Raw genomic sequence first — 114,756 nt, 5'->3', positions numbered from 1 at the left:
CTGTCCTCTGGGGCTATCCAACTGCTGAAAGTGATATCCCAAGCTTTTTCTAATCAATCCAAAAGTGCCTGTACCGCTTATCCAAGGCGGTAACAGGCACTTTTTTAATGAAACAATCCTGATTCTCTTGATTTTCTCATCAACGCTTTTGTCTTATTGCTTAGAGGTGCTTTTAATAAACCACCGATACTAATAGCGGTCAAACCAAATAACGATAGATACAGTAAGTCATGATACACGCGCTTCCAGATAATGCCCCCTACCGCCTCACGCATTAAATCGATAGCATAAGAAAATGGTAGAAAAGGATGGATTATTTGAAAGAATTCAGGAAGCAAAACGGTCGGATAAGTACCTCCAGAACCAGCTATCTGTAGTACGAGCATGACGATCGCCATCGCTTTTCCGATATCTCCAAAAACGGACACGAGTGTATAGACGATCAGCATAAATACGAGACTGATGAATAATCCGAACAGAACAAACCACATGGGCTCAGCAATATTAATTTTCAGAACGAATATATCTCCAGTGGTTACAATCAGAGTTTGAAGAAAACCGATACCTGCAAATACCATCAGTTTTCCAAAATACACTTGAGTACCTGTGAAATGTTCAGGATCTCTTACATCCGTTGCCAGCAGGGACACGAGCAGCAGACAACCTACCCATATGGCGAGAACCGTATAGAATGGTGTCATCCCTGTTCCGTAATTGGCAATAGAAAACAAGCTGTTTTTGTTTAGCTCTACCGGCTCTTTAAAGAAACCACTTTCTGCCTCGGGGTCATTTTGCAATAGTTCAATGATTTCATTGATATCTGTTTCCCCTTGAATTTCTCTGATCCGGTCAGCGAGTTGATTAATCTTCTCATTTACATAAGGGTATTCTCCGAGCATATATTCCAGTAGGCTCTCCCCTTCCGCCACATTTCCTTCCGTACTAGCCAAAATACGCTCCACTTCAGGAATCGTTTCCTGGATCTCTGCCAGGATTTCTCTTGCCTCCGACAAAGTCGACTGAGCCTGATTGATTTCTGCCCTCACTGCAGGCTCGATGTCTTCCTTATAAGTTCGCACAAAAGCATCTATTTCATTAGCAGTCGTTTCTGCTTTTTCCTGGATGGAAGCAATCAGATTATCGGCTTCCCCTTGTTGCTCAGACAAAAATTCCTGTATCCGGTAATTGTCTTCCTGGATTTTTTGCAGGTTTTCTTCTAATATTTTCAGGTCAGCGAGCGCCTGATCGATTTGCTCCTGATTAGGATCATTTCCATTATCTTCCCCTTCTTCGTTCTGGTTATTTTGTTCCTGCACTTGTTCCAAAGCCTCCCGGACAGCAGCTATTTCCTCCATTGAACTTGTAAGCTGTACATCAATCTGTTCCTTCCATTCTTCGCCCTGCGATAGGTCGATATCGGCTCCCTGGATATCCTGAAGGAAATCATTGACATTATTAGCTTCTTCCTGAATGCGGTTCAAATCTGTTTCTACTTGCGGCGCGATTTCATCGAGCCTTTTTTCAGCTTTGGTTAAATAAGCCGTTGTATCATCAATCGTCCGGAGACCCTCTTGCGTGGTACTTTCTGCACGTGGCAGCAGTGCCTGGGCATCATTAATGATCGTCTCCATCCTGCCGGCATCATTCAATGACTGTTCCAATAATTGATGGATTTCCGGCAGCTTTTCCTCCATTTGAAAAATATAATTCTCAAACCGTTTAATATCCGGCAAATCTTTTTCCAATTCGAGACCAAGTTCATTAAACATATCAAAAATGACGCCATTAACGGTTGATATGAATTCACTTGTTATCTGATCTACAATCGTACTTGCACCGGTCTCTGTAATTTTTGGTGCGATAGCATTGATTTTTTCATTCACATAATATTCGATTTCAGCTTTTTCCGGGTGATCGTCGAGTACGGTCCCCAGCTGCTCTGAGAAATTCTCAGGAACAATAATCGCCGCAAAATAATCACCGTACTCGACCTTGTCCATAGCTTCTTTCCGGTCAACGAACTGCCAATCCATTTTCTCATTATCTTTCAGTTGTTTAACCAGTTCATCACCAACATGAATTTCCTTATCCCGGATACTCGCCCCTTCATCTTCATTGACGACCGCTACAGGAAGCTGGTCCGTCTGACTATATGGATCCCAGGAAGCCTCAATATTAAACCAGGCATAAAGGGATGGTAACAAGATCAACCCTCCCAGCAGGATTGCCGCTACCCAATTCGTACTTGCATTCTTGATGTCATTGGTGAAAATGTGCCAAATCTTTTTCATCCTCATCCTCTTCCTATCTTTGCTGTAATGAATCACCATTCATTTTTTTACCCAAGAGTAGATTATAACACTTTTTATCGGGTCCAGGTAATTTTTTTAAAAACGATACAATCATCCACTCTTAGATGGATCCGTTTGTTACAAAGCTGGATGGATGGAGCTGGAAAGCGAGTCGTTTCCCAGACCATCCTTAACGGACCACAAAAAAGCTGCCCCGCAAGTCTTTAAGAAGACTTATGGGACAGCCCTTTTACATATCAGTAGTTAATTTGTTTCAATTTGATATCGTCAAGGCGGCGCTGGATCCGCTGGTGATGCAGCTCTTCCCGGACCAATTCCGCTTTCGGACGTTTGACAATCGATATATTGAAAAATAAGATATTCAATTTCATTTGGTTTATTCCCCTTCCTTAGTTACCCAGTCAGTTCAGCTATGCGCTATCCTTCTCCACATTTAACCATTGCATGAACCGGATCATTTTAATCATCGTAACTCATCCTTTCTGTCTGTTTTTTATAGTTGCAAATGTTTGAGTTTCATCTCATCCATGTGCCGCTTGATTTCCTGATGATGGCGTTCCTGCCGTAAAATTTCTTCATTGGATTTCTTTTTGATGATAATGGTGAAAAAAAGCATATTAATCCTCATCGTTTTCCCTCCCTTCTTCAGGGACTAGTGATCTGCACCCAACTCCTCGTTCGACCAGCTGCTGAATTTCAACATGTAACCAATCATGATAAAACTCCTCTCCCTTATGATTTAGAATCTGGACATATACATCATCTTTCGGTCGAACCATTCCTCTTCCGGGGTGCGATGGTATTTCGGATCTTTCGTCCCAGCTGCTTTCTTCCTTTTTTCAATTCTGATCGTAAAGATAAAAAACGGGATCGTCATGGTTACTCACCTCCTTTAAAAAGGGTTAATTTATAGTTAAGAATGGCTTATGCATTCTTTAACTGCATGAGAAAAAGCCACAGGGGGATACCTGTGGCTTTCACGTTTACGGGCAGGCCTGCACAGCATAAAACTGCAGCACAGGGCATACCAAATTAAAAAACCACAAGTCAATCCTATGATCGACCTGTGGCAGATATGCACGAATAAAATATAGTCAGAATATTAAAACGTGACGTATAGTGCAGAGGTCGATCGATTGTTGTTATTCAATTGGTTGAAATAAACAGTAATCATTTTCATTGGGTTCGACCTCGCTTTCTCGGAATTTTTTTCTTACACTGGAAATTATATAAAAAGTCCTAACAAAAGTAAAGCCTATTTTTAGAAACACTTGGCTTATCGCCAAGTCCTAATGGCGAAAGCCTTAGTGTTTCTTATACTTTTATCCTTTAACAAAGTTAAACCTTTTTAAAGTATGAAAATAAGTTATACTATTTAACCGGTCGTTGATCTCGAGGCATCTCCCGCCTGGAATTCAGCGATCATTCGATCAAGTTTCTTCAGCAGCCGAATCGCTTCCGAACGGGACATTTCTTTATAATGGTGCAGCCCGCCAGGCTGTTCATCCATATTATCCGCTTCTGTCACCACCTGCTGGAGATCCGTCCGTTTGCCCTCCAGTTCAAATGGGAGATAGCTATCCGTATGAAGCAGTACAGCCAATGACACTTCCTTTGCGACAAGACGATCTTCGCCGAGCCGGATCAACAGTTTATGAGCGCGCTCTGCCCCTTTGATCGCGTGGATATCGTGCCGCCGGTATTCTTCGTAATCCCACTTTCCATCCCGATACCATTCATAATGTCCCATATCGTGGAGAAGTGCTGCCTTGGCAGCTAAATCGACATCGATACCCCGCTTGGAAGCAAGGTCAAATGCATTATAGGCAACGGAGACAGCATGGTTGACACCGGAACGCTGCAAATATTTTTGTGTGACGCGATGTTTGAAAATCGTAACCAATGATACTTTCGACATAGCAACCCCTCCGCCTGAAATTTTTTATAGACTAATATAGCACTTCGGTTATAGAAATACAAGTAAGTATTATCACTATGCCCTTCTGCTCTGTCTTTAAACGTCTTTGTGAAATAGGGAACATAGCAAATTTTTTCTTCTCTCAAGGTATCTCTGCCTTTGAATTGTATGCGAACGAGCAGAAGATGGTGACGGCAGAAGATCCACAGGGTAAAAAGTACTATTTGACAGGAGTAATGTTTGATAGGCATCAGGGCAGGGTAACTTTTAACCAACACAAAAAAATTATGAGGTGATTAGCTTGAAAGAACTAACATCCTATCAAATACATTTAAATCAATCGGTTACAACATCTGAAATCATCGATATTCATAAATACGTAGCTAAAAGCGATTGTGAAATTTACTTACACCAGGGACAGTTAATTGCGGATGCCAGCATCATGCCGAAGCTGATGTCATTCTTCTTACTGGCGAACACGAAAAAACCGATTAAAATGATCATTGATGGAAATAACGCGGAAAAGGCTCACGAAAAAATCGAGCAGATTTTGAGTAAACAAATTAAACAGTCGGATCAACGCGTGAAGTATTCCGGTTCCATGGCAGAACAGCATATTTCTATCATTGTGTAATGACTATTGGCTACCTTTTTAAACAAAGGAGTGATCGAACATGGCAGACGATCGCGACGTAGAAATTGAACGGAAAGAGAAAAAGAAAGATTCCAGCAAGGTCGGCGTAGCAGCTATCAAATATATAACGTATTTAATTATTTTCTTCGGAATCTTATGGTTTTTAATTAATTATGTTGTCGGACCTTTGCTATAATTCCGCGATAACTCCTCTTATGAGGGGATTATCACATAAATCATCCTTTTCTCCATCTTAGGACAACGCCCGCCTGGAAATCCAGACGGGCGTTGTTCATTTTTTATGAGCCTGTAATCTGCTCATGCTGAAGAGCAATTATTTTCAAAATAATCGAACGTTTCGTTATAATAGCAGGTGAATACGTTTTCAAAAGGAGTGGAATTCATGTTTGATATTGCCATTATCGGTGCAGGTCCCGCTGGTGCCAGTGCCGCATTGTTCGCCGCAAAAGCCGGGAAAAAGGTTGTCATGTTCGACCATGGTAAGAGCATTACAGCGAAAGCCTGGGTGGAAAATCATTATGGTGTGAAAGAAATCGAAGGTCCTGAATTATTAAAAACCGGCCAGGAGCAGGCAACGAAGTTCGGGGCAGAATTAAAAGAAGAAGAAGTGAATGCCATCGAGGAAAGTGGAACCGGGTATACATTGAAAACAGAGGATAACAGCTATGAAGCGACACACGTCATTTTCGCTACCGGCATGTCGGCAAAACTTGCAGAAGAGGCCGGCTTGACGGTACAGGATGGTACAGAACCTCGCGTGGCTAAGGTCATCAAAGCCGACGCACAGGGCAAAACCGATAAGAAAAATGTCTGGGCTGCTGGTACTGTCGCCGGCGTCAGCGTCCATACCATCATCACTTCCGGTCACGGCGCCCATGTCGCAATCAATGTTATCAGTGAACTAAACGGTGAACGCTACGTCGACCATGATATTCTGAAATAATCCAGTTTATAGGGGGGATAGCGAATCCTATCCCCCCTGTTTTTATATACTCCCCTCCATTTATATCGGCCAGGCTACGTAGGTGAGGAATTCATGAAACACGAGGACAACAAAACAAAATAAAAATAACTTATTATACGACTTACTTTCTTTCCCCAACGTCAAAAACAGCCAGCCCGACATTAAAATAAATAGAAGGAGAGACAATACTTCCATATATTGCACCTCTTGATCTGATCCCAGCATTGGGATAACCACCCACCCCACAATCGCAGCCATGATCCCGTGGACAATTGCCCCCCACTGTAAACCCGCTTCCACACGAATCACAAGACTCACCACGCCTGCCGCAACTGCTCCAATGATTAACACAGGTACGAGCGTCATATTTACAAACGACAACAAGCTGCTTACATAAAGAACGAGTAAAATGATGACAGCCATACGTATCTCGTTGACGTGCCTCTTTTCTTCCATCGTCCGTATTCTTCCTATGACAGAAATCGATAATATAAGCAAAATAACCATCAGCACCATCCAGGATGCTATCATATCCACCGCCCCCCACAGCATCCTATGCAGAAAAGAGGGTGGACATGCACAATCACGTAAGGACAGACAAAATCCCTCTTATTTTTCAACAAGAGGGATTTTGAAAGATGCCATTATCGCGGACGACGTTCTTCTATTTGCTGTGAAACTTCGTATTCATTGAAATACATCTGCCCCATCCTTTCTATTATTTAATGATCCTTTATCGTGGGCGGCGTTCTTCCACTTCTTTGGAGATCTCATATTCGTTGAAATACATTTCCTCACTTCCTTTCCGGTTGATTATAATCAGATGTGCCGGCGTTGCATTTCGATCCATACGTCGCGATACGGATTCCGTTTTGTTTTATCGATCCATTTTTTAAAGAAGTTCATGTCTCTCTCCTCCGTTTGCTTTTCTTAAGTTAATTATAGGTATTTTCCAGTTTTTCCATAACGGCCAGCCGAGTGATTTCGTATCCTCCTCAGGACTGAACTTTCTTTCCAACTGAAAAAGGTGCCCGCTTCCTCCTGATGAGGAAACGGGCACCTTTAGTAAACGATTAATCGAACCAGCCTTTTTTCTTAAACCAGATGATCATAGCGACTGACAGGGCAATCATGATGAACCAGACAAGAGGATATGCGTATGGTTCATCCAACTCAGGCATATTCTCAAAGTTCATGCCATAGACCCCGGCGATGAACGTGAGCGGCATGAAGATAACCGAAATTACCGTCAGTACCTGCATCGTTTTATTTTGCTGATGAGAAGTCAATGATAAGTAACTGTCCCTTATATCCTGGGTAAGGTCGCGATTTGATGCAATCACATCCGCCAGCTTGATCAGATGGTCATGGACATCGGCAAAGTATTCTTTTCCCTGCTTCATACCATCCAGGTGATGGGAGTTGAGAATCCGGTACAACAGGTCACGCATCGGATGGATGGTCTGCCGCATCGTCAGCAGTTCACTGCGCCGCTCGAACAATTGCTCCAGCAGCTTGTCGATGGATAAATTTTGTGTATTATCTTCGAGTTCATTGATATGGTCCTCGATTGCATAGATGATTGGAAAATAATTGTCAACAACCAAATCGAAGATATAATGGAGCACATAATATTCTTCCCATTGGGGCTGCTCTTTCTTCACCATTCGCATCACGTGATTCATCATCGGCAATTCGCTTTTATGATAGGTGATGATAAAGTCTTCACCAAAGAAAATATCGATTTCCTGTTTTTTTAATGTTTTTGCATCAATGGCATGGATGACGATCAACGTGTGATCCTCATAATAATCCATTTTCGGTCGCTGCAGGTCATGGATGCAATCTTCTATCGCGAGCGGATGAAAGTGAAAATAACTATCTAATAGATCTGTTTCTTCCTGGCTCGGACGATCGAAATCGATCCAATACCAACGGATATCATCCCGAGTTTTCAACGGATCAAGGGAAGTATCTTCAACCAACTCTCCCTCTTTCGTATAAGCTATTAATTTCAACATCTGAAAAACCCTTCCTGAGTCAACATTGACTTCTTTTTATATTACCCGACTCGCCTGGTGGCAAACACTTTTTTGCGAAGGGGGTAATTACCCGTGCAAGTATGATAGGATAAAGAGGAAGGATTATGGCGGGGGTGATGGTATGACTGCTGAAGATACCTTGCTCGCAGGCAGAAACGTGACATTGCGAAGCATTTCAGACAAAGATCATGAATCCTTATGGAACTTGATTTATAAAGAGACGGACCCGGAATGGAAAAAATGGGATGCGCCCTATTATCCGCTTGAACCGCACACGTTAGATAGTTTCAGAAGTTATGAGCGTGCACGGAAAGAGCGTTTAAGTGCGGAGGAACCCGACTCCCGATTGATTATTGAAGCAGATGGAGGAATTATCGGAACCGTCAGCTATTACTGGGAGCATAAGCCTTCCCTGTGGCTCGAGGTCGGCATCGGCATTTACCGCCCGGAGTATTGGAATGGTGGATATGGCAGCGAAGCGCTGAAGTTGTGGATTGATCACCTCTTCTCCTCCCTCCCGCTTGCGCGTGTCGGCTTGACGACCTGGTCGAAAAACGAGCGGATGATGCGTGTCGCTGAAAAGCTTGGCATGCAGCTGGAAGGCCGGATGCGGAAATGCCGGATCTATGAAGGGGAATATTATGATTCTATCCGGATGGGTGTGCTCCGCGAAGAATGGGAGGCCGTCTATGGGCGGGCAGCAAACCAAATTAGTTCTAAATCGTGAAATCCCGCACTGCGGGGTTTTTCCTTTTTTAGTGTGGTAGGGTAATAGCGATGGTTACTAGACAAAAAGTGTTCATACTAGACAGTACATACCATATGCTAGACAAAATAAATAACTTACTAGACATTTTCAGAATTGGAGCCAGTCAAACCAAAAAACTGCTTTTAAGTGAATAAAAGCAGTTTTTTTCATGACAAAATGAGGTGAGAATTTATAATTGGCCGTTATACCATTCAAAGTAACCCCAGCTAACAGAAGCATACACACTGATGCCATAAAGGGCCAGTACCATACCGAGGAATACCCAGTCTTTATAGGATACGTTCATGGTCCGGTAGAAGGTGCGCTGCCTGCTGCCTGTGAATCCTTTTGATTCCATAGCGACTGCGGTCCGTTCTGCTTTTCGGATGGCACTGGCGAGCAGCGGGATGACATATCGTTTCAGTTCACGGACCCGCCCGCTGATCCCTCTTCCCCGGTGGACACCTCGGATGCGGTGAGCCATGCGGATTGTTTTTAACTCGGTTAACATCAGTGGTAAAAACCGGTAGCCGGCGAGTACCCCATAAGCGATTTTCGGCGACAGCTTCAACTGCTGCATTAAGCTGAGCAGAAAATCGGTTTTATTGGTTGTCAAAATGAACAGTAAGGATAACAGAGCGAAACCGAGCACGCGCAAGGCGAGTGATACGGCAACTTGAAATCCTTCCAGTGGAAAAGTTAAAAACCCAGCCTCTATCAGCCTCCCTGAATGATTACTGCTGTCACTAAAGACAAGCGTCGTCCAGAAGAATCCGAAAGCGATGATAAAGAAAGGGATAAAATAAAGCGCCCACCTTTTAAAAGAAACGTGGCCGAAAAGAAAGGTAATGGTTATGATTCCAAGCGAAAACAATAGTGGCGTAATCGGATCGAATACGAAAGCCAGTAAAAACACTGCTACGATCAGCGTAATCGCTTTCACACTGGGATTAAGCTCTTGCAGATTCAATTGCCGCCGCTCCTTTCTTTTGCGCTTGTTCCAGCCGGACACGAAACGGCTGTTGTAATTGGTGGTGAGCCAGCCAGCGCTTCCCTTTTTTCCATAACTCCTCAGGAGAACCATCAAAGGCCAGGGTCCCGTTTTCCATGACAAGGACACGGTCAGCATGCTGATCGACCAGTTCCATATCATGGGTAACCATCACCAGGGTCGCACCTTCCTGCTGCCGTTGCTGCAACAGCGTAATAATTTCCTGGGCCGAATGTTCATCCTGGCCAAACGTAGGTTCATCCAAAACCAGCAGTCCCTGGTTCTCGACCATCATCGTTGCAATACTTAACCGGCGCTTCTGACCTTGACTCAACGTATAAGGATGGCGATCCTTGTGCGCAGCTAAGCCATAGTGTTCCAACATGGTTTCCGTGCGTTCTTTCACTTCAGTCTCTGGCAGGTCTTGCAGCCGAAGGCCAAAGGCGACTTCTTCAAACACTGTATCCACCACAAATTGATGCTCTGGATTTTGGAATACGTAGCCGACTTCCTGCCATAGGCTTTCACTTCGATACTCTTTCAAACGATTGCCGTTCAGTGTGACTGTTCCTCCTGAGGGTGCCTTCAACCCAGCCAGCAACAGACTTAACGTCGTCTTCCCTGCTCCGTTTGCCCCGACAATAGCCACCCACTCCCCTTTGTGGATGGTGGACGTAAGCGGATGAATAATGTGTTTATAGGTTACATTCTCCAGGGAGAGATGAGGAATGCCCGATGAATAAGAGACTTTTTTCGTGAAAAATCCATGCGTAATATGTGGAGAGATAGCCTCTAATTCCATAGGGAACTCTTTTCTATCATCGATTATCCCCCGTTCCATCAGCTGATAAGCCGTCCGAAACAGACGTGGCACCCATATTCCTTCCCTTTGAATCGTCTCATAATGCTCCCGGAATCCTTGAGCCAATGATCCGTCATAAAAAAGTTTTCCGTTCCGATTCATTAAAAGACAGCGATCCACATAAGCCAGCCATTCATCGAGGTTATGTTCGATGATCAGCAAGCCAAATCCTTTTTCCTGCTGAAGGGAGATGACGGTCTCAACAAAAGCCTGCCTCGAGTGGGGATCGAGCAGGGATGTCGGCTCATCTAATATGATCAACTCCGGGTCCATAGCGAGGATACAGGCTAATGCCAGCTTCTGTTTCATTCCACCGGACAAAGCCGTAATCGTCGCTTCCTTCACATCGGACAAACCCACCAGCTCCAGAGCCCAGTCCACTTTCGCAGCAATGACGTCAGGAGGCGTGTCGAGGTTTTCCAGTCCAAATGCTACTTCATCCTCGACTGTAAGCATGCAAAACTGGCTTTCGGGATCCTGGAACACCACACCGATCCGCCTGCTTAATTCTCCTGGATTAAACGCTTCATAAGGGCGTTCCCTGTAAAAGCGTTCCCCTGTCAGCTTTCCATCTAATTCTTCGGGGTACAGGCCATTAAGGCTATACATCAATGTGCTTTTGCCAGAGCCGCTGGGGCCGAGCAGTAAGGTGGTTTCTCCTTTAGAAAGGGAAAGATTCAAGCCATCCAAAACAGGCAATTTTGCTTCTTCGTAGCTGACGGTAAGGTTTTTCACCTCAATTAAATCATGCGGCGCCATGTTTATTTCTCCTATGCTCTTTTCCAAGGGCGAAATTGTATAGCACACCGGTTTTAGCAAGCGCGTCACTGAGTGCTTTTCCTAGCAATCCTGCAATGACCGCACCGCTGACCATCCGGGCAATAAACATCGCAGTTACATAAGAAGTAGCAAGAGCAGCATACCCTGAGATGAAGTAACCCCATACAAAACTGAACAGCGCGGACCCCATACCAGCACCCATCAGTACCCAGACATTGTACAAACGGTAGCGGGTGGTGGCAAACACTGCTTCTGCGCCAAGTCCCTGAATCATACCGGAGACAATCAACATCGGCCCGACAGCGTTTCCGAGCATGACTTCAATGATCGCTGCTATGGTCTCGGATAAAAATGCTGCACCAGGCTTCCGGATAATATAAGCTGCGATAATCGATACGATGAACCAGATACCGAAAATCAAATCATAACCGATCGGTCCGAAAAAGCCGACAAGCAGCTTTCCAACTGGAAGAAACGCCAGATATACCACAGCAAAAACAACAGACAGAACCGACATGACAACGATTTCTCTCATTTTCCAGTTATTCATCGTCATTCTCCTTCTGATGGGACGGGCTGTTTGCGGAAATGGAAGCCGTCATGACCACATGGCTGTTATGCTCCTGAGTGACCGCGAATGCATTTTCAAGTGTCGCGAAAATTTCTCTGGCCTCTCCACGTAGCTTGGTGGCATAATGAATACTTTCCACTTCCAGCCCCCGCTGCTTCGCTGCTTCAATCTGTTCCATGATCATTTCCATATAACTGTCAGAACCAAGCGGGTACAAGGCAAAATCACAGGCGGTGTATTGATCCAGGTCATCCTGATTATTCATTTTTGTGTCATCTTCCGACATATACACGTCTCCCTCGGTGTCCCCTGGACAGCCGACGGAATACGTTCCTGAAAAAGCGACATGATGACCGGTTTTGGCAGCTTGGGCGAAAATCGCCTGTGTGACATCGAAGACATGCGGAAGTCTTCCCCTGACACACGTACTGACATCAGCCGTTTTCATCCAAACCTTTGACGTATCCACTTCCTCTAAAGCTCCCAGGATGACAGAAACGAAGTCATCAGTCATGGGGTGTATTGAAAAACGGCACCCGACAATCCTGCTTGTTCCATTGCATACTTGGTTTTCCATAAATAACCCTCCAAATTTTATATTTTTCCATATAAAAAACTGCATCCCGCGGGGGAATGCAGTTCGAAGGTATCGTTTATTTATTATACGGGTCACCTTAGACCATGCACTTCCCCACGCTGGTATTATCCAGTTCGGGTTCTAAGGGTCAGAGTCCAAGACTCCTCTCAGCTTACACGCACCCCTAGTGCTCGAAATTCGCTATGCAATTTTTCAGTTATTTATAGCTTAATAGATTTCCAATCCATTGTAAACCATTAAAGCAGAACGTCCCACCAGATTTTGATAGCAGTTCCGACGATCAGTGCTGCCAGAATCCCTTGAAGCAATTTGGTGTTTACTTTCTGACCTGCTTTTGCACCAAGCGGTGAGGCGATCAGACTTGCGATGATCATGATTATCGCAGGCACGAGGACAACCTGCCCCGTCATCACCTTCCCGACAGTGGAACCAATCGATGATATGAACGTTACGGCCAGAGAAGTTGCAATCGTTACGCGAGTCGGTATTTTTAGAACCGTTAACATGATCGGAACAAGCAGGAAGGCACCTGCTGCACCAACGATACCGGCTGCAACACCGACGGAGAAACCTGCCGTTGCGGCTATTGTTTTATTAAAGGTCACCTCTTCAGGTGGTATATCATCCACATTTTTGCGTGGAATAAACATCATGATGGCTGCCAGCAAGGCGAGCACGCCGTAGACAATCTGTATCCCATTTTCACCCATGAATCTTGAACCATAGCTTCCTATGAAACTACCAACCAGGATACTTGCACCCATATAAATAATCAGATCTTTATTGAGATAACCGCCTTTACGGTAAGCCCAGGCACCGGCAATGGTTGCGAAAAACACCTGAACGGCGCTGATTCCCGATACTTCGTGTGCGGTAAAAGCGGCGAATCCCAGCATAGGTGGTATATATAAGAGCATTGGATATTTAATAATCGATCCGCCGATCCCTACCATTCCAGAAACATAAGAACCTGCAAAGCCAATTAGGAATATCGTGACATAAAACCATAAATCCATTTTTTCTTCCTCCCTTTATCTCTATGAAAGCCTTACCAATTGGAAAGGGACAGCCACCCAGCTGTGCTGGTATGTCTGTCCCCCTTTATTCTTTAGCCTTTCTTGATCCAGAATTTGAGGACTTCGTCTTCTTCTTTCTGTTCGACGAGTTCGTGTCCACTGGAATCTGTCCAGGCTGCTAAGTCTGCTTTTGCACCTTTATCTGTTGCGTGGATTTCAAGGATATCTCCACTGTTTAGTTCATCCATCGCTTTTTTTGTCTTTACGATTGGCATTGGGCATGCCAGACCTTTTGCATCTAGTACTTTATTTGCTTCCATTTTGATACACTCCTTTTTTAAAATTAACCGGGAGCCCCACTACAATGGGGCAGCCCATTAGGATACCGCGCAGCGGTTTGGTCCGATTTCCATTTCGCGCTTTTCTTCTTCTTCTGGGGTTAGTTTACCCATATTTACCTGACGTATTTCCTGATAGGCGTTTGGTTGTGGTGGAAGGTTTTCTGTAACCATCTTACGGAATTCACCTTCATCTTCCACATTCAGGCCATTATTCACTTTGTAAAGCTCACCTAGTGGTGCGGATACTTTACCATCATTCTGTACTTCACTCATGTTAGCGAAGTGGGCAGGAAGTACTTCCAAGTCTTCCGACAGCTCTTTGTAACGGCTGTAAAGTGTGTCGCGCAAGTCGCCGACCCAGTCTTCTGCAAGACCAGCAAGGTCCGGACGGCCGATGGATTCTACGAACAGGATGTCACCAGTCAACAAGTATTTGCTGTCGATGATGAAAGAAGTAGATCCGATCGTGTGACCTGGAGAATATACGGCTTGTGCGCCAACTTTAGTGGTACCGACTGTGATTTCTGTGCCATCCTCCAGTGCGTTGTAATCGAAATGAACCTCGGTTGCATCTTTTGGTGGCAGCCAGTATTGCGCACCTGTTTCTTCACGAAGTGCACGGCCGCCGGAGATGTGGTCCGCGTGCAGGTGAGTGTCTGCAACTTGAACGATTTTTGCATTCTTTTCTTTTGCAAAGTCAAGGTATGGCTGAATCATACGGTTAGAGTCGATGACCATTGCTTCGCCGTCAGAGATGACCATATAAGATAGGCACCCTTTTCCTAGACGTACGAACTGGTAAAGTTCACCGCCATCAGAAGTATCGCCTACTTTTACTGGCTCGAGGTACTCACTCCAGGCTTTCATACCGCCTTTCAAGTAAGATACTCCGGTCATGCCGGTTTCTTCAAGCATGTCGGCAACCATCATAGAAGAACCTTCTTTAGCACAAACAACCAATACATTTTCGTTTGGAAGTTTATCCATGATGCTTTCAACACCATCAAGAAGATCGAAATAAGGTACGTTGATGACTTCTACACTGTCGCCTTCGATTTTCCAGTCTGCGAATTCTTTTTGGTTACGAACATCCAGAATGAACAATTCTTCTTTATCAATTACTTTACGTGCAATTTCTTGTGCGCTCATTGCTTTTGGCATTATTAACCCCTCCAAATTAATGATTTATTTTTCTACGTCGCCTTTCCAGTCTTTCATGCCTGGCGTTACGTTAAATACGTTGTAGCCTTTTTCTGCAAGTTTCTGAGCTGCCATGTCACTGCGGCTTCCGGTGCGGCAAATAACATAGACACCTTTATTTTTATCGATTTCATCTGCTTTTTCGTCAATTTCTCCAAGCGGTACGGATACAGCGCCAGGAATGTGGCCGAATTCATACTCCACTGGTTCACGAACATCAAGAACAGTGACCTCGTCATTCAATTTACTTTCCAAGTCTTCATTAGAAACAACCTGGTCATGTTTTTTCTCCGGTTTATCTTCGGAGTCGGAACTCTTACGAACATAGTGATACAAAACATCGCCATCTTCCTTATAACCAAGGTATTGATGACCCATGTTTTCAGACCATGCTTCCAAATCGGCAATTGAACCGCGGTCGGTTGCCTGGATTTCAAGTACGTGGCCAGGCTCCAGGTCCGTCATCGCTTTTTTCGTTTTTACGATTGGCATCGGGCAAGCCAGCCCTTTTGCATCTAATACTTCGTTTACTTTCATTGAAAAAACCTCCTATATAAGTGAAAGTTGCTGAATGTCTGCGTCAGATCGATTACTCGACTTTACCGGCCCAGGACATCATGCCGCCTTCCATGTTGGTAACGTCATATCCATACTGGTCAAGGAATTGTGTAGCCTGACCGCTGCGGCCGCCAGAGCGGCACACCAGGATATAGTTTTTATTTTTATCCAATTCATCTTTACGGAACTCGAGCAAGTGAAGCGGAATATTCACCGCACCAGGAATCTTACCCTGGCTAACTTCACCGACTTCACGAACGTCGACGATATTCAATTGTTCCCCTTGTTCCATTTTTTCTTTTACTTGTTCTGCAGTTAAACTATTCATTGTTAGAAATCCTCCTTTTAACCTCTCCAGGCGTTCATGCCGCCTTGGACATTGATCACTTTTTCAAAACCTTTCTTCTTCAGCATGCCAGAAGCTGCTGAGGAACGGCCGCCACTCTGGCAGATGACATAGACAGGCTTTTCTTTATCCAGCTGGTCCGCTTGCTTTCCTAATTGCTGAAGCGGCAGGTTGTTAAAGCCTTTAATATGATTCGCCTGATACTCGCCAGGTGTACGTACGTCTATGAACTGTTTCCCTTTTTTCTGTTTCATTTCGTCCTTCAATTGTGATGTTGTAATCTGATCGACGCCTTTTGCCGGCATCAATCGTTTTGCTAAAAAGCCAATGATCAATGCTACTGCTACGATTGTAATGATTGTTTCCATTTAGCATTACCCCTCTTCATTATTACCATAACCCCTATGGGTATAGTTTAAACTTATTTTTTTAAAAGTCAACCTTTCCTTATTGGCGGACTTTTAAAAAAATAAGTGGAGCGGGCAGAGGAAGCGAAAGCGCTCCCTCCAACCCTTTATTTAGTGGCAACAATAAAGTAAACGTCCTTATTAAATTTGCCGACTTTAACAGAGAAACCTGCCTGCTCTACTTGATGAGCCATATCTTCAGATGGAATACGCTCATGAAGCGGCGGACCCTGTTCACCTTCTACCTTTTCCCAATCCAGTACGACAAACATGCCATGTTCAGGAATGATGCGGTAAATTTCACTTAACGCCTGGTCAAGATCCGGCACCTCGTGCAAGACAAAGGCTGAAATCGCACGCTGGAAGGACCCATCGGGAAAATTAAGACGATCCAAGCCACTTTCCTGGCGATCGATATTTCCCAGTCCTTCTTTTTCCGCACGCTCCGCCAGCATCTCGAGCATTTCCGGCTGGATATCGACCGCTGTGACACGGTCGGTAGTCGCTTTTGCAATCGGTAATGTCAAATACCCGTTTCCTGCTCCAAGATCGATGACTTTTTCGTCGCCATTCAAATCAAGAAGGCGGATGACTTCCTCGACAGGAACAGTTTCCTGTCGTTTTGGATCGAGCAATTTTTCGGCTTTCTCATGGGAAAACATTTTACCGGCCATTCAAATTCTCCTTCCATCACGCCGAAACGGGCCAATGACAATGGTAAGTCTCAGCTGCTTTTACTGTTTCGGCAAATACTTCAAGAATGTTTCTGGGTCGAATCCAATGATCCATTGTCCGTCAATATTCGTTTGTGGAACTCCCATTTCTCCAGTCGTTTCCACTAACTTTCTCGCTTCTTCCGGATCATTTTCCAAATTTACTTCCTTATAGCTGACACTCATTTGATCAAGAAACTGTTTGACCATGGTGCAATAAGGACATGTGCTTGTTGTATATACTGTTACCATTTACTCCACTCCTTTAAACCTTAGTATATTAGAATGTAAGAGATACATCCGCGTCTTTCGCAAAGTTTAGGAAAGTTGCTGCGCCGCCTACTTCGATTCCGTCAACGAAGTCTTCTTTCGTAAGACCCATAACGTCCATTGTCATTTGGCACGCGATGAAACGTACGCCCATTTCCTGAGCCATTTCAACCAATTCAGGGATAGATGGTACGTTTGCTTTTTCAAAACCTTCCTGGAAGTGTTCTGTACCTTCAGGCATTGGAAGTTGCTTATGAGCTTCCTTGTGGATCAAGTTCAAACCTTCGAATGTGAAGAATACTGCAGTTTCACCATCGTAAGTTGCAGATGCGTTTGCAATGTTCAATACTTTGTAAGCGTCGAACGCTCCACCGTTTGCTGCGATAATAGCTGTTTTCATTATAAATTCCTCCTTGAGAATGTTATTAATATTTTTACTGTCTAGAAGTTGTTACCCTCTAATACCCCGGCAGGTTTAATACCCTGCAATGTATATTAAAGCATCTCTCCAAAATAGTCAAGGGGGTATGCCTTAACTTTTTTTGAACTTTATTCAAATAGGTAAAAACCTTGATATAACGCGTATTCCCGGCACCTCTTTCATTAAAACGCGAACAGGACAGGTACCCAACCGCGTATAAAAAAGGATAACAGAAGAACTGTTATCCCTCAAACATTTAGATTTTACTTTTCGGACCACTATTTCGAAACTGAGTATTAGCAAAAGGGGGATTTACTGGAATAATACAGGCCTAAGAAAAGGATATTGCCCCAAAAGCAATTTTATGACAAGAACGGTAGTACTTTTCACCTAAGTATGTTTACGAATAGATAACAAGCATCTCAAAAAGCACATCGTTTTCCCTCTTTATTGTCATAAAGGGTTATCGCCTGCATATTTCGGGAATTTTATTAACATACTAAAGCAAGGAGGGTTGAACATGATTTGGTTAATGTTTTTAGTACCCCTTGCCCTACTCATCGCCGTTGCGATCTATATTGAAAAAAGAGGCAACCGCTCGATGGAAGACGCGTCTCTTTCGAAAGAAGACAAAGAAATCCTTAATGAAGAATATCTCGACCACGGCGCACAGACCGAGGTCCATAGTCCAAAAAACATGAAGCTTTAACTCCCCCTTTTTTCAAAACAGTAGATAAAGTCCCCAAAGGAACGAAATCCATCCGATTTCGTTCCTTTTTTGTTAAGACAAAAAACTTCTATTATATATTCTCAAGATGTGAAATATTGTAATCCCGTTCGGGGAGTGGTAATTTTTAATAGAGAGGAATAATAATAGAGATGAAAAATAATAGAGGAGCTAAAAAAATGAAACCCGTGTTTATGTTTCTTCTAGTGGGTATCGTTCTGGTAATTGGCGGATGTTCTTCTGAAAGCAGTAAGGCAACAGAAGACATGGAAGTAGTAAAAGAGAATGTGACAACGAAAGCAAAGGATGACAAACAAAAGGAAGAAAAACTTCCACATAAATACCAAATCCAGCTGGGAGAGAATACGTTTACGATTGATTTAAAGAAACATTCGATTTTAAATAATTATGTCAGTACGTCCAAAGACCCTCAAGCAAAACTCGAGACAATGAAATTTATACCCGTTACAATGAACGAACACGCTAATAAAGCTTTAATTGAATTTGCATGTTATGAAAATCGTTGTTCCTACATACTGATTGACTTTTCAAAGGAAACATCCATGTTGCTGGCGGATCTCGCTAAATTGGAACAAGTTCAGGTTTCGCATGACAGTCAAATGGCTATCAAATTCGGCAGAACCAACCAGGAGGGAGTCACCACCCACCATGTGGAAGTGGTTGATTTGAGCAACCTTGAAGAAAAGACGTTGACTATTAATGAGGAAAACTTACCGGAAGTTACCTATCAGGGTTACCAGTACCCAATTGAAAATATGGGATGGACATCCGCTGGGGAATTGACGATCGACATTCCAAGAGTCGAGGACTACGCTTCTTACAATCTGGAAAATTGGAAATCTAAAGGTGCACCAACCACCACCATCACGTTAACTATTAACTAGATATAAAGGGGAATCACCATGAATGAAATGATTGAAAATTTGTTAAGTCACCGCTCCATCAGGAAGTTCAAATCAAAGAAATTGAACGAGCAGCAAATCGAAATGATAATATCAAGCGCCCAGCACGCTTCCACTTCGAGCTATATGATGGCTTACTCCATTATCGGGGTGACGGACGAAGAAAAAAAAGCGGATCTTGCGGAAATAACAGGACAAAGCTATGTAAAAGATAATGGCCATTTTCTTATCTTTTGTGCGGATTTGAACCGGGTGACAGTCAAAGCGAATGAGGAAGAATATGAAGCAATGCGGGACAATCTGGAAAACAGCGAACATTTTCTTGTTTCTGCCATTGATGCCGCTCTCGCAGCACAAAATGCGGCAATTGCAGCAGAGTCTATGGGGCTCGGCATCTGCTACATCGGCAGTGTCCGAAATAACATTGCCAGAGTCGATGAATTATTGGATCTGCCAAAACACGTCATTCCCCTTTTCGGCATGGCAATTGGCTATCCAGCACACCACCCGGAACAAAAACCACGCCTTCCGATTGATGCTGTCTATTTTGAAAACAGCTACCGACAGCATGAAGATGTGCTCGATCGTTTCGATGACAGGATCGCTAAATATTATGAAAAAAGATCAGAGAACAACCGCACGGACACCTGGACAGACCAGATGAAACGCCGGTTCCAGAACACAATTCGGATGGATGTCACAGATCATGTTAAGAAAAAAGGCTTCAATAAAAAATAATATTCTTTTCCATAGTAGAACAGCTCTTATCCTGAGCTGTTCTATTATTTTATACTTCCTTCAGATTTAATTGTTAGGCTCGTGTGTACTATAATTAGGATACTTTCAATTCTTTACCTGGGAGGGAAGTTCATGAACAACTTAGATCAAATAGCAACACTCATCCAGGAGGCGAACTCGGTTGCCGTTTTAACTGGTGCTGGAGTATCAACCGCAAGCGGCATTCCTGATTTTCGGTCCAGCGAAGGATTGTGGACGGAAGATCACGCACGTGAATATTATATGTCCAGCCAGTACTTCTTCCAAGACCCGGTGGACTTTTGGAATAAATATAAAAGCATTTTTCGGTTGAAACTGTTGAAAAACTATCAGCCAAACCAGGTGCATCAATTTTTCAAACGACTCGAAGATACTGGGAAAGATATCGCTATTATTACACAAAATGTCGATGGCCTTCATCAGTTGGCCGGAAACAGTCGGGTTGTCGAATACCACGGTACATTAAACAAGGCATCCTGCCCCTCCTGCCAGGCTTCTTACAGCCTTGATTACGTTATGAAGAACGAAATTCCGTATTGTCAGGAACCGGGCTGTGGCGATATTTTGAAACCTGGTGTCGTTTTATTCGGAGATATGATTACAGCACATGATGAAGCGGAAGCGATTCTCGATCATGTCGATGTGCTGCTCGTCATGGGTACGTCCCTTTTTGTCACTCCGTTCAACCTGCTTCCGGAATATGCCTCCTATCGTGGCATCCCTTCTATTATGATCAACGGGGAGCCGACGGGTAAGGATTATTTATTCGATCAAGTGATTCACGACGATCTGAGCAAAGTTGTCGAGGAACTTAGTCCGTTAATCGATTGAAGTGGAACGATTAAACTCGTGCCATAACGGGAACAGCGGTAGAGAGACTTGCAGTATGGGAGTGATATTCATGGATAGAATACAAATCAGCAACACGGACTTGAAAGTGAGTCCGATCGGTCTTGGCACATGGGCGATCGGCGGCTGGATGTGGGGCGGTACCGATGAGAAAGACTCAATCCGCACCATCCATACCGCACTGGATAAAGGCGTCAACTTGATTGACACAGCACCGGTATACGGGTTTGGCCGGTCAGAAGAAATCATCGGGAAAGCTGTAAAGGACTATGGCAGCCGGGATGACATCGTTCTTGCCACGAAAGTCGGTTTGGATTGGAAAAACGAGCAGCCATTCCGGAATGGCAGTAAAGAACGGATCCACCAGGAAATCGATGATTCTCTAAGACGGCTGCAAACGGATTACATCGATATTTATCAGGTTCACTGGCCTGACCCGGTGACACCGATTGACGAAACAGCAGAAGCGTTGAACTACCTCTATAAACAGGGAAAAATACGTGCCATTGGCGTCAGTAATTTTACGCCGGAGCAAATGGATTACTTCCGGGAATCTGCTCCATTGCATACCCTGCAGCCTCCGTATAACCTATTTGAGCGTGAAGCGGAGAATGATGTGCTCCCTTACGTACAGGAAAACAATATGTCTTCCTTATTATATGGTTCCTTATGCCGGGGATTATTGTCTGGAAAAATGACAAAAGACCGCAGCTTTGAAGGAGATGATTTACGAAAAGAAGATCCGAAGTTCCAACAGCCGCGGTTTGAGCAATACTTGAGCGCCGTGGACGAATTGGACAAACTGGCCCAGGACAGGTTTGGAAAACGTGTCCTTCACCTGGCATTGAAATGGGTCATCCAGCAGCCAGGCGCCGACATCGCTTTGATGGGCGGACGCCGCCCGGATCAAATGAATCCGATCGACGAACTTGATTTTGACATCGATGAAGACAGCCTGCGCGACATCGATGAAATTCTGATGCGCCATGTCAAAGACCCAGTAGGTCCGGAATTCATGGCACCCCCTGACAGACAGCAATTAGGAATAAAATAATGGATCGATGGCCGGCTGATTACCAGCCGGTCTTTTTCTATGGAGGATCTCCATAGATTGTCTCCGATAAGGCTTCCGTGTCTCTCTTCCGCCATTATCTTCTCTTAAAGTTTTTAATTTGTCTCCTATATTTTTCATTTTGTCTCTCTAATTTACTAATTTTGCACCTATACCGGGGGCCGTGTCTTCCATGTAAACTAGTTATCTCTTAAAACAGGTTAACGCACGCTTTCTATATAATTAGTAATTATGAGATATCACCCATTTATGTAATAATAATCTACTATCTTCTAATATTATGTTGTATTGGATAGTATTGTATATTAGTATGAAGTTGTTATGTTTTTATTTTGTCAAATAGATTGCTTGATTTCGTTACTATTTTATTACATAAGGAGTCATCATCATTGAAATACATAGTTACTATCCTGTTTTTTTCACTTATTTTTATCGTTGGTTGCAGTTCTGCTGAAGAAAAAGAAACAAGCCGTCATGTAAGCGCACAAGGAAGCCCCCCTGCTGAGGAAAAAGAAGAAGCTTCTCCTGAAGATAAGGAAGCGAAAGGAACTGAAGCGGAGGAACTTCCAGATCCAGAACCCGAGCCCTCGTCGATGACACTTACATTTACTGGTGACGTTCTGTTTGCCATGTCACTGGAACAAACCGTAGCTGAAAATGGGCACGCCTATCCCTTCCAGCATGTCAACGACTACTTTTTGAACGATGATTTTACATTCATCAATTTGGAAACCGCTGTCACGGAACGTGGTACGAAAGAGGATAAACTGTACAATTTCAGGACGAGACCTGAGGCGATGTCCTCTCTAAAACAAATCGGTGTCGATGGGGTCGCACTTGCGAACAACCACACCCTGGACTATGGGATTGACGGACTGACTGATACGCTGCATTTTGCAGAGGAAGCGGGCTTAGAAACCATCGGGGCCGGCAGGACGGAAAATGAGGCTTATCAGGCATTCGAAACAGAGATACAAGGGAAGCGTGTCGCTTTCTTGAATTTTTCTAAAGTCCTCCCATTTATCGAATGGTATGCAGTTGGTGAACGGCCGGGTGCAGCAAGCGGCTATCAGATGGAGCGGGTGATCAACATCATCCAGGCGACAAAAGAAAAGAATGACTATGTTTTCGTCCAAATCCATTGGGGGAACGAAAAAGAAATTCAATTTAATGAGTCCGAACAGTTATATGCACACGCCATGATTGATGCCGGTGCGGATGGCATAATCGGAAGCCATCCCCATGTACTCCAGGGATTTGAGATGTATAAAGGGAAATTGATCGCCTATTCGTTAGGCAATTTCCTCTTCCCGGATTACGTAGAGGGAGAAACAGCACAGACAGGTATATTGCAAGTCGAAATCGATGAAAATGAAGCAGCTACCTACAGCTTTCTTCCCCATTTCATTGAGGATGATCTCATCAAGCCCCACCCGGACAGCCACGGTCTAGCCAGGGCCTTGGAACAGCGTTCCGCTCCGGGAATTACTATTGATGATTCATTTGAAATAACCGGCGAATAAGAGTAAAAGACGCATGAGCAGTAAAGCTATGCGTCTTTTTCTAATTTAGTGTACGATGGAAGATAGATATAGCAAGGTTTGAACGAAAAAGCGGAGGTGTGGGAATGGATGTCATCCTATGGGTTATTATCATTCTTTTATTCTTATTAAGTTTTCTCAGCCTGGTTTTCCCGATTATTCCAGGTACTCTGGCAATTTGGGCCGGCTTTTTGTTATTCCACTTCTTTTTAAATAATAGCGAGCTATCCGGCTTTTTCTGGACGGCGATGGTATTGCTTACCGTCCTGCTATTTGTGTCAGACATTATTGCGAACAGTTTTTTTGTAAAAAAATATGGCGGCACCAAATGGGGAGAGCGGTCCGCAGCGATCGGAGTCATCGTTGGCTCGTTTATTATTCCTCCGTTGGGAATTCTCATCGTTCCGTTTGTTGCAGTATTAATCGTGGAGTTGCTGCAGCAGCGCTCGCCTCAGGATGCCTTTCGCGCGAGCATCGGTTCCCTGTTCGGTTTCCTTAGTGGTTCGGTCGCTAAAATTGTAATTCAACTGATCATGATTATCTGGTTTTTCATCGCCATATAGAAAAAAACCCGGATCTAAAAAAAATCCAGCACCTTCCCCGGTGCTGGATTTTCCTTATTAATCTCTTCCCATTCCTTTTAAAAACTGCATCAGCATCGTGACACTGCGGTTGATTTCCGGATCCTTCAAAGCTTTGGCAAGATCCATGAAGCCGGTTTTTGATTCCGGTTCTTTTTCCGTTTCTTCCAAGCCGCGATTGACACGGTCGGATAGGTTACGGATTGCATCCACATCCAGTTCTCCCAGCAGGAACATGAATCCAGTGAGATTTTCCAGGACACCGGAATATTGATCCTTGTTCAGTTCCTTCGCCATCAGCCTCATCGCATCCTTACGATGATTCGTCAATGCGTACAGGGCTTGCAAAGTATCGGCATCATCCAATGCTTTCAAAAGCTTGATTCCTTCAAGAATGGCATGTTTATTTTCTGATACCGCTTCTTTAATTTCCTCCATATCCCTATCGACCTGTACTTCTTTTGGCACTTCCATCCGCTTGATATTCGTCAACGATTTAGCCATTTTTCTTCACCTTGCTTCCTGGGAATTTGTAGTCATCCCGCTGCCACTTCCGCTCTACCTGGACACTTATTTGTGGCTGGCGGTTTCCGCGTCGGTGGTTATTCGGTGGAATCGGAGACTTCTCCCCTTTTTTCTGGACAACTTCTAATTTGGCGGCAATTTCTTTATATGCCGGTGTATCGGTGTCCTTATCGACACGGTTGTCCGTCAGGAAGTTGACAGCTGATTTACCATTGGCACTCATTGGAATATACAATTCTTTTCCTTTCACACGGTCGGTGATCGTGACGATTCCTGTCGCTTCTCCTGCTTCTGAAATCAGCTTGATCTCTCCACCTTCTTTCAAGCCTCTTTCTTCTGCGAGCTCCGGTGAAATTTCCACCCACGCACTAGGAGTTCGGCGGACAATACCTTCCGATTCGTACGTCATGTTTCCTTCATGGAAGTGCTCGAGCAAACGTCCGTTATTGATATGAAGGTCATACTCTTCCGTGACATCATATTGAAGCTGGAAATCCAATGGGTAGAGCTTCGCTTTTCCATTGTCAAAATTGAAACCTTCCTGGAACAGCAGCGGCTCATCCGTGCCATCCTCATGTACCGGCCATTGCAGGGATTCGAATCCTTCCAGCTTTTCATAGCTGACACCTGCAAATAATGGTGCGAGACTCGCCGCTTCTTCCATGATCTGCTCTGGATGGGTGTAGCCCCAGTCAGCTCCAAGCTCTTTAGCAATCAACTGGATGATTTCCCAATCCGGTTTCGCATCATACATTGGTTCCAATGCCTTGTACAGGCGTTGGATCCGGCGCTCCGTGTTGGTGAATGTGCCGTCTTTTTCCAGGCTGGCACATGCAGGCAGTACCACATCAGCGTACTCGGCTGTTTTTGTCAGGAAAAGATCCTGAACAACCATGAAGTCCAGCTTTTCAAAACCGGCGGTAACATAGTTGATGTTTGCATCAACGATACCGGTGTCTTCCCCTTTAACATAGAAAGACTTCAGCTTCCCTTCATGCATCGCTTTGATTTGTTCATGGTTATCCATTCCTGGTTCTTTCGGAAGATCGACGTTCCATGCCTTTTCATATCGGTTACGTGCATGATCATCGGTTACGAACTCATAACCCGGGAAGTAATTAGGCATGCTTCCGAAGTCACTGCAGCCCTGGACATTATTGTGCCCGCGCAGTGGATAAGCGCCTGTTCCTGGACGACGGTAATTTCCAGTGATCAAGAGCAGATTGGAAATTGCTGTGCTTGTATCACTTCCGAGCATATGCTGCGTGACACCCATCGCCCAGCAAATTGCAACTTTATCCTGCTCTGCAATTTCTTTGGCGAGATCCTTCAATTCCTCCTGCGAGATACCTGTCAATTCTTCCGCATACTCCAGGGTATATTTTTCAAGGCTTTGTCTGTACTCATCAAAGCCGTCCACCCATTCATCGAGGAAGTTCTTATCTTCCCATCCCTGGTCGAGGATATATTTGGTCACTGCGGATAACCAGACAAGGTCGGTACCCGACTTCGGCTCGTAAAAACGATCGGCACGACGGGCCATTTCATGCTTTCGGAGATCGAATACGAACAGTTTCTGTCCGAACAGCTTATGGGAACGCTTGATGCGGGAGGCCAGTACCGGATGTGATTCGGCCGTATTTGATCCAATTGTCATGACAAGGTCAGCTTTTGCAATGTCGTCGATCGAACCGGAATCACCACCGTGACCTACGGTTCTAAACAGCCCTTTTGTAGCCGGTGACTGACAGTAGCGGGAGCAGTTATCCACGTTATTTGTCCCAATCACCTGACGGGAGAGCTTCTGCATCAGGTAGGATTCTTCATTTGTCGCTTTGGAAGATGCGATGAACCCTAACGCATCTGGACCGTACTCTGCTTTAATTTCTGTGAAACGTTTAGCGACATATTGAATTGCTTCATCCCATTCCACTTCTTCAAAATGATCGCCACGGCGAATCAAAGGCTTTCTCAGACGTTTTTCACTGTTGACATAGTCCCAGCCGAAACGCCCTTTAACGCAGGTAGCAATGCCGTTTGCCGGAGACTGGGCGTGAGGTTCGACTTTCAGCACTTGACGATCCTTTGTCCACACATCGAAGCTGCAGCCTACACCGCAATACGTACAAACGGTCTTTGTCTTCTTGATACGGTCTTCGCGCATTTTGGCTTCTGTATCGGATACAGCCAATAACGGCCCATATCCGGATTCGACTTTTTTGGTTAAATCAATCATAGAACGGAGCAGACCTGGTTCCTGATCCGTCAGGTAGCCTGCTTCCCCTTCCATGTCTTTTTCTAATAAAGCGTTACAAGGGCATGCAGTTACGCACAGCCCGCAGTTCACACAGGAAGACTGGTCGATGGAAACATCATTATCCCAAAGGACACGCGGCTCTTTCCGGTCCCAATCGATGGTGAGTGTTTCATTGACGACGATATCCTGGCAAGCCTCGACACAGCGGCCGCACAAGATACATTGGTTCGGGTCATAGCGGTAAAAGGACCCAGAGCGATCAGTTTCATAGGAAGTCGGTTTGAATTCCCGGGATTGATGTTCCAGTCCAAATTCAGAAACGGCATTATGTATTTCACAGTCGCCGTTGTTGTAATCACACACCGTACAATACAGTTCATGCTTCTCCAAGATCGTATCCAATGCCTCTTTCTGAGCATCATGAACTTCCTCGAGGTTGGTTTGGACACGCATACCTGCTTCGACTTTAGTTCCGCAGGCACGGGTCAGTTCACCATTTACCTGGACGATACATGTATCGCACGTTTCAATTGGTCCTAACGATTCGTTATAGCAAATCTGCGGGATATTTTCCCCGGTGGTATTAATAAGATCCAATAGATTCTGTCCTGGATCTGCTAAGTATTCTTGACCGTTGATGGTGACAACAGTATGGTCACGCTCTAACATACTATCTTCCTCCCCTACTAGATTGATGGAAGTAATTTGAATACCAGGTGAAGTATAAATTTCCCGTTATATAAACTACTAACCTTTTCGGAGAGTGATAAAACCTATTTTTCAAAAATAACCGGCCACATTTCTACAGGATTCAGCTGATAGCGATTATTTTCGCGGTACATGAACTGCTGCATCACCCATTCCCGGCGGATAGTCGCATAATCGTCATGAAAGGTTTTGATATAGTCATTGACCTCTTTTTCATCATAGACTTTCCCTGTTTCAAAATGCCGCACAAAATAGCTCAGGATTACGAGTTTCTTTTTCAACTGACTCGGAATCTGCTTTAGTTTACCTTCTGAGGTGACAAAGTTTTGGACGACTTTCTGTTTTTCCTGTTCCGACATTTGCAATTCTTCACTTTTCAAAAAGTTCTCCTCCCCGATTCGTAATATGGCAGTCGTCATGTATTCCAGTTTCTTTTCATCCAGATGGAAATAAATCGTATTCTTATCCCGTCTCGCATATACCATGCCGGTGTCTTTCAACTTGACGATATGGTGCGTGATGGTAGGTGCCCTTAATCCCAGGCGATTGGCGATTTCCTGGCCATGCATCGGCCCTTTTTTCAATAATGTGATAATCCGTATCCTTGTCACATCTCCAACTGCCTTATGAAACTTCACCATCTTATCCAGCTGCATAAAAACTCAACCCCTTTATTTGATGTTTATCTAATTAGACACTATTCTAATTAGATAGTATTGTCAATAGGAATTTCGAGATTCTTATAATGGTATGGTGGTTGGGAAAACGGTGAGACTCCAGTGGGATGAACATGAGCGGTGAGATCCCGCAAGGCGAAGCCTGAGGAAGCTCACCACATGCCCACGGAAAGCGATCCGTTTTCCCAACCACCATAATCTCTAGTAACCTTTTGTTTAAAGTGAAGAGCAAACGGTAATTAAGATAGTGAACAATCATGAGAAGGAGATGATTTCAATGAAACCATTTATTCGTGAATACCAGAATGATGAAAAAGTAGTCGAAGATGTTAAAAAGTTAAAAGATAAAGGAATCGATAGTGATAACGTCTATATTCTGACCCATGACGATGACCGCACTGACCGTTTAGCAAGCAATGCCAACGCCAACAAGATCGGTTTCTCTGAACAAGACTTGAAAAATTATGTAACGAACTTGTTCAGCAAAAAAGGGGATGAACTTCGCACGAAACTATCTGAAATGGGCTTCAGCGATAGTGAAGCAGACAGCTATGAAGAAGAAATGGATGAAGGAAAAGTTCTCCTGATTGTCACGGAGACAGATAACGTGGAAAACATTATTGCTTAATGGAAACGAGTGGACTTTCCACTCGTTTTTTAGTAAATACCCCGGAGCCCTCCAAATTTTGGAGGGCTCCGGGGTAGGTTTTAATAGGTGGTGAACCAGATTAATTTCTGTAGCCGATAGGTCAAACTAAGTAAGAAGTTCAAATCACTTTCATTATCCTCATAAGCAACCGTATACGTTGCATCCTCATTATTCCATATTCGGTCGAAATAATCCCCGACATCCTGCATCACTTGTTCTTCCTCTGGACCTTGAATCCTCAGGTCAGCTTCCAGATTCAAGTTGGCCATATTCCTATAGGTAAAGTTGGCGGAGCCGCCAATGATTACATCTTCATCAACCGGTTTGTCAATATAAATCATTTTGGTATGGTATTGCTCTTCATCGACATTATACCATCGTATCGTAATTTGTTCGTTTTCCAGATTTTGAAGTTCCGCCGCTACAGGGAGGTTAGGAAGTCCCGTTTTCTGGTTTCCGAATGCCGTTTTATTCGGGTCCATAACAATGTTGATTGCAGCACCTCTTTCTGCAGCATCCTTCAAGCCATTCAAAATTTTACGATCAGCTAAATAAAACATGCCGAGCCACACGGTATCATTCTTTTCAATTCTGTTGATATCTTCCAGAAGTGCCCGGTAAATCTTCCCCTCTGTAAGATATTGAGTCTTCAGGTTTCCTTGTTGCTCGTCAAACGTATAATCATCGCTATTCGGGAAGTCAACTTCCTCCTCTGCGGAGTAGTCAACCACTGCTTTTTCTGCTTCCAGAATATCCTTCAAAATCGGCCCTTTCACCTTGAAAGCTATGTTTTCATTATGCCCGCTCAAATATCATGCGGGTTAGCTGATGACACCATCGCTTCCTTTTCCGTTACGACGGTCTTTCTGTGATTCGCCTTAATGTTCATCATGTCCATGTAGGAGCGGAACGTGACCTCAGGCGCATCAGAGGCCATCGGATTTGGAATCCAGCCATTTCCTTCCTGGCCGAACCATTGGAAAAACAGGCGCCAAACAGAGGAATAAAGCGGATTAGAATCTCGAAGCTCTTCCAGGCTCGTCATCACTACATCAATATCATGATTACGGAGCCGCTCGATTTCTTTTGGCTGGTAGGAATCATAGACAGTATTGACCCGGTCCGTAATAAAGACCACCTTCAAGTCAGGGTGTTTCTTTTTTTGTGCGATAAGGGCATCCGCAAGGTTTCCGGAAAGTTCTGGAAGCCCTTCGATTCCATCGGTATAGCTATTGAAAAAGAACATATCGATGACAACGAATTCTTCTGCTTTAGAAATCATGTCATTGACTTCATCAAAAATACGGAGCTCCTGGACACTTTCTCCTTCTGGATCGGGGTAAGTAAGGTTATAAATGAATTCGATATCTTCCAATTCATGGACGTCGCCTTCGTAAGAAAGCCCTTCCGGCAATGCTTTATAGGAAGTATGATAAAATATCATTCCTGCTAAAACCACTACCAGTACAAGAAGCGTCCATACCCGCTTTTTCGATAAAGCTGTTTTAAATTTTTCCTGAACTCTAGCTCCATATTTTTTCACTGTTCTCGTTCCTCTTCCTTTTTATAACAGTCATTACAATATAATTTTTTATTTTCATAGACACCATCCAGGAAGCCATCCTCACAATAGACTTTTTTCCCGCAACGGCTGCATTCTCCGACTAATTCTCGCATTATCTTTTCCCCCTTTTTCACCATCATACTATATTCCCTTTTTAAAAAATAAAAAACCTTGCCATAAGCTTATGACAAGGTTAATCGCTATCAATTGATTTGTTGATTGGGTCTTGCTGCCGCCCGGTAAGATGCCTGTTCCTGATCATTCAGGATAATCCGCGGCTGTTTCTTAAATAGATACCCGAGTCCGAGAGCACTGATGATGGCAGCTGGTACCATATAGGATGCATTGTAACCCAGTGAGTAGAGCCAGATATTTTCTGCCTCGGTGTACTCGGCAAAGAATACCACGCCCGCAACCACATGGGCAAAGAATCGCAAGGCACTGCCTAATAGAATACCGAGCGAAACATACGTGAAGAATTTCTTCGTATTATGGTTAATCAATGATTGTTTGACTGTGCTTGCAAATATCCCTGCTAATCCCAGTGCCGTGAATGCCAGTCCATATTCAATAAAAGCCTGTAGTGGTGTCAGAATATATGCCTGACCGACGATAATCTGGAATACACCATAAAGGAACCCGGTCAGCAGTCCGCCTTTTAATCCCCAGCGAAATGCGATAAGGAAAACAGGTATCATGGCAAGCGACACCGAGCCGCCCTGTGGCATTTTAAAAATCGGGATAAAGTCCAATAACGTCGCAAGCGCTGCAAATATCGCGACTTCCACCATAAATAATGTTCGTTTGTTTCTCACTTTTAAATCACTCCCCTTGATTTTTGGCAACAAAAAAAGCAATGCCAAGGGGGAAGCTTCCAGATGGACGGATTCCGTTTGCATTGCACCATCATAAAAGCCACCATTCCTACGCTAGTATTAACTAACAGGTTCGAAGGGTAAGGACAATGTCCACTCTCAGCCATGCTCGGCTCCCCTTGGAAGGCTTCGAATCTATGCTTTTTTTGTACTGGTTTCATTATAAAAAACTATTCTGGATTTAGCAACAAGCGGGCAGTTATTCCATTTTTCGGAATAACTCCGCTGCCTGCTCGACAACATCCCCGCTTTTGGCATTTTCTTTCATCATTGCAAGTAATATATCCGTATTTTCGCTCGGATAAACGACAAACCAGCCGTTCTCCTCTCCTTCTTCCTCTTTCGTACGCTTCAGTTCGGCAGTTCCCGTCTTACCAGCGAGTGCTTTTCCGTCGATATTAGCTGCACGTGCGGTTCCTGCCTCATGAGCAACTACCTGGCGCAAGGCGTTTTTGATGACATCGTTATATTGCGGATCGGTTACGTTCTCTTTCCAGACCTCCGGCTGATTATCGGATTGAACAATGGCTGGCTTCAATAAGTTACCATCATTGAAGAATGGCGTATAGGCTGTGGCAAGGTGCAGCACAGACATTTCCATTTGTCCCTGGCCATAGGCTGTGTTTGCCATCAATAAATCATCCCCGAAGGTATCTTCATTGGAAATCTGAGAATTATAAAGTGGGTAATCATATGGGATTTCCTCGTTAAACCCGAATTCCTCCAGCCCGCTCCGGAACGTTTCCGGTTCCATTTTCAAAGCCGTACGGGCAAAGAAAATATTATCAGAACGAATCAGTGCGTTGGTGACATCGACCGGACCATTAAATTCCGTCACCCGGCTGATTTCATAACTCCCCCACGAACCATCATCTTTTGACCATGTTTTTCCATTAATATCCATCGTTTCTTCCGGCTCGATCGCCCCGTTGGTCATAGCAATAGCAGCAGTTATCGGTTTAACCACGGATCCCGGCGCAAATGTATGCATCGCCCGGTTCAGACTTGGCTCCAGCTTATCGTCGATATCCTGGTTGGTACCATAAACTCGCAAGTTCGGATCGATGGCAGGTGAGCTTACGAGTGCCAATGTTTCCCCTGTGGTGGGCTTGATAGCCGCGGTTGCTCCTGCTTCGCCGTCATAAGACTGATAGACCTTCTCTTGCACTTCGGCATCAACGGTAAGTTCTACATCTTCCCCGTGCTCGACCTCTGTCTCTGCAATCGTTGTTCTTTCATCCGTTTCCTTATCTACGGCGTATACTTCGACCCCTGGCTTTCCGCTTAACGTTTCTTCAAACTCTGCTTCCAAGCCTCCATGGCCGATTACGCTATTGCTGTTGTATTTTTCATCATCTAATTTTTCCAGGTCCTCCGCAGTGACCTGACGGATATAGCCGGTCAGATGCGCAGCCGCTTCCCCGTATGGATAATAGCGCCCCGTCGCTTCACGGGAGGTTGCAGCATCGACATCAGCAATCGCTTCGATTCTCTCCTTCTCTTCGGCTGGTATTTTTTTTAAGGGGACAAACGAATCTTCCTGTACCCAGCCGGCATCAAGTTTTTGATCTATTGCTTCTACCGACATATCAAGCAATTCGGCAAGCTCCTGTTTCGTTTCTTCTTCCTCTTCACCTAATTGACCTGGAACGACACCAAATTCGATAAAGTCACCATTGATAGCTAATCCATTTCCATTTCGATCAAAGATTTCTCCACGTTCTGCGGGGACGGAAGTGATGCCTACTCCCTGGCCATCCGCTATTTCTGGAAAAATGAAGCCCGGGTTCCAGTTGACATACCAGTTTTCCTCTGTTTCGCCGTCTACTTCCCGTTCCTCTTTGGTCCAGGTCGCTTCATAATCAAATTCGATTTCACCAGCAACAGAATTCATGGATGCCTGAAAAGGGATTGTTTTCTCTGATTCATTTTCAGCATCTTCTTCTTCCTCATTTTGTTCAAAGTCTAGTTTCAACTCTTCAATTCCAACATCCTGATAGATTTTTTCAAATCGCTCAACCGCTTCCTCTTTACTGAATTTCTCTTTTGAGGAAGCGCTCATCATTTCATACATTTCTTCAAACTTGCCGTCTTCCCATAAGGTTATGTATTCCGTGAATCTTTCTTCTGCTGTTGGTTCTTCCTCGTTATTGCATGCTGTTAAGGCGACCGTAAGCAGCACCAGCAACAACAGGACTGTAAGTTTTCTCATAATATCCTCCTTTTGGAAAAGCATTAGTGCTTTCATCTTACCACAGGTTAACCCGCCGCATGAATCACCCGGCTCACTTGATTCTAAAATGATTCAAGTGCTTAGCTTAGAAAGTGTTATGAAAGGCGGTTCCGTTACCATATAAAGCTTAAAGGTCCGGGAAATAACTCGCTTTCCGCGGGGAAGTCGGCAAGCCTCCTCGAGCTAAAGCTGAAATGACCCCCTAAAATTGGACACTATGTAATTAAACAGCTTCTTCAAATTTTTCACGGTATTGGACAGGACTCATTCTAAGCTTTGATTTGATTCGTTGGTGATTATAGTCATCCACAAATGCTGTCAGTTCCTCCTTGAAGTGTTCGACACTTTCAAATTCTTTATAATAAAGAAGCTCTGACTTCATGATTCCAAAAAAGTTTTCTATAACCGCATTGTCGTGACAGTTGCCTTTTCTCGACATGCTTTGTGTAATCCCTGCTTCTTGCAGGGTTTGGCGATATTGTGGCATTTGGTAATGCCAGCCCTGGTCGGAATGCATTAATAATTCATCATCATCACTCAAGCGTTCTAAGCCCTTTTCTAACATCTCTTCGACAAGGGAATAAGTCGGGCGCGTACCAAGCGTATAAGAGATGATTTCGCCATTAAAAAGATCAAGAATAGGAGAGAAGTAGAGCTTCTCACCGAATAGCTTGAATTCCGTGATGTCTGTGACCCATTTTTGATTGGGTTTCTCCGCCTGAAATTCCCGGTTCAACAGGTTATCAGCCACTTTTCCGACCCGGCCCTTATAAGATTTATATTTCTTCATTCGTACCCGGCATTGAAGCCCTAACTCTTTCATAAGGCGATATACTTTTTTATGATTCACGTGAATCCCCTGGTTTTGAAGGGCATTTTGAATCCGGCGATAGCCATACTTCCCATCCTGTTCATGATAAATCGCCGTGATTTTCTTCTTCAACTCTTCGTCAGGATCACTCTGGTTCATTCGCCTGATCTGATCGTAATACGTGCTGCGGGAGATCCCCGCCATTTCAACCAATTTTTTGACGGGGAAAGCATGGCTCAATTCGAAGACCGCTTGGACTTTTTGCCTTTCGATGGACTTTTTTTTTCTTCTTCAAGTATGCGGTTCAACGATCTTAAATAGGCGACCTCCATGCGTAAGTATTCCATTTCTTCCTCCACAGATTTAAATGAGGTTGGCTGTTCGTTCTTTTTATTCTTACGAGCTGGCATGAGGAAATCCCCCTTCCGTTTAGACTCAAGGGCTTCCACACCGCCATTCTCCCACTTTCTTTTCCATCTCCGCACCATCGAATAATCGGGAATATGAAAGATGGCAGAAGCCTCGCGAATGGAATACCCTTTCTCCTCAATATACTGAATTACTTTCAGTTTAAAGGCCGGAGAATAGTTTGTATAGGGGGTGGTAAACGCCAGGTCCCCGTGGTATTTCACTAACTTGACCCAATAACGTAAGGCGGAGGAATCCACACCGATCTCTTTCGCTAGTTCGTTATAGCTTATCATCTCGTTTAGATAGCGATGAACAGCCTGGTGTTTTTCTTCTTTCGTAAATGTTTTCAAGATAAGTACCCCCTTAGGTTGGATAAGTGTCCAACGATTGGGGGGCACTTTAAGCTCTGCGGGGTCTTGCCTGACATTCCTTTCCCGGTGGAGTCTCGTCATTTCCCTCCCCCTTTCCAATTAAAAGTAAACGGAACCTGAAAATGTAGTTAGTACCCACCCTTTAGCCCATGCATTTTTCCATTTCTTTTACAAAGAAAACCTCAGAGTTTTATAAGAACTCTAAGGTTTTCACATGATAGTTATAGTTTTATAAAATATGAATCAGCAAGGTTTCAGGAGCTATGGGACGATGGTGACGGGGACGTCTGCGGTGTGGATGACGCTGTAGCTGATGCTTCCCAGAATCGATCCTTTCACCCGGCCAAGGCCACGGGAGCCCATGATAATGCCGTTCACTTTCTCTCTTCGCGCCAGCTTGCAGATTTCTTCACTGGCAATACCAATAAGCATCATTTTTTCAACGATCACATCATGCCTGGCAAGGAGAGGTACAGTAGTTTGGAACGCTTCGTCCGCCATCTCTTCCTGATAAGATTTGATCTGCTCTTTCGATAGGAAGCGTCGGACATTATGGGTGTTATACGAAGGCTGGACATGGACCAGCAGCAGCTTATCTCCTTCGTCATTTGCCACTTCCAGTGCATATTCCAGCGCGCGTAAGGAGTGGTCTGAGCCATCAACAGGTACTAGATAGGTTTTATTCACTGCACCCAGCTCCTTTCCAATGGGATTCTTTTCTATCTACTACTATTATACCATGAAAGCGTTTCTTATACGTTTACCAGCCTGACATATTGTTCGCTCGCGGTAATATAGAATACTTTCCCCTTACTATTTTTCACCTCATACTGAAAGCCATTTCCTACTTTCAATTTGTTCGTGATCACCGGAAACCCATACCCTGATGTCACATGCCCGTATACATCCGAACCTTTCCAGGACGGACGTACATAAAACCGCAGCCTGCCATCATAGATAGAGACCAGCTTCTTACCAATATAAAAAGGGCCGGCTGGGGTGTCTTGCAGATTCATCAAGAAGGCATTCCATTCCGGCAAAAGCGGACGGGGACAGTTTTTACCACTCCATTTCTGGTGGGGAACGATGCGGGACAGCGGAATGTTATGCTTGTCTTGCAATTGTCGAATTAACTGTGCTGCCTTACGTACGGCCTGATCAAAATTCCCATCCTCCTGTTCACAGATTTCAATACCGATAGAGCTTCTATTACCTGGACCGTTACCGTCTCCGGCATGCCAGCCGCTTTCATTATCAGGAAGGTGCTGAATGATCACTCTTTCATCAACTGTATAATGCCAGCTGACCACTCTGTTTCCGTCTAAATTGCGTAAATACTTGCCATGCATCATGGCGTTGGCACCCCGTGAACGATTACCTGTTGTATGAACCGTTATGTAGAGAGGTTTCATCCTATGTCCTGGACGGCATGGATGCTGTTCTGGCAAAAGCATCGATTGGATTTCCAATAACATGTTTCCTTCCCCCTTTCACTTTATTATCGAAAGGAAAGCGAGGAAAGGTGTGGTTCTTACTAATTCCGGTGAATTTCTGCTAAAAATTTATAGCGGTCAGCACGGTAGGCGGATTGCACGAGCTCGAAGGGACGGCCATCCGTTGTAAATGTCAGCCGCTCGATTCCTAATAATGCGGCGTGAAGCGGAATCTCCAGCGCTTCCGCCTGATATGCTTCAGCCAATGCCGCTTCAATCGCCTGCTCGGCCCTGCCGATCGTGAAACCGAGTGATTCGACATAAGCATAGAACGATTGCTGAATATGCTCCGCGGTCAATTCCGGCATCAGACCGTATGGGATATAGGTAGTTTCCAATGCCATCGGCACGTCGTCGGCAAGCCGGACACGTCTCACTTCATAGACGCGTTCATCTGCTTCCATACCTAGCTTTTTCGCCAATGGAGAGCCGGCTTCCTTCACCTCGAAGCTTAACAGCTTGTTACCAGGTTTCAGACCACGCCGTTTCATGTCTTCGGTAAAACTTGTAAGTCCACTTAATGACTGCTCCATTTTTGCTTCGGCGATGAATGTTCCTTTCCCTTTTTCGCGATATAGCAGGCCTTCCTGGACCAGATTATTGACAGCCTGGCGCACGGTCATGCGGCTGACATCATACATCTCGGTTAATGCCCGCTCCGACGGTATCGATTCACCGGGCAGGAATTCCTGCTTCGCGATTCGCTTTTTTATATCTTCTTCAATCTGATAGTACATCGGGAGCGGGGACTGTTTATTCAACATGGTTTTTCCTCCTTCACTTCATTGCCTTCTGGTAGGCTTTTTCATCGACAATCAGCGTTACGTCCGGGTGGTTCTTCAGCGCTGAAGCAGGGAAATCTTCTTCTACCTTCCCATTCAATAGCTTGTCGATAGCCGGTGCTTTTTCTTCCCCGGATGCCAGCAGAAGGATTTGTTTACTTTTTAAAATGGAGCGGATCCCCATCGTAATCGAGTGGGTCGGTACTGCTTCTAATGACGAAAAGAACCGGGCATTGGCTTTCCGGGTCGACTCCGTCAACGTTACGACATGGGTAGTCGAATCAAACGGTGTCCCCGGCTCATTGAAGCCAATATGTCCATTCCTTCCGATGCCGAGAATTTGAAGGTCGGGAGGGCCGATTTGGTCGATCAGTCCCTCATAACGCTGGCATTCCTGCTCGATATCAGGCGCATCCCCTCGAGGGATATGCGTGTTGTCAAGATCAATGTCGATGTGATCAAAAAGGTGCTCACACATAAACCGATGGTAGCTTTGCGGGTGTTTTTTATCGAGTCCCACGTATTCATCCAAATTCAACGACTGGATATTTCGATAACTGAATTCGCCTTCTTTGTATCCCTTCACCATTTCTTTATATGTCGCAAGCGGCGTGCTTCCGGTTGCGAGACCCAGCACTGCCTGAGGATTTTCGGTGATTTTCTTTTCAATGAGATGGGCAGCGGCACAGCTCATTTCCTGATAGTCTTCTTTTACAATCACTTTCACTGTCATCACCCCTCCTGTTCATACGCAAGCGTTCCTTTACATATTGTCACGGCCACATCCCAATCCTCATCGAGGATGACAAGGTCGGCGTCTTTCCCGGTGCTGATACTTCCTTTTCGGTCAAAAACATTCAGCTCCCTGGCTGCATTTGCTGAGGTAAGCTTGATCAAGTCATAAACGGATGGGTGGACCGTTTCCTTCAAATTAGCCACTGCCTGCTTCAACGTCAATACGCTGCCTGCTATCGTTCCATCGGAAAGACGTGCTTCATTATCTTTGACGGTAACCTGCTGTCCGGCTAAATCATATTCCCCTGGTGTGAGGCATTTCGCTCGCATCGCATCCGTAATCAGCATCATTTTCTCCGGCCCCTTCGCTTCATATGCAAGCCGGACTGCCTCCTGGTGGGCATGGACAAAATCAACGATGATTTCCACTGACAATTCCTTGTGCAGCAAAGCTGCTCCCAAAGCGCCAGGTTCACGGTGGTGAAGGCCACGCATCTGGTTATATAAATGGGTGACATGGGTGGCACCTTTTTCGACTGCCCGTGCCACTTCTGCAAATGTCGCGTTCGTATGGCCAATCGAAGCGACGATACCCGATTTACTTAAATGTTCAATCAGCTGTAACGCCCCCGGCTCTTCGGGAGCGATGGTAACAAGCCGGATCAGCTGTCTGGCCGTTTCGTTCCAGGCATCGAATTGCTCGAGATCGGGGGCGATGATATGCTCTAAAGGCTGCGCTCCTGCTTTATCCTTGGAAATAAACGGGCCCTCCAGATGGATGCCGATGATTTCCGCCCCCTTGCCATTGGCCTGATGGTCAATGTAATCGGCCGCATTGGCTAAGGCTTTGGAGATCGCTGCCTCTGATTGTGTCATCGTGGTCGCAAGGAAACTGGTGGTACCTTCTTCAGGAAGCACGGTTGCAATCCCTTCGAGCGCCTCCTGGGTTGCATCCATGGTGTCAAAGCCGGCAGCTCCATGGATATGAACATCGATGAACCCGGGAATCACCGTCCAGTCCTTCCCTTTTCCGTCTATGACTCTATCGGCTGTCCGGTCCGAAAATCCTTCTTTCGAAATATCGGTAATTTTTTCGTCCTCTATCCAAAGAGAGCCTGTCATTTCTTTTTCATTCTCGACGATAATAGTTACATTTTTTAATAACAATGTCTGGGTCATAACTTTTCCTCCCTGATGTAGCTGCTAGCTCTATTATAAAGTTTAGGTATATAGTTGTCTATACCAGCATACACATTCAGAAAAACTACCTGTTTGTAGTATCACCAGACAATGGATAAGTTATTTGGTCATGCTATATTGCTGGATAAACTCCAGGCTCCTTTCGATGATCAAATCAAGATCATGATCAAGTGTCGCTACATGATAACTATTTTCCAAATGGACAAGTTCGGTGTGCTCAGAAAAAATAGCATCAAATATATAGGATGCATTATCCGGCGGTACGACATGATCTTCATCGGATACGAACTGAAGCGCTGGACAATGGACATCTGCCAAATCCGCACGAACTTCATGGAGTAAATTCAGCAGTTCTATTACGGAAGCATATGGTACTTTATCATAGGCCAGTTCCTGGACACCTTCTTTTTGAATATCAGAATGAATCGACTCCAGGTACCTCGGCTGGTTTTCAGATTCTCTAAGCGCCTCCATCTGCTGCATCTCAATTGCCGGATTGATTAGCATGATCCCTTTAATATCTTCATACTTTTCTGCCAGAGAGAGTGCCAGTGTACCACCCATGGATAGACCAGCTACAAACAATATACTTGTACGTTCCCTTAGCCATGCTAAAGCTTCTTCTGCAGAGGCGATCCAATCTTTATAGGTTGTCTTTTCCATATCTTCATAGTGGGTCCCATGTCCGGCCAGTCTTGGCATGGCAATGGAAAAACCGGCTGTTGCTAACGCCTCACCCAAGGGGCGCATGCTTTGCGGGGTGCCGGTAAAGCCGTGTAAAACAAGGATACCTACCTCATTGCCTTCTTGAAAAAATGCTTCCGCACCAGGAAGCACTTCATACGTCTTTTTCATCTTGCATCTCCTCCCTTTTGTTCCATATCTTACGAATGACAAGCTTTTCCCATACGCGCCAAGGTAATAACCGTTTCGTCCATATCATCGTCCGGACCCCTTTACCGACCGGGTGTCTCACTTTCGGCCACGGTGATCGCCCAGCGAGCTTGCTTGTGAATGCTGCTACTTGCGATGGTTCAGCCATCGTTTCCCTGCTCGCTTCCATATACTGCTTGATTCGCTTCATATAATCGGCATAAGGCGAATCAGGCTGTGACGCTGTTTCCGGTATGTACGTGCCTCTAGTCCAGATGTTCGTCCGAAAGGAACCTGGCTCGATCATGGCCGCCTCGATACCGAATGGCTTCAGTTCCAGCCGGAGGCTCTCCGTGAACCCTTCTACCGCATGCTTGGATGCAACATAAGGGGACAGTCCCGGAAAACCGACGAGACCACTGATACTGCTGACATTCAGTATTTTTCCAAACCCCTGCCTTCGCATAATCGGCAGTACCAGCTGGGTTACAGCAACCATTCCAAAAAAATTCGTTTCAAATTGCTTTCGGTAATCCTCGACTGGTACCTCCTCCGCAAACCCACCGACAGCCATGCCGGCATTATTGATCAATACATCGATCCTGTCGATGGTAGCAAGGCTGATTTCAAACGACCGGATCGAGTCATGATCCGTTACATCCAGCTGTCTCGGAATAATTCGTGCCAGTACTTTTGGATCCTTGACCTCCTGCTCAAACCGGTCAGCATAGCTCATGTTACGCATCGTCGCAATCACCCGGAAGCCTTTTTCTGCACACTTGATAGCAGTCAAATACCCGAACCCATTCGACGCTCCTGTAATCATTACTGTTTTCGTCATGGACGGCTCCTTTCTGCCTGTTTTGTACCATCTTACCACTCTTTTTCATCACATAAACCAGCGGCTTTAGGGGTAATCAAAAAAGCAGGCTGGATGCCTGCTTTTTTTAAAGTGCTTCACTGGAAATCATTTGATTGACTTTGGCAATCTCATCTGGTGATACCTGCAAATAATAAATGTCATTGATATAACTGTCTGTCCCTTTTATCTGGTACATATCAATATTTTTTAACGCGCTGCGGTAATTGATTGCCATTGTCCTGATTTCATCTAACGTCATATTTGTGTGCATATGATCCGATAACACTTCAAAGATACCATCCAGATTAGCGACAGCCTGAAGACTCATTCCCTGTTGCATGATTCCTTCAACAACTTCCCGCTGCCGGTGGTTACGGCCGATATCTCCTTTTGGGTCCTGATCCCTCATCCGGACGTAAGCAAGGGCCTGCTCGCCGGAAAGCATTTGCGGCCCTTCCGGGTAATTAAACCCTCCTTGTACAAACGGAAATTCATTCGTCACCGGAACGCCGCCAACAGCATCGACGATCCCACTCAACCCTTTCATATTGACGGTTGCGTAATAATCCAGCTTTATATCCAGCAAGTCTTCTACAGTTTTTATTGTCATATCCAAACCGCCGAACGTATAGGAATGATTGATTTTATCATATTTCCCGTGCCCGGGAATCCAAGCCATCGTGTCACGCGGGATGCTGATTAGCCGGACCTTTTCCCCGTCAGGATCGACATGCATGACGATGAGGGTATCCGGACGCCCAATATCTTCCTCCCGCTCATCAATTCCCAGTAATAAAAAATTTAATGCCTCACTCGCTTCGGTTTTGCGTTTACTTGTCTCACTGTCGATCGCCGTCACAGGTTCAAATAAGTCATTGACGACGGTCTGGTGGACTTTCTGATAAAGAAACAGCAAATAGGAACTTGATCCGCCTACCACGAGCAGTATCGACAAACCTATCGCCATCAGCCACTTTCGTTTCCGGGTCCATTCTTTCCATTGGTGATCCATCATCGCATCCCACCCCTACCGCATTATATGAAGCGGATCAGGCAGGTATGTCCACTCCTTCAGAAAAAAGCCTGCACGCCGGTTTCCGTTCAAATCTCCCCGAATAGGTGTGTTTTAACTTCACCAATTTTATAGCAACAAAAAAGACACACCCTTTTATTGGATGTGCCTCCTCTTTTACTCAGATGAATAACAGCAGACTTAGTGCCATGATCATCATTCCGCTGACTACACCATAAATGGAAAGATGAGCTTCATCATATCTTTTCGCGGCCGGCAGTAGTTCATCAAGGGAGATGAATACCATAATCCCTGCTACACCAGCGAAGATGACACCGAACATCACTTCATTCAAGAAAGGCATCAAAATCAGGTAAGCGGCTAATGCGCCGACCGGCTCCGATAAACCAGATAAAAATGACAGTTTGAACGCTTTTTTCTTATCGCCGGTTGCAAAATAAATCGGAACCGAGACCGCGATGCCTTCAGGAATATTATGAATCGCAATCGCAACAGCAATCGCTATACCTAGGCTCGGGTCCTGCAAGGCTGAGGTGAAGGTAGCGATCCCTTCCGGAAAATTATGAATGGCAATTGCGAGAGCGGCGAACGTTCCCATTTTTAAAAGCGCCGGATCGCCGTTACCTTGCTGTGGCTTCTTCATATCCTCTACTTTTTTCACTTCATGGGGGTTTGCCTTTTTAGGGATGAACCGATCAATCAAGGCAATGAACAGCATTCCGCCGAAGAAAGAAGCGACCGTCACCCAGTTTCCGGCCTCTATCCCCATGGCTCCTACCAAAGAATCTTTAGCTTTGAAGAATATTTCCACCATGGATACATAAATCATCACACCAGCCGAAAAACCAAGTGCAAAAGACAGGAACTGGGTATTGGTGGATCTCGTGAAGAATGCCAGCATGCTACCGATGCCTGTGGCCAGACCGGCCATTAAAGTTAAACCAAATGCTAACAATAAATCTGAACCCAAATCTTCTCGCTCCTTTCAAACATCCTAAGGTCATTCTAACTGTTATTTTCACCTAGGGAAACATTTTTAACTAAAGTAATAAAATATTCCTAAACGAAAAACCCCCTTGCCACAATTTTATGTAGCAAAGGGGCGGCATGTGCCTATTAAACTGAAAAACTTAGCGGAACATAGAAAAAATATTCTCTATTAACGGACTTTTGCATAAATACATGTATCACGCAGTTCATCACCAGCCACGGAGAGGTCATCGTGGCGTAAAATACCTTCCAGCTCAAATCCAAGTCGCTCAGGGATCCTCCTGCTTGCCTTGTTAGCGGCATCACAACGGATTTCCACCCGTCTTGCCTTCAATTCTTCAAATGCAAACGTAGTAATCCCTTCCACTGCCTCGGACATATAGCCTTTTCCGGAGTAGCGGCTGTCCAGCCAGTAGCCGATTTCAAATTTAGGAATCTCCCAATTCATTCGATGCAAGCCGGAAGAACCGATGAATTTCCCAGATTCTTTTTCAAAAATATGTAACCGCAAATCTTCTCTCGTCAAAAACCTGGCATGTGCTTCTCTTACGTTTGACTCCGTTTCTTCCAACGATTGCCGCCGTTGAGCGAAAGGCATCCATCGTTTCAAATCTTCATGGGAAGCTTCCAGCGCCTCATGCACAACATCACCATCGCCTGGAAGCGGCATGCGGATTTGAAGCCGCTCTGTTTCGAACGCTGACGGAAAATCAATTAAAATCGGCTGCATCTCTGACCACCATCCCTGATATAATTATTTCTCTGCCTGATATGAAAGTTGAGGAATATCATATCATAAGAATGGAATATTTTCACTGTTTTTTGAAAAAAATGATAAATTCAGCTTGGGCTGGACAGAATTAGCCGTGCTATCCTGATCTTCTTGCGCAGTGTATTAGATTAGCAGACATTCATGTTCATATATATAGGAATACTTCATGTCAATGAATAGAAAATGCTGGTCGGTCAGCGGAAAACTGAAAGTACGGATGGTTTCCTTTGTTTCAATATCCGAATAAAGCTCGGACAAAATTCCTTTGTTCCAGGTTTTCATCAACATGACATTTTCCAAAAAATACGGACGAAACGCCCAGTTGGAACCTTTTTTCTCGGGTTCCACCCTCCAATCAGCATTTCTTTTCCTAAAGTTTGCAGACACCTGCTGGCCATCGTTGTTACATACGAACATACGAAAGCTTTCATGATCAAATTGCTCTGTTACCTTTTCGATAAAAGCATCCACTTTTTTTGTACCTTCCCATTTTGGAAGCAGCCGTTTCACTTTTTGTTCCCATGCCAGCAGCAAGGAAAGCCGTTGCTCAATCAAAGCTTTTTCCCTCGAAATATACTTGGCCACTTTCTCGCCGATGCCGACACTCACTGCATTCGGGGCTAAAAAATCAAACCCTGGTTCTGCCAGGTAATTCCCCTGATAAAACCTTCCCCCATGCTTCCAGGCAAAATGAAGCTGAAAATCATCCTCAATATTTTCAAACAGTAATGCAGCACCTATACGACGTGCCAACATGGATAATGAGTAAACGATATCCTGAAAACTGTCAGCGTTCGGCCTTCGTATGATATTGGTATCAATTTTTAATAAGTGGGGTTCAAGCTGGCGGATTCGGTCGATATTGGAACTTTTCGCGCCGATATGATCGACGGCTATCTGAATACCATAGGTTTTATAATAGCGGAGCAAATGACTCAGCGCTTCGAAATCCTCTTCAAAATCATGCTCAGTCACTTCAATGACAACCCGGCTCATCGAAAACCCTTTTTCCTCAAACAACTGCAGCGTCGTCAGCAGATCTTCGCCGTCATGCAGCATTAATTGCCGGGCATTACGATTGATGAACAACAGCCCTTTTCGATTGGATTCCAAAAAGTCCGTGATGGCCTGTTCCAGCAAGTGTTGATCTACTTCTATTTTGAACTCATCCGGGACATCCGGATCGCGAAAGAAATTGCCAAGACTGATCCATTTCTCCCCATCGTAGCATCGGCCTAACAGCTCATACCCGATGACACTATGCCTGATTGCACTGATCACCGGCTGGTAGGCAGGTTTTGTTTTACTTAAATCACCGAGAATATCTAACGGATCCATGGCGATTCCTCCTTTCTATTATCCTATCATATTCATTATAATAGATTACTTTAGGAAGCTCACCGTACGCCCATGGAAAGCGAGTAATTTCCCGGCCCTCCAAGCCGTTACTATCGTAACGGAAACAACGCATGTAAGCGTTAACAAAAAGTTCACAACTTGTGGTTTCCTTATGTGAAAATGGTGGTATAATAAAAGTGTAAAGAAGATAAATAAACAACTTAGGTGGCTCAACCATTACGAGTTCGTTTCCACACGAACAGAGACGCCGGTTCAAAATAGGGATCGCACTTCCTGTGCATGGTATGATACAAGCCCTGAAATTTGTTCCGGGCAGTCAGGTCTGCTGGAACATTGGCGGCAGACAGAGCAAGAGGCTTTACTGAGCTTTACGTAAAAAAGTTTTAAAATTGGACTTAACCCAGAGGTAGAAGGAAACGAATTCACCAAAGAATTATCCTTCTGTAAAACTCTCAAACTGCAGAATCCTGGATGATTCTGATATGGTTGGGTCACCTAAGTTGTTTATAGTAAGGGGCTGTCCCAAAAGTCCTCTTTTAAATGAAAAAAACCACGAAGAAATTGATTTTTCTTCGTGGTTTTTTCATTGTGAGCTTATTTCCTCCCCGAAACAGCCGGATCAACTCCGCCTGTTTCAGGAAGTTGTGGGCAATGGCGACCAGCCCAAACTCTATATTTACTTTATCGAGACCCCGGAGAAAAAATCTCCGGAACGACCGATTGCCTTTGATATGACCGAACACACTTTCCACCTCCACTTTTCGTCTGGCGTAGATTTGTGCTCCTTCGTCACACCAAAGGCTTTCCCTTGCTTCCCTCTTCAGTTGTTCATATGCCGGGTTATAGTAAACACGCCGGTTTCCTTTTGCTTTCGTGCATTTTTCTTTTATAGGGCACCCGGTACACGCTTCGCATTCATAGACCTTGAAGGCTCGCGTGTATCCGTACCGATCGGTACGGTGAGAATGGAATTGAAAAGGGACCTTTCGTCCATTCGGACAAATGTAATAATCCCCTTCTTCCTTGTACTCCCAGTTCATAACCTGGCTTGGGTCTTTCTTGAACGAACGAGACTGCTCTTTTCGCATCGTGTTATAGGGAATGAGTGTATCAAACCCTTCCTTCTTTGCGTATTTGTAATTGGTTTCTCCACCATAACCTCCATCAGCGACAATTGTATTGGGGAAAGGAAGCTCTGTAGCCTGCAGCTTTTGAATATGCGGTTCAAAACAACGGGTGTCCGTAGGACGCTGATGGATCGAGTAGCCAATAATGAATTGGTTTTCTGTTCCTGCCTGCACATTATAACCAGGTTTCAGTTGCCCGTTCTTCATATGATCTTCTTTCATTCGCATAAAGGTGGCATCGGTATCTGTCTTGGAAAAACTATTTCGATCACCGAAGGTGGCCAACTGGGTTTCATACTTTTTCAAACGAGGAAGGTAGTCCTGACTCAACGTTTTATAGATACGTCGTTTGGCACGGAATACTTCCTTTTTTTCTTTCTTCTTTTCCTTATCATTTTCTTCTTCGACGGCTTTTTCTGCCTGTTCTACCTGAGCTTCTACCTGCTCGACAACTTTTTCGAGTTGCTCCGAAGTTACTCGCTTGGCAGGAGACCCCTCATCATTGAGTATTTTTTCATCCATCTCAATGGCATCTTCAATATCCGCGAACGTTTGATTTAATTTTTCCTGTAGTTTTTCTTCGTAACGTTGGGCGGATTTTTTCCACACAAACGTGTATTTATTGGCATTCGCCTCAATTTTGGTTCCATCAAGGAAGTAGTTGTCCATGGATACGTACTCTTGGTCGATTAGAAGTTTAATCAACTCCGTGAATAAAGGTTCAATGATGGCTTTCATCCGTTCGGAGCGGAATCGGTTGATGGTTCGGAAATCTGGTGTCTGTTGGCCGGCCAGCCACATCATCGGCAGATGTTCCCGAAGAGCTTTGGCGATATCACGGCAGGAGTAGATTTTTTGCGTGTAGGCGTATAAGATAACTTTTGTCATCATTTTGGGATGATAGGAGCTCCGGCCGCCGCCTTGATATTGGGAAAAGAAGATGTCATCGTTCACCTGTTCCACCATGGCGTGAATGACCCGGACCACATGGTCCTCAGGAATTAAATCACTGAAGTCCATTGGTAGAACCAATTGCCCCATGTTATAATCAATGAAAGTAGCTGAAGAGTTACTCATAAAAAAATCGCCTCGCTTTTCGTTTTTTGTTGGTTTGATCGCTTACATTATAACGAATGAGGCGATTTTTTTGTATGTAAAAAAGAAGATTTTTGCATTGTTGATGGGCAATTTAGGCAGGGGAACGATGAGACTCCTGCGGGAGAAGCAAGGCTGACGAGGCCCCGCAGGGCGTAGCCCGAGGAGACTTGTCGTCTTCCCCGCGGAAAGGGAATCGTTTCCCAGCCCCACTTTTCCGATATCAACAATAAACGAAAAAAGCTGCCCCAATTAGTCTGTTACAGACTTATGGGACAGCCCCTTTTTTTGCCCTCTTTAACCTCCGTCTTTCTCTTTCAGCAGTCGGTCCAGTTTTTCCTCGATTCGCTCCAACCGTTTATCCTTGGTGGTAGATTTTTTAATAATTCGAACCAGGACGATAATAATCAGCAGCAGGATAACAAAAAACAGAGCCTGGGCAAGCATATCACCTATCATCAGCCCGCCTCCTGCTAGTAAGTACATGGATCTCCCTCCGATAAACTTAATAATAGTCCATAAATCAACAGCCCGAACATGATGCATTCGGGCTGTTTTCTCTTCTTATTTTATTCAGCATCACGCAATCGCTGTTCAATCTCTTCCATTATGGCTCCTGCTTCTTCCCAGTTGCCATTGGAAAGGGCGGATTGATAATCTTCAAATAAAGTAGAAAGATCTCTAAGAATTTCTTCTGATTCGAGAATATCCTCCACATTGCCATCTTCCGGAGACTCTTCCTCTTCCCCTTCATCAGGGGCTGCTTCCGGGTCGATGAGTACAAGCATGCGGTCCAGTGCCTCCTGGAAAGTTGGTTCCATCACGATGTGATCTCCGTACGCCAGGATAATCTGCTTCACTTCCGGCAAGGATGTTTCATTAGAAGATTCGATATAAATCGGTTCTGCGTACAACACAGTATCTTCAAATGGAATGGCGAGCAGATTTCCGCGGATGACTTCCGAGCCACCCTGCGACCACAAGTTCAGCTGTTGGGAGATAGTGCTGTCCTGGTTGATTCTGTTTTCGATTTGCTGCGGTCCGTAAATATTACGCTGTTTCGGGAATTGGTACACGAAAGTTTCTCCGTAATTATCCCCATCATTTCGGACACCCATCCAGGCAATCATGTTCTGCCTGTTTCTTGGTGTGAATGGCAGCATCAGCACAAACTCTTCTTCCTCATATTCTGGAAGCTTCATTGTCATATAATAGGGTTCCATTTCGATGTCTTCATTGAAATATTTCTCAGTCGGGAACTCCCATCTGTCTTCCCGGTTATAGAAAACTTCCAAGTTGGTCATATGGTAAGTCCCATACATGGATGCCTGAATTTTAAACAAGTCAACCGGATAGCGGAAATGCGATTTTACATCAGCTGGTATTTCCTCTGTAAACAGGTCAGGGAACATCTTTTGATACGTCTGCAGCAATGGATCTTCCGTGTCGACTGCGTAATAGTCCACTTCCCCGCTATAGGCATCCACCATTACTTTAACTGAGTTCCTGATGTAATTCTCATCGCCGCTGTGCGGTTCAGAATAAGGATAACGTTCCGCCGTCAGGTAAGCGTCGATCATCCATGCCAGACTGCCGTCTTCGCGGACGAAAATGTATGGATCTTCATCATATTCAAAGAAAGGAGCAATTCGTTTCACACGGTCCATAATATTACGCGTCATCAGTATCTGGCTGTCTCCATTGATTTGATCAGAGACAAACATTCGGAACGAACCGGCGTCCAGACTGAAAATGAGCCGGTTCAGGCCTGATAAGGAAATGCCGCTGTCTGCTTCAAAGCGTGTCGACATGTTCTCGTCTCCGGCCGGGTAGTCAAACTCATCCACATCACTGTTTACGATGACATTTTTATAATTTTCTTCACCAAAGTAAATTTGTGGACGGCTAATATCCAGTGCTCCTTCAGGCGGAAGGTTTCGTAAGAGGTACTCCGGCTGTCCCTGGGAGGTGATTTCATTGACATCGCTCATCGCAATACCATAACCGTGCGTATAGCGTAAATTTTCGTTCACCCATGTTTTCGCCTGTGAAGGTAGATCAACCGTATTCAGCTCTCTAGCCCCCAGGAATACCTGGGTATATTCTCCATCGATATTATAACGGTCGACGTCGATGTCATTGAACTCATAGTATGTCCGGAATGTCTGGAGCTGGTTATAAATATCGAGAATCGGACGGGCATCATTGATTCGCACATTATTGATGGTCAGTTCATTATTATCTACCATTTCCTGATCCAGGGACTGGTTGCCTGGATGTTCCCGCTCTTCGATTCCGTGTAAGTCATAGGCAGCCCGAGTAAATTCCAGGTTCTGTTCTAGATATGGACTTTCCCTGGAAAATTCATTGGGAGATACGACGTAATTCTGAACGATGACAGATGCACCCTGAGCGATAATAACCAAGGCTACATAAATTGCCACCGGAGTAAGCATCGCCTGAAGTCTCCCGCGTACGAGCATCACAATCATCCAGATTGCCCCGATGACAGCCGCTGCTGCCAAAACATAAGAAGCCGGGTTGTTAATCACTTTATCGGTGTAACTTAACCCGTGTACCACGCTGCTTTGAAAAATATTCACCTGGTTAGTGAGCAATGTGCCATATGGCTCAAGTACATGGACACCTGCCAGCAAAATGCCGATGACACCAAGCGTAATCCCCATATGGAGCTGAGCCATCCGGCTTTCCCGGTACATGCCAAATACGGAGTAAAAACCAACCTGGACCAGCAGAAGCAAAACTCCTAAACCAAGCAGTGTGTTAATCGCAAAATCGATAAATGGCAGGACAAACATATAAAAAGAAATGTCCATATCAAAATGAGGGTCTTTAATTCCAAATGATGTGTGATTCAGGAATTTCAGCCATAACTCCCAGCCGATTCCCTGAACGATACTGCTGCCCAAAAGCCCCACAAATGCTGCCAGTGCAATCATGATCAGTTGCGACCATTTTTTCGAAAACAGGATAGACGGAAGCCGTTCCCGATCGAAATACACGATATACGTTTTCCTGACCCAGGAAAGCGTTACATACGTCAATAGGAAAAAGATCAGGAACCCACCGATACCAAGTAATAGTTTACTTGTGAAAATTGTCGTAAATACGGATTTAAAACCTAGAGAATCCATCCATATGTAATCGGTGATCCAGTTGAGCGTTAGCATCAATACGATAGCCAGGACGATAAAAAGGCCGAATATCGTACCTAATATGGACCCGAATTTCTTCAGTTTCTGTTTCTGTCTTGTCGGCATGTTGATTGTTCGATTATCCAATTTACTCCCCCTTAATTGCTCAATACATGATTGTATGAGTATACCTTTTACTTTCTGTCATACGAACGAATCGTGTCATTCGTTTCACTTTTTCTTAGAAAATATTATTCTTCTAACTATTCGACAACGACTTTCAGCTTCCTCTTTTCGCAAGCCATTATTCACAAAAGCGTCAAAACCCGGCAGGGAGCAATCCTGCCGGGTTTTGATCAGGAAGAGACCTCTTCGCCTTTTCCTGATAGAATCTTGATCTGATCATTTTCTACGCCAACGATGTAGTTGAGTTTATATTTCTTTATGTTCACTTCGCCGCCTATGTTTTCTTCCACTGTAATAAAGGCGGTGACCTGGACGTTTTTTCCAGATTGCTTTGGAATCAAGTCATCGACTTTTACCGATAATGTATTCGAGTAACCCTGGCGAAAGTTTTCATACGAATTATCCCCCTGCCAGCTGCTCCCGATCAAGGAGTAGGCCGTTACGAAATCCCCCTGGTTGATGCTCTCATAAAAATATTCCACAATATAAGTCGCCTGATCGACAGGGGTGGTATTATAGCCTTCCCCCGGCCCGCCGACAGTGTCCTGGATTTCAGGCAGGCTTTCCATCGGAGATTCTGACCATCTTTCCACAAGATCAAGAATATCGGGAAGCGGAATACTGAAGCCGATCCCTTCTTTGTCCAGTTTCGCGGAATTGATGCCAATCACGTGACCCGTTTCTGCATCAATCAGCGGCCCGCCGCTATTACCTGGCTGGATCGGTGCTGAAATCTGATACAGCCCGCGATATTCAAACGGGGCAATATCAAATTCCCGGTCTAACCCTGTGATTTCCCCTGTTGTCACGGTGTTCTGCAACCCGAGTGGGCTTCCCAGTGCCAGTACGTTATCCAGCATTTCCGCCTTGTTTTCCCGTTCAATCGGTAAAGGGTCACTTTCATTCAAGGCAGGAACCCGGACAACTGCAACATCGGTATTGGTGCTGATGCCGATGACTTCACCGGGTAATTCTTTTGAATCAGAAGTTGTAACAGTAACCTCCCGGGTATTGGCCACCACATGAGCATTCGTTAATAGGTCCCCTTTTTCGTTATACAGAAATCCGGAACCCTGCTCTCCATTCGAAGCTGTAATTTGAAAAACCCGATCCTGTGATTCTTCGATGATTTCCTCTTCTTCTTTTGTAACAGGTTCTTCATCTGACTGTTCATTATTGCCTGTCTCTACCAGCGCGGATGCTTCATCCAATTTGGCCGGCATCACATCTTGGAGATAAATCACTCCCGAGACGCCTCCACCTGCAATAATCACTGATAAAATGATACTGATCAGCCATTTGCGATTCATGCTGCGTCCCTCCTACTCCACATACCATTCAATATTGTCGACATTGACTTCGACTTCTTCATTGATTTCAAAAAATTGCTTTTCAAATTTACCGGTATCACCCGGGTTCAAATACATCGGGTAAACGGTAACCGTGTTTTCTTCTACATCCATTGGATTACCTTCACTATCCAGCACTTCCAGTTCCAATGTGACCGAACTGACTATTTTTGTTGCGACGCTCTCTACTTCTCCGGTAACAGTCAGGTCGCCAAGGTCATCCAGCTCTGCCTTGATATTTTTCACTTCGACAGCAGCTGTCTGGTTTTTCAAGTCTTCCTGTGCTGCCTTCTCAGCTGCCCGTTCGATCCTGTCACGCTGGGCCTGGACAAATGCTTCCTGCTCCTGCTGAATCCTTTTTTTCAGCTGAAGCAGTTTATCATTATTGACGGCAAACTGGAGCGCATGGTCTACTGTGGCAATCGCTTTATTGAACTCTTTGGACGCTATGTGATTTTCTGCATCATTGGAAGCGACGGTAACAATCTTTTCTAAAATCTTCGCCTTTACCTTTGTCGCCTCTTCTAAGTTATAACGGGAGAGCGTAGATAATTTGGCTGCCAGCTGATCAACAGTCGATAATTCAGCGAGCTCGCTATTGATCCGTTTGATTTTTATCTGTGACTCCATGGTATCGAGTTTTGGCAGGAAACCTGGAACAAGCTTGCTGTTACTAGCGTCGACATCACTGCGGAGATTATCAATGCGATCACTGGCATTCTCCAGTTCATCTTTTTGGATTTGCTCTTCGATTCCGGCCAGCTCGGCATCAAAGGTTTTTGCTTCCTTGATTAACGCCAAATCTTTCTTCAGCACGGAAAAGTCTTCCCTTTTTTCAATTGCCTGCGTAAGCAGCGATTCGGCTTTATCGTATTCGCCCTCCAAAGCTGATGCTTCAGCATCCCGCTTCAGCGTAAGTACTTCTTCGTTGATGTTCTTCTCGTGCGCATACGTATAGCCGACACCACCTCCAGCTAACAGGAGGACGACCACGGGAAGCAGAATCATGATCCACTTCTTCTTTTTTGGCGCTCTCTGTAATGAGCGAGAAGATGTCTCTTCTGCTACCGTGGCAGAAATTTCGTCATTATGTAGCCGTGCATCGTCATTTAGCTTTGTACCACAATTGGGACAAAAATGAGAGCCCTCACTTACTTGATTTTGGCAATTCGGGCATTCTAACATGGGCTCACTCCCTTTTAAAAGATACTCTGTGTGAAAATTGGTAAATATATGGAACTCAAACATACTTTATCAATTATAGCATGTTTCGACAGAATTTCGGTAATAGATGGTAGATTTTTAGCCACAAAAAATGAGGCTGGCTCAAAAGACTAGAATCTAAATAAATCCCGAACAATTCCATAGAATTTGTACGGGATTTATTTATTCAGTAATAGAGAAAGTACCGCTTCGTTAAAATACTTCGCTTTCCGCGGGCACGGCTTCAGCCTCCTCAGAAAGCAAAGACCACTTTCTTTTTTGACTACGCTATTTTTTCCTACTTGCACTAATATTTTATTGATATCTTTTCTGTTAACAGAAATAGTTTTGTCCCAGTCTCTTCTTTTAAATAAGTTATCTATTAAGACAGTAATGATTCGAGGCGTTTGAATTCCAGCTCGTTGAACTTTTCCATCATTCGTTCCTGGTTGATTTCCAGAATCGCATCTTCCAGAGAGCAGTCGACATCAACTTCACAATGGATAGCGGCAAGCTTTCGGGAAAGGTGGAGCATTTCCAGTTCATTCTCGATTTTTGTCCGCTGGCCTTTGGTGAGCTTAGGCAGGTTGTCGAGAATGCCTTCGATCGTCTCATACTCCGTAAGCAGCTTTAATGCTGTTTTTTCACCGATTCCTTTCACGCCTGGATAGTTGTCGCTGGAATCCCCCATCAATGCTTTCAGATCAATCATTTGGGCAGGAGTGATCCCTTTTTCCTCAACAAACGTTTCCTGCTGGTATTCGGCGTAATTGCCATAGCCTTTTTTCAACAAAGAGACCGTGACGTTATCCTGCAGGAGCTGAAGGATATCCTGGTCTCCGGTAAGGATAATCACTTCGGAATGCTCACTGTATTTAGATGTGAGAGTGCCGATACAATCATCTGCTTCATAACCGGCAAGCCCGACATTCGGAATGTCCAGGGACTCTACGACCTCTTTGACCAGGTCAAATTGCGGCACCAGTTCCACTGGCGGCTCTCCGCGGTTCGCCTTGTATGCCGGGAACATTTCCGTTCGGAATGTGGTGCTGCCCATATCCCAGCAGCACACGACATGGCTCGGCTCATAATTTTTTGCAGCGGTGAACAGGTGTTTGACAAAGCCATAAACGGCATTGGTCGGCATCCCTTTGCTATTGATCATATAGTAGTTGCTCATCGCAGTCGCATAGAAAGCGCGGAATAATAGCGCCATGCCATCGACGAGCAAGATTTTATTCGCTTTCACTGGTACTCCCCCTTACTATTGTTAGAAAGCCTTAGTCTTTTCTTATACTTTAATCCTTTTTATAAAAAAGCGACTATTACTTTACTAGTATACTAGGTGTGCTTATGGAAAGAAAGGCAGTTCCATAGAAAACACGCCGGCCATGAGCGGCCGGCGTGAATGTCAGGAATTATTTTGAAAACCGGTTGGCGATGGTTGTCAAGGCACCGTCCCCGGTAACATTCGTCGCTGTTCCAAAACTGTCCTGGGCAAGATAAAGGGCGATCATTAATGACGTCATGGCAGGACCAAACCCGAGCATTGACTCCAGCAGGCCGAGCGCTGCCATCACTGCCCCTCCTGGTACGCCTGGCGCAGCAATCATTGTCACTCCGAGCATAAGAATGAACGGTGCGACCGATCCGAAACCAGCCGTCTGACCCTGCAGATACATGACGGCCATCGCACAGCTGGTGATGGTTATCGTACTACCTGCCAGGTGAACATTAGCAAGGAGCGGGATGCCAAAGTCCGCCACCCGTTCCCGGACACCTACTCTCTTCACGCGGTCGAGTGTAACCGGTATTGTCGCGGCTGATGACTGCGTCCCAAGGGCAGTGAAATAGGCCGGCAGCATGGTACGGAGCATCTGGACCGGGTTCATTTTATGCAAAGATCCAGCCAGTGTATAAACAGCGGCGAGATAGACGAAATGAAGCAGGATGATCATGATGAACACTTTCCAAAAGACATTCAGAATCGTCTGCACTTGCCCGGCATAGGTCATATTGGCGAATATGCCAAAGATATGGAATGGCAAAAGCGGGATAATCACTTTTTCGATCACCATTTGAATGATGCTACGAAACTCATCCATCACATTCAGCAGGGCATCACTTTTCAGTCTGGAAATTCCTAGCCCGATAACAAAAGCTAGAATTAATGCTCCCATTACATCGATTACAGGCGGCATATCCACTGAAAAGGCGGCCTCAACGAGTGATTCCTCCGGGTTTTCCAGCTGGGAGGCTGTCTGTCCCTGCAACATCAATGGATAGAGCGTTCCAGCTACGACGAAAGCCAGCAAGCCTGCGGCTACCGTGGAAGTGTAGGCGAGACCGGTAGTGAGGCCGAGCATCTTCCCTGCGCCTCTTCCAATGGATCCGATGCCGGGAGCGATGAATCCGAGAATAATCAATGGAATGATAAAGCTTAAAAAGTTACCGAATAATCCGGTAAAGGTAGCAAACAACTCGATCAGACCTTCCGGCGAGAAGGAACCAATCAAAATCCCCAGTATGATTGCAATGATGATTCGTGCGAGTAAAGGTACTTTTTTCATATTTCTTCTCTCCTCTAATTGTACGTCTCCGATGTAATAATGTATTTCCTAGAAAGAATCATATCCTATACTCTATAACAAACCAGACAATTAGAAAAGCATTTCAGCGTGTTAATTTCTGCATTTTTTAAGTAATCGCTTACATATATAGTTGTCATCTAATTGCAATCAAACTGTAGTGTCCCTGTAGTGTTAAAGTACCCTCACCCCTGCTACAATGAGCGGAGTAGTTCATTTGAAGGGGGCAATATGATTGAATCTTCTGAGAAAAATTGGTGTCGTCCTTGTCCTTATTGCCAGCTTAATTACAGTCAACGAAATTCATTCCCAAGCAGAAATAAATGTTGATACAACAAGCGAAAAGAAAATCGCTTTAACTAATAAATCTGATCAGCTGAAACGTTTTGAGCAGGAAAAACCTGTACAGGCTTCTAACAATTCGAACGAAACAACAGGAGAAAAAGTCACCGTTGAGGCCACAGCCTATACCGCTTCCTGCGAAGGGTGTACAGGCATCACGTATACCGGTATCGATTTGAAAGCAAACCCGAATAAGAAAGTGATCGCTGTCGATCCTGATGTCATTCCAATCGGCTCTACTGTCCATGTGCCTGGCTACGGTACAGCTATAGCCGGAGATATCGGCGGAGATATCAAAGGTAACCGAATAGACTTGTTCATGGCTGATTTGCAAGACGCCAAAGCATTTGGACGAGAAACAATAGAAGTTACCATCTTAAATTAGTTAGCAGCTATTGACCATAAAAACAGCGCCCGGCTTGATCAGACAAGCCGGGCGCTGTTTCTTTTATTTAATCATCATCTTTATTTAAGAATTCTTCTTCTCGTTCCAAATCACCGACGAAGAATGTTTCGACACGATCGGTGCGGATGACAAGGTCATCATCCAGTGACCACCACATGCCTCTTTCCAATTGCTTCATAATGAATTCACAGGCTTCCTTTGCCGTATGCTCTTCACTCAATTCTACTTCTTGTGTCACCGTTCTTCCACTATTCATTAGAAAATTAAATTGCCAGTCTCGTTTACTTTCTTGTTCAGCCAAAATATTCATCCTTTCTTTTTTCATGTGTCGCTTATTTTAGTACAGTCAATTCTGACTCGCAAACGATAAGGGGCAGTTTGTGTAAAAATTAGCACGATTCACTCAAGTCCCCTGGGTCTTCCTCCCTGTTAAGATGCCCCGTCCTAGTTAAAATAACAAATGAGCGAATAGGACGATGATCGGAAGTGTGACGATGGTCCGCTGTAAAAAGATAACGAACATTTCACCGATGCTAAGCGGAATTTTCGACTTCAATATCAATACCCCGATTTCAGACATATAAATCAACTGGGTAATCGAAATTCCGGCGATCACGAAACGTGTCAGTTCACTTTCAATCCCACTGCCAACCACAGCAGGCAGGAACATATCCGCAAAGCCTACAATTAAAGCCGGAGCGGCTTCACTAGCTTCTGGCAGCTGCATCCACTCTAATACGGGTACGAGCGGATAGGACAGCCAGACGAAAACGGGTGTAAATTCCGCTAAAACTAAGGCGAGCGTTCCAAGTCCCATAACAACCGGAATCAGGCCAAGCCAAATATCAAGGACATTCGCAAAACCTTTGTAAAGCACATTTTTATAGGAAGGAACTTTTTCCGCCTGCTCCATCGCTTTATCCAGACCGGAACGGAAGCTGGACTTACCAGTCGGTACGTATTCTTCAATCTGCTTGCCAGCTATTTCGTCATATTCATCTTTCTTTCGTGACAACGGTGGAATTCTTGGTACGATAATGGCTGCCATGAATACGGCAACTGTCACCACTAAGTAAAACGGAACAAAATATTGTTCCAAGCCAATGAAGGTGATGACAACAAGGCTGAATGCTATCGATGCGATTGAGAAATTCGTCGCAATCACGGATGCTTCCCGCTTCGTATAATACCCCTGCTCATACTGCTGAGTAGTGATCAATACACCAACCGGTCCTGCTCCCATCCAGGATGCCGTCGCATCAATCGCAGAGCGGCCGGGCAGCTTAAATACCGGCTGCATTACTTTTCTCAGCAACGTGCCGATGAAATCCATCAAGCCGAATGACATTAGAAACGGCATTAACAACGCCGCAAACAAAAACCACGTCGTAAGTACTGGAACTAACGAATAAAGAACAGTTCCTCCTGTAATCTCGGACCAGATGAATTCCGGACCCAGCTGCATCATCGTCATGATCGCAAAAGCTGCCCCTATCATTCTTACCCCAGTCCAGAAAATCGAAACGTCGAACAGATTTTTAAGTAATGGACTTCTCTCCACCCAGGCTGGCTGCACCATTTTAACCGCCAGTGCACCCAGTGCCGATAACGTCACCAGAATTGTCATAAAGAGTGGAATCTGATCAGCAAAGAATCCCTGGACGGATTCTGCCAGTATACCTACACCAATTGTTACTTTTCCTTGAAAAGGAATCGGAACGAGAAATAATAGAATACCAATGAAAGAAGGAATAAAAAATTTATTAAAGCTTTTCCATGAAAATGCTTCCTCTTTTGTTTCTGGATTGATTGTTTGATAGGTTGTCTGCTTGTTAGCTTCCATTGCGTGGTCCCCCTGAAAAATAAGTTAGTTATAAATATACATAATATAATATATTTATGCAATACCTGCTGAATAATTCATCCTGTTAATCTAACTTAGTAAATCAATGGCTTTACAAAATATTCGTTTCATCCTATTATATATACTTGTTAAAAACACATTATTTTTATCGGAATTAGGAGGTTTTACAAATGGCTCAAACAACAGCAGAACAGCAACCAAAACAAACAGCCATTCCATCTTGGCGTAAACAAGCAACAACTATCGTTTCGCCATTGAACCCTGTTCAAAAACCGTATTTATTTACGGGTTTATTGATATCTATCATTCTTCTGAGTGTAACCGTGGCAGTGGCAGGCTGGACTCAGGGTATCCTATTCATTATCGGGATCGGGCTGGGGCTGGCATTGCTTCATGCCAGATTCGGTTTCACATCAGCGTTCAGACGTCTCTTGTCTGTCGGTAACGTGCAAGGTTTACAGGCTCATATGGTAATGCTGGCCGTTGCAACTACCTTATTCGCTATCATTTTCGCTACCAATTTCAGTTTTACAGGAACTGCCCCAGTTGGTTATGTATCACCAGTCGGGATAAGTGTCATCTTTGGTTCTTTCTTATTTGGAATTGGCATGCAGATGGGTTCAGGGTGTGCATCGGGGACGTTGTATAGTGTCGGTGGCGGAAAATCTTCTATGCTGCTGACATTGCTCGGATTTATCGCTGGCTCTGTCATAGGTGCCTACCATTTTATGTTCTGGACAGAACAGACACCTTCCCTACCGCCTATATCCTTAGCCGAATCAACCGGCCTTGGCTATTTTGGCGGCTGGGTACTGCAGATGCTCATTTTCCTTGGAATTTACGGCTTGACCGTAAAATTCGCCCGAAAGAAAAACCCGCCGCATATGAAGCCGCTGGCTACAACTAATGGCTGGAAGAAACTTTGGCGCGGGGCTTGGCCGCTATTAGTAGCCGCTGTAGTACTGGCTGTTCTGAACGCATTGACATTGACCATCCGGGGAAATCCATGGGGAATCACTTCCGCATTTGCTTTATGGGGATCAAAATTCCTCTCGATATTCGGTGTTGACGTATCAAGCTGGGGCTATTGGCAAGGTAATACCGAAGCTCTACAAACGACGGTTCTTGCAGATTCTACAAGCGTTATGAACTTCGGCATCATCCTTGGCGCATTTATGGCAGCTGCCGCACAAGGCAACTTCAAGCCAGGAAAAATAAAACCGGGTATAGCGACCGCTTCCATTCTCGGCGGCTTGATGATGGGCTATGGTGCACGACTTGCATTTGGCTGTAACATCGGTGCTTATTTCGGTGGTATAGCATCCTTCAGCCTCCACGGCTGGGTATGGATGATCATGGCATTAGCAGGAAGCTACCTTGCCCTCTTCATCCGTCCGATATTTGGCTTGAATAATCCAAACCCGAAAGATTCCATGTGCTAGCCTTTCAGCTAGGATGCTATATCCTTGATGAAAAGAACAAACAAAAAAGCGTTGCGATTCCTTCTGGAATTGCAACGCTTTTTTATTTACAAAGATGGTTTCGTTACTCTATGCATAGTAATGGGGACTGGGAAATGGCGAGACTCCTGCGGGAAAGGATAGGCTGGTAAGACCCCGCAGAGCTTTAGCTCGAGGAGGCTTAGCGGCTTCCCCGCGGAAAGCGAGCTATTTCCAAGTCCCCATTTTCTCCACGTAAAAGTAACGAAATCACTGATATTTACCAGAGCTTTTCTGTTAAATCGTTTGCTTGGATTTTTCCTTATTCATAAACAAGGAAGTAACGAACATGAGTAGCAAGAAACCGATGATGACACTGAAGCCGCCGGCATTACCGAATGCTTCTGAAACAGCACCGACCAACAAGCCGGCAAATCCGCCGCCGATTCCTGAAGCTACATAGATGAGACCAAGTGCGGTACCAGGGTTTTTCGAAATGGAAGTACCGAATGCGGTCGCCGTCGGGAACAACGTCGAGAAGAATAAACCGGCACCGGCAAACAAGTACGGCAATTGCTCAGCAAATAAGAAACTGATTCCTACCATTACAACAGACCCAAGGGAGAACATAATCAGAATCTTTCGCTCATTGATATGATTGGATAGATAGGCAACTGCCAGACGTCCTGCCATAAAAAAGATCGAGAATACCGAAAGAATGGTTGCTGTCATTCCTTCTTTTTCAGCCTCGGACATGCCGCCAAGATCGAGACTCTTCAAATAAGAGGGGAAGAAGTTCATGAATGATACTTCTGCTGATACTTCCATCATAAGGAATACCATTAAAAACACCATTTGAGCATCTTTCAACATAGGGATAAATGCTTTCAAATTGATCTTCTCCACTTTTCCTTCCGGGAAATTCACAGATGTGATATAGATAATGACCCCGATATGAAGAGCTGCGATAGCAATGTAGAATACTCTCCAGTCAGCGAACTGGAACAGGAAATTTAAAATTTGCGGGAATAATACCATCCCAAGCCCGTATATCCCCATCGCCAGGTTGAACATCTGGTTCTGTTTTTTCGGATAAGCGGCAGGCACGATGGCATTACCTGCAACCCCAAGCGCACCCAGGCCGAAACCGACCAGCATATAGAAACCTAAAAAGAATGTAATATTTGGTGCCAGTCCGGTACCGAGAAAACCAGACCCCATCAATACGGCTGCAATCGTCATCATGATCCGCAGACCGTTTTTATCGGTCAGGTAACCAAAAATTAAACTGGCCAGGGTGAATCCCAGCTGAAATATGAATACGACGAAACCGAATTCGCCCATATCCAGGCCGATATCCTGTTCGACCTGATCGAGAACGATCCCTTTCGTGTTGGTGACACCACCAGAAATAAATTGCGTGAATAACAATATCATTAAGGCGTGTATGCTTTTTCCTTTACTCATGTTTTAACCTCCATGCATTTGTCTTTTTCTGCTAGTCCATGGATACCACGCCATTATTTCTTTAAAACGTTTCAGATAATTCCGCCTTTCTGACGCTTACTTTCTTCATTTTTATGTATGCCTTTCCATCCCTAATCTTGAGCAAAAAAAGAACCAGCACCATTTACTGGTCCTGGTTTTAATCTGGAATAATTTTCACGAGAAACTTCCGGTTACGAGGGCCGTCGAACTCACAGAAATAAACCCCTTGCCACGTTCCTAACTGCAGCTTCCCGTCTTTGATAATTAATGTCTGGGCATGACCAACTGTACTGGTTTTTAAATGGGATGCCGTGTTTCCTTCCGCATGGCGGTCTTTAGGGTGATCCCATGGATACACCTCATCCAGTCGCATCAGCATATCCGTCTTTACATCGGGGTCGGCATTTTCATTGACAGTAATCCCGGCCGTCGTGTGCAGGGAAGAAACGACGACGATGCCTTCCTCCACCCTTTTTTCTTTCAGGAACGATTCGATTTCACTGGTAATATCCAGCATTTGGTCACGTCGATCGGTTTTCACATCGAACTGTTTCAACATTTTCATCACCTCTCCCTCATCCTATACCAAGGAGAGTGGTGGCTTCAAACCTCCCCTATAAAGGGATACCGTATTTTGCGGCAAGACGGTGGCGAAACGCTTTGACATCATGTCGAAGCTTGCGGATCTCCTCCAGGGTCGCTGCTTTTTCCAGCCGGGCTCTGATGCTCCAATAAATCGCCAGTTCCTCATTGGTCAGCCGGATGCTTTTATGGGGGAAGTGAACGAGTTCTCCCACACTTATCACTCCTCTGCTCCACGTAAAATGGTTGTTATTAATGATTTTATGAAAGGACGAACTGGATATGTTCAATATCCTGACAGGAATCTAAGAGTAAATTTTTCAAACGTCACTCATCTACCATTATCTATTCGCTATGACAAGGTGGATACCCTTTTTATGGAATAATTTTTCAATTTATACTACATATTAATACCAGGTAATAATTACTCATTGACTAGAGGAATATGCCTTGATACGATGAGAAGCAATAAAATATTATCTTTCCTTCTATGAAAGGAGTCTGAATATGCACGACCTTCATTCGTTCAGCTGGTATGCCAAACAAATCAAACCGCACTTGCCTAAAGGAGTGTTCAAGCCAGTTCCCACCCGTTTATTTGGAGGATTGGCCTATATGATTGTGACGATAGCGGCATTCCTGACCATTGGTCTATTCGAATTGCATCCGCTTCTCAACCTTACCCTTTCCGTGATTATCGGGTTCAGCTTTGCCGGACTAGGATTTCTCGGACATGAAATTCTCCATGGCACGGTTGTCCGGAAACCGTGGCTCCGTGATTTACTGGGCGCGATCGCTTTCTTCCCGTTAAGCACCGGACCGAAGCTATGGAGAAAATGGCACAACATGATTCACCATGTCCATACCCAGCATGAGGAAAAAGATCCCGACGCCTGGCCGACATTAGAAAAGATATCAAAAATGAAAATTTTCCATTGGGTCTACCGGCTGCCGCTATTTGTCCGCGCGACATTCGCGTTCGCATCCCTGGCCGTACAATTTTCGGCCCATTCATTGAAAATGTTCTTTACCTATGTGAAAGAATTCAAACCGAAGAAGCAGCCGGTGGTATGGCTTCAGGTCGTCTTGCCGTGGGGTTTCTGGATCAGTCTGTTATTTGTCATGGGCTTGACCAACTGGCTGTTTGCCTTTTTCATCCCATTATTGATTGCCAACCTGATTGTAATGGGGTATATTTCAACGAATCACAGGCTTAACCCGATTACCCCGATCAATGATCCACTGGCAAACAGTTTGACGGTAACGGTTCCCAAGTGGGTGGATGTACTTCACTTTAACTTTTCTTATCATACAGAGCATCATTTGTTCCCGGGGATGAACCCGAAGTATTATCCACTTGTCAAAGAGCAGATTAAAAAATTCTGGCCGGAACGTTACCATGAGATGCCGCTTGGAGAAGCATTGCTCGCATTATGGAAGACACCGCGCGTCTACTATAAAGACAACAAGCTCGCCGATCCAAAATACGGCAAGCTGTACCGGTCGCTTGGCAGTGGCCTTGACCCGAAAAACATTAAATTCCGTCGATTGAAGTTAAGAAAATAACAAAAGGCTGTCCCAGCAAAGTCTTTGATAGACTTTTGGGACTGCCTTATTTTTTTACGTATTTTTCCATTTTCTGGAGGACCCGGGGTGTTTCGTCCACTACCCCGGAGCCCTCCAAAAACTGGGAAAAGCCACTCTCGCTAAAGGGTGGCTTTTCCTTTGTTGATCATAGCTTCTCGATCTTTTTCGGGTACCAGATTTCCGCCTGTCGACCAGACAAGATGGGTCGCCTGATCAAGATTTTCGAACAGCCGTTTGCCGGTCACCTGGGCTGGTCCATACATACCGGCGAGGGCGGATGGTTCCAGGAACAGTTTTTCGCTGGAGTAAAGGTGGTACAGCATTTTAAACAGCTCCCGGTCCTCCACCGTATAAATACCGGCAATCAGCTGTTGTAAAATGGGAGCGACGAACCCGGATGGACGACCGACAGCAAGACCATCTGCTTCTGTAATATTATCAATGCCAAAATCCTGAACGGAAATCTTGTGGTGAAGACCGGTCAGCAGACCCAGTAACATCGATGGCGCATGGGTAGGCTCGGCGAACAGACAGTGAACATGCTCCCCGTAAACCTCCTTCAAGCCGTACGCGACACCGCCCGGTCCTCCGCCGACCCCGCATGGAAGATAGACGATCAGCGGATGGGCGGCATCGATCGTCACGCCTTCCTCTTTCAGTTGACGCGCGACTTCTTTGGCAGCGACTGTATAGCCGAGGAAAAGGTTCTTGGAATCTTCATCATCAACGAAATAACAGTTCTCATCGTTACGGCACATCTCCCTGCCCTTTTCCACCGCCACACTAAAATCGGCAGGGTGCTCGACGACCATCACACCATAACTTCGAAGTAAATCTTTTTTCCATTGTTTCGCGTCCTGTGACATATGAACCGTGACCTGGAACCCGATTTTTGCGCTGATGATCCCGATGCTGAGACCAAGATTCCCGGTCGATCCTACCGCGATGGAATAGTTGGAGTAAAAGCTTTTGAACGGCTCTCCATACAGCTTGCTATAGTCATCGGACTTTGCGAGCATACCATGGTCGATCGCCAGCTGTTCGGCATACTGGAGGATTTCGTAAAATCCTCCGCGGGCTTTGATCGAACCTGCTATCGGCAGTTCATGGTCGCATTTCAGCCACAAATCACCTGTAATAGTAACACCCTCAGCAGCCTCGAGTTTCTTTTTCATTCCCGCTATCTCCCGGAGGGGGGAAACAATTCCTTCCGAAGGCAGGTCTACCTCCGGAAATGCTTTTTTCAAAAAAGGTAAAAAGCGCTCGAACAAGGCAGCCGCTTCATCCAGCTCTTCCCTCGACACCACATCCCCAAGAGCGTGTGGCCGATAATCCGGATTTTCCCAGAAAACTTCTTCTGTTGCCACGATCTCTTTCAGCAGCGGATACTCCGCCTGCCATTCAGCCATCGTTTTTCCAGCGATTTCCTCTGTCATATACGACTCTCCTTATTACTTTCGGGCATCTATTAATTCACCGTGATACATCTGCTTTTCTGTAATATCGATGTTGAGTTCTTTACTGATTTTGACGATCTTTTTGATATCGTCTCCGGTTACGAGTGAAATAACGTTGCCATCTACTGGGGATCCAACTCGTCCTGTTCGGCCGGCACGATGGACATACTGGCTCGTTTCATCAGGAAGATCGTAATTGATGACGTACTTCAGCGACGGAATGTCAAGGCCGCGAGCCGCCACATCGGTCGCCAATAGTAGCGCTAACTTCTCTTCCCGGAAAGCTTTCAGTGTCTTTACCCGGTCTTCTTTTTTCGAATCGCCGTGGATGACACCAATCGACAGCCCTTTAAAACGTAATTTTTCAGCCAGCACATTCAGGTTACCGATATCTCTCACAAAAACGAGCCCCCTAAACGCTTCAATTACGGTCAGACGCTTCAGCGTGTCTACCTTTTTCCGGGCATCGGTAATAAGGTACCCATGGTCGACGTCCGGCTTTTCGGATTCTGTCCCGACCCGGACAATCTCCGGATCCTTCATCAGGCGCTGCGCTTCCAGCTCACTCACCTTTGGCAATGTTGCCGAAAATAGCAGCAGCTGACGGTCTGCCAGCGTACTTTTAATAATATCTTCGAGCGTCCCTTTATGCTCGGGAGCCAGCAGCTGATCGCCTTCATCAAGCACGAGCGTCTTTACTTCATGCATTTTCAGTTTCTTCTTTTTAATCAGCTCGTGGACGCGGCCTGGTGTTCCGATAATGATACGCGGATGCTTTTTCAGCTTGTCCAACTGTCGCTTAATGTTGGCGCCCCCAATAAGCGTGGCACTCGAAATACCGCTTCCGGCACTCCATACTTGCATTTCTTCATGGATTTGCATGACGAGCTCACGCGAAGAGGCCAGAATGACAGCCTGGGTATCTTTCTTCTCGGGATCGATTTTCTGCAGGACGGGGAAAAGATACGCAAGCGTCTTCCCGCTTCCTGTCGGTGCCTCAGCGAGCACGTCTTTCCCCTCTAAAATCGGCGGAATCGCCTGTTTTTGAATTTCGGTCGGTTTCTGGAATTTGGAGTTCTCCCATGCCTGCTGCAGGAATGGGGCTAGTGTGTCTAATAGAGGCCAGGTGCTGGCCGAATTCTCATGATTTGCCATAGGTTGATATCCTTTCTTGAACAGATACTTTCTTCCTATATTCTAACCTAAGTTGACGCGAAAGGAAAAATGTAAGCCGGGCATGTTATACTGACCATACACACTCAGGTATAAAGCAGGTGAAATCGATGAAGAAAGTGACGATAGCGGAAGCTTTGGAGATGAACTGTCCCGTCCTTGATGTCCGGACTCCGAAAGAGTATGCAGAATTCCATATCCCCGGTGCCATCAACATGCCGATTTTTTCTAATGAAGAGCGTGTCACGATTGGAACTACATACAAGCAGGTTGGGAAAGAAGCAGCGAAAGACCTCGGTATTTCACTCGTGTCACCGAAGCTCCCGGATTTTTACCAGCAGGCAAAAAATATTTCTGGCAAAAAGCCACTGATCATTTATTGCTGGCGTGGTGGCATGCGGAGCCGGACACTGGCAACAATTTTTGAACTGATGGGATTGAAATGCTATCAGCTGGAAGGCGGCATCCGTTCGTTCCGCAAAAAGGTCGTGGCAGACCTGGAAGCGACAGCGCGTCTGAATCGGACTTTCATTGTATTGGAAGGATTGACGGGTACGAAGAAAACGGAAATACTGGAGCGCCTGTCTAATAAGCGGTACCCGGTCATTGACCTGGAAGGGCTTGCTGCCCATCGCGGTTCTGTGTTTGGTCGTGTCGATTTGCCGGACCGCAGTCAAAAGGATTTTGATGTCCGTTTGTGGCAGCGAATCCAGGAAATTGGGGAAACCGACTACTATATCATTGAATCAGAAAGCAAACGCCTCGGTAACATTGAGGTTCCCGCATTTATTATAGAAGGAAAACAGACCGGCCCGCGTATTCAGGTGCATACGTCCATCCCTGTCCGGGTCGATACGATTCTATCCACGTACCAGCCGGACAAGCACCATGAAGCGATTGAGGCAGCCTGGGAAGTGATTGAAAAAAGAACCCCGCCAGAGGCTCAACGTATCATAACTGAGGCACTGAAGGCGCGTGATTACCGAACCGTCATTGAACAGCTGCTCCTACATTATTATGATCCGAAATATAAACATGCAGAGAAAAACAATGACGGCTCCATCCGTCACGTCTTTTTTGAAACCCTGGAGGAGGCTGAACAACTTGTAACGGCGCATGTCGACGAGCTGGCCCAAACCATATCGGGGGATAAGCCAGCTGTGCATAATAAGTGAGTTTTCGCAGCGTATAAGAGACAAGTGTAATCATTACCAGACACTGGATAGGTATCAGTGACAATTCTGCAAATAAGAGAGCCGATTTTGGAATTATATTAGACAAAATCAAAAATAAAAGAGAATTTTTCATGGAGTATGAGACAAATGCTCCATATAAGAGAAAAATAGACACGCCAGCACCTGGCATGTCTATTTTTATTTGAGTCCGAATCCGATATAGTCCAATGCACGATGAAGGCTGGAAAAAGACAGGGTGTCTTCAAAGTCTACCCCAAGCTGCACCATCGTCTGGGCAATTTCCGGCCGTACGCCGCTCATTTTGACTTCAACGCCGATCAGTTTTAACCCACGGATGACCTTGAAAATCTGGTGAGCCACCATCGTATCGATGACGGGCACACCGGATACGTCAATGATGAAATAATCGTAATCATTTTTTGAGCTTTCCGATAACGCATGGTCCATCAACAGCTGGGCCCGTTGGGTGTCAACCGCACCGACTAAGGGCAGGACAGCGACGCTTTCTGTAATCTCGATAATTGGAACCGATAGTTCATTGATTTCAGACTGAGTTGCGTTCATTTTCTGGTTGTATTTTTTCATATAGGAAACACTGATGATTTCGACAACTTGATCGACAACCAGGTCAAAGGAAGACACCAAGTCATAGAAGTCACGCAGAGATAACGATACTTCTTCTCCCGTGTCCCGAATGATTTCCCCGATCATATTCCGATAATAGCGTATTTCTTCGAGCGCTAAATCCAGCGGCATTTGAATGTTGACCAGAAAATCCGATACTTTATTTCCCCATTCAGCCACCTTCTTTTCCGTCTCTTCCATGTCCAGTACAATGGTTTCTGCATATAACTCAATGAGATCTCCCCGCCATTGCACCAGGTTATCAGCGTTATTCGCTATGTTGTCCTTATAGTCTTCTTTGTGTAAGCGGAGATTCTCCCGCAATTGGCTCTTCTGACTTTTAACTTTTTCACTGATAAATTCTCTCACTTCTTTATGTCTCTCTATCACGATCTCGACCCTTTCCTATATGGTAGATGGCACAATTAGTGTTACTATAACATAGCAAAGTTCGATTAACTAGCGGTATAGAATTTGTCAGGAACAACCATGGAAGTAACCTGGTAAATAAGTCCAAATATTGTTAATTATCTAAAAGAGTCCGGACTGATGGTAACTTATGTTTCTAAAAAACGTACGTGGTGATACTAGTAAAAAACGTAGGAGCAAGGGGAAATAGTAATGAAAAATATCACAGCTGTACTGGAGCGTTTATCACGCTGGAATAACACGTTTGATTTCAGCCAACCAGTAGAAATAAACCAGGATGTAGCTGCCTATTTAAATTATTATGGATTGAATACAACAGGAGTCTCCTTTCATTTTGGAAAGGTGGAAACGAATGGTACGAAGAAGCTCGTCCAGATGTTCGCACCAAAACACTCGAAAGGAACGGTCTTCTTGCTGCATGGCTATTTGGATCACGTCGGCCATCTCAAGCATATTATCAGATTTTTAAATGAATTAAATTACACTGTAATCAGCTATGACCTGGAAGGTCATGGGCTTTCTGACGGGGAAACAGCCTCCGTGGAACGATTTTCGGATTATGTCCAATCTCTCGAACAGCTGCTTTCCCAGGCAAAAAAAGAAAGGAGCGGTCCCTTCTATGTGATCGGTCATAGCACCGGGGGAGCAATCGCGATCGATTATGTGCTGAATAACCATGACCACATCTTTGACAAAGTGATACTGGCCGCTCCGCTCGTCCATTCCGAGCATTGGTACGGGACAGTAATTGGCTATTATTTAGCAAAAATCGTTCCCTTCCTACAGGAAGTAAAACGGAATTTCCGGGTTAATTCTTCTGACGAGCATTATTTGAAATTACGGAAAATCGACCCCCTGCAGAGCCGGGCTATTCCGCTGGACTGGGTCGGTGCCATGCTCAATTGGAACAGGAAGCTGAAAAGTTACCCTGTGACGCACACGCCGACGTTCGTCCTTCAGGGCAATCAAGACAGGACTGTAGCATGGCGTTATAATATGAAGTTTTTGCAAAAGAAGTTTCGTCGGTTGACCCTGGTCCAGATCGATCACGCCCAACATGCGCTTTTTAATGAATCAGAAGAAGTCAGGTCACTGGTTTTCTCCTTTATTCGTAAGTTTTTACAGCAGGAAAAATGACACGGCCGGTGAGCTAGCCGTGTCTTTTTATTGTGGAAACTTGGTAGGCCTCCGCCAGTTTTTCCTTATCTTCATCTGTAAGCACATTTTCCGCCATCGGGAACAGTACGTTTTCTTCTTTATTGAAATGAGAAAATAGTGTGGTGCACCCTTCGAGGACGTGGAGGTTCAAACGCGCAGGATCCTCGATTTCGGATACATTTTCTGTCCCATTCAGAAAAGACTCAAAGCTCTCTTTTGCCAGATCATGCTCATATTCCATGACGACAAGCGGACCGGTACTGGTACCAATATACTTGCCCATCATCGGGAATAAAACGCCTTCTTCTTTCTCAGAATGGGGAATGAGCTGTTCCATAAAAGATACGACCGCTTCCCGGAGAGCAAGCAAGTGGGTGATCTGCTCTGCTGTGGTTACTTTTGTTTGTGTTGCTGCCAGCTGTAATTTTTTCATCATTTCTTCAAGCTTTGGATGCTCATCCTTCAAGTGCTGTAAGGCTGCACAAAGTTGTGTGGATCTGCTGTCTATATTCATTCCAGCACATTCATGACTCATCATCAGCCACTCCTTTTCTATCAAATGTACCTCTATCCTAGCGGAATTTCCCTCTAATGTATGTGAGGGTAATCACACGCTTCTCCTCTTTCGCAAAAAAACGCCCCGGAGTTATCCCCGGGACGCTGATTTCATTCTACGTTCAATGTCATTTTTAAATATTCCAGAAGCATTGTCGATTGGTCTTTCAATTGGACATCTTCTTCCGGCAGGATGGCATGGTCCAGTGCCAGCCCATCAATGAAAGAAATAATCGTCCGTGCCAGTACCTTACTATCATATTGACTGCTGAATTCTCCACTTTTCTGTCCGGCTTCGATGACATCCGCATACACTTTCAGACCTTTGCGGTAACGCTGCTGACCGTATTTACGGCGACGTTCATCGTTCCTTCCTGTGATGAAAAACTCGAGATTACTCGGCGCCAAAGGATCCATCTCATCATTAGGCTGCTTATCTTCTCCAAACACCCGAAGCAGCAATAAATCCCAATATGATGCTGTTTTTTCATCAAGGGAACGCTTCGTTTTGTCTGACACTTCTGACAGATTTTCTTTTAGGATGGTTTCATACAAATCCTCTTTATTGGAAAAGTATTGATACAATCCTCCTCTGCTGACACCAGCCTCTTCCATGACATGCTTCATGGTAGCCGCTTCATAGCCATATTGGATGAATACTCTTTTAGCGGCTTCCAGGATATCAGCTCGTCGTTGCTGCAGGTGTTCCTTGCTCACTTTCGGAGACATCTTCGCTCCCCCGTTCTATTTTACCTTTGTTAATATAACCTATCATTGCTGCCAGGACTAATAAAGAGCCGGTGATAATAAAAGTTGGAATGACCCCGAGTACTGTTGCCAGCCATCCTCCAAGCAACGGGCCGATAATCGTTGCGGTGGTCGTGACACTATTGATCACCCCAAATACCCTGCCTGTCATATGAACCGGCGTTTCGACCTGAACCGTAGCCTGGAATGGAACAAACACCAGGCTTGCTGCAAAACCGGCAATCAATCCCAGGAACGGCGCCCATACCAGGGATAAGGTTAGATTGAAGTACGTGAATACTGCCATCATACCAAAGCTGATCCCGATCCCGCAAACACCGGTGAGCATCAGTGGAACGGCATTGTAATCGGTCTTTTTCGCTAACAGCATACCTGCAAGAAACATTCCAATTCCAGATGAAGTAACAATGTAACCAAACAAATCAGGAGAGGCGGCTGTGAGTTCTCTTAAGAGCACGATGATTTGAGAGTCAGACAGCTGCAGGATCAATAGGCTGGTTCCTAAGAAAAATAACCCTGCCAGCATAAAGCGATTCGATTGGATGAAAGTCATCCCTGCCTTAAACTCTTCCCGGAATGACGGTTTATCTTCCGCTTCTTCTTTTTCAGCAATCAGCTTGATTGTTTTTGGCAAAAAGAGAACGAGAAATGCCGATACGAGGAAGGTCCCCGAGTCGATGAAAAATACTACCTTCGCTCCGAATGCTGCTACTAACAAACCGCTCAATAATGGGCCGATCACTTTGGTCATTGAATCTATCATGGAAGTGATTGACATCGCACCCTTCATACTATCCTGAGCTACCAGTTCTTTCAGCTTACCGTTTTTGGCCGGAATGAATACAGCAGAAAAAACACCGATGGTAAATAGCGTCGCATAAACGATCCAAATCGTATCAGCCACTGCCAGCACAAGAATCAATCCGGCGCGTATGAGATCAGAAGTCATCATCAACGCTTTCCGGTTGAACCTGTCAGCCACCGTTCCCGCCAGGGGCCCCAACAATGCCATCGGGATTGCGAGACACAGAATAATGACTGAGACTTCCATCGGTGAGGCGTTCCATTTCAGCCCTACCATCGTAATAACCGCCACAATACTTAACCAGTCTCCAATACTTGAAACCGCCTGTGCTGCCATCAGTGTCCAATACCCTTTGTTTCTCAGCAACCCATTCTCCATTTACATCCCAGCCCCTCCAAAACGACATCAGTGTCGTTTATTTGTAATTTTATTATAACGACACCGGTGTCGTTTTGCAACTGTTTTTTTAAAATTAGTTATTCACCTGTTATTTGTGCAATTTTGAAATGGGGTGTCTCTCTTCATGTGGGGGGTGTCTCTCTTCTTGGGCCAACAATCTCTCTTTTTTTCAAATTTGTCTCTCTTTTTCGAGAATTTTGGAACTAGTATAGAAAGTGGACACAGGTAGTGAGCCATGTTTTAATCGACCTAAAGCTTAAATTAAGGACGTGTTCACTTGACTAAAAAAATGAAGAGTTACAGTTCGGAATTTAAAGAGTATGTAGCTAAAATGATTGTCCTAGACGGACATAAAATGACTGATATTTGCAACAAGCTCAATTTACCTTACGGTACCGTTAAGCGGTGGGTAGGGAGCTATCGTGACAAGCAGAAGAACGCAGAAAAAGAGGAACAAAACCAGCTATTAACGGCCTCTGAGTACAAAGAGATGTATGAAAAAGAACGGCAAGAGAAGCTTGAAGCTCAGGAGGAAGCCGAAATATTAAAAAAGGCAATGCACATCTTCACGCAAGAAAAAGAGTAAAGTTCGAGTTCATTTATGAACATCGTACAGAACACACCGTATCGAAGATGTGCGAAGTTCTTGGTGTGTCTACATCCGGCTATTATGCTTACCTCCACAGGTTAGAGCGGCCAGAAACAGAGCGGGAAGCATTCAATCGTTATTTAGATGAGCGAATTCTATTTCACTATCACGATAATCATGGGTGTTACGGCAGCCCTCGTATTCATAAAAAAATCCGGGATGAGGATGGACTATCGGTTTCCTTGAAGAAAGTGACTAACCGTATGAGAGAGTTAGAACTGTATGCAGTGCCACCAAAGAAATTTGTAGCGACTACCGATTCGAAACATGCCAATCAAACTTTTCCTAACCATTTGAAACGAGAGTTTCAACCAGAAGCTCCGAACAAGGTCTGGGCTACAGATATTACCTATATTCATACTGGTGAAGGATTCTTGTATCTAAATCCTGTCATGGACCTGTATTCTCGCCGTATTATCAGTTTTCGTATTGACGACCATATGAAACAATCGCTATCTCTACATGCCTTAGAAGAAGCTATCTCCCTTCGGGAGCCAGAAGCAGGATGGATCCATCATTCAGATCAAGGATCCCAATACTGTTCCAGGGCTTATGTAGAAACCCTTGAAGAAGCCCAAGCTACAATAAGCATGAGTCGGAAAGGCACACCCTATGATAACGCCTGTGTCGAAAGTTTCTTTGCCTCATTAAAAAAGGAGTACTTGTATAAATACGTATTCCCTACAAAAGCTGAAGCTATTTTAGCTGTTCAATTTTATATTAAATTTTATAACCAGAAGCGTATGCATTCCTTCTTGGATGATAAGAGCCCTATTGAAAAAGAAAAGGCCTATTATTCGGGCCAAAGTCAGAAGCTCGCTTCAGAACAAACTCCCTCTGCATAAAGGGTAGGATCGGTTTTGGTATCCTTCCCTTTATGCGGAGGCATCCAAGTGTTTCGGAAGAAAACACGCGGAAGAAAAAGTGGCCCGCTGAGTGATCTATTTTTGTCCACTTTATTGACAGAATTCCAAATTGGCGCCCTTACGCCTGAACCTTTCTCTCATCAGATGGGTATTGTCTCTTATATGCTTGATTTTTCTCATTAAAAAAACTTGGCTTATTGCCAAGTCCTTATGGTGAAACCCTTAATGTTTCTTATAAAAAGAAGCGTGAGGCTTCAGCCTCACGCTTTTCTTCTTCTATTAACCTGATCCCCATTTTTTCTGCAGCTGACAGATTTCTTTTTCATGCGTCGGGGTATCTTTAGGAGTCTCCAAAATAAACGGGATGTCAGCAAGCTGTGGGGTGGCGATCAATTGTCCAAACTGCTCTTCCGTTATGTAGCCGCTCCCGAATATATTGGCATGGCGGTCTTTCCCGGAACCGGTGTCATATTTTGAATTGTTGAAATGGATGGCTTCCAGGTGATCAAAATAACCGAGCTTGTTCCCTTTCTCCAACACCGCTTCCCAGTTGTCACCATCCCATAATCCGCTCGCGAAAGCATGACAGGTATCCAGGCAAAAACCGACTTTCTCAGGCGCCTCGCATAACTCGCGCACTCGGCTCAACTCTTCCAACGTCGTCCCCATCGAGCCTGGCTTTCCCGCGTTGTTTTCCAGGAGAATTTTACAGCTTCCCTCCCACTCGGAAAGTACTTCATTGAGAACGCCGATCATCAGTTGGTAGCTGACAAGGGGATCGCCATCATCTACCTGCTTGCCAAAATGGACCACCACGCCGATCGAACCACAGGCGTCGGTGATTTCAAGATCATTCAGCAAAGACGCCACCACCTCATCCCGCTTCCGGTCATCTGCGGGAGTCAGGTTGGTAGGGTAAGGCGTGTGCGCAATGGACAGAAGGCCATGCTGCTCACTAAACTCCTTGCAAAGCCTGGCATCATCTCGGCTCCATTCTTTGACCGACAGGCTGCGCGGGTTCTTGGGGAAATATTGAAAAGCAGCCGCATTCATGGCGGCTGCCTGTTTTGCTGCTCCTAAATAACCTTCCCGGATGGAAACATGGCTGCCGAATTTCATGAGAAATCCCCTTTCGCAGAAACACAATTTGTTTTAGTGTTCCCAAACGAGTGGAATGTTTACATTTTATTCGGAGGCTCTCCGTTCTACTCGTTGTTCCAGCACTTTTTTCAATTGGTCTTTATATTTTGCTTCCACGAGGATATACAGGAAATCACCCGCTTTGATTTCGGTCTCTCCGTATGGTGTGATGACCTGGTTGTTCCGGATGATCGCACTAATATTTGCCCGGTTCGGGAACTCGACGTCTCGCAGTTTTTGCCCAACGACCACCGACTCGGGACTTACCTGATATTGAATCATTTCTGCTGATGCTTTACCCATGGAAATCAACTCAATCGAATGGTGCGGTACATCTTTTTTTGGTCCGACAAGATGCAGCTTTTTCGCCATATAGGAAATGGTCGAACCCTGGACGAGGGCTGAAGTCAATACGATAAAAAAGACGATATTGAACATGACCTGGCTGTTTTCTATCCCATTGACAATCGGGAAAGTGGCCAGCACGATTGGAACAGCCCCGCGAAGTCCCGCCCAGGATATGAACAGTTTTTCTTTTACCGAATAACCCATTTTTATAAGAGACAAAAACACAGCGACAGGCCTTGCCACCAAAATCAGTAAGGCCGATAGCAATAAGCCGTTAAGCATAATCGCCGAGGTGAATACCTGCCCCGGGAAAACGAGCAGCCCAAGAATGATAAACATGAGGATCTGCGCCATCCAGGCAAACCCCTCATTAAATTGAAAAATCGAATAACGATAGGTGAGCTCGCTGTTACCGACAACAAGAGCGGCCACATATACTGCCAAGAACCCGCTCCCTCCAAGGAATGCCGTCACACTGTAGGTTACCAGGGCAAAAGCCACGGAAAAAATCGGATACAGGGCGCTCGAATCAAGTTTGATCCGGTTGATGGAAAAGGAAGCCAGCTTTCCCAGGACGATTCCAAACAGCAGCCCCATCCCCATTTGTACGAAAAACATCGGAACCATCATCCAAATCGACCGATCCTGGGCTGTTAGCAGTTCGATCAATGACAACGTAAGGAAAACGGCCATCGGATCGTTGGTTCCCGACTCTGCTTCCAGTGTCGCTCCCATTTTCGCTTTGATATTCCGTTCTTTTAATGCAGCAAAGACAGCCGCGGCATCTGTAGAACCGACAATAGCGCCAAGCAGCATGCCTTCGAGGATGGTCAGATTGAAAATCAAGTACGCAGAAAATCCAATGATAAGTGAAGTTAACAGCACACCGAGAGTCGCAAGCGATAGAGATGGTAGCGCCACAGAGCGAACCGTCTTCCACTTGGTATGGAGACCACCTTCAAACAAAATGATGACCAGAGCGAATACCCCGATAATCTGCGCGGTGCTGGCATCATCAAAATAGATGATGCCTAGCCCGTCACTGCCAAAAAGCATTCCGACAAGGATAAATAAAATCAAGGATGGAATGCCCCAGCGGCTTGAAAATTTAGCTACGAGTACACCACTAAATAAAAGTAATGCGGTAAGAAGTAAAAAAGTATCCGTGCCAAATGCGTCAAAAAACATATAAGGTAAGATTCTCCTTTAATGAATATAGGATGAGAGGTGAATGGAGGATTATGTAAAGTGTTTCACAATAAAATAATACCGGAAAACAAGCTTCAAATCAAAGTATTTGCACCATATTCTTTAATGGACAACCTCGTTTTCACTATTTTCAGATTGTTAACGTTTTCTATTTTTCGACAACCTCTTTATAATGAATAGAAGCATGTAATGAAGGAGTGTTGAAAGATGGATTACTTTTCCATTTCTTCGATGGTGGAATCATTCAAAGAATTATTTCCGAAAGAAGCCTCTATTGCTGTATCTGACGCGCAGCAATTCATCTATTATAAACCGAGTAAACATATAGACCTGAAGATCAAGCCCGGCGATAAAATCAATGAAAACACCGTGACATTCAAAGCGTTGAGCGTCCGGAAAAAGACATCCGATTACATCAACGGCAAGGTTTTTGGCACGCCTTACTTCGGTACCTCGGTGCCGATTATCGATTCCGGCAATCCGAAGGGCTGTGTCACCGCGATCTTACCTTCGAAGCAATTGAAATTTTTGTCCAAGTTTCTGACCCTCCATATGGAAGATCGCTGGATGCCGGTTCCTTATGAGGAAATCATGTTTTTAGAAGCACATAACCGGAAGACGTGGGTCCAATCGGAACGTGGCACAGGCACCCATAAATTTACATTAAGTGAAGTGGAATTCCATTTGCCGGAAGATATTTTTCTGCGCTGCCACCGTTCGTACATCATCAATGTTAATTATATTGCGGAGATACAGCCGGATTCCCATTCTACTTTTCTATTAATTATGAAAGATGGTACCAAGATACCGGTGAGCCAGACATATGCAAGCCAATTCCGCAGGATTCTTTCGTTCTGATTTTTTCTGAGTTATGTCGTGAATTTTCTATTTCAGTACGAATTTAAGCCTTTTCATACCAAAACCCAAGAGATGAACGCGTTAAGACGTTAGAATTATAAGAAAATTACATCTTGGAGGTTTTGGTATGACACAAACGTATGAACAACGATTACGAGATAAACGACTGGAAGATCGAATCGTTTCTGAGGAAACAGCTGCTTCCTGGATAAAGGACGGGATGACACTTGGCTTGAGCGGCTTCACCCGTGCCGGTGATGCCAAGGCGGTCCCTTCCGCTCTCGTTGAAAAAGCGAAGGAAGAGCATTTGAAAGTGAACGTATATACCGGGGCTTCCCTCGGATCCGATATTGACCGCCTGATGGCTGAAGCTGGAATTGTACACAAACGCCTGCCGTTCCAGGCTGATAAAACGATGCGCAACGAAATCAACCAGGGCGACATGCTGTTTGTCGACCAGCACCTGTCCCATACCGCGGAAGCGATACGCCAGGACGTGCTGAATCCGATAGATTACGCTATTGTGGAAGCGGTATCAATTACAGAGGATGGGATGATTGTGCCGTCCACTTCTGTCGGCAACTCTTCTATTTTTGCGGAGAAAGCGAAAAATGTGATTGTTGAATTGAATCTGGCGCAGTCCGATTCCTTTGAAGGCTTGCATGACATCTATGAATTAGGGGCACAGGGTAAGCGTCAGCCTATCCCGTTGACAGAAGTCGATGATCGTATTGGCACCATCGGTATCCGGGTCGATATCGAAAAAATTAAAGGTATCGTCATCACCAATCAGCCGGACTCCCCGTCGACCATCGTACCGCCAGATGAAGAGACAGCAACGATGGCGAATCATTTAATTGACTTTTTACGAAAAGAAGTAGAAATCGGACGGCTCCCTGAAAATCTGGCACCGTTGCAATCCGGCATCGGCTCCGTAGCGAATGCGGTGTTCCATGGCTTGCTCGATTCTGAGTTCACAGATCTGGAAGTCTATTCCGAGGTATTACAGGATGCGGTGTTCGACTTACTGGATGCCGGAAAAATAAAGTTCGCCTCCGGCTGCTCGATTACGCTTTCAGAAAACAAGCTCGAAGAAGTCTATGGGAACATCGACCGCTACCGTGACCGGCTTCTGTTACGTCCGCAGGAGATCTCCAATCACCCGGAACTCATCCGCCGGTTAGGTCTGATTTCGATCAACACTCCGCTTGAAATCGATATTTACGGCAACGTCAACTCCACGCATGTACTAGGCACGAAGATGATGAATGGCGTCGGCGGCTCCGGTGACTTTACGCGAAATTCCCGTCTGGCTATTTTTGTCACGAAGTCGATTGCCAAAAATGGCGATATCTCGAGCGTCGTCCCTTTCGTTTCTCATGTCGATCACACGGAACATGATGTCGACGTCCTTGTGACGGAACAGGGGTATGCGGACCTGCGCGGCCTGGCACCGAAAGAACGCGTGCCAGAGATTATCGAAAATTGCGCGCACCCGACGTACCGCGACCAGCTCTATGCCTATTATGAAGAGGCGTGGGAAAAAGGCGGCCAGACTCCCCATGTGCTGGAAAAAGCCTTCGAATGGCATACCCGCTTCAAAGAAACCGGCACCATGAAAGCAGCCGCCCTCCAGCACTCTTAAACTACAAGCAACACCCCGGGTCCTCCAGATATTGGATGTCCCGGGGTGACTTTGTTTGATGCTTGTATGGTGTCTAGTATACGCATTGTTTGTCTAGTAAATTTTTCATTCTGTCTAGTAAATTTCCAAAAGTGGCTAGTATCCTTTCCAGGATGTCTAATAAACTTCCTGAATTGTCTAGTATCCCGCCAGCGTGGTCTAGTATAAGAAAAATTTGTCCAGCAAAGCAGCACCCCAGGTCCGCCAGTTTCTGGATGTCCCGGGGTGCTGCTTTTGGTTTTACTGCATGGTGCCGCCTGCCTGTTCGTAGCGGGCGTGGAATTCTTGTAGGAATTGATTGGTTATTGCTTCATCATGAATGAACAGCATGTTTTCGTCATTGATATTATTACCATTGTTGCTCCAGTTGGTCGACCCGACAATAACCGTCGGATCACTCTCCGTATCTGCATCGATCAGCATCGTTTTGCTATGAAGCTTGCGGGACTCAGCATCTTTATACACCGGTGCCGGGTTGGCCCAGCGGGTGTTCGGGTTGTTGTCGCTTTCCTGGGAAGCAGTTCTTCCTGTCATGTCTACACTGGCAGACCACCACTGATTCCAGAAACTGGTGTCAAACACCCCTTTTATATCAAAACCGGTCAAAGAACCTTCCCTATCGTTATAGGACCCTTCCCATTTATACTTTAATTCATCCACCAGCTCCTGATCACACCAGGCAAAAATGGAGAAATACGTATTCAGGTCCGCGTCATTTTTTACAAATTCCGTCATCCGGCCAACGGCATCATCGCCGGCGGAAAAGTAGATTTCCACAGGTACCCCGTTGATATTCACTTGATGTTTGGTATTATCTACCTTTCTGGTACTGAAATTCGAGGTGGCTTTATCCGGCTCCATTCCATTACTTCCCCACATTTCATTGAACTCAGTTTTATAGATTCCGGCAAGCTCCGGCCAGTTGATTTCCACAACATGCTGCTGATTACCATCCAGAATGCCTGCTTGCCTATTTTCCTCGGAACCATATAAGCCGGTCACGGTGAAGTTCCAACTGCCGGTAAATACCCATCGGTCATCGACTACGGCAAATTTATTATGCATCTGATTCCCTGGTGAATAATAGGCATTTTCGTCTTTTTCTTCCGCTTCAACAAACAGTCTCCCGGTTTCTGTGCTGTTGCCGATTTCAACCGTCACTTCCGCAATGTCATTGGCCTCAGCCGGTAATCCATATTCCGAGCGGGCGGTACTGTCTTCCACTGCCATCATCGGTGAATCCGAGAAAACGTGGATATCATCAGCCGTGCCAATTACTCCATCATCACCCCGGACCATTTTTTCTACATACAACCTCATCGTCTTATAACGCTCGGTATAATGCGGGTCAGAGGCATCCTTAGCATCGGCGATTACACGCACATCGACTCCTTCAGCAGCCTTAGCAACCAATGTATCGACGATTCCCGGAAGGTTGATTTCATAAGTAGCAAAATCGATACTTTCCGTAGCACTGTTCAACCGTTCAATCAAACGGTCTTCTAGATTGACGTTGTCATTGGCTTCATTTCCAGCGAGGGCATTGGTATGATCGACGCATTTGTTGAAGTAAACGTTAATAGCTCCTTCTGATTCAGAAACATTAGATAAATTCTCCTGACTATCCTCACAGCCGCTGACGTTTTCACTGCCATTGGCACCTTTCGGGGTTCCAAAACCAACCGAATACTCAGCTGTGGCATCTGCCCAACTCGCTGGATCGGTACCCTCTCCTTCCGCATGAAGTCGTTCCATCGATGCCTTGGCATCGTTATCTCCTGCGTGCCACGCATCTACTTCATCGACTAAATCACCGGCAGCATCACGAAGTTCAAGTGCTTCTCCGGAATTGGACAGGCTTCCGGCATAAATCAGATCTGCTTCCGTATCAGGAACAGTCGAATCATCCGTTCGCTCCATTATGTAAAAGCTGTTTGCAGGAATTGTCCCTGATAATTCGATTGCGGGTGTACCATCCTGGGCTTCCAGCGTCCAGCCCGTTACGTCGATAGCTTCGCCCGTTTGGTTGTGTAACTCCATCCACTCATCATTATAGCTAGTCGTCGTTCCCATCCAGGCAATTTCATTGATAACAACCTCGCCTGTCCCTGCAGCATACGCGGATTTCTCTTCTTCCACCATCGGGCTGAAAAAGGATAAAACCATGGCAATTACTACTGTAAAAGGCAACATTCTGTTCACTTGCAGCACTCCTTTTCAAATTTATTTCTTGCAAGTTACAATTCTACCTATTCAGTGTAAAATACGTTCCTGTTTGAATGTTAGGAAAATGTAAAAATCCAACGATGGTATAGCATTACTAGTGCTTTTTTACAAAAAACAAATCCTCTCTGCCTACGAGGATAGTTGGATGAAGAGAGGATTGTACTGTCAGATTTAAAGAGACTTTCTTAAATAGTGGGGAAGATTATCTTACAGAAATGATGAAGCCTTGCTGGAACTGCTTTAACCTTAGAAGTAAGCAAAGGCCATAGGACAACAAACAGGAGGTGTGAGGACACATGAGTGGTTCTGATATCATGCGAAGGAATGAGCTCAGAGAAGGTGTGGAAAAAGTGAAGAAATATTACATCGACAGCCTGCAGGAGGCGGGGATATTTTATGAACATGATTCTGATCCGGCTTCCCTTCCTTTAAGTGAACTGGAAAATATGTTCCGCATGCTTGGTTCGCTTAAATAGCTAAAGACTGGAATTGGAACTAAAAAATCCTCCAGCCTGAAAAGGGCTAGGAGGATTTTCTTCGGTTATTTGACTTCGACGGTCCACCCTTGGGTATCTTCAAGCTTCCCTGTCTGAATACCTGTAATTGTATCATACAATCTCTGGGATAGTTCCCCGATTTCATGGTTGTTGATTACCATTTCTTTTCCGAGCCAGTTCAACTCGCCGACTGGTGAAATGACGGCAGCTGTTCCTGTCCCAAACGCCTCTTCCAGTTTTCCTTCTTCGTGGTATTGGTAAAGTTCTTCAATAGAGATTCGGCGTTCGGTAACCGTTATGCCCCATTTTTCCAGCAGTTCGATGACGGACATCCGGGTGATTCCCTGCAAGATGCTTCCACTCAATGCCGGGGTTACAACCTCGCCATCAATCTTGAAAAAGATATTCATACTGCCGACTTCCTCAATATAACGCTTCTCGACGCCATCAAGCCATAGCACGTCCGCTTTTCCTTCTTTATACGCCTGCTTCTGGGCCTGGTAGGCAGCGGAATAGTTCCCGGCTGTTTTCGCCATTCCCGTACCGCCTTTGACCGCGCGGGTGAACTTGTCTTCGACGCGGATTTTTACCGGGGTCAGGCCGCCGGAAAAGTAAGATCCGACAGGAGACAGGATAATCATCAGCTTATACGTTTTCGAAGGTGCAACCGATAGATTCGGCTCGGTGCCGATGATGAACGGACGGATATATAAAGAAGTACCCGGGGTGTCCGGTACCCAGTCTTTTTCCAGACTGATCAACTCTTCCAAATACTTCATCACTTTTTCCTCATCAATCGCCGGGATACTCAAGCGGTCGCTGGATCGGTTCAGACGCTCCAGGTTCTTTTCCGGACGGAATAAAAGAACGCGGTCACCGGAACGGTAGGCTTTCAATCCTTCGAAAACCGTCTGGCCATAATGGAAAATCATTGCCGCCGGGTCCAGTGTCAACGGCTCATAAGGTACGATGCGCGGTTCATACCAGCCTTTTTCTTCATGGTAATCCATCACAAACATGTGGTCGGTAAAGGTTCGGCCGAATGGAATCTGATCGGTGTTCGGTTTCGGCTGCTTATGCTTGCTCTCTACGATTACAAGTTCTTCTGTTTTCATCTTCATGACTCCTTATTAGATAAGATTCTTCAGTTAGTTGGATAAATAAGTTTGGCTATTCGCCCCTTACTCCTGACGAAAGCCCTGGATAAAAAAGTACCTCCAGCTGAAGTGGAGGTTTTAGATTATTATCCATTGTACGCCTAATTGCTGACAATTTAAAGCTTTACTCGGATAAAAGATGAAAAAATTCTGAATCAAGCGAAAACAGATGCAACATAACGAGCAAACCTTATTCCCAGTGGAATGGATAACCACATAAGGATCATCGACACTACAAAAAGATAAATCGAATTTTTCCACAAATATATGGCTCCTAACAGAACACCGACTCCCCATATTACCGCAATGAGGAAAAACTCCGGAGCCACGAAGGTCTTGTCGGTATAATTTTCCCCGATCGCTCCCCCAGCGAAAAAGGTAGAAATCATAAACACAACTATCCCACTGATTACGGCATTGATAATAGTGGCTGTTTTTTTCATAACCATCACTCCTCTCCTTTCATGGTACAATGAAACTCACATTTCAACTTCGAAAGCTTGGTGATAGATTTTGAAACGGATGACAGATTATGGTGTAAAAATCGGAAAAATGAAACAAGGGAAACGTAATAGTATTACCGATGTCGAAGGGGTGACAGTCGGGCACGTCACGTTAAGTGATGGAGACATCCAAACCGGCGTAACCGCCATCCTTCCCCATCAGGGAAATATTTTTAAAGAAAAATTGATTGCGTCCAGCCACGTAATTAACGGGTTCGGAAAAACAATAGGAACCATCCAGGTAAATGAGCTCGGAACGCTCGAGACACCGATCGTACTGACCAATACCGCAAGTGTCGGAATGGCGGCCGATGCATTAATTGCAGCTACGATGGAACAGAACCCGGAAATCGGACGGACGACCGGTACGGTAAACCCCGTCATCGGTGAATGCAACGATATGTTTTTGAATGATGTCAGAGCCCAGGCTGTTCAGAAAGAACATGTGTTAGAGGCGCTCACTACTACCGCTTCGGAATTTCAAGAAGGAGCCGTCGGTGCCGGCCGGGGCATGCTTTGTTATTCGCTCAAAGGCGGAATCGGTTCAGCGTCGCGACAAATGGAGTTACATCATGGAGTATATACGATGGGGGTGCTCGTGTTATCGAACTTCGGCATGTTAAGTGATCTGAGGGTGAATGGAAAACCTCTCGGCCAGGAGTTGAAGCAGGCACTTCTTGATTCCTGGGAGGAAAAGGACAAAGGTTCGGTGATGGTAATCGTCGCAACCGACTTGCCGGTATCCGAGCGGCAGCTGAACCGGATTCTTAAACGGTCAGTTACCGGGCTCTCCCGGACAGGAGCGACGATTGGTCATGGCAGTGGTGATATCGTCCTCGGCTTTTCAACTGCTGTAAAAATCCCGCACGACAAGCCAGCTCAGCCGCTAACCATCCCGACGATTCATGAAGAAGACATCGATACAGCCTTTCGGGCGATTGGGGAAGCGACAGAAGAAGCGGTTTTAAACTCACTGGTGACCGCTGAGCATGTTGTCGGTCGTGATGGGAATGAACGTCCAGCCTTCAAGGATTTACTTGCCAAATTTGGGATTGAGTTGACATAATTATTTTACGGAAACTTCGCACTAGTGAAAACCACCATCCTGGTGGTGATTGCCGCCCTGGTTATGATGGGTGATCGTGTTGGTGAAATGGGCACTTTTTTCATACGCTTTATCCCTGGAGGTTCGCTTATGTTTATTCAATTTATCGCCATAAAATTTATTGCTGTTGAGTCCAAGCTTATCTTTAATGAAAACCAGAGCGAGCGGCGCAAACAATAATATCAGTAATCCCAATAGAATCCACATATTACCTGCCTCCTATTATAATTGAAAGCACGCTACGGGTGTAACGTGCTTTCTTTTAATTGATTAGTTTATGCATCAGCCAGGACTGGCCGGTTAGGAATAATCCGCCTATCGCCCAGTACAAAGGAATTGCTGCTGGCATGGTGAAGGAAATGACCAGGATCATAAGCGGGGATATTAGCCCCATCCAGCGAACCATCGGATTATTATTTGCCGGATCAACCGGCATTAACTTTTGCTGCACTTTGAACTGTAAAAAGTAAATGGCACCGGCCATAATCGCAAGAGGAATATCCACGCTTCCCAGACTGAACCATAGGAACGAATGAACCGCAATCTCCTGTGAGCTTTGGATCGCATAATAAAATCCCATCAGAATTGGCATTTGTATCAACAGTGGCAAGCAACCGGCTGACAGCGGGTTTACACCGTGCTTCCTATAAAGAGCCATCATTTCCTGCTGTAATTCCATCTGCTTCTCCCGGTTATCTTCTTCCTTTATCCTGGCCTGAATTTTTTCCAATTCCGGCTGCATGCCGGTCATTTTTTCCTTCATCTCCCGCTGATTTTTATACTGCTTCATCATAAATGGCAAAAGTACCAGTCTGATTAACAGGGTGATTAAGATGATCGCCACCCCATAACTTCCAGCAAAAATCGAGGCGGTAGTTTCAATCAAAAAAGTGAATGGGTCGACAAACACATGAGTTAAGAAACCATTCCCTGCCTGGCCGTTACCGGCACAACCACTCAATAATACGAGCACGATACTTCCTATGAAAAATAAACGTTTCACTTTCTTCCTCCTCACAAATTTAAAATCTATCGAGTGTGAGGAGGGCAATGGTCATCGTTATCGTCATCTGGAGCGTCTTTTCGCTTCATAAACCTTGTTATGAAAAAGACTTGCGTCTGCTTCGGTAATACTGCTGCGGCTAACTGCCCTTTGCTAAAGGTCCGCTCTACTGCCGTTTCTGAATGTAAAAGCTCGCTCGTAAAGGCCGGACTTTCCAAAAACTGAACAGCTAACAACATGGAAGACGGGACCAGCACCGCTAAAAATAACAGATAGATATGTAAGTTTAATGGCAAATCAAATAATAACTCGAACATGCTGTTCCCTCCTTCCCATTTGGTCGATACTACTATGTACGAGACCGTTTTAAAAAAGTTTCAACTTTTTTGTCTGGGGGTTCTTCCCTAACTCGGAAGACTTCTCCCCTAACGATGGAATGTTCTGACTTAACAAGCTAAGGTTCTGCCCTAACTCTGTAAACTTCTGACTTAACGCCGCAATCTTTTGCCCTAACGAGATTCCCCACGTCTATGGACGCAAATTGTTATACCAGGTGACTGCTTTTTGTTCCAGCTCTGTGATAAAATGATGCTTTCCTTCGATATAAGCATCCATATCGTGCGGATGTTTTCGGGCGAGGTCCTGTTTCAACGTGCCATAGGCTTTTGCCACATCGGGATGCTCCCGTAAATAGTCACGAAACGCCAAGTGACGGATGGCGTCCGGACTCCCTTCCTCGAAAACATGGACGTGATGGGTGCGAGCGTCCCCACCTTTTCTGAAAAAACGGCGGCCTGGAATACCATACTCCCCTTTCGCTTCATATCCAAGCGTTTCCATTGCTTCCTTACATGGATCAACTGCTGCAATTTCTTTTACTACCGGCATGATATCGATGATCGGTTTTGCCGGAAGCCCAGGGACCGACGTGCTGCCGATGTGATGGATAGCCACAAGGTTATCGCCTAATACCGCTTCTATCTGGTCCGCTTCTTCCCTATAACGGTCCATCCACCGGGCATCAAATGCTACTACCTCTACTTTTCTCAACAATCAGCTACCTCCCTCACTAATTCTTTCGTTTTTCAAACACATCAAAATGATCCCAGATTCCTTCTAATACATCGAGACGTTCGTGGATATCGGTCTGCTTCTCTTTTCCGACAAATGTAATCAGGGCATTAATCAGGCTTAGCGGAGCAACGAATGAATCGATGAAACTTGGCATCTGGCTTGATGCCGCCAATGGAATATCCGCATGGGGCACGAGTGGCGATAACAGATTGTCGGTAATCGCAATCGTCTGCGCATTCTTTTCCTTGGCGTAGGTAAACATCTGAATCGTACTCTTAGTATAACGCGAAAAGCTGATACCGAGAACGACATCCTCCTCTCCCAGGTCATACAATTTTTCCGAAGAATCCTCGACCGATCGGATCAATTCCGTGTTTTGCAAGATGATGCCGAGATAATAATTCAGAAATACACCAAGTGAGGCAGCACTGCGGTTGGCGATGATATAAATTTTTCTTGCCTTCAACAAAGATCCGACCGCCTGGTGGAACGCCTGTTCATCCAGTTTTTCCACCGTCGCCTGGATGTTTGAGATATCATCCTGAAACACTTCATAGACACCGGATGATTCCTGGTCATACACTTCTTTTGAAATTTTCAACCGCTCGGTCGTCGTCAACTGCTGCTGGACGGAGCTTTGCATATATTGCTGCATCTCCGCATACCCGCTGTACCCGAGTGCTGTTGCAAACCGGACCACTGTGGCATCACCGACGCCTGCCATTTTCGCCAATTTACCTACGGTTAAAAATGGAGCAGTCGTCTGGTTCTCTACTATGTAGGTCGCAATCCTGACGTGGGATTTGCTCATGTCCCCGATGTTAGCTGCGATACGCTGGTATACATTCTCCATCCTCACAACCTCCTATTCTGCTTTAAGGTTAACCGCTTCTTCTACTTTACACAAGGTTAATAAGGCGGACCAATTGCAAGTCTGGTTCGCCCCGGTTCCCTTATTTATTTAAGACGCGACGGATCGCCTCGTCGTGAGCGGAGACGGTTTGTTCAATATCTTCATCGCTGTGCACCGTCGACATCGAATATCGGTTCATCGGTTTCGTATAAATGCCGAGCTTCAATAATTCATAATCGATTTCTTTTCGGAGATTGGCATCATGATGCTCCATATCACGGTAGTTAAGAATTTTTCTATCCGTCAAAATGATATTAAAAATACTCCCCGCACCAACGGTCTGCATCGTCAGCCCGTGTTGATGGTAAACGGCCTCCAGTTTCTTGCGCAGCAGGTTTGTTTTTGCAAACAAATCATCCACTGCCCCTGGCTGCTCCAGTACGTCAATCGTCGCAAGTCCGGCAGCAAGCACGGTCGGATGTCCGTTGTACGTGCCACTATGAAAAACGGACTGCTTCTTATTCGTATTATCAGCACCGGCTGTGAGGATGTCACGGCTGTCATCAACAGCGGTTGTCATCATAAACTCCCGCTTTCCGCCGATGGCCCCCACAGGAAAACCACCGCCTAATACTTTTCCAAGCGCCGTTAAATCTGGTTTAATTCCGAACATTTCCTGAGCACCTCCAAGTCCGACCCGGAAACCCGTCTTCACTTCATCAAAAATTAATACAATGCCAAGCTCTTCGGTAATTTTACGGATGCCTTGTATGAAATCTTGTTCGGCCGGGATGAACCCGCCCTGGACCGGCTCCAGAATTAGACCGGAAATTTCACCAGCATGTTTCCGTAAAATCCGTTCCGCGTTTTCTAAATCATTGAATGGAAGCATGATGGTATTCTCTACATAATACTCAGGAATTCCACTGGATTCCGGGACCGCTTGCGGAGCTTCTTCTCCACCCGCCTGCTTGAGGTCAGGGTTCACACTAAGAAGCACCTGATCATAGCCGCCATGATAATGACCTTCAAATTTGGCCAGTTTCGTTTTCCCGGTATAAGCCATTGCTGTACGGATCGCTAGCAGTGTCGCTTCCAGCCCGGAGTTCGTGTAACGCACCATATCGATGCTCGGGTACAAGTCGATCAGTTTTTCTGCCATGGTGATTTCCAGCTTATGGGGCGTTCCAAAAATTGTCGTGCCGTCTGTCTCCATTTGGTTCATGACGGCCTGCTGCACATGCTCGTGGCCATGACCATGAATCAAGGCTCCATAAGACAGCAGGTAATCGATATACTCATTGCAATCCACATCGTAGATTTTGCTCCCTTTCGCTTTTTCCATCACCAATGGATGGGGCGCAATATGCTTGATATGGGCAGTGACACCGCCGGGAATCACTTTCCCCGCTTTTTCGAAAAGCTCCGCCGACTTCTTCGTGTGATCAGATATTAGCCCTTTACTGTCCGTAGTAATTGTCAACATCTCCCTTTCCGGAATATACATTTCATTATTTAGTATATTATGAAATAAATCATTCAAAGTCAACGGAAATGCGATTACATTTTTATTACAGAAAAAAACTCTGGCTGCGGGTCAGCCAGAGGTGGTGTCGTTGTCTCCTATACGCTTGTCAGTTCTCTCTTTTTTCAAAATTTGTCTCTCTTATTGAAAAATTTGTCTCTTTTAATTTCGAATTTGTCACTCTTACCAACGGTAGCAGCTCTCATCCCTGTTACTTTGTCTCTCATACAGTAAGATTTTCTCTTATCCGCCCTGGATATCACGCCTCCGGTATCCTGCAAAACCAGCTACAAGCACTACCACCGCAATACCAGTCAGCACGCTCAGCGCCAGCCAGCTCACTTCTTCGACCGGGAGTTCCGGAATATGACCGAACGGGCTCAGTTTAGTGACCCACTCGTCAAATTGGAATAATCCTCCCATATAGACGACGATGAAAGAGTAGACAAGATACAGCCAGGCGACGACAGTAAGACTTGGCGCCAAGCCAATCAGCAAAACTGCCAGTGCAAGCATTACCCACATGGCAGGTAGATAGGCCATGGCAGATTCATAGAATCTTCCAAGCGAAATACTATCTTCCATGACGGCATTGCCGGCAACTCCGAGACCAAGCGCGGCCAGGGATAACATAATCCAGCCGCCAACCAATGCCAGCACCAGATAACTTCCCATCAGCCTCGTCCGGGAAACCGCTCGTTCCAGCAAGTGAGCGGCCCTCCCTTTGCTCTCTTCCCCTTTCAGCTTCAACATGAACAACAAAGCAGGAATCGTGCTGATCATGGCGAGTACCGCCATCAGCATCGACAGGAACTGTTCGGTCAAAGATACACCGGAAACCGGGGTAAGCAGCTGCTGCATCATTTCATTGTCGGCAAAAAACGACTCCAAATCGCCAAGAACCGAGCCATACGACGCGCCAAGCACGAACATTGCGATTGCCCAGGAAATGATTCCCGTACGCTGAAGACGAACCGCTAACCCAACGGGATGGACTAATAGGCGGGATGCCTGTTTTTTCCCTGCTTTAGATGGTAAAAATCCTGCGTCCATGTCGCGGATAGCATTTAAATAAAACGCTAAAACGGCAAGCACAACAGCCGCAGTCAGGGTGGCCACAACCGGCCACCAAAGATTGTTGACATATGTTTCCGTGCGGACGATCCACCCGAATGGGGAAACGAGTGCCAATGCTTCGCTGGACACATCTCCAATGGCCCGGACCATATAAGCGAGCAACAGGACAGCCATCCCCAGGCCGATTGTTCCTCTTCCACTTTCCGACAGCTGGGCGAACACGGCTGTCAGGGCAGCGAAAAAGATTCCCGTTACTCCGAGGGCCGCTCCGTATAAAAGTGAACCCTCAACATCAATGCTTTCTACATTAAAAGCTACAAGCCCAACAGCAATGAGCAGGGCCAGCACGAGATTCGCGCCTGTATATACCACGAGCGTTGAAGCAAGACTGGAAAGCCTTCCAGCCGGAAGCGCCCGTACGAGCTCCAGCCGGCCATCCTCCTCTTCTCCCCGCGTATGCCGGGCAACCAGCAGGATATTCATCACCCCCACGACAACCGCTGTCAATAGCAGCATCTGGTGGGCAAGCATCGCACCGACGGTATAATTGTCGAGACCATAGCCAGGACCGACCATGGCAATCATCGCCGGATTTTCCATCGTTTCTGCCATTGCCTGCCGTTCTGTTTCGGAGGAATACAAGGTAGAAAAAGCACTCACGACAAGCAAAGTAGAAACAAGAAAAGCAGCCACCCAAATGACAAGTCGTACCCGGTCCTGTCTTGCGATATGCCGGGCAAGAACGCCTGTGTTGGCATATAACCGCTTATTCATCAGCCTTCCACTCCTTCATAATGGCGCATGAACAAGTCCTCCAGTGTCGGCGGTGTGCTTTCAATCTTTACGATTCCGAACCCGCTGACATAACGCATCACATCATCGAGTTTTTCCGTATCCACTTGAAAAACGAGCGCCCCGTCTTTTTCTTCGAGATGATGGACGCCAGGCTGCTCTCCCAGATCGGGTACATGCTGTTTCGTTTGTAACAACAGCTGTGTCCGCGTCAAATGGCGCAAGTCGGCAAGAGAGCCCGATTCGATGATCCGTCCATCCCGGATAATCGCCACCCGGTCACAGAGCCGTTCGACCTCGGATAAAATATGACTCGAGAGCAATACACTTTTCCCTTCCGCTTTAGCTTCCATCACACATTCCTGGAAGACACGTTCCATCAATGGGTCGAGGCCGGATGTCGGTTCATCCAGGATATACAAATCGGCATCCGAGGAAAAGGCAGCGACAAGCGCCACTTTTTGCCGATTCCCCTTGGAATAGGTACGGCTTTTTTTTGAAGGATCCAATTGAAACCGGCGAATCAGTTCCTCGCGGCGTTCCGATCGCTTGACTCCCCGCAGCTTCACAAACAGATCGATGACTTCCCCGCCGGTAAGGTTCGGCCACAGGTTCACATCCCCGGGGACGTAAGCAATTCGCTTGTGCAATTCCACCGCGTCACTCCAGGCATCTTTCCCGAAAATAGTCGCCTCGCCTTCGGTCGCCTTCAACATGCCAAGCAGCACTCGGAGCGTCGTCGATTTTCCGGCACCATTCGGGCCGATAAAACCGAACACTTCCCCTTCCCTTACGTCGATATCGACCCCATCCAGCGCCTTTACCTTGCCGAAATGCTTTTTCAGGTTTTTTGTTTCCAATACACTCATCCTGATCCCTCCCTTACGAATAAAAACTTTTCCGCAAAACGTCTAAATACTCATCAAATTCCTTCCAATACGGATCAAAATCCAATGTGGCAAAATTCGCCCCATCGAGCCGCTGCTTCATTTCGTTCTGATAGCCTTCGATAGCCCAGCGAATCAGGCGGAACGCTTTTTCCACATCGACATCGTCCCGGAACAGGGAATAGTCGATATTCTCATACATGATTTTGTTCCCCATTTCCTGAAGCTGTTCCATCCGTGGCTTCAACCGGTCAGGAATCGACTCCTGATCGAGCATGAATGTCCCACTGAACCGAAACAGATCCGGATGCTCCAGGAACGCCTTCATTTTCACTCGCGCGGCATGCTTGAACCGTTTGATAAAATCCCGCTCGCTCGGATCGATCCGCTGTAAATAATCTTTCATAATGACATCGAGCGTGTATTCGATGAGATATTCGTAGAGCCCCTGCTTGTTTTTAAAATAATAGAAAAGCATTCCCTTACCGATTCGGGCTTCTTTCACAATGACATTGGTCGACGCCTGCTCAAAACCTTTCTCAGCAAACTCACGGAAGGCTGCATTCAAAATTTTTCTACGTTTATGATCGTCTAAATTGATGAATTTCGTTGCGATGGTTTTGCCCCTCCTTTTCACCAATATATAAACCTCGCGTTAATTTTAGACCACTCCGGTCGACTTAATTGTACTCCCTTTCGACCACCCTGGTCAACTTAATTTTTTCATTTAAATTGTAAAGGAAAAATTAATAAGATTAATTCTATGTAAAGACGGGTATATTCAAGCAGAGATTTATTATTCCCCTTTTGTATTCACTTCTGGTAAAGATTTGTATTTACTTCTGACAAAGAATTTGTTAAATTGAACTATTATGTGAGTGATGAAACATTAACAGGAGGTTCACCACGATGAAAGATTACAAGAGTCTATTGAAAAAGGGCTGGCTATTCTTCCTAGTAGCTGTCCTGTTCCTATGGGGTAAAACCTATTATGCTTTGAAAACAGCTTTTAACTTAGATATTGAAAATAGTACACAGCAATTCATTCTCGGAATTGCACCAATCAGTTCGATTTTATTTTTCCTGGGCTTGTCCCTGTTGATACCAAGACGATTCCGGAATAAAGCGTTCATGACGATTTATGTACTGATGACGTTCGTGCTTTTCGCCAATGTTGTCTATTTCCGCTTTTTCAGCGACTTCATTACACTGCCGGTACTGATGCAGTACAAGAACTTTGCTGAACTAGGCGGCAGTGCCCAGGCATTGATTCATCCAATGGATGCCATTTACTGGATTGATGTCGCCATCCTGATTACCTGGCTCGTGTCGAAGAAAGTTAAACCGTCAATACGGTTCAAAAAGCGTACCGTTGCGATGCTGTATGCCGCAGTCATTGGTATTGCAGCTGTGAACCTGAACCTGGCTAATCAGGAGCGCCCGGAACTCTTAACACGGACATTCGACCGCATGAAACTAGTAAAATTGCTGGGAATCTATAACTATCACATCTATGATAGTGTCGTTACCGCCAACGCATCCTCCAAGCGAGTGTTTGCGGACAGTGATGAATTGACAGAAGTACTCAACTACGTCAATGGCCAGCAAGGGAAAATGGGTGTACAAGGGGAATATTTCGGTAAGGCAAAAGGTAAAAACGTTGTGCTTATTTCTCTGGAGTCCGCACAGAATTTTGTTATTGACTACAAGTTGAACGGCGAAGAAGTCACTCCGTTCCTGAACGATTTAAAAGAGGATAGTTACTATTTCTCTAACTTCTATCACAATACAGGTCAGGGAAAGACTTCCGACTCGGAATTCCTTTTAGATAATTCTATGTATGGCATGTCACGGGGTGCTGTTTTTACAACGAATGCCAATAATGAATACAACGCGACCCCGGAAATTATCAAAGAGGAAGGCTATACACCAGTGTCGTTCCACGGAAACAATGACTCGTTCTGGAACCGGGATGTCATGTACAAATCCCTTGGTTACGACCACTTCTTCTCTAAGAGCGAATATGATGTAAACGAAGAAAACTCCGTCAACTATGGCTTGAAAGACATTCCTTTCTTTGAACAATCGATGCCAATGATCAAAGACCTGGACAAGCCATATTATGCGAAGTTCATTACACTGACGCACCATTATCCGTTCATTTTGAACAACGATGAAGATGTAATGATCGATCCTGCTGAAACTGGAGATGGTACGGTAGACCGCTACTTCCAGACCATGCGTTATCAGGATGAAGCAGTGAAAAAGTTCATGGAAATGATGAAGGAACAAGGCGAATATGAAGATACGATTTTCGTTATGTATGGTGACCACTATGGCATTTCTGATAACCATAACCGTGCCATGGGAGACCTGATGGACAAAGAAATCCGCACATTTGAAGAAGCGCAGTTCCAGGAGGTCCCATTGATCATTCACATTCCAGGTGAAGAAGGTAAAGAAATGAAGACAGTCGGTAGTCAAGTCGACTTGAAACCGACAATCCTTAATCTACTTGGAATTGAAGCAGGAAACGACGTCCAGTTCGGTGTCGACCTGTTTGCGAAAGATCGTGAGGACATTGCCATCTTCCGTGACGGTACGGTCGTTACTGACAAGTATATCTATGCTGCCAAGGACGGCGCCTGCTATGACAAAGAAACCGAAGAAGAAATCGATGGTGAGGCCTGTGCCCCACTAAAAGAAAGAGGAGAACAAGAGCTGGAGTATTCCGATAAAGTTGTCCACGGCGACTTGCTCCGCTTCCTTGATCAGAACAAGGACATCGAAGGAAAATAATCGTATGAAGCCAAGAAGCACTACCTGCAAGTTCAGGTGGTGCTTTTTTTGTCTCTTATAGGTGGGGCTTTGTCTCTTTTAGTACTGTGATTGTCTCTCTTCTAATTACGGCGTTCTCTTATATGGTTGATATTGTCACTCTTATTTTCGAATTTTGGAACTAGTATAGAAAGTGGACACAGGTAGTGAGCCATGTTTTAATCGACCTAAAGCTTAAATTAAGGACGTGTTCACTTGACTAAAAAAATGAAGAGTTACAGTTCGGAATTTAAAGAGTATGTAGCTAAAATGATTGTCCTAGACGGACATAAAATGACTGATATTTGCAACAAGCTCAATTTACCTTACGGTACCGTTAAGCGGTGGGTAGGGAGCTATCGTGACAAGCAGAAGAACGCAGAAAAAGAGGAACAAAACCAGCTATTAACGGCCTCTGAGTACAAAGAGATGTATGAAAAAGAACGGCAAGAGAAGCTTGAAGCTCAGGAGGAAGCCGAAATATTAAAAAAGGCAATGCACATCTTCACGCAAGAAATAGAGTAAAGTTCGAGTTCATTTATGAACATCGTACAGAACACACCGTATCGAAGATGTGCGAAGTTCTTGGTGTGTCTACATCCGGCTATTATGCTTACCTCCACAGGTTAGAGCGGCCAGAAACAGAGCGGGAAGCATTCAATCGTTATTTAGATGAGCGAATTCTATTTCACTATCACGATAATCATGGGTGTTACGGCAGCCCTCGTATTCATAAAAAAATCCGGGATGAGGATGGACTATCGGTTTCCTTGAAGAAAGTGACTAACCGTATGAGAGAGTTAGAACTGTATGCAGTGCCACCAAAGAAATTTGTAGCGACTACCGATTCGAAACATGCCAATCAAACTTTTCCTAACCATTTGAAACGAGAGTTTCAACCAGAAGCTCCGAACAAGGTCTGGGCTACAGATATTACCTATATTCATACTGGTGAAGGATTCTTGTATCTAAATCCTGTCATGGACCTGTATTCTCGCCGTATTATCAGTTTTCGTATTGACGACCATATGAAACAATCGCTATCTCTACATGCCTTAGAAGAAGCTATCTCCCTTCGGGAGCCAGAAGCAGGATGGATCCATCATTCAGATCAAGGATCCCAATACTGTTCCAGGGCTTATGTAGAAACCCTTGAAGAAGCCCAAGCTACAATAAGCATGAGTCGGAAAGGCACACCCTATGATAACGCCTGTGTCGAAAGTTTCTTTGCCTCATTAAAAAAGGAGTACTTGTATAAATACGTATTCCCTACAAAAGCTGAAGCTATTTTAGCTGTTCAATTTTATATTAAATTTTATAACCAGAAGCGTATGCATTCCTTCTTGGATGATAAGAGCCCTATTGAAAAAGAAAAGGCCTATTATTCGGGCCAAAGTCAGAAGCTCGCTTCAGAACAAACTCCCTCTGCATAAAGGGTAGGATCGGTTTTGGTATCCTTCCCTTTATGCGGAGGCATCCAAGTGTTTCGGAAGAAAACACGCGGAAGAAAAAGTGGCCCGCTGAGTGATCTATTTTTGTCCACTTTATTGACAGAATTCCAATTTGTCTCTCTTAATTAAAAAATTGTCTCTCTTACGCGCTATGCTGTCTCCCATCCGGCTATTCTCTCTCTTATAGGGGTGAGATTTTAATGTTTTTGTTTTGCAGCATGTGGCACAAAAAAACCGGAACCTGAATGAGGATCCGGGGGTATTCCTTTTATAAACTATATGATTTTTCTTCCCCATAACCAAGAACGTCTACGGTCGTGTCAGGATAGTCCCTCAATAACGCTTCCAGTTCTTTATCCCTGTCCACCATATACGAAATCACGGGAAATGCCTCGACAAGTCCGTCGAGCGTTTCTTTCGAGGCCGCTTTCTCTTTCGATGGGAACGTGTGGCTTGGAATAACCGTTTTCACATTCAAAAGATGCTCCACTACATAGGCCGCTTCTTTCGGATTCATCGTAAAATGACCACTCGCGGACAAAATGGCCATATCCGGCTGATAAACATCCTGTATCAGCTTCATATCCGCCATCATAGCTGTATCACCGGAATGGTATAGCTTGAGGTCATCCTTAAAAGCGAAAATATACCCGCATGGCTCTCCGGCGTAGATCGGCGTTCCTTCCGTTTCCCCATAGGAGCTCGTATGTCTTGCCGCTACCATCGTCAGCTCGGCATCTGCCACCTGGAACTGGCCGCCGAAATTTAATGGCATGACATTCTGGCAGCCTTTTTGAATCAGAATCATCGCCAACTCATACTGTGCCACAATCAGTACGTCCGGTTTTGCCTGCGTCAGCCGCTCCAGCCCGCTGGTGTGGTCAAAATGGCCATGGGTAAGAACAACGGTGTCAATCGTAGCTAAAAATTCATCTGTCTGATAATCCTCGGGACACCCAGGGTTCATTTCGAAAAACGGGTCAATCAGAAACTTCGAACCCCCATTACTCGTCAACACATACATAGCATGACCCAGTCGTAACACCTTCACTTGCATCCCTCCATTTTGGTCATCTGTTATGACTTGGACTAAGATGGGAAGTTATCACCTCGTTGTAAGCGCTTTCTTTATTTTACCACAAAAAAGACCCACGGATGGGCGGACTGCTACCTTTTCTCCTGGTTACGCTTGCGAATGCTTTCGGAAAAGCTTCCGGCGATTGCTGCAAAAATCTCTCCCATTAACGTAACGATGCCACGATTCATCCTTACTGGAAAATCACGCTTCGGCATTTTTTCGTGACACCGCCAGCGTAATTGCCGTAAACAAATAACCTAGCAGCAATAAACCGGTATAAACAAAGGAGTATCCGCTCGGTACAAACAACAGAGACACCACTTCCACGAAGGTCAAGTCAGCAAAAACTCCAAACCCTGCTCCGGTTGCACCTTGTTCCAAACCTGCAAATCCGCCTTTTCGGAAGAAAAAGAACGCTGCATTGGCAAGCAGATATCCGAACAGACCGATCAGGCATAGGCGACATTTAGAAAGTTTATATCCAATTCCAAAGATTATTCCCAATAACAAAAAGATCGTAGGATAGAAAAGCATCAACGTCTCGATGGCACCCACATGTCTCACCCCGTTATTTGAAATTCATTTAATTACAATTATTTCAAATAATGGGACATTTCTCAATACTATTTTTCCATTTTCAAGTTCAAAGCATAAAAAAAGGCTGCCTGTTATTAGCAGCCTGGTTATAACTCAATGGTGCTGGTGATCTCGGTTTCCTCCAATGCCTGCGTGGCCAGCCGGTCCGCCTCCCTGTTCCGTTTCCGGGATACTACCTGATACTCTGGTGTAATACCGAGCTGCTCGAATTTATCTTCTATTCGATCCGCCCACTTGGACAATTCATCTTCTAGACACGGCCATTCGCCATTCAACTGGTTGATCACGACCTGGGAATCACCGACGATTTTTACATCGATATGATGGACTCCGAGAAAATCCAGTTCCTGCAAAGCCAGGTGGAGTGCCGCGTATTCCGCTTCATTGTTCGTTTGCAGTTCATCGACGAAAGCATTTTTCCTGAGGCGATAAGACTTACCATCCTGCTCATAATAAATCGCGCACCCCAGCCCCGATTTTTTCGTTTTCAAATCAAAGCCGCCATCAAAATAAACGGTAATGTTATGCGGTTCTGTTTCAATTCCTTTCATGAATTCCTTCAGTTCTTTCAAGCTCCACGTTTGACCCTTGGGATCGATAAACGTAAAGCTGCTGGCCCGGCCGGTCTTTTCTAAATCGTCGGCAATCAAAATCGCCTGCCCTGCCGGCATTTCTTCAGAAGTAAATGCACTTGTCGTCCCCTTCGGTGTTTTGTAAGTAAATTCAATCCGGACTTTCATCTGCCAACCCACCTTTTCTCTGTTAGTTTATTTATGACCGTATTTGTACGTCATTAAACCATAATAAGTTTTGACAATTTCTAAATAATGGTGTAAATTACCCAATGTACGAACAATTAAAATTACACTAAAAAAATCATTCGTTTTTAGGAGTGTTTTCTATGGAAAATGTATTTGATTATGAAGATATTCAACTGATTCCCGCAAAATGTGTCGTTAACAGTCGCTCGGAATGTGATACGACTGTCCAGCTCGGTGGATATACATTCAAGCTCCCTGTCGTGCCTGCCAATATGCAGACCATCATTGATGAAAATATAGCTGCCACACTTGCTGAAAATGGCTACTTTTATATCATGCACCGCTTTCAGCCAGAAAAACGTCTGACTTTTGTGCGGGAGATGCAGGACAAAGGATGGGTCGCTTCCATCAGTGTCGGTGTCAAACCCGAAGAATACGACTTCGTCCGCCAGCTTTCCGCAGAAGGCCTTACTCCGGAATTCATCACGATTGATATCGCCCACGGTCACTCCAATGCGGTCATCGAAATGATCCAGCATATTAAAGAGCATCTGCCAAACAGCTTTGTCATCGCCGGAAATGTTGGTACACCAGAAGCGGTCAGGGAACTGGAACATGCCGGAGCGGACGCTACCAAAGTAGGTATCGGCCCAGGAAAAGTATGTATTACCAAAATAAAAACCGGCTTCGGAACAGGCGGTTGGCAATTGGCAGCACTAAGATGGTGTGCAAAGGCGGCAAGCAAGCCCATCATTGCCGACGGCGGTATCCGCACCCACGGTGATGTAGCAAAATCCATTCGTTTCGGTGCGTCGATGGTCATGATCGGCTCCCTTTTTGCAGGACATGAAGAATCACCAGGGGAAACTTACGAACAGGATGGAAAGCTTTATAAAGAATACTTCGGCTCTGCGTCTGAATTCCAAAAAGGCGAGAAGAAAAACGTCGAAGGCAAAAAAATGTACGTCGAGCACAAAGGCTCCTTAAAAGATACCTTGCTCGAAATGGAGCAGGACCTCCAGTCCGCCATTTCCTATGCAGGGGGAACCAGCCTCGATGCCATCAAGCATGTCGACTATGTAGTGGTTAAAAATTCGATTTTTAACGGAGACAAAGTTTATTAGAAAACTCGTCAAGTGCTGATGTCAAACGGCTTAGTAACTTCTTGCAAGGTGAATTTCCTTAACCTATGATAAAAAGAGCGGGCTCATCCCCGCTCTTTTTATACTGTATATACTTTGTGACTTGGCAGCTCGAGCATCGTCAGCTTACCTCCGTAGGCAGCACCGGTATCAATGTCAATCTGATCTTCGTAATAAGCAATCTCCGGGACGGGTGTATGTCCGTGGATGACTGTCTTGCCAAGACCGACCTTTTCCTCGTGCCGCGTCCATAACAACGTATCCTCGTCCTGTTGTTCCAGTGGAGTCTCCGGTTCAAGTCCGGCATGAACAAAAATATAATCGTCCGTTTCGTAATAAAGGTGAAGATTCTCTTCCAGCCACTGTTGATCTTCTTTGACTTCCTCCATCCTTCCTTCATACGATTGGATGGTTGTGGCGGCTCCGTTCATTTTCCAAAGTTCCATTGCTTCCAAATCCTCTTTGGAACGAATGAACATATCATCATGGTTGCCTTTGATCGCCACCGCACTATCATCTTTCACCAGCCGTTTCACTTTCTCTATCACTCGCTTCGATGAAGGCCCCCGGTCAATATAATCTCCAAGCAGGATCAACTGATCTTCCTGTGGATCATATTCTGCTTTATCCAGTACTTGATCGAGCTTATCCGCTTCCCCGTGTATATCGGAAACTACAAGATATCGCAAAGCTGTTTCCTCCTTGTTTGTCAACTTGCAGTAATTTACTGAATCTCCCATATTGCACTATTTCCTATTTTGGCTGATTGAAACCTCCTGTCACCCTGTTATATGACACGGGGTATGCAAGAGATGGTATGCATGTTATACTGGTTTAATACCTGGATAGGGAGCTTTAATCCAGGGCCAAGTTGAGATGGGTTTCGCATCAGCTTGGAGTAGAAAGGGGTACAATCATGCTAATTAAAGTAAAGTGGATCAATTTCCACAAAGAAAGCGAACTCGACCGCCCCGAAATGTTTCAACGTTTTGATGAAATCGAATTGGATGACAATGTGACCGATAATGAAGCGCTTGAGAAAGTTACAAAAGAAAAGCTTTCTACACAATTTGACCTTCCATCCAAAAAAATTCAAATTATTGAGTTTCACACTTATGATGAAGCAAAAAGTTGATGAAGAACGACACATATAGAATATGTAACAGTTAAGAGACGGCTGAACGCCGTCTCTTTTTTGAGTTAAGATGAAGCATTATCTACAGCTCTGGATTAGTTGGTGTTTCCATTCACCTCAAGTGGTTAGTATTCAGTATTTCAGTTGTAAGTATTTAAAGTCTTACTTCATGCTTACCCAGGAACTTCCAATCCTAAAACACGTTTTTAAATAAGATTACGATTAGCTCTAAGATGGTATCTTTATGGACTTCCAGGAAAAGATAAAACCGGAGGGATGAATATGCCAGAGAGAATGTTGACGATTGAAGAGTTCAATGAACTGTTGAAGCATTGGAACGGAGAAAAAATAAAAATATCCAAGCATGAACTTGATGACGTCGATACGACATTTTTGCAACTAGATTCGGTCTCGTATCGTACCAAAACAAGAAGGATGGACGAGTATCAGCCGATGCATACCTTATCATTGAATGGACAAGGAGAGATTACCCTGGAGGCCGGCGGTTCCCAGCCATTGCCGGATGCTTCCTACGAAATTCCCCTGGAAGATACTACACTGTATCGCTATGATGACGGAACGACCTTCACATTGGTTACGGAACGGGGAACCTATACCATTGAAATCATGGGAAATAACACGTAAAAAAGAGGTCTCTTCTATAATGGGAGAGACCTCTTTGATGTTACTGCTTGTTGTCTTCAAATTTCTGCATGAATGCTACAAGGGACTCAACGCCCTCTTTTGGCATCGCATTGTAGATGCTCGCACGCATCCCGCCAACCGAACGATGACCTTTTAACGTTTCCAGCCCTTGCTCTTTTGCCTGGCTTATAAAAGCCGCATCCACATCAGCCGACGGACTGACAAACGGAATATTCATGATGGAACGGCTGTCTTTTTCAACCGGGGACGTGAACAGCCTGGATGCTTCAATCTGATTGTATAATAGCTCTGCTTTCTCGCGGTTGATCTTTTCCATTTCATTGATGCCACCGAGTTCCTTCAGCCATTCGAACACAAGTTTCGCCATGTAGATAGCGAACGTCGGAGGCGTATTGTATAAGGATCCTTTGTCCCTGTGCGTCTTATAATCGAGCATCACCGGGCAGGATTTAGACGCTTTGCCGATTAAGTCTTCCCGGACGATGACTACAGTCAGGCCAGCCGGACCGATATTTTTCTGAGCCCCGGCGTAAATCACACCGAACTTCGATACATCCATCCGTTCTGACAAAATATTCGATGACATATCAGCAACCAGCGGTACATCACCAGTGTCCGGGATTTCTGTGAACGCCGTCCCTTCAATCGTGTTATTGGTTGTAATATGAACATAATCAGCTTCCGGATCAATCATACTTTTCTCGATCTTTGGAATGTACGTAAAATTGGCATCCTCAGACGAGGCGATCACCCGAACATCGCCATATTTCTCCGCTTCCTTGATCGCTTTTTTCGACCAGGAGCCTGTGTTGACATAGTCTGCTTTTCCCTTTTCGCCGAATAGATTAAGCGGCACGGCAGCAAACTGCTGGGAAGCGCCTCCCTGGACGAACAGCACCTTATAGTTATCCGGTATTTCCATCAGCTCACGCAGATGCTGCTCCGCTTCCTCGATGATTTCCGTGAATAAGGCCGAGCGATGACTCAGCTCCATCACCGACATGCCAGACTCCTTGTAGTTGGTCAACTCGCTTTGTGCCTTTTCCAAAACGGGCAGCGGCAGCATCGATGGCCCCGCAGAAAAATTATAAATACGATTCATTTCGACTGACCCCTCACTTCCTATGTAGTGGGTTGACGCCCGTTAACATGGCGACACCCTTTTATGCGTTAAACGATAAAAAAGAGAGACCGGGATACCCCAATCTCATCGTGTTCAAAGGTTTATGTAACCCTTCTGTCCTTTTGCCTGAGATTATGAACCCTTCGGCGCTGCACGGGTGGTGCATCCTCTCCAGAAGCCGCTCCTGCTATAGTATCACCCACAGCATTCTTAGCTTTTTCTATTATTCATTTAGTCTGAAAAATCAGTGATATGCCTGGATTATATAGCATAGCTTCGAGGTTAGCAATAGTGGAAAACCTGCCACCTGTCAATGACAGCGTTTACTTTCCTGCTATTAAAGGATTCCTGTTTATTGAAAAAAATAGTTCCATGCCGGACCTTATACTAGACAGTTTTCAGGCTTGCTGGACAGCTTGGCCGCATACTAGACAAACTTAGAAATTTACTGGACAATTCCGGAATATTACTAGACAGTTTTGAAAATAAACGAGACAGAATCAAGAATGAACTAGACAATTACTTCATTTACTAGACAAGTCACATTAAGCAGGTAGTGGCGTTCAAATGCCAATCGAACCAACGTCCATGTCCATCTGTGTCCCCCACTGTTTCCGCATAGCTTTTCCCGTTGATAAAATAATCAAGATGGAGCTTCCTGTCCTCGATATTATTATAGATGTGGAACACATCCTGCTTTCGCCCAATGGCACTCACCTTCTGCAGCAATTCCTCTTTCACTTCCCACGGCATTTGGTTGGCAACGTGGGTGTGAAAAATGCAAAGCGTACTGTCCGATGGTGCGTTGGCTGCAAGCTCATCCAGTAGTGACACGCCGTCTCCTTCGACCAGGGAAGGAGGATTTTCACGGAACTGACGCACAGCCTTCTCAAAAATCTCCAGCCTCTCCCTATGTTCCGGCCATATCAGTGCTTTCAGCCATAACGTTTCCTCTCCATCTGTCAGGTCACTGACATGAAGATCCACGCCTGTACGGAAAGCTACTCGAGGAACGTCAGAAAGAAGATCCGGCATGGTCCCCTGTCTTACGCGGGAAGATAACTGAAGCGCAGAAGATTTATTTCCATAGATCTGATGATCACCATAAGTATAACTATATTGGTCCCAGAGCAATTGGAGCCCGGCGCTTGTGCCTATTTCTATCAGTGACAATGGTTTTTTTGTTTTCTTATGTATATGACAAAAAACAGGATAGAGGTAAGCACAGCGTCTGACTTCATTTGTCTGGACAAGCTTTTTCCCCATCAATTCCATGATCGACCGCCTATGGCTGCGACAAAAGTCTAAAAAATGGGGAAACACTTCTTCAGGCGAACCCGGCTTTTCCGTCAGGCTTGGATAATACTTTCGCAGCTCGTGCTGTTCTCCCGATAACAGGAGATAATGCACCGCGCCAAACAAGAGATTAGGGATCGGCTGTCCTTCCCTCGCATGGGAGCTTAGTTCCAATAGTTCCTCGTTATCTGCTACATTTATCGCTAACTGTTCATATAATGGGCTGGATCCTTTGCATTCCAACTCCGCAAAATCAATAAACTTTGCCGCTAATTGCTTCACACTGCTGACCTCCTTTTTTATTCAAACGTTTCCGCTGTAGCAATCAGCTCTTCGTCCTCGAGCGCTTCCGCATCTTCACTCTCAGCTGATTTCAATTGGTAATGGACACCATTCTTTTCCCATAGCAGCATACGGCTGCTTTGCGCATTTTCGTAAAAGAAACCCTTCTGGCCCTCACCGAATTCGATTTCATCAAATAAATTGCTGCCTGGTGATTCCATTTTCGCGTTAATCACCTCCAATTCCATCGACTGCCCCTTTGTCCCCTGAAAGTTAGCAACAAAAATCGGCTGGTCCGGTACAAAACTTTCCACTTCGAGCGTGTCGACTTCCATCGGGACTTCAGCCGGCAGCTCATAATCAAAATCGACAGCTCCCAGTTCATTCGTGATTTTTTCCTTATCATAGGACTGCATGTCATCCCCTGTGGAACAAGCAGCTGTCATTAAGACGATCATTAAAACTAAAGCGAGTTTTTCATGTTGACTTACCTCCTGTTACATCTATACGGATTCCACCTTATTATAGCTTTTCTTTTTCAAAAGCTCATCTATTCCCCAATATATCATGGCAATTGGAAATGCAAACAGATAAACGACAATCGACCAGACGGGGATCGCAATCATTTGGTAAATCAGATAGGCTGCCACTATATGCAGGATCAATGAAAAGAATATTGAGTATTTCAAGTTACGTGTGATTAATTCGATTAAAATTGACAAAACCGCCCCGCCGGCTATTACAAAAGGAAGTACGTGAAGCAGGGTAAAAAAAGTGACAGGTGTAGCTGCTGCATAGATAACGACCGCCAATATAGTAGTATAAAACCACGCTTTTCATTTTCTCCGGAGCATTTGATCACCACCTTAATTATCGAGCAGCTGTTCGATACTAGTGACAGCCTGGTAAAACCGTTTATCATAGTTTCCATCTGAATCAACCGTCCAGCTGGTTGCCAGCACACTGTGACAGTAGCCCCAGAGCACCAGCCTTTCTCTATTTAAATGAAGTTTACCTGCAAAAATTCCGATACGATCTCGTATGACCGGCAGCGTCTCGGTCTCAGGCAGTTTATTCAGCAGAAACTGAATCACGTCATATTCCCGTTCCCCAATCAGCCCTTTCGGATCGATAGCTCTCCATTCATTTTCCCCGGTCGCCAGCACATTGTAATGGTGAAAATCTCCATGGAGGAGAAACTGCTGCTCGGATGTCTTATGTAAACGCTCAAAAATATCGCAAGCCTTTTCCATTTGTTCACGGGTTATCGGGCCTTTCCCATCCGGGTGCTCCCTCAACTGGCGCTGTAAATTGGCTTCCCGTGTCCTGGTCGTCGGTATCCGGGTTCGTTCCGGTGCAGCACGATGTAAATCTTCTAACACGTTTGCTGCGATTTGAGTTGCAGTAGTTTCGTCATCCATGTCGGCAAGCATCTTCCCGGGGGTTAGTTTCTCCAACAGCAGGATTCCTCTCTCCTCATCCGCCGCAATGACAGAAACCATTCCCTTTCCAGCAAACAACCGCAGTGCTGCCAATTCATCATGAAACCCTTCCCCGGGAATAGATAACTTTACTACCAGTTCCGTTCCATCCACACGAGTAGCTGGGGCAACGTAGTTATAGGATAACTGAAAAGGATCGCCAATCCTGAGGCTCCATTTATTTTCACAGTAGGCAATCAATTCCGGCAGCCGCTTCAGCCACGCTTCCCCTTCTTTTTGAAAAGTAAATTGAATGTTTTTTATAAATTGACTCTGAAACTTCATTTCTTGTCTCCTTAATTACCGTTATTAATGAGTTCCTCATCTTACATTCTACTTCCAGACATATATATATCCTGCTATAAAAAAGCGCAACCCTTAGTGGATTGCGCTCCCCAAACTGATCTCATTCTTTAAAGCTTTTTTAAGTGATCATCCAGACATAGGAATTGAGAGGCTATCCCTTCTACAACCCCCATATCAAGTACGGATTGTAGTTCCTGTTCGGATGCAAATTCACTCCTGGTTACTAATTTCGTCTTGTCACCCTGGTCCATGAATTCTAACGTACGACTACCTTAGGCATATCCACAGCTTCATTGCCCTGTGCATCAGAAAAAACGTCCGTATAGACGATTTTCTCAGGCGCCTTGATTTCCTGGAATACCGTTTTCCCCCATGATTCCTGGCCATAAAAATCTCCCTGCTCCTGACAACGCATACAATAATGCCAGACACCTTCCGGCTGGAACTCGAATCTTTTATTTTCCGTATTCCAGCCCTGGGGCCCCCACCATTCTGCTAATTGTTCGGAATCGGAATAGGCAAGGAATACCTTTTCCTTCGGAGCTTGAAAAATTCGTTCGATCACCAGGTTCCGTCCCTCTACTTTCTTTTCCAAGCTTTCTTTGTTTACTGCCATGCCACATCCTCCTTATATTTTCTCAGTAATCCTTTTAACAAAAATTGAATGAACGCTGTTCTAACTGATGTCGATTTCATACTATCATGGAAGTGCTCCGCTTATTTCTTACCGATTGCTATGTTGCCGTAATCGCTCCAGAAAATTATTCATCAATAGTGGCAGAGAAACAAGAATTGGCGGGTCATCCAATTTCGGCGGGTGGAGTGTGACATTCTGGTGTGGAATTTCTTTATAAGGAGCTACGATGATCGGCTTCTTCGCTCTAGTTCGTAAGGTCTTATGAGGAAGTAAAAAGTCATGCACGGGCATCTTCCAGGAGACAGACGTCGCCATTAAATAATAGACACCTGGTTTTACACCAGTCATTGCGAAACCGCCCATCGAAGATACAAGGGTCCCATAAGTCGGCAGGCCTTCAGGAATCGGCTTTGGAAACAGACCAATTAAAGTGATTCCGTCAAAGGGTACCTCTGTCTTTAGCGTGCCGTTTACCGTGTGAAAGGTTTCCATGAACGTACGCGGATCGACCCAGCCGCTCAAATTTTTCAGAGTACGAACTGGATGTTCCGCCCGCTTTGCAGAGTGACGAAAATGTGCCGGAGTAACCCCCACCCTCTCGGTGAACCGGGTCGTGAAGGTACCAAGGCTTTGCTGGCCAATTTCCATTCCGATCTCCCTAATCGGAAAATCGGTTTCGATCAATAAATCTTTCGCTTTTTGCAGACGCAGGGCGGATAAGTAGTAAAGCGGGGGAACTCCCACCCTCTGTTTGAAGATACGAGTGAAATGATAACGGCTGTAGCCAGCCTGAGCAGCCAGGTCAGAAAGTGATAACGAATCATAAAGATGAGCATCAATATACTCGATCACCTGATCGATTTCCGGATAATTATTCTTCATTGCTCCTCCTTTCTCGGCCAAGTTCATTACCAATACCTTTCTACAATTTCCTGACGATTCCTCCTTCTTCCTGTCAAAAAGTGAACAAATGTTTTATTTGCGGCCTGGTCGATATATTTGCGAGTTTCCGGACTTATTTGTGACTCTGCCATTTTATTTGCAACTTTCCTGCGAACCACAAAAAAAGAACCGGCGCCAGGCCAGTTCTCCGATCGATCATTTGATCACTTGTACTTTTTTGATCTTCCTGCCGTCAATCTCCAGCACTTTGAAGGTCAGGTTGTTGCGCTCGAGTACATCGCCTTCTTCCGGAAAACGATTGAACTCTGCCAACAGATAGCCGGCAAGCACATCTTCCTCTTCCGGTATCTCGGTATCAAAAATCGAATTCAGACGGTGGAGCGTGATTTTCCCATCACAAATGATTTCCGTTTCGGACAGTTTTTCCACGATCGCATCGCTTACCTTGTCCATTTCATCTTCGATTTCCATACCGATCATCGCTTCGATGACATCCTCATGTGTTAATATTCCTTCGGTACCGCCGTATTCATCGATGACGATCGCCATGTGCTTCTTCTCTTTCGTCATTTTCTTGAACACCCATTCGATATTATGAAATTCATACACGACAAGCGGGTCCTTATAACAAAAATCGGATAATGGCCGTTCCGGGTTCATCGCCCACGTTAACAGGTATTTGGAATGGAAGACAGCCACAATATCATCTATATCCTTGCGGTACACCGGGTAGCGCGTATAAGGGTTTTGAATGACGAGGTCCCTGACTTCTTCATAACTCGCATCACTTGGAATAGCGATAATCTCTACCCGCGGCGTTTTCAAAACATCTTTGACATTTAAACTGTAAAAATCGAGAATTCCCCGTATCCGGTTTGACTCCGCTTCATTGAATGTCCCTTCTGAACCGGCAATATCCACCATCGTCCGGAATTCTTCTTTTGAAATCGAGGCCTCTTCCGTTTCCCCTTTTGACAGAGCCCGTGTCAATGCATCCGTAAGCCAATTGAGCACGATCGTCACCGGCTTGAAGATAAGGACAAAAAACCGGATAACCGGCGAAACAGCCATCGCAATTCGATCAGGAAAAGCAGCCGCGACTGATTTCGGGATCACTTCTGCAAAAATGATGATAATAACGGTGAGTATCGCAGAAGCAAGGCCAATACTAAATCCATATTGGATGGCAAGCGTTGTAACCAAGGTCGGTAGTAAGATATTAGCGATATTGTTTCCGATTAAAATGGTGGTAATAAATTCACTTGGACGGGAAAGTAAGTCCAACAGTTTTTCCGCTTTCGTATCGTTATTGTTAGCTCTCGACTGCAGCTTCATTTTATTAGCGGCCGTCAGTGCCGTTTCACTACCCGAAAAGAATAATGAAACGAAAATCAAAAAGATGATCGCAATGATCACAGGACCGTTCCTCCTTCATGACTATGTATGCTTAAGATTACCTGCCAGATTAGTATTTTCACTGTAACAAAGAAACCAGCCGATTGGAAAGAATTACACTTTTCCTCACAAATCCTGCGACAAGCGAATCATATCGCGGCACTGGATCCCATTTTCAAATATCGGTTCCTGGTAATGCCGAAGGAAAAAGTCACGGTCGATTCCGACGAGCCGGAAGCCGCACTTTTGATACAAAGCCAGCTGGCCGATACTGGAATTCCCTGTCCCTATTTCTATCGTTTGATACCCATACCCGGCCGCTTTTTCGATTGCGTCTGTAAGGAGCAACCGCCCCAATCCCTTCCCACGGCAGGAAGCTTTCACAGCTATATTAACAATTTCTACTGTTCCCGGCCTGGTGGGTAAAAGCACATATACTCCTGCGATTTCCCCATTGTCTTCTGCAATGAAGCATTCGCCACGTTCGAGATATTCCTGTACCAGCTGTTCGGAAGGATCCGCTTCGAGCAGCAAATCCATCGGTGGACGCTCGTCTTTTCTACATCCTCTGATCTTCATTCCTCTTCCCCCCTTTTCCTCTACATTTTACAACAACTTCATATTCCTGGGGGACAAGGCATATAGTTTCTTAGTGGATGATAAACGATCGAGGAAAAGGAGATGGCCTATGAAACAATCTATCTCTGTGATAGCGGCAGTCTTAATGATTATATTCGCCGGATTACTGGAAAACGAGAGCCAGCCTTCTATAGGCGGAAGCCCGGTCATGCAGGACGATGGCGCGAAAGAAACGAGTGGCCAGGTAGTGCAGCACACTCCCTATTCCGAATTAATCTACGTGCTGGAAGAAAGAAAAGAAGTGGATGGAAATATTGTCGAAACGTACCGGGAATATGAACTATACGAAGATAAAAATGGGAACATCCAAAAACGAGTACCGACCGAAAATCTTCAGTACATGACCTATAAGAAAAACATGGCTTATCGCCCATAGTTATGACGAAAGTCCTTAAATTTTCTTATATAACAAAGTGAAGTATAAACAGATTTCAAGTGAACAAGCGTCTGGTTTAGAGTGTAGAAACCAGACGCTTATTTTTTTATGCAGGCACAGGTTAAAATTTCGTGCTAAGAGGGTATGGTTTATCCTTGTGTCTTGTTTTTCTATTGACTTTTACTGTTCTTAAACTTAACCTGTTTATCATTATGTATTGTTAAACATACTGGAGGAACCTGATGATGGTTGATTTATTTCTTGAACTGACACCGTTGATGCAAGCGCTGATTGCTACCCTCTTCACATGGGGGATGACAGCGCTCGGGGCGGCCCTTGTATTCACAACAAAAACAATGAGCCAAAAGTTATTAGACGGTATGTTAGGGTTTGCCGGAGGAGTAATGATTGCTGCCAGTTTCTGGTCATTGCTTGCTCCTGCTCTGGATATGGCGGAAAATGACGATATCGCTGCCTGGATACCCGCAGCTGTCGGCTTTATGCTTGGCGGGATATTTTTATGGAGTGTGGATAAAATTATTCCTCACTTGCACCCTGGCTCCTCGATGACAGAGGCGGAAGGCTACCAGCCGAACAAAAAGAGGCGCAGTACCTTGCTCGTCCTTGCCATCACCTTGCATAACATCCCGGAAGGACTGGCTGTTGGGGTAGCATTTGGAGCTGCCGCTGCAGAATTTCCGGAGGCGTCTTTGGCAGGAGCTGTAGCGCTTGGGCTGGGAATCGGCATTCAGAACTTCCCGGAAGGGGTTGCCGTTTCCCTCCCGCTCCGCCGTGATGGCATCTCCAGAAGGAAAAGCTTCTTTTACGGACAATTTTCCGGGATGGTCGAGCCTATCTCCGCTGTGATTGGCGTACTGGCTGTCACCATGATTGAACCAATTTTACCGTACGCACTGAGTTTTGCCGCCGGTGCAATGATTTTTGTCGTCGCAGAGGAAGTGATTCCAGGCTCCCAGGAAGAAGGAAACAAAGACCTGGCATCGATGACTCTGATGATCGGTTTTACGGTCATGATGATTCTCGATGTCGCGTTAGGATAAAAACCATGAAACCGACGGATTTCCCCTTCGGTTTCATGGTTTTTTTATTTCCCTGACATTAAGCGGATGTTTCGTTTTCATTAAACGCTATATTCGACGTTTATCCTTCTCTTTCATTTGGGAATATATGTTACAAGTCCCTAGCATGGATTAAGGTCTAATAAGTATCTACTGGAAAACTGATGAAAAACATCTGAAGAAGGAGTGATATCATGGAACATGTAAAAGCACTTGCTATCAAAGGATTAATGACTTTTGTCGGTTTATTCGTCGTATTGACCTTAGGATTTAATGTATCGTTGCTGACCGTTCTTGCTATCACCGTCGTACTTGGAGCCATTTCCTATCCATTGGGAGATCTGAAGCTTTACCCGAAGACAACGAACATGCTTGCCACGACGGCAGATATCGGGGTTGCATTCCTGGTAATCGCTGTTATCGGCCCAATGTTCGGAAGTAATGATGTATCTTCCTGGATGTCGGCTGGTCTGCTTGCTGGTATTGTACTCGCTGTGGGTGAATTTTTCTTCCACAACTATATCGGCAACAAGCCCCTTGGAGACAATAAGCGTTTCCGCACATCCTATAATCATTAAAAATTGTTTGGACTGTCTCTCTTGTGAGGCGGTCCTTTTTATCAGCAAAAAGGAGGAGATTTGGTGTTTAAGTTCCTGGAAAGCCGCGATCCGGCTACGATTGCATTAAAAGTAGAAGGAAAAGTGACCGAAGAAGATGCACTTAAGATGGATCAACATGTGAAAGAAACTTTCGGAGACGACACTCCATTCAACATGCTTGCTATTTTTGATAAACTGGATGGCTCCAGTCTGAAAGGATTGACCAAAGGCACGAAATTTGATGCCAAACGCTGGGATCAATTCCGTAAGTTTGCCATTATCAGTGATAAAAAATGGTTAGAAGTGTCCACCAAGGTCGGTAATTACCTTCCTGGTGTCACCGCTGAACATTTCGATTCCTCACAACTCGAACAAGCCTGGGACTGGATCAAACAATAAGGTAAAAGGCTGCTTTTCATGGGAAAGGCAGCCTTTGTTTTATTAAAATCCACCTGCGGCCTCCTCCCTCTCATAAACGCCTCCTTTTTGAATCCGCTTTCTTCCTATTAAAACAAATGTGCAATAATCAACACTTTTCAGTATAATGAACGTAATTAGAAGGAAAAATCAGTAATAAGACGAGGGTTTGTCTAATAAACGACATTGCTTCAGGCAAGTGTTGAAAAACGCATGAAAAATCGGACAGGAGGTCCATAGGATGGATAAAGATAAACGGGTCAGACGGACGAAAAAGGCGTTGCAAAACTCCCTCGTTACCTTAATGGAAGAAAAAGACTTTCACGACATTACGATCACCGATATTGTCACGACCGCCGATTACAACCGCGGCACGTTTTACAAGCACTATCAATACAAAGAAGACTTGCTGGACGAAATCATCGAAAATGTCATAACCGGACTAAGGGAGTCTTACCGGGAGTCCGATCAGGATAAAGAAGAAACAAGCCTCCCTTCCTCTGTTATAAAAATTTTCGACCATGTTGAACAAAACGCTAAGTTCTATGAGATTGTTATCCGTTCTAAAGCACTGCCAGGCTTCCAGGAAAAATTCATCCAGGCATTGAAAGAGCTGGCATCCGACGATCTCATCGCCCTTCAGCCAATCCCTGAGATCGATCCTGATTTGCACGCCAGTTATCAGTTTTATGCGATTTTTGGAATGATTGTCGAGTGGGTCAACAGCGGGCTGGATCACGCCCCTTCCTATATGGCAAAACAACTCCTGGCAATGATGAAAGCCGAACCGATGACGACAGCGTTCAAAACGAAATACGTCCCCCCTCATATGGCATAAAAAAAGAGCCCCCGCTTGATGCGGAGAGCTCTCTTGTTTTGTGTGAAGAGGTGGGTTATTTTCCACTCCAGCGGAAAAACCGTGTTGCCAAGATAATCGATACAGCGGCAATACCGAGTAAGATCCCAACTTCCAGTCCGTAAGCTGAAATCGGCGCCTCACTCCACGTCCCCCTCAGCATGATGATCACATAATAAAGCGGCAAAATTTTCGCGACATACTGCAGCACGGTCGGCATGATCTCCAGCGGGAACGTCGCTCCCGATAAGAACAACATAAGATTCAAGAATAACGAGCTGATGGCAGCCGCCGACTGGGTGTTTTTTGCAAGTGACGTCAAAAATAAAGCGAACGGGAAAAAGGCGGCAATGCTGACAAGTAACGCGATCAGCGTACTTCCGATGTACGCCGGCAGCGTCAAATCATACATCCACATGCCGAATACCATCAGCAGCAATGCTGAGATAAAGAAAATCACGGTCCCCTGCAGGGTATGGGCGGCAAGTATTTTCCAGGACTGCAGCGGCGTCGACTGATAGCGCCTTAATACACCGGTTTCCCGATAGCCAGTCAGCACCGTCCCGAGCGTAAAAAACGAAGTCGTAACAATATTCACGCCAATCCATGACGGGACAAACATCTGCGCGAACGATAGCCCGTTCATTTCATTGCCAACAAACATGGAGCCAAACAGCCAGATCATCGCAACTGGAAACAAAAACGTCCAAAATACACTGAGCCGGTCCCTGAAAAACATTTTCGTTTCAATGCTTGCAAGCCTCATAATAGATGTCATCCCGTTTGCTCCTTTTCCAAATAATGAACGAATAAGTCATCAAGGGACCCTTTTTCAAACTTGAAGTTGTGAAGCGGGATTCCTTTCTCGTGACAATAGGAGAAAATGTGGTAACCGGTTATCTGCTGGTCCTCGCTGAAAACCTTGAAAACTTCCCCCTCCTGCTCCACCCGCACCACTCCAGGAATGGTAATCAGGTAGTCATACTCCAGCCCGCTGCTTTCAAAAGCCAGGTAATGGGCTTTCATTTCATTCAGCAATTCCGGTGGTGTGTTCAATGCTTTCAGCTGCCCGCTGTAAATCATGGCAACACGGTCACAGAGCTTTTCGGCCTCTTCCATATAGTGGGTCGTAATGACAATGGTACACCCCTGCTCTCTCATCAGCCGGATCATCGACCACATTTCCCTTCTGGCATGGGGATCAAGACCCATGCTCGGTTCATCGAGGAAAAGGATTTCCGGTTTGTGCAACGTAGCAAGCGCCAGTGTCACCCGCTGCTTCCATCCCCCTGATAAATCTTCAAACGCGACATTCAACTTTTCCCTTAATCCAAGTATCTCGATTAAATGTTCTTTTTGTGTCGCCTGCTTGTAAAAGGATGAAAATAGATCAAGTGCTTCCTTTACTTTCATTTTTTTCTGAATCGAGGTAGCCTGGAACTGTACGCCGATATGATGGTTCAATTTCCTCAACTGCCTGCTTGGATCGAGCCCCAGCACATCAATCGTTCCTTTATCCGGTTTCAGAATACCTTCCAGCATTTCGAGCGTGGTGGTTTTACCAGCCCCGTTCGGACCGATAATTCCAAATATCTCTCCTTTCCCGACAGAAAATGACAGATCATTCACTGCCTGCACACTGCCGAAACTTTTCGATAATCCCTTTACATCAATGACATGCTCCATGTCTCCCCTTCTTTCTGTTAAATGCTATCCTCTCCTATGTAGATGCTTGATAAGTTACTATTATTATTCCAAAGCCTCCCCTGTTCCACAAGCTATATTTTCAAAATATTTCCGTATATTGGCACACGCATTCGTCTCTAATATTTTTGATAAAAAACTTTGACATCTGTCAGTATTTCATGTAGATTATCTATTATACGAACGATAAACACCAGAATACCGTTATCATTCGCTTTTTCACAA

General features: G+C 45.2%; 125 protein-coding genes and 4 riboswitches (2 of these 129 running past the window's edge). Of the genes, 36 read left to right on the top strand and 89 right to left on the bottom strand.

Annotated elements, in window-relative coordinates; translation table 11 throughout:
* On the top strand, positions 1-53 hold the end of the coding sequence (locus tag B9Y67_RS14960; RefSeq protein ID WP_176224023.1) for a dihydrolipoyl dehydrogenase family protein. The gene continues 1,297 nt to the left of window position 1, outside the view; 53 of the gene's 1,350 nt are visible here — the last part of the coding sequence; the start codon falls outside the window, past its left edge; the stop codon is at positions 51-53.
* A gap of 51 nt (positions 54-104) precedes the next feature.
* Here B9Y67_RS14960 and B9Y67_RS14955 read toward each other — a convergent pair whose 3' ends face one another.
* From B9Y67_RS14955 to B9Y67_RS14945, 5 genes are all read right to left on the bottom strand, one after another.
* On the bottom strand, positions 105-2,291 hold the full coding sequence (locus B9Y67_RS14955) for a YhgE/Pip domain-containing protein (RefSeq protein ID WP_176224022.1): 2,187 nt from the start codon (positions 2,289-2,291) through the stop codon (positions 105-107).
* Between the two features lie 257 nt (positions 2,292-2,548).
* Positions 2,549-2,683: a YrzI family small protein gene (locus B9Y67_RS14950; protein ID WP_085507835.1), complete on the bottom strand. Its 135-nt coding sequence runs from the start codon at positions 2,681-2,683 to the stop codon at positions 2,549-2,551.
* Positions 2,684-2,805: 122 nt separating this feature from the next.
* Positions 2,806-2,940 (bottom strand): YrzI family small protein, encoded by a 135-nt coding sequence (locus tag B9Y67_RS20480; protein ID WP_139823821.1) that lies wholly within the window; start codon positions 2,938-2,940, stop codon positions 2,806-2,808.
* A gap of 111 nt (positions 2,941-3,051) precedes the next feature.
* Positions 3,052-3,189: a hypothetical protein gene (locus tag B9Y67_RS20765; RefSeq protein ID WP_176224021.1), complete on the bottom strand. Its 138-nt coding sequence runs from the start codon at positions 3,187-3,189 to the stop codon at positions 3,052-3,054.
* A gap of 498 nt (positions 3,190-3,687) precedes the next feature.
* The gene (locus B9Y67_RS14945) at positions 3,688-4,230 is read right to left on the bottom strand and encodes an HD domain-containing protein (protein ID WP_085507833.1); all 543 of its coding nucleotides are present in this window, start codon (positions 4,228-4,230) and stop codon (positions 3,688-3,690) included.
* 301 nt (positions 4,231-4,531) lie between these two features.
* On the opposite strand from B9Y67_RS14945, the gene B9Y67_RS14935 reads away from it, so the two are divergent.
* From B9Y67_RS14935 to B9Y67_RS14930, 3 genes are all read left to right on the top strand, one after another.
* A complete protein-coding gene (locus B9Y67_RS14935) occupies positions 4,532-4,864 on the top strand; it encodes a hypothetical protein (protein ID WP_085507829.1) in 333 nt (110 codons plus the stop codon).
* 40 nt (positions 4,865-4,904) lie between these two features.
* Positions 4,905-5,060, top strand: a complete 156-nt coding sequence (locus tag B9Y67_RS20760; protein WP_176224020.1) for a hypothetical protein — start codon at positions 4,905-4,907, stop codon at positions 5,058-5,060.
* Between the two features lie 207 nt (positions 5,061-5,267).
* Positions 5,268-5,828, top strand: coding sequence for an FAD-dependent oxidoreductase (locus B9Y67_RS14930; protein ID WP_085507827.1), 561 nt, complete (start codon positions 5,268-5,270; stop codon positions 5,826-5,828).
* Between the two features lie 60 nt (positions 5,829-5,888).
* Here the strand turns inward: B9Y67_RS14930 and B9Y67_RS14925 are convergent, their stop codons facing one another.
* Together B9Y67_RS14925 and corA are read right to left on the bottom strand one after the other, a co-directional pair.
* Entirely contained in the window at positions 5,889-6,380 is a 492-nt protein-coding gene (locus tag B9Y67_RS14925) for a hypothetical protein (RefSeq protein ID WP_085507825.1), read from the bottom strand.
* A gap of 542 nt (positions 6,381-6,922) precedes the next feature.
* Positions 6,923-7,870 (bottom strand): magnesium/cobalt transporter CorA, encoded by a 948-nt coding sequence (gene corA, locus B9Y67_RS14920; RefSeq protein WP_085507823.1) that lies wholly within the window; start codon positions 7,868-7,870, stop codon positions 6,923-6,925.
* A gap of 142 nt (positions 7,871-8,012) precedes the next feature.
* On the opposite strand from corA, the gene B9Y67_RS14915 reads away from it, so the two are divergent.
* A complete protein-coding gene (locus B9Y67_RS14915; protein WP_085507821.1) occupies positions 8,013-8,618 on the top strand; it encodes a GNAT family N-acetyltransferase in 606 nt (201 codons plus the stop codon).
* 211 nt (positions 8,619-8,829) lie between these two features.
* Here B9Y67_RS14915 and B9Y67_RS14910 read toward each other — a convergent pair whose 3' ends face one another.
* The 13 genes from B9Y67_RS14910 to B9Y67_RS14850 form a co-directional block, all read right to left on the bottom strand.
* A complete protein-coding gene (locus tag B9Y67_RS14910; RefSeq protein WP_085507819.1) occupies positions 8,830-9,609 on the bottom strand; it encodes an energy-coupling factor transporter transmembrane component T family protein in 780 nt (259 codons plus the stop codon).
* Entirely contained in the window at positions 9,590-11,251 is a 1,662-nt protein-coding gene (locus B9Y67_RS14905) for an ABC transporter ATP-binding protein (RefSeq protein ID WP_085507817.1), read from the bottom strand. Before B9Y67_RS14905 ends, B9Y67_RS14910 begins: the two co-directional genes overlap by 20 nt.
* Positions 11,238-11,822, bottom strand: a complete 585-nt coding sequence (locus tag B9Y67_RS14900; protein ID WP_085507815.1) for an ECF transporter S component — start codon at positions 11,820-11,822, stop codon at positions 11,238-11,240. The genes B9Y67_RS14905 and B9Y67_RS14900 overlap by 14 nt, the downstream gene beginning before the upstream one ends.
* Entirely contained in the window at positions 11,815-12,420 is a 606-nt protein-coding gene (locus tag B9Y67_RS14895) for a YkoF family thiamine/hydroxymethylpyrimidine-binding protein (RefSeq protein WP_085507813.1), read from the bottom strand. The genes B9Y67_RS14900 and B9Y67_RS14895 overlap by 8 nt, the downstream gene beginning before the upstream one ends.
* Positions 12,421-12,514: 94 nt before the next feature.
* Positions 12,515-12,616, bottom strand: a riboswitch (TPP riboswitch).
* A gap of 61 nt (positions 12,617-12,677) precedes the next feature.
* Positions 12,678-13,457: a sulfite exporter TauE/SafE family protein gene (locus B9Y67_RS14890; protein WP_085507811.1), complete on the bottom strand. Its 780-nt coding sequence runs from the start codon at positions 13,455-13,457 to the stop codon at positions 12,678-12,680.
* 92 nt (positions 13,458-13,549) lie between these two features.
* Positions 13,550-13,777 (bottom strand): sulfurtransferase TusA family protein, encoded by a 228-nt coding sequence (locus tag B9Y67_RS14885; protein ID WP_085507808.1) that lies wholly within the window; start codon positions 13,775-13,777, stop codon positions 13,550-13,552.
* A gap of 57 nt (positions 13,778-13,834) precedes the next feature.
* Positions 13,835-14,959, bottom strand: coding sequence for an MBL fold metallo-hydrolase (locus B9Y67_RS14880; protein ID WP_085507806.1), 1,125 nt, complete (start codon positions 14,957-14,959; stop codon positions 13,835-13,837).
* A 24-nt stretch (positions 14,960-14,983) separates the two neighbouring features.
* Positions 14,984-15,535 (bottom strand): sulfurtransferase TusA family protein, encoded by a 552-nt coding sequence (locus B9Y67_RS14875; protein WP_085507804.1) that lies wholly within the window; start codon positions 15,533-15,535, stop codon positions 14,984-14,986.
* Positions 15,536-15,587: 52 nt separating this feature from the next.
* The gene (locus tag B9Y67_RS14870; RefSeq protein WP_085507801.1) at positions 15,588-15,884 is read right to left on the bottom strand and encodes a rhodanese-like domain-containing protein; all 297 of its coding nucleotides are present in this window, start codon (positions 15,882-15,884) and stop codon (positions 15,588-15,590) included.
* Positions 15,885-15,901: 17 nt separating this feature from the next.
* Positions 15,902-16,270, bottom strand: a complete 369-nt coding sequence (locus B9Y67_RS14865; RefSeq protein WP_085507800.1) for a rhodanese-like domain-containing protein — start codon at positions 16,268-16,270, stop codon at positions 15,902-15,904.
* A 146-nt stretch (positions 16,271-16,416) separates the two neighbouring features.
* Entirely contained in the window at positions 16,417-16,983 is a 567-nt protein-coding gene (locus B9Y67_RS14860) for a class I SAM-dependent methyltransferase (RefSeq protein ID WP_085507799.1), read from the bottom strand.
* A gap of 60 nt (positions 16,984-17,043) precedes the next feature.
* On the bottom strand, positions 17,044-17,274 hold the full coding sequence (locus tag B9Y67_RS14855) for a glutaredoxin family protein (protein WP_085507798.1): 231 nt from the start codon (positions 17,272-17,274) through the stop codon (positions 17,044-17,046).
* A gap of 28 nt (positions 17,275-17,302) precedes the next feature.
* A complete protein-coding gene (locus B9Y67_RS14850) occupies positions 17,303-17,692 on the bottom strand; it encodes a DsrE/DsrF/DrsH-like family protein (protein ID WP_085507797.1) in 390 nt (129 codons plus the stop codon).
* A 541-nt stretch (positions 17,693-18,233) separates the two neighbouring features.
* On the opposite strand from B9Y67_RS14850, the gene B9Y67_RS14845 reads away from it, so the two are divergent.
* The 7 genes from B9Y67_RS14845 to B9Y67_RS14815 all read left to right on the top strand — a co-directional run bounded on the left by B9Y67_RS14845 (position 18,234) and on the right by B9Y67_RS14815 (position 24,165).
* Complete coding sequence (locus B9Y67_RS14845; protein ID WP_085507796.1) at positions 18,234-18,422, top strand: hypothetical protein; 189 nt, start codon at positions 18,234-18,236, stop codon at positions 18,420-18,422.
* A gap of 197 nt (positions 18,423-18,619) precedes the next feature.
* Positions 18,620-19,345, top strand: a complete 726-nt coding sequence (locus B9Y67_RS14840; protein WP_085507795.1) for a hypothetical protein — start codon at positions 18,620-18,622, stop codon at positions 19,343-19,345.
* Between the two features lie 18 nt (positions 19,346-19,363).
* Positions 19,364-20,101: an oxygen-insensitive NADPH nitroreductase gene (nfsA, locus tag B9Y67_RS14835; RefSeq protein ID WP_085507794.1), complete on the top strand. Its 738-nt coding sequence runs from the start codon at positions 19,364-19,366 to the stop codon at positions 20,099-20,101.
* Between the two features lie 132 nt (positions 20,102-20,233).
* The gene (locus B9Y67_RS14830; protein WP_085507793.1) at positions 20,234-20,971 is read left to right on the top strand and encodes an NAD-dependent protein deacylase; all 738 of its coding nucleotides are present in this window, start codon (positions 20,234-20,236) and stop codon (positions 20,969-20,971) included.
* A gap of 70 nt (positions 20,972-21,041) precedes the next feature.
* Positions 21,042-22,043 carry an aldo/keto reductase gene (locus B9Y67_RS14825; RefSeq protein WP_085507792.1) on the top strand — a complete coding sequence of 334 codons (1,002 nt, stop codon included), beginning with the start codon at positions 21,042-21,044 and terminating at the stop codon, positions 22,041-22,043.
* Between the two features lie 407 nt (positions 22,044-22,450).
* Positions 22,451-23,584: a CapA family protein gene (locus B9Y67_RS14820; protein WP_085507791.1), complete on the top strand. Its 1,134-nt coding sequence runs from the start codon at positions 22,451-22,453 to the stop codon at positions 23,582-23,584.
* Positions 23,585-23,688: 104 nt separating this feature from the next.
* On the top strand, positions 23,689-24,165 hold the full coding sequence (locus tag B9Y67_RS14815; RefSeq protein ID WP_085507790.1) for a DUF456 domain-containing protein: 477 nt from the start codon (positions 23,689-23,691) through the stop codon (positions 24,163-24,165).
* A gap of 57 nt (positions 24,166-24,222) precedes the next feature.
* Here the strand turns inward: B9Y67_RS14815 and B9Y67_RS14810 are convergent, their stop codons facing one another.
* From B9Y67_RS14810 to B9Y67_RS14800, 3 genes are all read right to left on the bottom strand, one after another.
* Entirely contained in the window at positions 24,223-24,687 is a 465-nt protein-coding gene (locus B9Y67_RS14810) for a helical membrane plugin domain-containing protein (protein ID WP_085507789.1), read from the bottom strand.
* On the bottom strand, positions 24,680-27,634 hold the full coding sequence (fdhF, locus tag B9Y67_RS14805; RefSeq protein WP_085507788.1) for a formate dehydrogenase subunit alpha: 2,955 nt from the start codon (positions 27,632-27,634) through the stop codon (positions 24,680-24,682). Before fdhF ends, B9Y67_RS14810 begins: the two co-directional genes overlap by 8 nt.
* A gap of 104 nt (positions 27,635-27,738) precedes the next feature.
* On the bottom strand, positions 27,739-28,329 hold the full coding sequence (locus tag B9Y67_RS14800; protein ID WP_085507787.1) for a DUF2087 domain-containing protein: 591 nt from the start codon (positions 28,327-28,329) through the stop codon (positions 27,739-27,741).
* A 298-nt stretch (positions 28,330-28,627) separates the two neighbouring features.
* Here B9Y67_RS14800 and B9Y67_RS14795 point away from each other — a divergent pair, with 298 nt between their 5' ends.
* Positions 28,628-28,978 carry a YflT domain-containing protein gene (locus B9Y67_RS14795; RefSeq protein ID WP_085507786.1) on the top strand — a complete coding sequence of 117 codons (351 nt, stop codon included), beginning with the start codon at positions 28,628-28,630 and terminating at the stop codon, positions 28,976-28,978.
* A gap of 80 nt (positions 28,979-29,058) precedes the next feature.
* On the opposite strand, the gene B9Y67_RS21065 is transcribed toward B9Y67_RS14795, so the two are convergent.
* The 24 genes from B9Y67_RS21065 to B9Y67_RS14685 form a co-directional block, all read right to left on the bottom strand.
* Positions 29,059-29,808 (bottom strand): phospholipase D-like domain-containing protein, encoded by a 750-nt coding sequence (locus B9Y67_RS21065; protein WP_254901821.1) that lies wholly within the window; start codon positions 29,806-29,808, stop codon positions 29,059-29,061.
* The gene (locus B9Y67_RS21060; protein WP_254901820.1) at positions 29,805-30,542 is read right to left on the bottom strand and encodes a phospholipase D-like domain-containing protein; all 738 of its coding nucleotides are present in this window, start codon (positions 30,540-30,542) and stop codon (positions 29,805-29,807) included. The genes B9Y67_RS21065 and B9Y67_RS21060 overlap by 4 nt, the downstream gene beginning before the upstream one ends.
* Entirely contained in the window at positions 30,539-30,676 is a 138-nt protein-coding gene (locus B9Y67_RS20755; protein ID WP_176224019.1) for a hypothetical protein, read from the bottom strand. Before B9Y67_RS20755 ends, B9Y67_RS21060 begins: the two co-directional genes overlap by 4 nt.
* Before the next feature lie 90 nt (positions 30,677-30,766).
* On the bottom strand, positions 30,767-31,408 hold the full coding sequence (thiT, locus tag B9Y67_RS14785; protein ID WP_369668768.1) for an energy-coupled thiamine transporter ThiT: 642 nt from the start codon (positions 31,406-31,408) through the stop codon (positions 30,767-30,769).
* Positions 31,409-31,467: 59 nt separating this feature from the next.
* A riboswitch (TPP riboswitch) is annotated at positions 31,468-31,568 on the bottom strand.
* Positions 31,569-31,637: 69 nt separating this feature from the next.
* The gene (locus B9Y67_RS14780; RefSeq protein WP_085507785.1) at positions 31,638-33,650 is read right to left on the bottom strand and encodes a penicillin-binding transpeptidase domain-containing protein; all 2,013 of its coding nucleotides are present in this window, start codon (positions 33,648-33,650) and stop codon (positions 31,638-31,640) included.
* A 244-nt stretch (positions 33,651-33,894) separates the two neighbouring features.
* A protein-coding gene (locus B9Y67_RS14775; protein ID WP_139823820.1) for an IS3 family transposase occupies positions 33,895-35,243 on the bottom strand; the annotation gives its coding sequence in 2 pieces (ribosomal slippage) (positions 33,895-34,770 and positions 34,773-35,243; 1,347 coding nt in all).
* A gap of 282 nt (positions 35,244-35,525) precedes the next feature.
* Complete coding sequence (locus B9Y67_RS14770) at positions 35,526-35,951, bottom strand: universal stress protein (protein ID WP_176224018.1); 426 nt, start codon at positions 35,949-35,951, stop codon at positions 35,526-35,528.
* Positions 35,952-36,016: 65 nt separating this feature from the next.
* On the bottom strand, positions 36,017-36,739 hold the full coding sequence (locus tag B9Y67_RS21095) for a peptidoglycan recognition protein family protein (protein WP_085507783.1): 723 nt from the start codon (positions 36,737-36,739) through the stop codon (positions 36,017-36,019).
* A gap of 59 nt (positions 36,740-36,798) precedes the next feature.
* Positions 36,799-37,521 (bottom strand): GntR family transcriptional regulator, encoded by a 723-nt coding sequence (locus tag B9Y67_RS14760; protein WP_085507782.1) that lies wholly within the window; start codon positions 37,519-37,521, stop codon positions 36,799-36,801.
* Between the two features lie 13 nt (positions 37,522-37,534).
* Complete coding sequence (gene nagB / locus B9Y67_RS14755; RefSeq protein ID WP_085507781.1) at positions 37,535-38,272, bottom strand: glucosamine-6-phosphate deaminase; 738 nt, start codon at positions 38,270-38,272, stop codon at positions 37,535-37,537.
* Positions 38,272-39,453, bottom strand: a complete 1,182-nt coding sequence (gene nagA / locus B9Y67_RS14750; protein ID WP_085507780.1) for an N-acetylglucosamine-6-phosphate deacetylase — start codon at positions 39,451-39,453, stop codon at positions 38,272-38,274. Before nagA ends, nagB begins: the two co-directional genes overlap by 1 nt.
* A 120-nt stretch (positions 39,454-39,573) precedes the next feature.
* Positions 39,574-40,329 carry an alpha/beta hydrolase gene (locus B9Y67_RS14745; protein WP_085507779.1) on the bottom strand — a complete coding sequence of 252 codons (756 nt, stop codon included), beginning with the start codon at positions 40,327-40,329 and terminating at the stop codon, positions 39,574-39,576.
* A complete protein-coding gene (locus B9Y67_RS14740; protein WP_085507778.1) occupies positions 40,313-41,188 on the bottom strand; it encodes an SDR family oxidoreductase in 876 nt (291 codons plus the stop codon). Before B9Y67_RS14740 ends, B9Y67_RS14745 begins: the two co-directional genes overlap by 17 nt.
* Before the next feature lie 106 nt (positions 41,189-41,294).
* Entirely contained in the window at positions 41,295-42,224 is a 930-nt protein-coding gene (locus B9Y67_RS14735) for an LCP family protein (protein WP_085507777.1), read from the bottom strand.
* 178 nt (positions 42,225-42,402) lie between these two features.
* Positions 42,403-43,212 (bottom strand): zinc transporter ZupT, encoded by an 810-nt coding sequence (gene zupT, locus B9Y67_RS14730; protein ID WP_139823819.1) that lies wholly within the window; start codon positions 43,210-43,212, stop codon positions 42,403-42,405.
* A gap of 189 nt (positions 43,213-43,401) precedes the next feature.
* Complete coding sequence (locus B9Y67_RS14725; protein ID WP_085507776.1) at positions 43,402-43,962, bottom strand: GNAT family N-acetyltransferase; 561 nt, start codon at positions 43,960-43,962, stop codon at positions 43,402-43,404.
* Positions 43,963-44,127: 165 nt separating this feature from the next.
* Complete coding sequence (locus B9Y67_RS14720; protein WP_085507775.1) at positions 44,128-45,342, bottom strand: EAL domain-containing protein; 1,215 nt, start codon at positions 45,340-45,342, stop codon at positions 44,128-44,130.
* Positions 45,343-45,899: 557 nt separating this feature from the next.
* A complete protein-coding gene (locus B9Y67_RS14715; protein ID WP_254901763.1) occupies positions 45,900-47,567 on the bottom strand; it encodes an IS1182 family transposase in 1,668 nt (555 codons plus the stop codon).
* Positions 47,568-47,882: 315 nt separating this feature from the next.
* Complete coding sequence (locus B9Y67_RS14710; protein ID WP_085507773.1) at positions 47,883-48,071, bottom strand: hypothetical protein; 189 nt, start codon at positions 48,069-48,071, stop codon at positions 47,883-47,885.
* Positions 48,072-48,154: 83 nt separating this feature from the next.
* Complete coding sequence (locus B9Y67_RS14705; RefSeq protein WP_085509207.1) at positions 48,155-50,866, bottom strand: UPF0182 family membrane protein; 2,712 nt, start codon at positions 50,864-50,866, stop codon at positions 48,155-48,157.
* Between the two features lie 230 nt (positions 50,867-51,096).
* Positions 51,097-52,236 (bottom strand): S1C family serine protease, encoded by a 1,140-nt coding sequence (locus tag B9Y67_RS14700; protein WP_085507770.1) that lies wholly within the window; start codon positions 52,234-52,236, stop codon positions 51,097-51,099.
* Positions 52,237-52,248: 12 nt separating this feature from the next.
* Positions 52,249-53,460 carry a zinc-ribbon domain-containing protein gene (locus tag B9Y67_RS14695; RefSeq protein ID WP_176224017.1) on the bottom strand — a complete coding sequence of 404 codons (1,212 nt, stop codon included), beginning with the start codon at positions 53,458-53,460 and terminating at the stop codon, positions 52,249-52,251.
* A 400-nt stretch (positions 53,461-53,860) separates the two neighbouring features.
* Positions 53,861-54,727, bottom strand: coding sequence for a 5'-3' exonuclease (locus B9Y67_RS14690; protein WP_217807578.1), 867 nt, complete (start codon positions 54,725-54,727; stop codon positions 53,861-53,863).
* A 169-nt stretch (positions 54,728-54,896) separates the two neighbouring features.
* On the bottom strand, positions 54,897-56,048 hold the full coding sequence (locus B9Y67_RS14685; RefSeq protein ID WP_085507765.1) for a dicarboxylate/amino acid:cation symporter: 1,152 nt from the start codon (positions 56,046-56,048) through the stop codon (positions 54,897-54,899).
* 253 nt (positions 56,049-56,301) lie between these two features.
* Between B9Y67_RS14685 and B9Y67_RS14680 the strand changes: the two genes are divergently transcribed.
* Complete coding sequence (locus B9Y67_RS14680; RefSeq protein ID WP_085507763.1) at positions 56,302-56,793, top strand: 3D domain-containing protein; 492 nt, start codon at positions 56,302-56,304, stop codon at positions 56,791-56,793.
* Positions 56,794-56,860: 67 nt separating this feature from the next.
* Here B9Y67_RS14680 and B9Y67_RS14675 read toward each other — a convergent pair whose 3' ends face one another.
* Positions 56,861-57,115, bottom strand: coding sequence for a hypothetical protein (locus B9Y67_RS14675; protein ID WP_062445401.1), 255 nt, complete (start codon positions 57,113-57,115; stop codon positions 56,861-56,863).
* A 147-nt stretch (positions 57,116-57,262) separates the two neighbouring features.
* Positions 57,263-58,657, bottom strand: coding sequence for a YjiH family protein (locus B9Y67_RS14670; protein ID WP_085507760.1), 1,395 nt, complete (start codon positions 58,655-58,657; stop codon positions 57,263-57,265).
* A 191-nt stretch (positions 58,658-58,848) separates the two neighbouring features.
* On the opposite strand from B9Y67_RS14670, the gene B9Y67_RS14665 reads away from it, so the two are divergent.
* On the top strand, positions 58,849-60,120 hold the full coding sequence (locus B9Y67_RS14665) for a YeeE/YedE family protein (protein ID WP_085507758.1): 1,272 nt from the start codon (positions 58,849-58,851) through the stop codon (positions 60,118-60,120).
* A gap of 294 nt (positions 60,121-60,414) precedes the next feature.
* Here B9Y67_RS14665 and B9Y67_RS14660 read toward each other — a convergent pair whose 3' ends face one another.
* The 3 genes from B9Y67_RS14660 to B9Y67_RS14650 form a co-directional block, all read right to left on the bottom strand.
* Positions 60,415-61,584, bottom strand: a complete 1,170-nt coding sequence (locus tag B9Y67_RS14660; protein ID WP_085507756.1) for an MFS transporter — start codon at positions 61,582-61,584, stop codon at positions 60,415-60,417.
* 178 nt (positions 61,585-61,762) lie between these two features.
* On the bottom strand, positions 61,763-62,164 hold the full coding sequence (locus B9Y67_RS14655) for a secondary thiamine-phosphate synthase enzyme YjbQ (RefSeq protein ID WP_085509205.1): 402 nt from the start codon (positions 62,162-62,164) through the stop codon (positions 61,763-61,765).
* A 55-nt stretch (positions 62,165-62,219) separates the two neighbouring features.
* Positions 62,220-62,411, bottom strand: a complete 192-nt coding sequence (locus tag B9Y67_RS14650; RefSeq protein WP_139823818.1) for a hypothetical protein — start codon at positions 62,409-62,411, stop codon at positions 62,220-62,222.
* A gap of 283 nt (positions 62,412-62,694) precedes the next feature.
* Here B9Y67_RS14650 and B9Y67_RS14645 point away from each other — a divergent pair, with 283 nt between their 5' ends.
* A complete protein-coding gene (locus B9Y67_RS14645; RefSeq protein WP_085507750.1) occupies positions 62,695-63,753 on the top strand; it encodes a Delta(10) desaturase DesB in 1,059 nt (352 codons plus the stop codon).
* A 140-nt stretch (positions 63,754-63,893) separates the two neighbouring features.
* Here B9Y67_RS14645 and B9Y67_RS14640 read toward each other — a convergent pair whose 3' ends face one another.
* Positions 63,894-65,210 carry a D-serine ammonia-lyase gene (locus tag B9Y67_RS14640; protein WP_254901819.1) on the bottom strand — a complete coding sequence of 439 codons (1,317 nt, stop codon included), beginning with the start codon at positions 65,208-65,210 and terminating at the stop codon, positions 63,894-63,896.
* Between the two features lie 15 nt (positions 65,211-65,225).
* Complete coding sequence (locus B9Y67_RS14635; RefSeq protein ID WP_085507748.1) at positions 65,226-66,386, bottom strand: DEAD/DEAH box helicase; 1,161 nt, start codon at positions 66,384-66,386, stop codon at positions 65,226-65,228.
* Positions 66,387-66,514: 128 nt separating this feature from the next.
* Between B9Y67_RS14635 and mnmH the strand changes: the two genes are divergently transcribed.
* Positions 66,515-67,579: a tRNA 2-selenouridine(34) synthase MnmH gene (mnmH, locus tag B9Y67_RS14630; RefSeq protein ID WP_085507746.1), complete on the top strand. Its 1,065-nt coding sequence runs from the start codon at positions 66,515-66,517 to the stop codon at positions 67,577-67,579.
* A gap of 198 nt (positions 67,580-67,777) precedes the next feature.
* Here the strand turns inward: mnmH and B9Y67_RS14625 are convergent, their stop codons facing one another.
* On the bottom strand, positions 67,778-68,614 hold the full coding sequence (locus B9Y67_RS14625) for an STAS domain-containing protein (protein ID WP_085507744.1): 837 nt from the start codon (positions 68,612-68,614) through the stop codon (positions 67,778-67,780).
* 231 nt (positions 68,615-68,845) lie between these two features.
* Between B9Y67_RS14625 and B9Y67_RS14620 the strand changes: the two genes are divergently transcribed.
* Complete coding sequence (locus B9Y67_RS14620) at positions 68,846-69,790, top strand: alpha/beta hydrolase (protein WP_085507741.1); 945 nt, start codon at positions 68,846-68,848, stop codon at positions 69,788-69,790.
* Between the two features lie 13 nt (positions 69,791-69,803).
* Here B9Y67_RS14620 and B9Y67_RS14615 read toward each other — a convergent pair whose 3' ends face one another.
* From B9Y67_RS14615 to B9Y67_RS14605, 3 genes are all read right to left on the bottom strand, one after another.
* The gene (locus tag B9Y67_RS14615; RefSeq protein ID WP_254901818.1) at positions 69,804-70,346 is read right to left on the bottom strand and encodes a hemerythrin domain-containing protein; all 543 of its coding nucleotides are present in this window, start codon (positions 70,344-70,346) and stop codon (positions 69,804-69,806) included.
* A 131-nt stretch (positions 70,347-70,477) separates the two neighbouring features.
* Entirely contained in the window at positions 70,478-71,095 is a 618-nt protein-coding gene (locus B9Y67_RS14610) for a TetR/AcrR family transcriptional regulator (protein ID WP_085507739.1), read from the bottom strand.
* Entirely contained in the window at positions 71,049-72,317 is a 1,269-nt protein-coding gene (locus B9Y67_RS14605; RefSeq protein ID WP_085507737.1) for an MFS transporter, read from the bottom strand. Before B9Y67_RS14605 ends, B9Y67_RS14610 begins: the two co-directional genes overlap by 47 nt.
* Positions 72,318-72,615: 298 nt before the next feature.
* Between B9Y67_RS14605 and B9Y67_RS14600 the strand changes: the two genes are divergently transcribed.
* The 3 genes from B9Y67_RS14600 to B9Y67_RS20750 are packed head-to-tail and all read left to right on the top strand — an operon-like array spanning position 72,616 to position 74,036.
* On the top strand, positions 72,616-72,924 hold the full coding sequence (locus B9Y67_RS14600; protein ID WP_085505303.1) for a transposase: 309 nt from the start codon (positions 72,616-72,618) through the stop codon (positions 72,922-72,924).
* Positions 72,882-73,832: an IS3 family transposase gene (locus B9Y67_RS14595; RefSeq protein WP_139823724.1), complete on the top strand. Its 951-nt coding sequence runs from the start codon at positions 72,882-72,884 to the stop codon at positions 73,830-73,832. The genes B9Y67_RS14600 and B9Y67_RS14595 overlap by 43 nt, the downstream gene beginning before the upstream one ends.
* 48 nt (positions 73,833-73,880) lie before the next feature.
* On the top strand, positions 73,881-74,036 hold the full coding sequence (locus tag B9Y67_RS20750; RefSeq protein ID WP_176224016.1) for a hypothetical protein: 156 nt from the start codon (positions 73,881-73,883) through the stop codon (positions 74,034-74,036).
* 96 nt (positions 74,037-74,132) lie between these two features.
* On the opposite strand, the gene B9Y67_RS14590 is transcribed toward B9Y67_RS20750, so the two are convergent.
* Both B9Y67_RS14590 and B9Y67_RS14585 read right to left on the bottom strand, forming a co-directional pair.
* A complete protein-coding gene (locus tag B9Y67_RS14590) occupies positions 74,133-74,972 on the bottom strand; it encodes a deoxyribonuclease IV (protein ID WP_085507734.1) in 840 nt (279 codons plus the stop codon).
* Between the two features lie 66 nt (positions 74,973-75,038).
* Positions 75,039-76,529: a potassium/proton antiporter gene (locus B9Y67_RS14585; protein ID WP_085507731.1), complete on the bottom strand. Its 1,491-nt coding sequence runs from the start codon at positions 76,527-76,529 to the stop codon at positions 75,039-75,041.
* Between the two features lie 228 nt (positions 76,530-76,757).
* Here B9Y67_RS14585 and B9Y67_RS14580 point away from each other — a divergent pair, with 228 nt between their 5' ends.
* On the top strand, positions 76,758-77,408 hold the full coding sequence (locus B9Y67_RS14580) for a LytTR family DNA-binding domain-containing protein (RefSeq protein ID WP_085507729.1): 651 nt from the start codon (positions 76,758-76,760) through the stop codon (positions 77,406-77,408).
* Positions 77,409-77,535: 127 nt separating this feature from the next.
* A complete protein-coding gene (locus B9Y67_RS14575) occupies positions 77,536-79,053 on the top strand; it encodes an acetyl-CoA hydrolase/transferase family protein (RefSeq protein WP_085507727.1) in 1,518 nt (505 codons plus the stop codon).
* A gap of 279 nt (positions 79,054-79,332) precedes the next feature.
* Here B9Y67_RS14575 and B9Y67_RS14570 read toward each other — a convergent pair whose 3' ends face one another.
* Positions 79,333-81,285: a phospholipase D-like domain-containing protein gene (locus B9Y67_RS14570; protein WP_085509202.1), complete on the bottom strand. Its 1,953-nt coding sequence runs from the start codon at positions 81,283-81,285 to the stop codon at positions 79,333-79,335.
* Positions 81,286-81,614: 329 nt separating this feature from the next.
* Here B9Y67_RS14570 and B9Y67_RS14565 point away from each other — a divergent pair, with 329 nt between their 5' ends.
* A complete protein-coding gene (locus B9Y67_RS14565; RefSeq protein WP_085507725.1) occupies positions 81,615-81,794 on the top strand; it encodes a hypothetical protein in 180 nt (59 codons plus the stop codon).
* A gap of 65 nt (positions 81,795-81,859) precedes the next feature.
* Here the strand turns inward: B9Y67_RS14565 and B9Y67_RS14560 are convergent, their stop codons facing one another.
* Positions 81,860-82,930 (bottom strand): branched-chain amino acid aminotransferase, encoded by a 1,071-nt coding sequence (locus B9Y67_RS14560; RefSeq protein ID WP_085507723.1) that lies wholly within the window; start codon positions 82,928-82,930, stop codon positions 81,860-81,862.
* Between the two features lie 197 nt (positions 82,931-83,127).
* A complete protein-coding gene (locus tag B9Y67_RS14555) occupies positions 83,128-83,415 on the bottom strand; it encodes a hypothetical protein (protein WP_085509201.1) in 288 nt (95 codons plus the stop codon).
* 79 nt (positions 83,416-83,494) lie between these two features.
* Between B9Y67_RS14555 and B9Y67_RS14550 the strand changes: the two genes are divergently transcribed.
* Complete coding sequence (locus B9Y67_RS14550) at positions 83,495-84,541, top strand: DmpA family aminopeptidase (RefSeq protein ID WP_085509200.1); 1,047 nt, start codon at positions 83,495-83,497, stop codon at positions 84,539-84,541.
* Positions 84,542-84,562: 21 nt separating this feature from the next.
* Here B9Y67_RS14550 and B9Y67_RS14545 read toward each other — a convergent pair whose 3' ends face one another.
* The 9 genes from B9Y67_RS14545 to B9Y67_RS14505 form a co-directional block, all read right to left on the bottom strand.
* The gene (locus B9Y67_RS14545; protein ID WP_085507721.1) at positions 84,563-84,787 is read right to left on the bottom strand and encodes a hypothetical protein; all 225 of its coding nucleotides are present in this window, start codon (positions 84,785-84,787) and stop codon (positions 84,563-84,565) included.
* A 55-nt stretch (positions 84,788-84,842) separates the two neighbouring features.
* A complete protein-coding gene (gene yidC, locus B9Y67_RS14540) occupies positions 84,843-85,583 on the bottom strand; it encodes a membrane protein insertase YidC (RefSeq protein WP_085507719.1) in 741 nt (246 codons plus the stop codon).
* Positions 85,584-85,609: 26 nt separating this feature from the next.
* A complete protein-coding gene (locus tag B9Y67_RS14535; protein WP_085507717.1) occupies positions 85,610-85,900 on the bottom strand; it encodes a hypothetical protein in 291 nt (96 codons plus the stop codon).
* A gap of 211 nt (positions 85,901-86,111) precedes the next feature.
* Positions 86,112-86,636: a GrpB family protein gene (locus tag B9Y67_RS14530; protein WP_369668766.1), complete on the bottom strand. Its 525-nt coding sequence runs from the start codon at positions 86,634-86,636 to the stop codon at positions 86,112-86,114.
* Positions 86,637-86,652: 16 nt separating this feature from the next.
* The gene (locus B9Y67_RS14525) at positions 86,653-87,510 is read right to left on the bottom strand and encodes a MurR/RpiR family transcriptional regulator (protein WP_085507715.1); all 858 of its coding nucleotides are present in this window, start codon (positions 87,508-87,510) and stop codon (positions 86,653-86,655) included.
* 100 nt (positions 87,511-87,610) lie between these two features.
* A complete protein-coding gene (locus tag B9Y67_RS14520) occupies positions 87,611-88,996 on the bottom strand; it encodes an aspartate aminotransferase family protein (RefSeq protein ID WP_085507713.1) in 1,386 nt (461 codons plus the stop codon).
* A gap of 282 nt (positions 88,997-89,278) precedes the next feature.
* Entirely contained in the window at positions 89,279-90,886 is a 1,608-nt protein-coding gene (locus B9Y67_RS14515) for an ABC transporter permease (protein WP_085507711.1), read from the bottom strand.
* Positions 90,886-91,773, bottom strand: coding sequence for an ABC transporter ATP-binding protein (locus B9Y67_RS14510; RefSeq protein WP_085507709.1), 888 nt, complete (start codon positions 91,771-91,773; stop codon positions 90,886-90,888). The genes B9Y67_RS14515 and B9Y67_RS14510 overlap by 1 nt, the downstream gene beginning before the upstream one ends.
* Before the next feature lie 13 nt (positions 91,774-91,786).
* Entirely contained in the window at positions 91,787-92,428 is a 642-nt protein-coding gene (locus tag B9Y67_RS14505) for a TetR/AcrR family transcriptional regulator (protein ID WP_369668779.1), read from the bottom strand.
* Positions 92,429-92,700: 272 nt separating this feature from the next.
* Between B9Y67_RS14505 and B9Y67_RS14500 the strand changes: the two genes are divergently transcribed.
* From B9Y67_RS14500 to B9Y67_RS14490, 3 genes are all read left to right on the top strand, one after another.
* Positions 92,701-94,590 carry an LTA synthase family protein gene (locus B9Y67_RS14500; protein WP_085507706.1) on the top strand — a complete coding sequence of 630 codons (1,890 nt, stop codon included), beginning with the start codon at positions 92,701-92,703 and terminating at the stop codon, positions 94,588-94,590.
* A gap of 234 nt (positions 94,591-94,824) precedes the next feature.
* Positions 94,825-95,133, top strand: coding sequence for a transposase (locus B9Y67_RS14495; RefSeq protein WP_085507703.1), 309 nt, complete (start codon positions 94,825-94,827; stop codon positions 95,131-95,133).
* Entirely contained in the window at positions 95,091-96,041 is a 951-nt protein-coding gene (locus B9Y67_RS14490; RefSeq protein ID WP_139823816.1) for an IS3 family transposase, read from the top strand. Before B9Y67_RS14495 ends, B9Y67_RS14490 begins: the two co-directional genes overlap by 43 nt.
* Before the next feature lie 286 nt (positions 96,042-96,327).
* Here B9Y67_RS14490 and B9Y67_RS14485 read toward each other — a convergent pair whose 3' ends face one another.
* From B9Y67_RS14485 to B9Y67_RS14475, 3 genes are all read right to left on the bottom strand, one after another.
* Positions 96,328-97,110 (bottom strand): metal-dependent hydrolase, encoded by a 783-nt coding sequence (locus B9Y67_RS14485; RefSeq protein ID WP_176224015.1) that lies wholly within the window; start codon positions 97,108-97,110, stop codon positions 96,328-96,330.
* Between the two features lie 228 nt (positions 97,111-97,338).
* Positions 97,339-97,692, bottom strand: a complete 354-nt coding sequence (locus B9Y67_RS14480; protein ID WP_085507700.1) for a hypothetical protein — start codon at positions 97,690-97,692, stop codon at positions 97,339-97,341.
* 128 nt (positions 97,693-97,820) lie between these two features.
* A complete protein-coding gene (locus tag B9Y67_RS14475) occupies positions 97,821-98,474 on the bottom strand; it encodes a ribonuclease H family protein (RefSeq protein ID WP_085507698.1) in 654 nt (217 codons plus the stop codon).
* Between the two features lie 161 nt (positions 98,475-98,635).
* Between B9Y67_RS14475 and guaC the strand changes: the two genes are divergently transcribed.
* The gene (gene guaC / locus B9Y67_RS14470; RefSeq protein WP_085507695.1) at positions 98,636-99,619 is read left to right on the top strand and encodes a GMP reductase; all 984 of its coding nucleotides are present in this window, start codon (positions 98,636-98,638) and stop codon (positions 99,617-99,619) included.
* A 98-nt stretch (positions 99,620-99,717) separates the two neighbouring features.
* Here guaC and B9Y67_RS14465 read toward each other — a convergent pair whose 3' ends face one another.
* The gene (locus B9Y67_RS14465) at positions 99,718-100,326 is read right to left on the bottom strand and encodes a metallophosphoesterase family protein (RefSeq protein ID WP_254901816.1); all 609 of its coding nucleotides are present in this window, start codon (positions 100,324-100,326) and stop codon (positions 99,718-99,720) included.
* 227 nt (positions 100,327-100,553) lie between these two features.
* On the opposite strand from B9Y67_RS14465, the gene B9Y67_RS14460 reads away from it, so the two are divergent.
* Together B9Y67_RS14460 and B9Y67_RS14455 are read left to right on the top strand one after the other, a co-directional pair.
* The gene (locus B9Y67_RS14460) at positions 100,554-100,772 is read left to right on the top strand and encodes a hypothetical protein (RefSeq protein WP_085507690.1); all 219 of its coding nucleotides are present in this window, start codon (positions 100,554-100,556) and stop codon (positions 100,770-100,772) included.
* A 282-nt stretch (positions 100,773-101,054) separates the two neighbouring features.
* Positions 101,055-101,417 carry a hypothetical protein gene (locus B9Y67_RS14455; protein ID WP_085507688.1) on the top strand — a complete coding sequence of 121 codons (363 nt, stop codon included), beginning with the start codon at positions 101,055-101,057 and terminating at the stop codon, positions 101,415-101,417.
* 40 nt (positions 101,418-101,457) lie between these two features.
* On the opposite strand, the gene serC is transcribed toward B9Y67_RS14455, so the two are convergent.
* The 11 genes from serC to B9Y67_RS14410 all read right to left on the bottom strand — a co-directional run bounded on the left by serC (position 101,458) and on the right by B9Y67_RS14410 (position 109,440).
* Positions 101,458-102,540, bottom strand: coding sequence for a 3-phosphoserine/phosphohydroxythreonine transaminase (serC, locus tag B9Y67_RS14450; RefSeq protein WP_085507686.1), 1,083 nt, complete (start codon positions 102,538-102,540; stop codon positions 101,458-101,460).
* 125 nt (positions 102,541-102,665) lie between these two features.
* Positions 102,666-102,746: riboswitch (glycine riboswitch) on the bottom strand.
* Positions 102,747-103,101: 355 nt separating this feature from the next.
* Positions 103,102-104,139 carry a DUF2332 domain-containing protein gene (locus B9Y67_RS14445; protein WP_085507684.1) on the bottom strand — a complete coding sequence of 346 codons (1,038 nt, stop codon included), beginning with the start codon at positions 104,137-104,139 and terminating at the stop codon, positions 103,102-103,104.
* Positions 104,140-104,156: 17 nt separating this feature from the next.
* Entirely contained in the window at positions 104,157-104,597 is a 441-nt protein-coding gene (locus B9Y67_RS14440) for a hypothetical protein (protein WP_085507682.1), read from the bottom strand.
* 45 nt (positions 104,598-104,642) lie between these two features.
* Positions 104,643-104,951 carry a hypothetical protein gene (locus tag B9Y67_RS14435; RefSeq protein ID WP_254901815.1) on the bottom strand — a complete coding sequence of 103 codons (309 nt, stop codon included), beginning with the start codon at positions 104,949-104,951 and terminating at the stop codon, positions 104,643-104,645.
* A 54-nt stretch (positions 104,952-105,005) separates the two neighbouring features.
* Positions 105,006-105,905, bottom strand: coding sequence for an aminoglycoside phosphotransferase family protein (locus B9Y67_RS14430; protein ID WP_085507679.1), 900 nt, complete (start codon positions 105,903-105,905; stop codon positions 105,006-105,008).
* A gap of 128 nt (positions 105,906-106,033) precedes the next feature.
* Complete coding sequence (locus B9Y67_RS21170; RefSeq protein ID WP_369668765.1) at positions 106,034-106,177, bottom strand: SRPBCC family protein; 144 nt, start codon at positions 106,175-106,177, stop codon at positions 106,034-106,036.
* Between the two features lie 5 nt (positions 106,178-106,182).
* A complete protein-coding gene (locus B9Y67_RS14425; RefSeq protein WP_369668764.1) occupies positions 106,183-106,542 on the bottom strand; it encodes an SRPBCC family protein in 360 nt (119 codons plus the stop codon).
* Between the two features lie 108 nt (positions 106,543-106,650).
* Positions 106,651-107,445 (bottom strand): helix-turn-helix domain-containing protein, encoded by a 795-nt coding sequence (locus B9Y67_RS14420; RefSeq protein ID WP_085509197.1) that lies wholly within the window; start codon positions 107,443-107,445, stop codon positions 106,651-106,653.
* Positions 107,446-107,471: 26 nt separating this feature from the next.
* On the bottom strand, positions 107,472-107,624 hold the full coding sequence (locus tag B9Y67_RS20745) for a hypothetical protein (RefSeq protein ID WP_176224014.1): 153 nt from the start codon (positions 107,622-107,624) through the stop codon (positions 107,472-107,474).
* Between the two features lie 37 nt (positions 107,625-107,661).
* Entirely contained in the window at positions 107,662-108,882 is a 1,221-nt protein-coding gene (locus B9Y67_RS14415; protein ID WP_085507675.1) for a hemolysin family protein, read from the bottom strand.
* A gap of 105 nt (positions 108,883-108,987) precedes the next feature.
* A complete protein-coding gene (locus B9Y67_RS14410) occupies positions 108,988-109,440 on the bottom strand; it encodes a GNAT family N-acetyltransferase (RefSeq protein ID WP_085507673.1) in 453 nt (150 codons plus the stop codon).
* A 109-nt stretch (positions 109,441-109,549) separates the two neighbouring features.
* On the opposite strand from B9Y67_RS14410, the gene B9Y67_RS14405 reads away from it, so the two are divergent.
* From B9Y67_RS14405 to B9Y67_RS14385, 5 genes are all read left to right on the top strand, one after another.
* A complete protein-coding gene (locus B9Y67_RS14405) occupies positions 109,550-109,876 on the top strand; it encodes a hypothetical protein (protein ID WP_085507671.1) in 327 nt (108 codons plus the stop codon).
* A 245-nt stretch (positions 109,877-110,121) separates the two neighbouring features.
* Complete coding sequence (locus tag B9Y67_RS14400) at positions 110,122-110,937, top strand: ZIP family metal transporter (protein ID WP_085509196.1); 816 nt, start codon at positions 110,122-110,124, stop codon at positions 110,935-110,937.
* A gap of 212 nt (positions 110,938-111,149) precedes the next feature.
* Positions 111,150-111,533: a DUF2512 family protein gene (locus B9Y67_RS14395; protein ID WP_085507669.1), complete on the top strand. Its 384-nt coding sequence runs from the start codon at positions 111,150-111,152 to the stop codon at positions 111,531-111,533.
* A gap of 63 nt (positions 111,534-111,596) precedes the next feature.
* A complete protein-coding gene (locus B9Y67_RS14390) occupies positions 111,597-111,953 on the top strand; it encodes a SpoIIAA family protein (RefSeq protein WP_085507667.1) in 357 nt (118 codons plus the stop codon).
* A gap of 259 nt (positions 111,954-112,212) precedes the next feature.
* Positions 112,213-112,809: a TetR/AcrR family transcriptional regulator gene (locus tag B9Y67_RS14385; protein WP_085507665.1), complete on the top strand. Its 597-nt coding sequence runs from the start codon at positions 112,213-112,215 to the stop codon at positions 112,807-112,809.
* Between the two features lie 55 nt (positions 112,810-112,864).
* On the opposite strand, the gene B9Y67_RS14380 is transcribed toward B9Y67_RS14385, so the two are convergent.
* Positions 112,865-113,605, bottom strand: coding sequence for an ABC transporter permease (locus B9Y67_RS14380; protein WP_085507663.1), 741 nt, complete (start codon positions 113,603-113,605; stop codon positions 112,865-112,867).
* Positions 113,602-114,513, bottom strand: a complete 912-nt coding sequence (locus tag B9Y67_RS14375; protein WP_085507660.1) for an ABC transporter ATP-binding protein — start codon at positions 114,511-114,513, stop codon at positions 113,602-113,604. Before B9Y67_RS14375 ends, B9Y67_RS14380 begins: the two co-directional genes overlap by 4 nt.
* A 235-nt stretch (positions 114,514-114,748) precedes the next feature.
* Positions 114,749-114,756: riboswitch (purine riboswitch) on the top strand; it runs 94 nt beyond the window's last position.

It is taken from the genome of Thalassobacillus devorans, assembly GCF_900176565.1.
In the GTDB taxonomy this organism is placed as follows: domain Bacteria; phylum Bacillota; class Bacilli; order Bacillales; family Halobacillaceae; genus Thalassobacillus; species Thalassobacillus devorans_A.
This window is presented reverse-complemented; position numbering and strand designations above follow the sequence as displayed.

Excerpts from the sequence above, each read along its gene's own strand:
- B9Y67_RS14520 (WP_085507713.1), bottom strand. The coding sequence starts at position 88,996 with ATGTTGACAATTACTACGGACAGTAAAGGGCTAATATCTGATCACACG.
- mnmH (WP_085507746.1), top strand. The coding sequence starts at position 66,515 with ATGAAGAAAGTGACGATAGCGGAAGCTTTGGAGATGAACTGTCCCGTC.
- nfsA (WP_085507794.1), top strand. The coding sequence starts at position 19,364 with ATGAATGAAATGATTGAAAATTTGTTAAGTCACCGCTCCATCAGGAAG.
- B9Y67_RS14710 (WP_085507773.1), bottom strand. The coding sequence starts at position 48,071 with ATGTACTTACTAGCAGGAGGCGGGCTGATGATAGGTGATATGCTTGCC.
- B9Y67_RS14850 (WP_085507797.1), bottom strand. The coding sequence starts at position 17,692 with ATGAAAACAGCTATTATCGCAGCAAACGGTGGAGCGTTCGACGCTTAC.
- B9Y67_RS14715 (WP_254901763.1), bottom strand. The coding sequence starts at position 47,567 with ATGAGTAACTCTTCAGCTACTTTCATTGATTATAACATGGGGCAATTG.
- B9Y67_RS14655 (WP_085509205.1), bottom strand. The coding sequence starts at position 62,164 with ATGTTGAAACAGTTCGATGTGAAAACCGATCGACGTGACCAAATGCTG.
- B9Y67_RS14895 (WP_085507813.1), bottom strand. The coding sequence starts at position 12,420 with ATGGAAAACCAAGTATGCAATGGAACAAGCAGGATTGTCGGGTGCCGT.
- B9Y67_RS14885 (WP_085507808.1), bottom strand. The coding sequence starts at position 13,777 with ATGGAAGCAAATAAAGTACTAGATGCAAAAGGTCTGGCATGCCCAATG.
- B9Y67_RS14605 (WP_085507737.1), bottom strand. The coding sequence starts at position 72,317 with ATGGAGAATGGGTTGCTGAGAAACAAAGGGTATTGGACACTGATGGCA.
- B9Y67_RS14420 (WP_085509197.1), bottom strand. The coding sequence starts at position 107,445 with ATGAAGAATAATTATCCGGAAATCGATCAGGTGATCGAGTATATTGAT.
- B9Y67_RS14570 (WP_085509202.1), bottom strand. The coding sequence starts at position 81,285 with ATGTTGCCTTTTACAGTAGTAATTGCCATGGTTTTATCCTTTTTCAGC.
- nagB (WP_085507781.1), bottom strand. The coding sequence starts at position 38,272 with ATGACAGTGAAAGTGATTGTAAAAGAAGACTATCAGGAAATGAGCTGT.
- B9Y67_RS14400 (WP_085509196.1), top strand. The coding sequence starts at position 110,122 with ATGGTTGATTTATTTCTTGAACTGACACCGTTGATGCAAGCGCTGATT.
- B9Y67_RS14830 (WP_085507793.1), top strand. The coding sequence starts at position 20,234 with ATGAACAACTTAGATCAAATAGCAACACTCATCCAGGAGGCGAACTCG.
- B9Y67_RS20760 (WP_176224020.1), top strand. The coding sequence starts at position 4,905 with ATGGCAGACGATCGCGACGTAGAAATTGAACGGAAAGAGAAAAAGAAA.
- B9Y67_RS14510 (WP_085507709.1), bottom strand. The coding sequence starts at position 91,773 with ATGAGTGTATTGGAAACAAAAAACCTGAAAAAGCATTTCGGCAAGGTA.
- B9Y67_RS20755 (WP_176224019.1), bottom strand. The coding sequence starts at position 30,676 with ATGCGAGAATTAGTCGGAGAATGCAGCCGTTGCGGGAAAAAAGTCTAT.
- B9Y67_RS14720 (WP_085507775.1), bottom strand. The coding sequence starts at position 45,342 with ATGGATCCGTTAGATATTCTCGGTGATTTAAGTAAAACAAAACCTGCC.
- B9Y67_RS14615 (WP_254901818.1), bottom strand. The coding sequence starts at position 70,346 with ATGAGTCATGAATGTGCTGGAATGAATATAGACAGCAGATCCACACAA.
- fdhF (WP_085507788.1), bottom strand. The coding sequence starts at position 27,634 with ATGTTAGAGCGTGACCATACTGTTGTCACCATCAACGGTCAAGAATAC.
- B9Y67_RS20480 (WP_139823821.1), bottom strand. The coding sequence starts at position 2,940 with ATGAGGATTAATATGCTTTTTTTCACCATTATCATCAAAAAGAAATCC.
- B9Y67_RS14425 (WP_369668764.1), bottom strand. The coding sequence starts at position 106,542 with ATGGCAGTAAACAAAGAAAGCTTGGAAAAGAAAGTAGAGGGACGGAAC.
- B9Y67_RS14795 (WP_085507786.1), top strand. The coding sequence starts at position 28,628 with ATGAAACCATTTATTCGTGAATACCAGAATGATGAAAAAGTAGTCGAA.
- B9Y67_RS14585 (WP_085507731.1), bottom strand. The coding sequence starts at position 76,529 with ATGTTTTTTGACGCATTTGGCACGGATACTTTTTTACTTCTTACCGCA.
- B9Y67_RS14555 (WP_085509201.1), bottom strand. The coding sequence starts at position 83,415 with ATGAAAAAAACAGCCACTATTATCAATGCCGTAATCAGTGGGATAGTT.
- B9Y67_RS14815 (WP_085507790.1), top strand. The coding sequence starts at position 23,689 with ATGGATGTCATCCTATGGGTTATTATCATTCTTTTATTCTTATTAAGT.
- B9Y67_RS14865 (WP_085507800.1), bottom strand. The coding sequence starts at position 16,270 with ATGGAAACAATCATTACAATCGTAGCAGTAGCATTGATCATTGGCTTT.
- serC (WP_085507686.1), bottom strand. The coding sequence starts at position 102,540 with ATGAATCGTATTTATAATTTTTCTGCGGGGCCATCGATGCTGCCGCTG.
- B9Y67_RS14550 (WP_085509200.1), top strand. The coding sequence starts at position 83,495 with ATGACAGATTATGGTGTAAAAATCGGAAAAATGAAACAAGGGAAACGT.
- B9Y67_RS14455 (WP_085507688.1), top strand. The coding sequence starts at position 101,055 with ATGCCAGAGAGAATGTTGACGATTGAAGAGTTCAATGAACTGTTGAAG.
- B9Y67_RS14380 (WP_085507663.1), bottom strand. The coding sequence starts at position 113,605 with ATGACATCTATTATGAGGCTTGCAAGCATTGAAACGAAAATGTTTTTC.
- B9Y67_RS14905 (WP_085507817.1), bottom strand. The coding sequence starts at position 11,251 with ATGGCGCCGCATGATTTAATTGAGGTGAAAAACCTTACCGTCAGCTAC.
- B9Y67_RS14825 (WP_085507792.1), top strand. The coding sequence starts at position 21,042 with ATGGATAGAATACAAATCAGCAACACGGACTTGAAAGTGAGTCCGATC.
- B9Y67_RS14670 (WP_085507760.1), bottom strand. The coding sequence starts at position 58,657 with ATGGAAGCTAACAAGCAGACAACCTATCAAACAATCAATCCAGAAACA.
- B9Y67_RS14430 (WP_085507679.1), bottom strand. The coding sequence starts at position 105,905 with ATGAAGTTTCAGAGTCAATTTATAAAAAACATTCAATTTACTTTTCAA.
- B9Y67_RS14375 (WP_085507660.1), bottom strand. The coding sequence starts at position 114,513 with ATGGAGCATGTCATTGATGTAAAGGGATTATCGAAAAGTTTCGGCAGT.
- B9Y67_RS14945 (WP_085507833.1), bottom strand. The coding sequence starts at position 4,230 with ATGTCGAAAGTATCATTGGTTACGATTTTCAAACATCGCGTCACACAA.
- B9Y67_RS14645 (WP_085507750.1), top strand. The coding sequence starts at position 62,695 with ATGCACGACCTTCATTCGTTCAGCTGGTATGCCAAACAAATCAAACCG.
- B9Y67_RS14870 (WP_085507801.1), bottom strand. The coding sequence starts at position 15,884 with ATGAATAGTTTAACTGCAGAACAAGTAAAAGAAAAAATGGAACAAGGG.
- B9Y67_RS14410 (WP_085507673.1), bottom strand. The coding sequence starts at position 109,440 with ATGAAGATCAGAGGATGTAGAAAAGACGAGCGTCCACCGATGGATTTG.
- B9Y67_RS14440 (WP_085507682.1), bottom strand. The coding sequence starts at position 104,597 with ATGATCGTCTTAATGACAGCTGCTTGTTCCACAGGGGATGACATGCAG.
- B9Y67_RS14890 (WP_085507811.1), bottom strand. The coding sequence starts at position 13,457 with ATGGATTTATGGTTTTATGTCACGATATTCCTAATTGGCTTTGCAGGT.
- B9Y67_RS14475 (WP_085507698.1), bottom strand. The coding sequence starts at position 98,474 with ATGAAAGTCCGGATTGAATTTACTTACAAAACACCGAAGGGGACGACA.
- B9Y67_RS14810 (WP_085507789.1), bottom strand. The coding sequence starts at position 24,687 with ATGGCTAAATCGTTGACGAATATCAAGCGGATGGAAGTGCCAAAAGAA.
- B9Y67_RS14640 (WP_254901819.1), bottom strand. The coding sequence starts at position 65,210 with ATGACAGAGGAAATCGCTGGAAAAACGATGGCTGAATGGCAGGCGGAG.
- B9Y67_RS14925 (WP_085507825.1), bottom strand. The coding sequence starts at position 6,380 with ATGATAGCATCCTGGATGGTGCTGATGGTTATTTTGCTTATATTATCG.
- B9Y67_RS14860 (WP_085507799.1), bottom strand. The coding sequence starts at position 16,983 with ATGGCCGGTAAAATGTTTTCCCATGAGAAAGCCGAAAAATTGCTCGAT.
- B9Y67_RS14740 (WP_085507778.1), bottom strand. The coding sequence starts at position 41,188 with ATGACGAAAACAGTAATGATTACAGGAGCGTCGAATGGGTTCGGGTAT.
- B9Y67_RS14685 (WP_085507765.1), bottom strand. The coding sequence starts at position 56,048 with ATGAAAAAAGTACCTTTACTCGCACGAATCATCATTGCAATCATACTG.
- B9Y67_RS14800 (WP_085507787.1), bottom strand. The coding sequence starts at position 28,329 with ATGCAGCTGGATAAGATGGTGAAGTTTCATAAGGCAGTTGGAGATGTG.
- B9Y67_RS14880 (WP_085507806.1), bottom strand. The coding sequence starts at position 14,959 with ATGCCAAAAGCAATGAGCGCACAAGAAATTGCACGTAAAGTAATTGAT.
- B9Y67_RS21170 (WP_369668765.1), bottom strand. The coding sequence starts at position 106,177 with ATGGACCAGGGTGACAAGACGAAATTAGTAACCAGGAGTGAATTTGCA.
- B9Y67_RS14950 (WP_085507835.1), bottom strand. The coding sequence starts at position 2,683 with ATGAAATTGAATATCTTATTTTTCAATATATCGATTGTCAAACGTCCG.
- corA (WP_085507823.1), bottom strand. The coding sequence starts at position 7,870 with ATGTTGAAATTAATAGCTTATACGAAAGAGGGAGAGTTGGTTGAAGAT.
- B9Y67_RS14915 (WP_085507821.1), top strand. The coding sequence starts at position 8,013 with ATGACTGCTGAAGATACCTTGCTCGCAGGCAGAAACGTGACATTGCGA.
- B9Y67_RS14705 (WP_085509207.1), bottom strand. The coding sequence starts at position 50,866 with ATGCCGACAAGACAGAAACAGAAACTGAAGAAATTCGGGTCCATATTA.
- B9Y67_RS14930 (WP_085507827.1), top strand. The coding sequence starts at position 5,268 with ATGTTTGATATTGCCATTATCGGTGCAGGTCCCGCTGGTGCCAGTGCC.
- B9Y67_RS14900 (WP_085507815.1), bottom strand. The coding sequence starts at position 11,822 with ATGAATAACTGGAAAATGAGAGAAATCGTTGTCATGTCGGTTCTGTCT.
- B9Y67_RS14460 (WP_085507690.1), top strand. The coding sequence starts at position 100,554 with ATGCTAATTAAAGTAAAGTGGATCAATTTCCACAAAGAAAGCGAACTC.
- B9Y67_RS14560 (WP_085507723.1), bottom strand. The coding sequence starts at position 82,930 with ATGAAAACAGAAGAACTTGTAATCGTAGAGAGCAAGCATAAGCAGCCG.
- B9Y67_RS14525 (WP_085507715.1), bottom strand. The coding sequence starts at position 87,510 with ATGGAGAATGTATACCAGCGTATCGCAGCTAACATCGGGGACATGAGC.
- B9Y67_RS14955 (WP_176224022.1), bottom strand. The coding sequence starts at position 2,291 with ATGAAAAAGATTTGGCACATTTTCACCAATGACATCAAGAATGCAAGT.
- B9Y67_RS14575 (WP_085507727.1), top strand. The coding sequence starts at position 77,536 with ATGACACAAACGTATGAACAACGATTACGAGATAAACGACTGGAAGAT.
- nagA (WP_085507780.1), bottom strand. The coding sequence starts at position 39,453 with ATGACCCAGACATTGTTATTAAAAAATGTAACTATTATCGTCGAGAAT.
- B9Y67_RS14660 (WP_085507756.1), bottom strand. The coding sequence starts at position 61,584 with ATGAGTAAAGGAAAAAGCATACACGCCTTAATGATATTGTTATTCACG.
- B9Y67_RS14405 (WP_085507671.1), top strand. The coding sequence starts at position 109,550 with ATGAAACAATCTATCTCTGTGATAGCGGCAGTCTTAATGATTATATTC.
- B9Y67_RS14735 (WP_085507777.1), bottom strand. The coding sequence starts at position 42,224 with ATGATGGATCACCAATGGAAAGAATGGACCCGGAAACGAAAGTGGCTG.
- B9Y67_RS14580 (WP_085507729.1), top strand. The coding sequence starts at position 76,758 with ATGGATTACTTTTCCATTTCTTCGATGGTGGAATCATTCAAAGAATTA.
- B9Y67_RS14745 (WP_085507779.1), bottom strand. The coding sequence starts at position 40,329 with ATGAAAAAGACGTATGAAGTGCTTCCTGGTGCGGAAGCATTTTTTCAA.
- B9Y67_RS14875 (WP_085507804.1), bottom strand. The coding sequence starts at position 15,535 with ATGAAAGTAAACGAAGTATTAGATGCAAAAGGGCTGGCTTGCCCGATG.
- B9Y67_RS20765 (WP_176224021.1), bottom strand. The coding sequence starts at position 3,189 with ATGACGATCCCGTTTTTTATCTTTACGATCAGAATTGAAAAAAGGAAG.
- B9Y67_RS14535 (WP_085507717.1), bottom strand. The coding sequence starts at position 85,900 with ATGTTCGAGTTATTATTTGATTTGCCATTAAACTTACATATCTATCTG.
- B9Y67_RS14665 (WP_085507758.1), top strand. The coding sequence starts at position 58,849 with ATGGCTCAAACAACAGCAGAACAGCAACCAAAACAAACAGCCATTCCA.
- B9Y67_RS14695 (WP_176224017.1), bottom strand. The coding sequence starts at position 53,460 with ATGTTAGAATGCCCGAATTGCCAAAATCAAGTAAGTGAGGGCTCTCAT.
- B9Y67_RS14760 (WP_085507782.1), bottom strand. The coding sequence starts at position 37,521 with ATGTTGAATAAACAGTCCCCGCTCCCGATGTACTATCAGATTGAAGAA.
- B9Y67_RS14620 (WP_085507741.1), top strand. The coding sequence starts at position 68,846 with ATGAAAAATATCACAGCTGTACTGGAGCGTTTATCACGCTGGAATAAC.
- B9Y67_RS14840 (WP_085507795.1), top strand. The coding sequence starts at position 18,620 with ATGAAACCCGTGTTTATGTTTCTTCTAGTGGGTATCGTTCTGGTAATT.
- B9Y67_RS14545 (WP_085507721.1), bottom strand. The coding sequence starts at position 84,787 with ATGTGGATTCTATTGGGATTACTGATATTATTGTTTGCGCCGCTCGCT.
- B9Y67_RS14515 (WP_085507711.1), bottom strand. The coding sequence starts at position 90,886 with ATGAATAAGCGGTTATATGCCAACACAGGCGTTCTTGCCCGGCATATC.
- B9Y67_RS14500 (WP_085507706.1), top strand. The coding sequence starts at position 92,701 with ATGAAAGATTACAAGAGTCTATTGAAAAAGGGCTGGCTATTCTTCCTA.
- B9Y67_RS14700 (WP_085507770.1), bottom strand. The coding sequence starts at position 52,236 with ATGAATCGCAAATGGCTGATCAGTATCATTTTATCAGTGATTATTGCA.
- B9Y67_RS21095 (WP_085507783.1), bottom strand. The coding sequence starts at position 36,739 with ATGTTATTGGAAATCCAATCGATGCTTTTGCCAGAACAGCATCCATGC.
- B9Y67_RS14855 (WP_085507798.1), bottom strand. The coding sequence starts at position 17,274 with ATGGTAACAGTATATACAACAAGCACATGTCCTTATTGCACCATGGTC.
- B9Y67_RS14635 (WP_085507748.1), bottom strand. The coding sequence starts at position 66,386 with ATGGCAAATCATGAGAATTCGGCCAGCACCTGGCCTCTATTAGACACA.
- B9Y67_RS14385 (WP_085507665.1), top strand. The coding sequence starts at position 112,213 with ATGGATAAAGATAAACGGGTCAGACGGACGAAAAAGGCGTTGCAAAAC.
- B9Y67_RS14590 (WP_085507734.1), bottom strand. The coding sequence starts at position 74,972 with ATGAAATTCGGCAGCCATGTTTCCATCCGGGAAGGTTATTTAGGAGCA.
- guaC (WP_085507695.1), top strand. The coding sequence starts at position 98,636 with ATGGAAAATGTATTTGATTATGAAGATATTCAACTGATTCCCGCAAAA.
- B9Y67_RS14395 (WP_085507669.1), top strand. The coding sequence starts at position 111,150 with ATGGAACATGTAAAAGCACTTGCTATCAAAGGATTAATGACTTTTGTC.
- B9Y67_RS14725 (WP_085507776.1), bottom strand. The coding sequence starts at position 43,962 with ATGCAGCCGATTTTAATTGATTTTCCGTCAGCGTTCGAAACAGAGCGG.
- B9Y67_RS14610 (WP_085507739.1), bottom strand. The coding sequence starts at position 71,095 with ATGTCTCCGAAAGTGAGCAAGGAACACCTGCAGCAACGACGAGCTGAT.
- B9Y67_RS14565 (WP_085507725.1), top strand. The coding sequence starts at position 81,615 with ATGAGTGGTTCTGATATCATGCGAAGGAATGAGCTCAGAGAAGGTGTG.
- B9Y67_RS14780 (WP_085507785.1), bottom strand. The coding sequence starts at position 33,650 with ATGAGAAAACTTACAGTCCTGTTGTTGCTGGTGCTGCTTACGGTCGCC.
- B9Y67_RS14845 (WP_085507796.1), top strand. The coding sequence starts at position 18,234 with ATGATTTGGTTAATGTTTTTAGTACCCCTTGCCCTACTCATCGCCGTT.